Source organism: Paenibacillus auburnensis (genome assembly GCF_927798115.1).
GTDB lineage: Bacteria > Bacillota > Bacilli > Paenibacillales > Paenibacillaceae > Paenibacillus_AQ > Paenibacillus_AQ auburnensis.
Map to the genome: position 1 here is coordinate 55,409 of NZ_CAKMMG010000010.1, position 115,343 is coordinate 170,751.

Annotated in this window: 103 protein-coding genes, 1 pseudogene and 1 riboswitch (2 of these 105 running past the window's edge); of the genes and pseudogenes, 26 read left to right on the plus strand and 78 right to left on the minus strand. The window is 49.4% G+C overall.

Annotated features, from left to right (window positions below):
- The 5 genes from L6H70_RS24060 to hprK form a co-directional block, all read right to left on the minus strand.
- Nucleotides 1-329: the 5' end (the start) of a carbohydrate ABC transporter permease gene (locus tag L6H70_RS24060; RefSeq protein WP_236336710.1), read on the minus strand. Its footprint begins 553 nt before the window's first position; 329 of the gene's 882 nt are visible here — the first part of the coding sequence; the start codon lies at nt 327-329; the stop codon falls past the left edge of the window.
- A 39-nt stretch (nt 330-368) separates the two neighbouring features.
- Nucleotides 369-1,289: an ABC transporter permease gene (locus L6H70_RS24065; RefSeq protein WP_206102513.1), complete on the minus strand. Its 921-nt coding sequence runs from the start codon at nt 1,287-1,289 to the stop codon at nt 369-371.
- Between the two features lie 367 nt (nt 1,290-1,656).
- Entirely contained in the window at nt 1,657-3,237 is a 1,581-nt protein-coding gene (locus L6H70_RS24070; protein ID WP_341482759.1) for a response regulator, read from the minus strand.
- A 4-nt stretch (nt 3,238-3,241) separates the two neighbouring features.
- Nucleotides 3,242-4,978 carry a sensor histidine kinase gene (locus L6H70_RS24075; RefSeq protein WP_236336712.1) on the minus strand — a complete coding sequence of 579 codons (1,737 nt, stop codon included), beginning with the start codon at nt 4,976-4,978 and terminating at the stop codon, nt 3,242-3,244.
- Between the two features lie 323 nt (nt 4,979-5,301).
- Entirely contained in the window at nt 5,302-6,219 is a 918-nt protein-coding gene (gene hprK / locus L6H70_RS24080; protein WP_236336713.1) for an HPr(Ser) kinase/phosphatase, read from the minus strand.
- A 180-nt stretch (nt 6,220-6,399) separates the two neighbouring features.
- On the opposite strand from hprK, the gene L6H70_RS24085 reads away from it, so the two are divergent.
- Nucleotides 6,400-8,028, plus strand: coding sequence for a histidine kinase N-terminal 7TM domain-containing diguanylate cyclase (locus L6H70_RS24085; RefSeq protein WP_236336854.1), 1,629 nt, complete (start codon nt 6,400-6,402; stop codon nt 8,026-8,028).
- Between the two features lie 82 nt (nt 8,029-8,110).
- Here L6H70_RS24085 and dhaK read toward each other — a convergent pair whose 3' ends face one another.
- On the minus strand, nt 8,111-9,871 hold the full coding sequence (gene dhaK / locus L6H70_RS24090; protein WP_236336714.1) for a dihydroxyacetone kinase subunit DhaK: 1,761 nt from the start codon (nt 9,869-9,871) through the stop codon (nt 8,111-8,113).
- Between the two features lies 1 nt (nt 9,872).
- A complete protein-coding gene (locus L6H70_RS24095; RefSeq protein ID WP_236336715.1) occupies nt 9,873-11,009 on the minus strand; it encodes a glycerol dehydrogenase in 1,137 nt (378 codons plus the stop codon).
- 251 nt (nt 11,010-11,260) lie between these two features.
- Between L6H70_RS24095 and L6H70_RS24100 the strand changes: the two genes are divergently transcribed.
- Nucleotides 11,261-12,301, plus strand: a complete 1,041-nt coding sequence (locus tag L6H70_RS24100; protein ID WP_236336716.1) for a PocR ligand-binding domain-containing protein — start codon at nt 11,261-11,263, stop codon at nt 12,299-12,301.
- Between the two features lie 124 nt (nt 12,302-12,425).
- On the opposite strand, the gene mqo is transcribed toward L6H70_RS24100, so the two are convergent.
- Both mqo and L6H70_RS24110 read right to left on the minus strand, forming a co-directional pair.
- Nucleotides 12,426-13,934, minus strand: coding sequence for a malate dehydrogenase (quinone) (gene mqo / locus L6H70_RS24105; RefSeq protein ID WP_236336717.1), 1,509 nt, complete (start codon nt 13,932-13,934; stop codon nt 12,426-12,428).
- A 147-nt stretch (nt 13,935-14,081) separates the two neighbouring features.
- Nucleotides 14,082-15,473 carry an SMI1/KNR4 family protein gene (locus tag L6H70_RS24110; RefSeq protein ID WP_236336718.1) on the minus strand — a complete coding sequence of 464 codons (1,392 nt, stop codon included), beginning with the start codon at nt 15,471-15,473 and terminating at the stop codon, nt 14,082-14,084.
- Between the two features lie 180 nt (nt 15,474-15,653).
- On the opposite strand from L6H70_RS24110, the gene L6H70_RS24115 reads away from it, so the two are divergent.
- Both L6H70_RS24115 and L6H70_RS24120 read left to right on the plus strand, forming a co-directional pair.
- A complete protein-coding gene (locus L6H70_RS24115; RefSeq protein WP_236336720.1) occupies nt 15,654-16,454 on the plus strand; it encodes an AIM24 family protein in 801 nt (266 codons plus the stop codon).
- A 109-nt stretch (nt 16,455-16,563) separates the two neighbouring features.
- Nucleotides 16,564-17,271 carry a DUF4386 domain-containing protein gene (locus tag L6H70_RS24120; RefSeq protein ID WP_236336722.1) on the plus strand — a complete coding sequence of 236 codons (708 nt, stop codon included), beginning with the start codon at nt 16,564-16,566 and terminating at the stop codon, nt 17,269-17,271.
- Here the strand turns inward: L6H70_RS24120 and L6H70_RS24125 are convergent.
- The 5 genes from L6H70_RS24125 to L6H70_RS24145 all read right to left on the minus strand — a co-directional run bounded on the left by L6H70_RS24125 (nt 17,228) and on the right by L6H70_RS24145 (nt 23,377).
- Nucleotides 17,228-17,824: a Crp/Fnr family transcriptional regulator gene (locus tag L6H70_RS24125; RefSeq protein WP_236336723.1), complete on the minus strand. Its 597-nt coding sequence runs from the start codon at nt 17,822-17,824 to the stop codon at nt 17,228-17,230. The two genes, L6H70_RS24120 and L6H70_RS24125, sit on opposite strands and share 44 nt — an antisense overlap.
- An 81-nt stretch (nt 17,825-17,905) precedes the next feature.
- Nucleotides 17,906-18,451, minus strand: a complete 546-nt coding sequence (locus L6H70_RS24130) for a DinB family protein (RefSeq protein ID WP_236336724.1) — start codon at nt 18,449-18,451, stop codon at nt 17,906-17,908.
- A 64-nt stretch (nt 18,452-18,515) separates the two neighbouring features.
- The gene (locus L6H70_RS24135) at nt 18,516-19,463 is read right to left on the minus strand and encodes a helix-turn-helix transcriptional regulator (protein WP_236336725.1); all 948 of its coding nucleotides are present in this window, start codon (nt 19,461-19,463) and stop codon (nt 18,516-18,518) included.
- Nucleotides 19,464-19,484: 21 nt separating this feature from the next.
- On the minus strand, nt 19,485-20,267 hold the full coding sequence (locus L6H70_RS24140) for a GNAT family N-acetyltransferase (protein WP_236336726.1): 783 nt from the start codon (nt 20,265-20,267) through the stop codon (nt 19,485-19,487).
- Between the two features lie 542 nt (nt 20,268-20,809).
- A complete protein-coding gene (locus tag L6H70_RS24145; protein ID WP_236336727.1) occupies nt 20,810-23,377 on the minus strand; it encodes an S-layer homology domain-containing protein in 2,568 nt (855 codons plus the stop codon).
- A gap of 208 nt (nt 23,378-23,585) precedes the next feature.
- Here L6H70_RS24145 and L6H70_RS24150 point away from each other — a divergent pair, with 208 nt between their 5' ends.
- The 6 genes from L6H70_RS24150 to L6H70_RS24175 all read left to right on the plus strand — a co-directional run bounded on the left by L6H70_RS24150 (nt 23,586) and on the right by L6H70_RS24175 (nt 31,688).
- Nucleotides 23,586-25,928 carry an AraC family transcriptional regulator gene (locus L6H70_RS24150; RefSeq protein WP_236336728.1) on the plus strand — a complete coding sequence of 781 codons (2,343 nt, stop codon included), beginning with the start codon at nt 23,586-23,588 and terminating at the stop codon, nt 25,926-25,928.
- 15 nt (nt 25,929-25,943) lie between these two features.
- Nucleotides 25,944-27,560, plus strand: a complete 1,617-nt coding sequence (locus tag L6H70_RS24155) for a type 2 periplasmic-binding domain-containing protein (RefSeq protein ID WP_236336730.1) — start codon at nt 25,944-25,946, stop codon at nt 27,558-27,560.
- 157 nt (nt 27,561-27,717) lie between these two features.
- On the plus strand, nt 27,718-28,812 hold the full coding sequence (locus L6H70_RS24160; RefSeq protein ID WP_236336731.1) for an iron-siderophore ABC transporter substrate-binding protein: 1,095 nt from the start codon (nt 27,718-27,720) through the stop codon (nt 28,810-28,812).
- A 16-nt stretch (nt 28,813-28,828) separates the two neighbouring features.
- A complete protein-coding gene (locus tag L6H70_RS24165) occupies nt 28,829-29,845 on the plus strand; it encodes a FecCD family ABC transporter permease (RefSeq protein ID WP_423802879.1) in 1,017 nt (338 codons plus the stop codon).
- Nucleotides 29,842-30,873, plus strand: a complete 1,032-nt coding sequence (locus tag L6H70_RS24170) for a FecCD family ABC transporter permease (RefSeq protein WP_236336733.1) — start codon at nt 29,842-29,844, stop codon at nt 30,871-30,873. The genes L6H70_RS24165 and L6H70_RS24170 overlap by 4 nt, the downstream gene beginning before the upstream one ends.
- On the plus strand, nt 30,873-31,688 hold the full coding sequence (locus L6H70_RS24175) for an ABC transporter ATP-binding protein (RefSeq protein WP_236336734.1): 816 nt from the start codon (nt 30,873-30,875) through the stop codon (nt 31,686-31,688). Before L6H70_RS24170 ends, L6H70_RS24175 begins: the two co-directional genes overlap by 1 nt.
- A gap of 83 nt (nt 31,689-31,771) precedes the next feature.
- Here the strand turns inward: L6H70_RS24175 and L6H70_RS24180 are convergent, their stop codons facing one another.
- The 25 genes from L6H70_RS24180 to L6H70_RS24280 form a co-directional block, all read right to left on the minus strand.
- A complete protein-coding gene (locus tag L6H70_RS24180) occupies nt 31,772-32,431 on the minus strand; it encodes a response regulator transcription factor (protein ID WP_236336735.1) in 660 nt (219 codons plus the stop codon).
- A 21-nt stretch (nt 32,432-32,452) separates the two neighbouring features.
- On the minus strand, nt 32,453-34,813 hold the full coding sequence (locus tag L6H70_RS24185) for a sensor histidine kinase (protein ID WP_236336736.1): 2,361 nt from the start codon (nt 34,811-34,813) through the stop codon (nt 32,453-32,455).
- Between the two features lie 41 nt (nt 34,814-34,854).
- Entirely contained in the window at nt 34,855-35,031 is a 177-nt protein-coding gene (comX, locus tag L6H70_RS24190; RefSeq protein WP_206102532.1) for a competence pheromone ComX, read from the minus strand.
- A 166-nt stretch (nt 35,032-35,197) separates the two neighbouring features.
- Nucleotides 35,198-36,118: a polyprenyl synthetase family protein gene (locus L6H70_RS24195; protein WP_236336737.1), complete on the minus strand. Its 921-nt coding sequence runs from the start codon at nt 36,116-36,118 to the stop codon at nt 35,198-35,200.
- A gap of 140 nt (nt 36,119-36,258) precedes the next feature.
- On the minus strand, nt 36,259-36,657 hold the full coding sequence (locus L6H70_RS24200; protein WP_236336738.1) for a GntR family transcriptional regulator: 399 nt from the start codon (nt 36,655-36,657) through the stop codon (nt 36,259-36,261).
- Between the two features lie 30 nt (nt 36,658-36,687).
- A complete protein-coding gene (locus tag L6H70_RS24205) occupies nt 36,688-36,885 on the minus strand; it encodes a DUF4177 domain-containing protein (protein ID WP_054942542.1) in 198 nt (65 codons plus the stop codon).
- Between the two features lie 2 nt (nt 36,886-36,887).
- On the minus strand, nt 36,888-37,631 hold the full coding sequence (locus tag L6H70_RS24210; protein ID WP_236336739.1) for a nitroreductase family protein: 744 nt from the start codon (nt 37,629-37,631) through the stop codon (nt 36,888-36,890).
- Between the two features lie 41 nt (nt 37,632-37,672).
- Nucleotides 37,673-39,046 carry a YcaO-like family protein gene (locus L6H70_RS24215; RefSeq protein WP_236336740.1) on the minus strand — a complete coding sequence of 458 codons (1,374 nt, stop codon included), beginning with the start codon at nt 39,044-39,046 and terminating at the stop codon, nt 37,673-37,675.
- Nucleotides 39,043-39,630 (minus strand): TOMM precursor leader peptide-binding protein, encoded by a 588-nt coding sequence (locus L6H70_RS24220; protein WP_236336741.1) that lies wholly within the window; start codon nt 39,628-39,630, stop codon nt 39,043-39,045. Before L6H70_RS24220 ends, L6H70_RS24215 begins: the two co-directional genes overlap by 4 nt.
- Nucleotides 39,602-40,453, minus strand: coding sequence for a daptide-type RiPP biosynthesis methyltransferase (gene mpaM / locus L6H70_RS24225; protein ID WP_236336742.1), 852 nt, complete (start codon nt 40,451-40,453; stop codon nt 39,602-39,604). The genes L6H70_RS24220 and mpaM overlap by 29 nt, the downstream gene beginning before the upstream one ends.
- 26 nt (nt 40,454-40,479) lie before the next feature.
- Entirely contained in the window at nt 40,480-41,316 is an 837-nt protein-coding gene (locus L6H70_RS24230; RefSeq protein ID WP_236336743.1) for an SDR family NAD(P)-dependent oxidoreductase, read from the minus strand.
- A gap of 17 nt (nt 41,317-41,333) precedes the next feature.
- Nucleotides 41,334-42,572, minus strand: coding sequence for an ABC transporter permease (locus L6H70_RS24235; protein WP_236336744.1), 1,239 nt, complete (start codon nt 42,570-42,572; stop codon nt 41,334-41,336).
- Nucleotides 42,569-43,471 (minus strand): ABC transporter ATP-binding protein, encoded by a 903-nt coding sequence (locus tag L6H70_RS24240; RefSeq protein ID WP_236336745.1) that lies wholly within the window; start codon nt 43,469-43,471, stop codon nt 42,569-42,571. Before L6H70_RS24240 ends, L6H70_RS24235 begins: the two co-directional genes overlap by 4 nt.
- Before the next feature lie 35 nt (nt 43,472-43,506).
- Entirely contained in the window at nt 43,507-44,664 is a 1,158-nt protein-coding gene (gene mpaP, locus L6H70_RS24245; RefSeq protein ID WP_236336746.1) for a daptide biosynthesis intramembrane metalloprotease, read from the minus strand.
- A 110-nt stretch (nt 44,665-44,774) separates the two neighbouring features.
- Nucleotides 44,775-44,912: a daptide-type RiPP gene (locus tag L6H70_RS24250; RefSeq protein ID WP_167347633.1), complete on the minus strand. Its 138-nt coding sequence runs from the start codon at nt 44,910-44,912 to the stop codon at nt 44,775-44,777.
- A 59-nt stretch (nt 44,913-44,971) separates the two neighbouring features.
- Nucleotides 44,972-45,106, minus strand: a complete 135-nt coding sequence (locus L6H70_RS28760; protein ID WP_269751863.1) for a daptide-type RiPP — start codon at nt 45,104-45,106, stop codon at nt 44,972-44,974.
- Between the two features lie 73 nt (nt 45,107-45,179).
- Nucleotides 45,180-45,296, minus strand: coding sequence for a daptide-type RiPP (locus L6H70_RS28825; RefSeq protein ID WP_332461358.1), 117 nt, complete (start codon nt 45,294-45,296; stop codon nt 45,180-45,182).
- Nucleotides 45,297-45,352: 56 nt separating this feature from the next.
- On the minus strand, nt 45,353-45,469 hold the full coding sequence (locus tag L6H70_RS28830; RefSeq protein WP_332461358.1) for a daptide-type RiPP: 117 nt from the start codon (nt 45,467-45,469) through the stop codon (nt 45,353-45,355).
- 56 nt (nt 45,470-45,525) lie between these two features.
- Nucleotides 45,526-45,642 (minus strand): daptide-type RiPP, encoded by a 117-nt coding sequence (locus L6H70_RS28835; RefSeq protein ID WP_332461358.1) that lies wholly within the window; start codon nt 45,640-45,642, stop codon nt 45,526-45,528.
- A 153-nt stretch (nt 45,643-45,795) separates the two neighbouring features.
- The gene (gene mpaD, locus L6H70_RS24255; RefSeq protein WP_236336747.1) at nt 45,796-47,121 is read right to left on the minus strand and encodes a daptide-type RiPP biosynthesis aminotransferase; all 1,326 of its coding nucleotides are present in this window, start codon (nt 47,119-47,121) and stop codon (nt 45,796-45,798) included.
- A gap of 17 nt (nt 47,122-47,138) precedes the next feature.
- A complete protein-coding gene (locus tag L6H70_RS24260) occupies nt 47,139-49,586 on the minus strand; it encodes a hypothetical protein (RefSeq protein ID WP_236336749.1) in 2,448 nt (815 codons plus the stop codon).
- 313 nt (nt 49,587-49,899) lie between these two features.
- Nucleotides 49,900-51,273, minus strand: coding sequence for an amino acid permease (locus L6H70_RS24265; protein ID WP_236336750.1), 1,374 nt, complete (start codon nt 51,271-51,273; stop codon nt 49,900-49,902).
- A 138-nt stretch (nt 51,274-51,411) separates the two neighbouring features.
- Nucleotides 51,412-51,491: riboswitch (glycine riboswitch) on the minus strand.
- 180 nt (nt 51,492-51,671) lie between these two features.
- The gene (locus L6H70_RS24270; RefSeq protein ID WP_341482760.1) at nt 51,672-52,229 is read right to left on the minus strand and encodes a TetR/AcrR family transcriptional regulator; all 558 of its coding nucleotides are present in this window, start codon (nt 52,227-52,229) and stop codon (nt 51,672-51,674) included.
- Nucleotides 52,230-52,274: 45 nt separating this feature from the next.
- Nucleotides 52,275-53,111: an alpha/beta fold hydrolase gene (locus L6H70_RS24275; RefSeq protein ID WP_236336752.1), complete on the minus strand. Its 837-nt coding sequence runs from the start codon at nt 53,109-53,111 to the stop codon at nt 52,275-52,277.
- 202 nt (nt 53,112-53,313) lie between these two features.
- Nucleotides 53,314-54,597 (minus strand): amidohydrolase family protein, encoded by a 1,284-nt coding sequence (locus L6H70_RS24280; RefSeq protein ID WP_236336753.1) that lies wholly within the window; start codon nt 54,595-54,597, stop codon nt 53,314-53,316.
- Nucleotides 54,598-54,774: 177 nt separating this feature from the next.
- On the opposite strand from L6H70_RS24280, the gene L6H70_RS24285 reads away from it, so the two are divergent.
- Nucleotides 54,775-55,206 (plus strand): MarR family winged helix-turn-helix transcriptional regulator, encoded by a 432-nt coding sequence (locus L6H70_RS24285; RefSeq protein ID WP_341482761.1) that lies wholly within the window; start codon nt 54,775-54,777, stop codon nt 55,204-55,206.
- Between the two features lie 98 nt (nt 55,207-55,304).
- On the opposite strand, the gene L6H70_RS24290 is transcribed toward L6H70_RS24285, so the two are convergent.
- From L6H70_RS24290 to L6H70_RS24300, 3 genes are all read right to left on the minus strand, one after another.
- Nucleotides 55,305-56,138: a DUF4405 domain-containing protein gene (locus tag L6H70_RS24290; RefSeq protein WP_236336754.1), complete on the minus strand. Its 834-nt coding sequence runs from the start codon at nt 56,136-56,138 to the stop codon at nt 55,305-55,307.
- 97 nt (nt 56,139-56,235) lie between these two features.
- Nucleotides 56,236-56,772, minus strand: coding sequence for a P-loop nucleotide/nucleoside kinase family protein (locus tag L6H70_RS24295; RefSeq protein WP_236336755.1), 537 nt, complete (start codon nt 56,770-56,772; stop codon nt 56,236-56,238).
- Nucleotides 56,773-56,917: 145 nt separating this feature from the next.
- Complete coding sequence (locus L6H70_RS24300) at nt 56,918-57,340, minus strand: VOC family protein (RefSeq protein WP_236336756.1); 423 nt, start codon at nt 57,338-57,340, stop codon at nt 56,918-56,920.
- A 272-nt stretch (nt 57,341-57,612) separates the two neighbouring features.
- On the opposite strand from L6H70_RS24300, the gene L6H70_RS24305 reads away from it, so the two are divergent.
- Together L6H70_RS24305 and L6H70_RS24310 are read left to right on the plus strand one after the other, a co-directional pair.
- Complete coding sequence (locus L6H70_RS24305; protein WP_236336757.1) at nt 57,613-59,103, plus strand: peptide MFS transporter; 1,491 nt, start codon at nt 57,613-57,615, stop codon at nt 59,101-59,103.
- Between the two features lie 167 nt (nt 59,104-59,270).
- Complete coding sequence (locus L6H70_RS24310; RefSeq protein ID WP_236336758.1) at nt 59,271-63,125, plus strand: glycoside hydrolase family 9 protein; 3,855 nt, start codon at nt 59,271-59,273, stop codon at nt 63,123-63,125.
- Nucleotides 63,126-63,222: 97 nt separating this feature from the next.
- On the opposite strand, the gene L6H70_RS24315 is transcribed toward L6H70_RS24310, so the two are convergent.
- The gene (locus tag L6H70_RS24315) at nt 63,223-65,346 is read right to left on the minus strand and encodes an S-layer homology domain-containing protein (RefSeq protein WP_236336759.1); all 2,124 of its coding nucleotides are present in this window, start codon (nt 65,344-65,346) and stop codon (nt 63,223-63,225) included.
- 301 nt (nt 65,347-65,647) lie between these two features.
- Here L6H70_RS24315 and L6H70_RS24320 point away from each other — a divergent pair, with 301 nt between their 5' ends.
- The 3 genes from L6H70_RS24320 (at nt 65,648) to L6H70_RS24330 (ending at nt 69,133) form a co-directional block, all read left to right on the plus strand.
- Nucleotides 65,648-66,088 carry a DUF1259 domain-containing protein gene (locus tag L6H70_RS24320; protein ID WP_236336760.1) on the plus strand — a complete coding sequence of 147 codons (441 nt, stop codon included), beginning with the start codon at nt 65,648-65,650 and terminating at the stop codon, nt 66,086-66,088.
- Nucleotides 66,089-66,228: 140 nt separating this feature from the next.
- Nucleotides 66,229-68,637, plus strand: coding sequence for a tetratricopeptide repeat protein (locus L6H70_RS24325; protein WP_236336761.1), 2,409 nt, complete (start codon nt 66,229-66,231; stop codon nt 68,635-68,637).
- A 10-nt stretch (nt 68,638-68,647) separates the two neighbouring features.
- The gene (locus tag L6H70_RS24330) at nt 68,648-69,133 is read left to right on the plus strand and encodes a peptidoglycan recognition protein family protein (RefSeq protein ID WP_236336763.1); all 486 of its coding nucleotides are present in this window, start codon (nt 68,648-68,650) and stop codon (nt 69,131-69,133) included.
- A gap of 132 nt (nt 69,134-69,265) precedes the next feature.
- On the opposite strand, the gene L6H70_RS24335 is transcribed toward L6H70_RS24330, so the two are convergent.
- Both L6H70_RS24335 and L6H70_RS24340 read right to left on the minus strand, forming a co-directional pair.
- Nucleotides 69,266-70,102, minus strand: a complete 837-nt coding sequence (locus tag L6H70_RS24335) for an alpha/beta fold hydrolase (RefSeq protein WP_236336765.1) — start codon at nt 70,100-70,102, stop codon at nt 69,266-69,268.
- Between the two features lie 234 nt (nt 70,103-70,336).
- Nucleotides 70,337-71,683, minus strand: coding sequence for an ABC transporter substrate-binding protein (locus L6H70_RS24340; protein ID WP_236336767.1), 1,347 nt, complete (start codon nt 71,681-71,683; stop codon nt 70,337-70,339).
- A gap of 206 nt (nt 71,684-71,889) precedes the next feature.
- Between L6H70_RS24340 and L6H70_RS24345 the strand changes: the two genes are divergently transcribed.
- Together L6H70_RS24345 and L6H70_RS28840 are read left to right on the plus strand one after the other, a co-directional pair.
- On the plus strand, nt 71,890-72,603 hold the full coding sequence (locus L6H70_RS24345) for a response regulator transcription factor (protein ID WP_236336768.1): 714 nt from the start codon (nt 71,890-71,892) through the stop codon (nt 72,601-72,603).
- 49 nt (nt 72,604-72,652) lie between these two features.
- Nucleotides 72,653-74,515, plus strand: a complete 1,863-nt coding sequence (locus tag L6H70_RS28840; protein WP_341482762.1) for an ATP-binding protein — start codon at nt 72,653-72,655, stop codon at nt 74,513-74,515.
- A 116-nt stretch (nt 74,516-74,631) separates the two neighbouring features.
- Here L6H70_RS28840 and L6H70_RS24355 read toward each other — a convergent pair whose 3' ends face one another.
- Entirely contained in the window at nt 74,632-75,465 is an 834-nt protein-coding gene (locus L6H70_RS24355; protein ID WP_236336770.1) for a DegV family protein, read from the minus strand.
- Here L6H70_RS24355 and L6H70_RS24360 point away from each other — a divergent pair.
- On the plus strand, nt 75,464-75,637 hold the full coding sequence (locus L6H70_RS24360; protein WP_236336772.1) for a hypothetical protein: 174 nt from the start codon (nt 75,464-75,466) through the stop codon (nt 75,635-75,637). The two genes, L6H70_RS24355 and L6H70_RS24360, sit on opposite strands and share 2 nt — an antisense overlap.
- Before the next feature lie 107 nt (nt 75,638-75,744).
- Nucleotides 75,745-76,014: a DUF3995 domain-containing protein gene (locus tag L6H70_RS24365; RefSeq protein WP_236336773.1), complete on the plus strand. Its 270-nt coding sequence runs from the start codon at nt 75,745-75,747 to the stop codon at nt 76,012-76,014.
- A 77-nt stretch (nt 76,015-76,091) separates the two neighbouring features.
- On the opposite strand, the pseudogene L6H70_RS24370 reads toward L6H70_RS24365, so the two are convergent.
- The 13 genes and pseudogenes from L6H70_RS24370 to L6H70_RS24430 all read right to left on the minus strand — a co-directional run bounded on the left by L6H70_RS24370 (nt 76,092) and on the right by L6H70_RS24430 (nt 87,277).
- Nucleotides 76,092-77,222, minus strand: a pseudogene (locus L6H70_RS24370) (sensor histidine kinase).
- Nucleotides 77,212-77,895: a response regulator transcription factor gene (locus tag L6H70_RS24375; protein ID WP_236336774.1), complete on the minus strand. Its 684-nt coding sequence runs from the start codon at nt 77,893-77,895 to the stop codon at nt 77,212-77,214. The pseudogene L6H70_RS24370 and the gene L6H70_RS24375 overlap by 11 nt, the downstream one beginning before the upstream one ends.
- 29 nt (nt 77,896-77,924) lie before the next feature.
- A complete protein-coding gene (locus L6H70_RS24380; protein ID WP_236336775.1) occupies nt 77,925-78,485 on the minus strand; it encodes a VanZ family protein in 561 nt (186 codons plus the stop codon).
- An 87-nt stretch (nt 78,486-78,572) separates the two neighbouring features.
- Nucleotides 78,573-79,445, minus strand: coding sequence for a hypothetical protein (locus tag L6H70_RS24385; protein ID WP_236336776.1), 873 nt, complete (start codon nt 79,443-79,445; stop codon nt 78,573-78,575).
- A gap of 266 nt (nt 79,446-79,711) precedes the next feature.
- Complete coding sequence (locus L6H70_RS24390) at nt 79,712-80,407, minus strand: ABC transporter ATP-binding protein (protein ID WP_236336777.1); 696 nt, start codon at nt 80,405-80,407, stop codon at nt 79,712-79,714.
- The gene (locus L6H70_RS24395; protein ID WP_236336778.1) at nt 80,407-81,528 is read right to left on the minus strand and encodes an ABC transporter permease; all 1,122 of its coding nucleotides are present in this window, start codon (nt 81,526-81,528) and stop codon (nt 80,407-80,409) included. Before L6H70_RS24395 ends, L6H70_RS24390 begins: the two co-directional genes overlap by 1 nt.
- A gap of 126 nt (nt 81,529-81,654) precedes the next feature.
- Nucleotides 81,655-82,224: a TetR/AcrR family transcriptional regulator gene (locus L6H70_RS24400; RefSeq protein WP_236336857.1), complete on the minus strand. Its 570-nt coding sequence runs from the start codon at nt 82,222-82,224 to the stop codon at nt 81,655-81,657.
- Between the two features lie 160 nt (nt 82,225-82,384).
- The gene (locus L6H70_RS24405; protein ID WP_236336858.1) at nt 82,385-82,819 is read right to left on the minus strand and encodes a Dps family protein; all 435 of its coding nucleotides are present in this window, start codon (nt 82,817-82,819) and stop codon (nt 82,385-82,387) included.
- Nucleotides 82,820-82,874: 55 nt separating this feature from the next.
- Nucleotides 82,875-83,711 carry an alpha/beta fold hydrolase gene (locus tag L6H70_RS24410; RefSeq protein ID WP_236336779.1) on the minus strand — a complete coding sequence of 279 codons (837 nt, stop codon included), beginning with the start codon at nt 83,709-83,711 and terminating at the stop codon, nt 82,875-82,877.
- 197 nt (nt 83,712-83,908) lie between these two features.
- The gene (locus tag L6H70_RS24415) at nt 83,909-85,087 is read right to left on the minus strand and encodes a LuxR C-terminal-related transcriptional regulator (RefSeq protein WP_236336781.1); all 1,179 of its coding nucleotides are present in this window, start codon (nt 85,085-85,087) and stop codon (nt 83,909-83,911) included.
- The gene (locus L6H70_RS24420; RefSeq protein ID WP_236336783.1) at nt 85,084-85,497 is read right to left on the minus strand and encodes a pyridoxamine 5'-phosphate oxidase family protein; all 414 of its coding nucleotides are present in this window, start codon (nt 85,495-85,497) and stop codon (nt 85,084-85,086) included. Before L6H70_RS24420 ends, L6H70_RS24415 begins: the two co-directional genes overlap by 4 nt.
- Before the next feature lie 2 nt (nt 85,498-85,499).
- Complete coding sequence (locus tag L6H70_RS24425) at nt 85,500-85,952, minus strand: hypothetical protein (RefSeq protein ID WP_236336785.1); 453 nt, start codon at nt 85,950-85,952, stop codon at nt 85,500-85,502.
- A gap of 278 nt (nt 85,953-86,230) precedes the next feature.
- Nucleotides 86,231-87,277 (minus strand): nucleotidyltransferase domain-containing protein, encoded by a 1,047-nt coding sequence (locus L6H70_RS24430; RefSeq protein ID WP_236336787.1) that lies wholly within the window; start codon nt 87,275-87,277, stop codon nt 86,231-86,233.
- 408 nt (nt 87,278-87,685) lie between these two features.
- Between L6H70_RS24430 and L6H70_RS24435 the strand changes: the two genes are divergently transcribed.
- Together L6H70_RS24435 and L6H70_RS28765 are read left to right on the plus strand one after the other, a co-directional pair.
- Nucleotides 87,686-88,156 carry a pyridoxamine 5'-phosphate oxidase family protein gene (locus L6H70_RS24435; protein ID WP_236336789.1) on the plus strand — a complete coding sequence of 157 codons (471 nt, stop codon included), beginning with the start codon at nt 87,686-87,688 and terminating at the stop codon, nt 88,154-88,156.
- A gap of 306 nt (nt 88,157-88,462) precedes the next feature.
- Nucleotides 88,463-89,566, plus strand: a complete 1,104-nt coding sequence (locus tag L6H70_RS28765) for an S-layer homology domain-containing protein (protein ID WP_279306793.1) — start codon at nt 88,463-88,465, stop codon at nt 89,564-89,566.
- Between the two features lie 195 nt (nt 89,567-89,761).
- Here the strand turns inward: L6H70_RS28765 and L6H70_RS24445 are convergent, their stop codons facing one another.
- Together L6H70_RS24445 and L6H70_RS24450 are read right to left on the minus strand one after the other, a co-directional pair.
- A complete protein-coding gene (locus L6H70_RS24445; RefSeq protein WP_236336790.1) occupies nt 89,762-90,679 on the minus strand; it encodes an NAD(P)-dependent alcohol dehydrogenase in 918 nt (305 codons plus the stop codon).
- A 583-nt stretch (nt 90,680-91,262) separates the two neighbouring features.
- Complete coding sequence (locus L6H70_RS24450; protein ID WP_236336791.1) at nt 91,263-91,730, minus strand: GyrI-like domain-containing protein; 468 nt, start codon at nt 91,728-91,730, stop codon at nt 91,263-91,265.
- 450 nt (nt 91,731-92,180) lie between these two features.
- Here L6H70_RS24450 and L6H70_RS24455 point away from each other — a divergent pair, with 450 nt between their 5' ends.
- Entirely contained in the window at nt 92,181-93,293 is a 1,113-nt protein-coding gene (locus tag L6H70_RS24455) for a sensor histidine kinase (RefSeq protein ID WP_236336792.1), read from the plus strand.
- A gap of 110 nt (nt 93,294-93,403) precedes the next feature.
- Here L6H70_RS24455 and rlmH read toward each other — a convergent pair whose 3' ends face one another.
- Both rlmH and L6H70_RS24465 read right to left on the minus strand, forming a co-directional pair.
- A complete protein-coding gene (gene rlmH, locus L6H70_RS24460) occupies nt 93,404-93,883 on the minus strand; it encodes a 23S rRNA (pseudouridine(1915)-N(3))-methyltransferase RlmH (RefSeq protein ID WP_236336793.1) in 480 nt (159 codons plus the stop codon).
- A 302-nt stretch (nt 93,884-94,185) separates the two neighbouring features.
- A complete protein-coding gene (locus L6H70_RS24465) occupies nt 94,186-94,536 on the minus strand; it encodes an ArsR/SmtB family transcription factor (RefSeq protein ID WP_236336794.1) in 351 nt (116 codons plus the stop codon).
- A gap of 151 nt (nt 94,537-94,687) precedes the next feature.
- On the opposite strand from L6H70_RS24465, the gene L6H70_RS24470 reads away from it, so the two are divergent.
- Nucleotides 94,688-96,112 (plus strand): MFS transporter, encoded by a 1,425-nt coding sequence (locus L6H70_RS24470; protein ID WP_236336795.1) that lies wholly within the window; start codon nt 94,688-94,690, stop codon nt 96,110-96,112.
- A 75-nt stretch (nt 96,113-96,187) separates the two neighbouring features.
- On the opposite strand, the gene L6H70_RS24475 is transcribed toward L6H70_RS24470, so the two are convergent.
- Nucleotides 96,188-96,355 (minus strand): CxxH/CxxC protein, encoded by a 168-nt coding sequence (locus L6H70_RS24475; RefSeq protein WP_082452016.1) that lies wholly within the window; start codon nt 96,353-96,355, stop codon nt 96,188-96,190.
- Nucleotides 96,356-96,458: 103 nt separating this feature from the next.
- Nucleotides 96,459-98,237 carry a M3 family oligoendopeptidase gene (locus L6H70_RS24480; protein WP_236336796.1) on the minus strand — a complete coding sequence of 593 codons (1,779 nt, stop codon included), beginning with the start codon at nt 98,235-98,237 and terminating at the stop codon, nt 96,459-96,461.
- 101 nt (nt 98,238-98,338) lie between these two features.
- Here L6H70_RS24480 and L6H70_RS24485 point away from each other — a divergent pair, with 101 nt between their 5' ends.
- A complete protein-coding gene (locus L6H70_RS24485) occupies nt 98,339-99,676 on the plus strand; it encodes a DUF2252 domain-containing protein (protein ID WP_236336797.1) in 1,338 nt (445 codons plus the stop codon).
- 91 nt (nt 99,677-99,767) lie between these two features.
- On the opposite strand, the gene cydC is transcribed toward L6H70_RS24485, so the two are convergent.
- The 7 genes from cydC to L6H70_RS24520 all read right to left on the minus strand — a co-directional run bounded on the left by cydC (nt 99,768) and on the right by L6H70_RS24520 (nt 108,226).
- The gene (gene cydC / locus L6H70_RS24490; RefSeq protein ID WP_236336799.1) at nt 99,768-101,567 is read right to left on the minus strand and encodes a thiol reductant ABC exporter subunit CydC; all 1,800 of its coding nucleotides are present in this window, start codon (nt 101,565-101,567) and stop codon (nt 99,768-99,770) included.
- Nucleotides 101,564-103,321 carry a thiol reductant ABC exporter subunit CydD gene (gene cydD / locus L6H70_RS24495; RefSeq protein WP_236336801.1) on the minus strand — a complete coding sequence of 586 codons (1,758 nt, stop codon included), beginning with the start codon at nt 103,319-103,321 and terminating at the stop codon, nt 101,564-101,566. The genes cydC and cydD overlap by 4 nt, the downstream gene beginning before the upstream one ends.
- Nucleotides 103,321-104,337, minus strand: a complete 1,017-nt coding sequence (gene cydB / locus L6H70_RS24500) for a cytochrome d ubiquinol oxidase subunit II (RefSeq protein ID WP_236336803.1) — start codon at nt 104,335-104,337, stop codon at nt 103,321-103,323. The genes cydD and cydB overlap by 1 nt, the downstream gene beginning before the upstream one ends.
- Entirely contained in the window at nt 104,324-105,730 is a 1,407-nt protein-coding gene (locus tag L6H70_RS24505) for a cytochrome ubiquinol oxidase subunit I (protein WP_236336804.1), read from the minus strand. Before L6H70_RS24505 ends, cydB begins: the two co-directional genes overlap by 14 nt.
- Before the next feature lie 223 nt (nt 105,731-105,953).
- Nucleotides 105,954-106,184: a cold-shock protein gene (locus L6H70_RS24510; RefSeq protein ID WP_054942614.1), complete on the minus strand. Its 231-nt coding sequence runs from the start codon at nt 106,182-106,184 to the stop codon at nt 105,954-105,956.
- Nucleotides 106,185-106,388: 204 nt separating this feature from the next.
- Nucleotides 106,389-106,589, minus strand: coding sequence for a cold-shock protein (locus tag L6H70_RS24515; protein WP_039878010.1), 201 nt, complete (start codon nt 106,587-106,589; stop codon nt 106,389-106,391).
- Nucleotides 106,590-106,975: 386 nt separating this feature from the next.
- Nucleotides 106,976-108,226 carry a S1C family serine protease gene (locus tag L6H70_RS24520; RefSeq protein ID WP_236336860.1) on the minus strand — a complete coding sequence of 417 codons (1,251 nt, stop codon included), beginning with the start codon at nt 108,224-108,226 and terminating at the stop codon, nt 106,976-106,978.
- Nucleotides 108,227-108,604: 378 nt separating this feature from the next.
- On the opposite strand from L6H70_RS24520, the gene L6H70_RS24525 reads away from it, so the two are divergent.
- Nucleotides 108,605-108,811 carry a hypothetical protein gene (locus L6H70_RS24525; protein WP_054942617.1) on the plus strand — a complete coding sequence of 69 codons (207 nt, stop codon included), beginning with the start codon at nt 108,605-108,607 and terminating at the stop codon, nt 108,809-108,811.
- Here L6H70_RS24525 and L6H70_RS24530 read toward each other — a convergent pair.
- From L6H70_RS24530 to L6H70_RS24555, 6 genes are all read right to left on the minus strand, one after another.
- Nucleotides 108,780-109,586: an MBL fold metallo-hydrolase gene (locus tag L6H70_RS24530; RefSeq protein WP_236336806.1), complete on the minus strand. Its 807-nt coding sequence runs from the start codon at nt 109,584-109,586 to the stop codon at nt 108,780-108,782. The genes L6H70_RS24525 and L6H70_RS24530 overlap by 32 nt on opposite strands.
- A gap of 14 nt (nt 109,587-109,600) precedes the next feature.
- Nucleotides 109,601-110,347 carry a two-component system regulatory protein YycI gene (gene yycI, locus L6H70_RS24535; protein ID WP_236336807.1) on the minus strand — a complete coding sequence of 249 codons (747 nt, stop codon included), beginning with the start codon at nt 110,345-110,347 and terminating at the stop codon, nt 109,601-109,603.
- Between the two features lie 21 nt (nt 110,348-110,368).
- On the minus strand, nt 110,369-111,646 hold the full coding sequence (locus L6H70_RS24540; protein ID WP_236336808.1) for a YycH family regulatory protein: 1,278 nt from the start codon (nt 111,644-111,646) through the stop codon (nt 110,369-110,371).
- Complete coding sequence (walK, locus tag L6H70_RS24545) at nt 111,643-113,478, minus strand: cell wall metabolism sensor histidine kinase WalK (protein ID WP_206102589.1); 1,836 nt, start codon at nt 113,476-113,478, stop codon at nt 111,643-111,645. The genes L6H70_RS24540 and walK overlap by 4 nt, the downstream gene beginning before the upstream one ends.
- Nucleotides 113,478-114,209, minus strand: a complete 732-nt coding sequence (yycF, locus tag L6H70_RS24550) for a response regulator YycF (RefSeq protein ID WP_054942622.1) — start codon at nt 114,207-114,209, stop codon at nt 113,478-113,480. The genes walK and yycF overlap by 1 nt, the downstream gene beginning before the upstream one ends.
- Nucleotides 114,210-114,401: 192 nt before the next feature.
- Nucleotides 114,402-115,343 carry the 3' portion of a peptidoglycan DD-metalloendopeptidase family protein gene (locus L6H70_RS24555; RefSeq protein WP_236336809.1) on the minus strand. The gene runs 588 nt beyond the window's last position, so the window shows 942 of its 1,530 coding nt (coding positions 589-1,530); its start codon lies beyond the right edge, outside the window; its stop codon occupies nt 114,402-114,404.

Here is a 115,343-nt window from a genome sequence, read left to right on the forward strand (position 1 = left end):
GAAAACTTATTACGCCATTTGAAATCTTTACGGCACAGTACATAAGCAGTCATCGATGTCAGAAACAGGCCCAGCAGCGTACCGGTTATCGTAACCCCAATGGTTACCAGGTAGGCATTTATCATTTCCTGCGGGTATTTGAACAGAATGCTATAAGCCTCGGTAGAGAAGGCCGTCGGTATAAACTGGTAGCCATCCGTTACGATCTTCGTTTCTTCAGTAAGGGATGAAGATACGACAAGAATAAACGGGAAGATACATAAAACTGCGAGTATGATCAGGGATACATAACCAATGCCTGAAAATATTTTACGATCAAGCTGCTTCATATCGTTACCTCCATTATAGAAAACTAAACTTTATGCGGCTTAGAAAAGGGCGCGGTCTTTGTCGTACTTGCGGACAGCGTAGTTTACAGTCATGATTGTCACGAATCCGAGCACCGATTGGAACACGCCAGCCGCAGCCGACATTCCTATATCATTGGAAGTAATCAGCGATCTGAATACGAAGGTATCGATAACGTCTGTCGAAGAGAACAACAGCCCGTTGTTGCCGACCATGTTGTAGAACATCCCGAAATCTCCGCGGAAAATGTTCCCGACCGCCAGCAGCACCAGAATAATAATCGTCGGATACAGATTCGGTATCGTTACTTTCAGGATCCGCTGGAAAATGTTAGCGCCGTCAATTTCGGCCGCTTCGTACATCTCGGTATCGATCCCTGAAATCGCGGCCAGGTACATTACTGTACCATATCCAAGACTCTTCCAGGCAGCTACGATTACCAGAATGTATGGCCAGTAGGCCGGTGTATTGTAAATATCGACAGGCTCAAGGCCGAGGCCCCGAAGCAGCGCATTCACTGTGCCGATATCATAGTTGAGCAGGTTATAGGCAATCGCGCCGACAACGACCCAGGAGATAAAATAAGGCAGAAACAACGCCGATTGCGTGATTTTGCGGAACCATTTGCCCCCGACCTCGAACAGCATAATCGCGGCAAAGATCTGCAAAACGTTATTCACGGTAATAAACGCAATGTTGTATAGTGCCGTATTTCGTGTGACCCTCCAGGCATCCCCTGATTCAAAGAAAAAGCGGAAATTATCCAGCCCGTTCCAGGCGCTTCCGAAGATCCCTCCGGCGTAATCATATTTCTTAAAGGCAATTACGATACCCGCCATCGGGATATAAGCAAACAGGAGAAAAAATGCAACTGCCGGTGCCAGCATCAGTAAGAGAACCTTGTAATTTTTCAAATCGCTCCAGAATGTATGCCCTTTCATTTCTGCACCCCTCTCTTCTCTATATGTCTATTATAAGAGTGGGCGGGCGGCAGGATAATTCAGCGAAACAACTAAACCTAATACTAATTCAACGATTTACTATAAAGAGTGAACTTGTGATCTTTTCATTTTGGGATTGGCCGTGACTACAGAGAATGTTTGGACTTCCGGCCGCTGTTGTCTGCAGATTTCTTGATTAATACCGTTTCCACGGTTGAAATCCGCAGACAAAGGCGGACGCTACCGCTCCTACAGTTCCAAACTTCTCTTCCGCCACTATTCCCTACATGTATCTCCTCAAGTTCAATCTATATAGTAAAAATACAAACCCCTGTTCCATCCGGAACAGGGGCCGCTTCGAACCGCTTCAAATTTTATGTTTCTTCCGGTACTCACCGGGCGACATTCCCATATGCTGCTTGAACTGCCGGTTGAAATAAATGATATTTTTATACCCGGCCTGCTCTGCAATCTCATACACCTTTTTTGTCGGATCCTGCAGCAGCTCACATACCCGTTTCATGCGGAGTTCACCGACGAAGTCGCTGAACAGGCTGTTTGTTTCCACCTTGAACAAATGGCCCAGATAGTTGGGGGTGAAGTCGAAATGGGCGGCGACCTCGTTTAAGGTGATCTTTTGGTCCAGTCTGTCCTTCACATATTCGGTGATTTCATCGATCAGCTTCCGCTTCTGCCGCTGGCGCTTCAAATACAGCCGCTCCGACAGTTCGAAGAATCTTCTCCGCAGCCAGGACAGGATATCATGCACCGTTTCGAACTGGAACAGCACAAACGGCTGATGGGATTCCCAATTCAGAATCTCGTACAAATGCTCATTCATTTGCCGCAGATCGGCATGGAGCTTGGAGGTAATCCGGATAATAATATCGTAAATCTCGTTTTTCTGGGAGAGCGGGCTGTCCCCGGCAAAAAGCTGCAGCAGACAATCGTCTACAGTGGTCAGATCATAGTCGAGCATAGCCTTAAGCATCCGGTCCACAATTTCCTCTAAATCTGGCGCGATTCTCTCCTTCGGGTGCCACTCCGAGGCATCCTGGATGAGCCGGTTTTTGCCGACAATCCATTTAATGCTGAGAGCAGCCTGGGCCTGCCGGTAGGAATCATGCAGCTTGACCGCTTCTGTGGTGTACATCCCTCTTCCAATTGTAATGGAGCAGGAAAACTGCTGATAAAACGCCCGGATCAGCTCTCCCAGCAAGGCGTTGAAATGCTGTTCCTGTACCGCAGCCAAGATCACAAAGTGATAATCATAGGTCATGATCACCATACCCAGATTATGCTCCTGGGCGAAACTGCGGATGAACTGGCTGGCACTGCTGCTCCATGCGCTCCGCTCTTCTTCACTCCAGCCTTTCAGTTTCCAGGCCATATCGTCGATCTCAATGATGGCGACCGCCGACGCGCCTTGTAAGTAAGACGTTAGCACACTATGAACATGCGCCTCCACCTGCCCCGGGGCAGACTCATTGAACCAGCGCAGCAGCAGCTCCTGATTGACCAGCGACAGCGTTTCGGATAAGGATATATTCTGCTCCCTCTCCTGCTTGATCTTGGAACAGAGTCTGGACAGCATCTCATTAAGCTCATCGTCACCCACAGGCTTGAGCAGATAATCGGATGCATTCAATTGAATTGCCTCTCTGGCATAGCTGAAGTCCTGATGTCCGCTGATAAAAACAATTTCCACCTCAGGATTCAGCTCTTTTGCTTTCCGCGCAAATTCCACCCCCGTCATGATTGGCATGCGGATATCGGAGAGAATAATGTCAATCCGGTGCTGCTCCATCAATTTCAATGCGGCAAAGCCGCTTGTCGCCGTTCTGACACTATGCAAAGGCAAATGTTCGCTGCCCGCGACGCGACGCCTGAGCCATTCCAGATCGATAGCCTCGTCATCCACCAGCAGAATATTTATTTCCATTGCCATACACTTACTCCCCCATCACTTCACGTATTTCTGCATTCTCCACCGGTAAAATAATCTGCACGGTTGTTCCTGCGCCAAAATAGCTGCCGATCTGCATCCCAAAATCATTGCCGTATCTCAGCTTGATCCGTTCCTCCACGTTTTTCAGGCCATAGCTTCCCGTCTGGAACGTGCTCGAACGCATTTTTCGCAGCGTATCCGGCCGCATGCCGATCCCGTTATCAATCACCTTGAGTTCGATGCGGTCACCAAGCCGCTTTCCTGTAATCCGGATAGCGATCGTCTCCCCGAACCAGGCGTGCTTGAATATATTTTCCACAAACGGCTGCAGGATCAGCTTGATAATCGGAACCTGTAAAATTTCCGGATCAATATCATAATAGACCTCGAAAGCGTCCGCATATTTGACTCTCTGGATTTCCAGATACATTCTCACCTGCTCCAGCTCTTTTTCAAGCGAGATGTACACCTGGCCTTCGTTCAAGGTAAGCCGGTAAAATTTCGACAGCCCCTGTACCATCTGCGTCACCTTCTCGACTTCGCCCAGGTTAGCCAGACTACCGATGGTCGACAACGTATTGTATAAGAAATGCGGGCTGATCTGGGCCTGCAGCACATCCAGCTCCGCCTGCTTTTTCTGGATCCCCTGCACATAGACGTTATGGATCAGCTCCTGGATGCTTGCCGCCATCTGATTAAAGCTGTTCGCAATATAAACAAATTCATCATTCCCCGGGAACCCGATCCGTTTGTAAAAGTTCCCTTCCTGAAAGGAGCGGGCCAAATAGACGATCCGCTTAATTTTCTTGCCGGATATGCGGGCAACCAGGAAGCCGATCACCGCCATCACTAAAAAGCTGATAGCGCACACGGTAGTGATCACTTTCTGCATCCGGCTCGCATCCTTGTTCAGATAGGTGTGCGGTACCCGTGCCTCGATGACGTAGCCCGATAACGAAATATCTTCACTAATGATTAAATAGGCATCCTGCTTGGCCTGCTTGTCCACTGCACCCCGCTCGTACAGCGTCAGTCCGCTAGCCCGGTCAATCAGGCGCAGATCCAGACCCTGGTCAACCGGAAAGGTATCGAAACTGCCGAACAGCTCGTCAATTCTCGCGGTAACCCGGATATACCCGATAACAGCCGGGGCTGCGTTTGAAGCAACCAGCTTGCGGAAATACGAAATGTTGCCCAGTCCGCGGTCGCTGTCCGCCTGCAGCCAGACGCTGTCTTTATTATTCGCAACAAGCGAATTGAACCATTCCGTATTCTCAATAGCCCGGAGGGGCAGCACATAATAATCACTTCTGCCGATGGGCGCCGACATTTCATCCCCGGTAATTTCCAGCATCGACTCATTTACGGCATATAGCGCAAGTCTCAGCTTGTTCCCGTATAATTGCAGAGGAGCCTTCATATAAGGAACGATATCATCCCGCATTTTGAGCATATTCTCCAGAGGCTCTCCCCTAAACTGCAGCGCATTCTGAAAATTCGTATTGAGAAACAGCGAATTACTCATCCGTTTGATTTCATCGGTCTGGTATTCGATATTGTTTCTTGTCTGTTTCAGGGCCGTCCGTACATTCGTTTCTGCCATTTCGGTTCTGGACTCGACGAGCATCGTATATGCAATATAACCAACCAGCATATCTGTCAGAAGTACAAGAATGAGATACGGGATCATCATCTTGTAGGTGAACGGGATATACTTTTTACTGGACAAGAACCTCTCCATCGTCATGCTCCCTTATTTCCGTGTTAATGGCACACCTTTTAGTTTCATCCATTCTACAACGAACTGAAAGCGGTTACTATATTAAACTTGTGAGCTTTCTATTTTGGGATTGGCCGTGACTACAGAGAATGTTTGGACTTCCGGCCGCTGCCCATCTTCAGATTTCTAGATTTTAACCGCTACTAGCGGTAGAAATCTGAAGACAAAGGCGGACGCTACCGCTCCTCCAGTTCCAAAATTCCCCTCCATCACTTTTCCCTATATGTTTATTCACATGTATAATGGAGGTTTACGAAAGCGACAATAAACCCCACATCCTCCGGTTATGGCTGCATTCCTTCCTCAATCCGCTTCATGAACTCTTCCACGGCGCTGTAGCCGAGCTGCTTGAGATACCAGTTGTTGGCTGCAGCCTCGATCAGTCCGGCGATGTCGCGTCCCGGCTGAAGTTGAATCTCAATATGCGGGATGCGGACCCCAAGATATTCGCTAAACTGAGTCACCTGCTCCAGTTCATTGTTCAGGGAATTCTCCTGCCACGGGCATAGTTCAATGTCCAGGACGATCCGGGTTTCGTCCTGAAATGCCGTGCGGCCGTATTGGCGTACAACATTAATCAGGCCTATACTCCGCAGGGCCAGGAACTCGCGTGTGGTCTCATTATGGGTTCCCAGCAGCGTAGCCGGGCCCAGCTTTTTAAGCACGACAATATCGTCTGCTACGAACCGGTGGCCTCTGCCAATAAGCGTATGCGCGGTTTCGCTTTTACCGATGCCGGACTTGCCCCGCAGCAGGATGCCGATGCCCGACACATTAACACATACCCCGTGAATCGACAGCTCAGGCGCGAGTGTCTTCACCAGATAGCTGTCCAGCTTGGCAATAAATTCTGTCGTCGTCTCCGGCGTCCGCAGCAGGGGAATGCCCTCTTGATCGCAGAAGTGGGTCAGATAGGGAATTTCCTGCTGCCCTGTCGTTACAATGAAGCAGGGCGGATGATATTTGACAATGTTTCCGATATGCAGCATGCGGTCCTCTACGCTTAGCGTCAATAAATAGTTAATTTCCTTGCGGCCGAGCACCTGCACCCGTTCCATAGGGAAGAAATCAAAATACCCGACAAACTCCAGGCCCGGTCTATGCGTCCGCGGGCGGGTAATCGTGCGGTCCATACGGCTGGCTCCAGCAAGCACTTCTAAATGAAATTTCTCAGTAAGACTTTGAACAGTGATCGACTTCATAATTGTTCTCCTCCTGCGCCTTCTCTTTTTTCATGATTCCCCTAAATAGCTTGTATTCTAACCATGCTGATTATATATTAAAATCAATATATAAGACTTTAGACCCATAAAGCTTCATAATTACCAATAATAGCAAGAAGGTGTAGCGTATTGAGTTTGGGATCCTGCGTTGATTTAATCATGTGCTTCATTTTATTCTTATTATTCATATACATATTTGCTTCTGTCACGGTTACGAGATTGCACAAAGTATATTTAGCCTTTCACTTTTCCATGATGCTGTGGCCTTACTGCCAGTTCGCGATCAAAACCGTCGATAATCCGGTCTATCAGCTGTTTTATGTAAAGCTTGCCTTCGTGGATGCTGCTATGCTGACTACAGGCTGGATTTTTTTCATCATTCTGATCTCCGGCCAAACCCAATTTCTAAAGCGGAAATTATTGATGCTCCTGTTTATCCCGGCCTCCATCTCCTCGCTCGGTGTGGTGCTGAATCCGAACGGCTGGTTTGTTCTTCCGGTTAACGGTGGATATGTCGAAAGAATCTATGGCCCTATTTTCTGGATCAATATTTCCATCCTCATTATCCACGCCATTGTTTCCTTATATATTCTATATGTAGCGCTCATCTCTGACCAGGCAGACCGGATAAAAAACCAGGTCATGTACATGCTTAAAGGGATCCTTGCGGTGACTGTATTTCTTCTGCTCGATATCTTCCTGAATGTTGTCCTCGATGATTATCTGCCGGTTATTCCAGGATTCACTTCTCTGGGCATAGTGATATCCGCCATTTTCTTTCTGATTACCATCCGACAGGATAAAGTATTTGATATTGTGACCATCGCCCATCAGGACATTATTGATACGATGGAATACGGAATACTCGTGCTTGACGACCAGGAGCGGGTGGTAGAGATTAATCAGGCGCTTCACCCCTTCTCGGTGCTGAAGACCGGTGACCGGTTCGATATGAGAGTCATCCTGCCGGACAGTGCAGATCAAGCTGAACTCTTTCTGCATAAATATCTGAAACAGCCCGATGAGAGCGCTGAGATTGAATTTCTGCATCCGGACAGCGGATTATACATCAGTATTCAAGTCGCGCCTATTAAAGTCAGTGCAGTCAGGGTTGGGCGGATCATCACCTTCCAGAATATCACAGAGCTCCGCCGGCTCATTAATGAGACTAATCATCAGAATACCATTCTGCAGGAAAGAAATGAATCCTTAATCAAGATACAGGAGGAGCTATTTCAGACCAACCGCAAGCTTATGAAAATGGCCATTACCGACAGCCTGACAGGATGCTATAACCGTCATTATCTGACACAGCAGTTAGAGAAGGAAGTTAACCGGAGCCGGGATTATGCACTCCCGTCTGCACTGATCCTAATCGATATCGATTTCTTCAAAGCGGTGAATGACCGTTACGGTCACTTAGCCGGGGATGCGGTGATTTGCGGGACAGTCGAGGTTCTCCAGCAAACGCTGCGGCAGGATGATATTCTGGCCCGCTACGGCGGAGAGGAATTCATTATCTATTTACCCGGTACGGATGAGGCCCAAGCGCTTGCGATAGCGGAGCAGCTCAGATCCAATATCGAATCCAATAAAATGAGTATCGACAACATAGACCATCCGGTGTCGGTTACCATCAGCATGGGTCTGCTAAGTGTCCGTGATTTCAAGGCCCGGCAGCCCAAAGAGGCTTCCGCCTACCTGAGTGACTTGTTCAAAACAGTTGACCAGGCCCTCTATGCCGCGAAACATCAAGGCCGCAACCGGATTGTTCCGGTTAAGGGGTAAAGAGAAAGACCAGTTCCGGGCGGGAGTATTCCGCCGCTGAACTGGTCTTCACTCTTTTATTGAAGCCTGATAAGCCCCCGTGCTAGTGCATGGCTTCTGAAAGCCCGGTGAAAATCACGCCCAGCGCATAAGCGCCGGCATCGGGGTAACCGATACTCCGCTCGCCGACGGTACCCGCTCTGCCCATCCGGGCCACGATCGTTTCGGTCTGCTTGGCTCCTTCCACAGCGGCAGCCGCCGCCTTGCCCGAAGCCGTGCGGAAATCTTCGCCCTGCAGGGCACTGTTCTTCCACGATTCGGCGTAAGGAACCAGCGCATCGATGAGCGTCTTGTCACCCACCACAGCCCCTCTGCCAAATGCTCTTTCTCCGGTGTCCTGGATGCCTTTGACTACGGCAGCTATCATCTCAGCGAACTCCTGCATCGATAATTCGCTTCTGGCTCCGGCATATTTGCCCGCAGCCCGGAAGCCAGAACCCCAAATAGGGCCGGAAGCCCCGCCGCAATGCTCCATAATAACCAGCGAGCAGGCATCCAGGAAGCTTCCGATATCCGAAATATGCTTCTCCGTAATCTCTTTCCATTCTGTCTTTAATTGCTTGAACCCTTTGGCGACACTCATTCCAAAGTCACCGTCTCCGGCATGGGCATCCAGCTCACAGAACGGAATCTCATTCTGAATAATGATTTCACTCATTTTATCTATGCCGTACACCAGATTGTTCAGGGTCAGCTTATCTCCTGCAATCGTGGCATAATCCGCATCCGTCTCACAGGTAAAGGATACCGCCTGCTCCTGTTCCGGCTCCCTGACGGCCTCTGTATATTTTACCGGTTCGAACGGTCCTTGTAGGAACAAGGCAGGGGTATGACACTCGTCTGCAAGCAGCTCCTTGAGCTGATCATCCAGCTTCATCAGCGACAGGGAGGCCCCTGCCATATCGATGCTGGTCATGAAATTGCCAGCCAGTACGTTATGTACTGTAATTTGTCTGGCATCCAGTTCACGGACGACCGAGTTGCTCAGCAGATACAGCTCCTGAAGCGGGGTGCCGCCGAATCCGTTGACGAGTACGGTAACCTCCCGGACCTTGTCTCCGCTTGCGTCCAGGCTCTCCAGTAAGGCGGAGACCATTCTGCCTGCCAGCTCGTCGGCTGTTACGACAGGCTCTCTGCGGATACCCGGCTCACCGTGAATGCCGACCCCATATTCCATTTCATTCTCCTCAAGCTTGAAGGTAGGCGTTCCCTTGGCCGGAACCGTGCAGGAAGTGAAGGCAAAGCCGATGCTCCGGGTATGATCAATTGCCTTTTGGGCCGCTTCCTTCACCTCCCGCAGGGACATTCCCCGCTCTGCTGCCGCCCCAGCGATTTTATGCACCAGGACCGTACCGGCCACCCCTCTTTTGCCGACGGTGTAGAGGCTGTCTTCCACGGCAATATCATCATCGACCTTCACATAATCGACCTCTATGCCGTCTTCGCCCGCCAGAAACGCGGCATTCTTGAAATTCATCATATCGCCGCTGTAATTTTTGATAATTAACAGGGTTCCCTTCTGCCCCGCCGTAGAGCGGATCGCCTGGTACACCTGAATTTGGGAGGGAGATGCGAAGATATCGCCGCAGACTGCGGCATCCAGCATCCCTTTTCCGACGAATCCGGCATGGGCAGGTTCATGTCCGCTTCCCCCGCCGCTGATTAACGTCACTTTGTCCGGATTTAACTGCTTCTTCGTGATGACTTTGTACTTGCTGTTGAACGCAAGGCTTGGATGGGCCAGCACCAGCCCGCTGCACATCTCCCGTACCATTGTCTCCGGTGTATTTATGATTTTCTTCATCTTATACCCCCTTGGCCAGCTTGTAGTTCCGGCCTAACTGGTCTGCTACCCGAATGGCTGCGGCAACAGCTTCTGCAGTGACCGGGAATGGCATCGAATGAATCGACTCTTCCGCAATGCAGGCTTTCTGCGCCACATTCAGCAGCTCTTCAGGCGAAATGCTGTCCACTCCAATGTCTGCCAGGCAGACTGGAAGACCCACAGAGATACAGAATTCCAGTACCTCGTTCAGCTCGCTGCCGGCAGCATTCTCAAGCACCAGTTGGGCGATAGTACTGAAGGCCACCTTCTCGCCATGGTAATAGTGGTGTGTACCCTCAAGCGAGGTCAGACCGTTATGAATCGCATGGGCAGCAGCAAGTCCGCCGCTTTCGAACCCTAGGCCTGATAACAGGATATTGGTTTCTATAATATTCTCCAGCGCAGGAGTGACCTGATTGCAGTCGCTCGCCACCTTGGCATTTAATCCGTCTTTGAGTAAAGTTTCATAGCAGAACTTCGCCAGCACAAGTGCCGTATTTGTTCCTTTAGCAGGTCCGCACACGCCCTCGCGTACACCGCAAGGCAGGCCAGCGTTGACATTAGAGTAAGAATTTGAAGTCGCCCGGGCTTCGAAATAAGTCGAGAGCGCATCTCCCATCCCGGATACGAGAAATCTTGTTGGCGCATTTGCAATCACCGTTGTATCGATCATGACCACACTGGGGCTTTGCTTGAAATAAGCATAGTCATCGAATTGTCCCTCTGGTGTGTACAGAACTGCGGAATGGCTTGTCGGCGCATCGGTCGCCGCGATCGTCGGCACGATTATCAAGGCTTCGCCTTCGGCTACGCATTTCGCCGTATCAATCGCCTTGCCTCCCCCGAGGCCGATGGTACAGGAACAGGAATTTTCCCGAGCCAGCTCCTTGAGGCGCGCGACCTCTTCGCGGGAGCATTCGCCCCGGAAGTTGCTCTCTACGAGCGTGATCTTGAATTTATCGGCGGTAAAATCAAGCTTCGCCTGCACACGCTTCACGTCATCCGGGTGGGCGATAAGAAGTGCTGAATTGCCGAAGGTCTGCACAAAGTAACCGAGGTTGAACAGTTCATCCTCACCTTGCACATATTTAGTTGGGCTGATAAAGGCTTTTCTCATCTGAACTCCTCCTAAAAGTTTTGCGGAAGATCCGCTTCTTTTTGATATAACTTTGCAGCAAAACTGGCCTCGTAAGCATTAATTCCTAATATAGGTCAAGTATAGTCTGCCCAATATCCATAAGCACTGTACTATCCCCACTAAATTAAGCGTTTTCACATTGTGTTTTCTTGTTATATACTTATCCAATAGTATAATCTTGCACTCTGTTTCCTAAATCCCTATGCTTTCGCTATTTAAGGAGGACAACCATGAGCAATCCGCTGTTCAATCTGGAGAATATTATCGACCTGGAGAAATGGCATGTGCTGCAGGACTCCCTCGCGCTCGTCACCAAGATGGCGATTATTACCGTTAACTATAAAGGTATTCCCGTCAGCAAGCACAGCTACTGCCAGCCCTTCTGCCAGGGAGTGAGGAAGGATGACGTGCTGTCCCAGTACTGCCAGAAATGTGATGCCCGGGGCGGCCTTGAAGCGGTAAGGCTCAATTCACCTTATATCTATCAATGCCATTTCAACATTGTCGATATTGCCATCCCGATCATCATTGATAATCAATACATCGGAGCGGTCATGGCCGGACAGATCCGGCTCCGTGATTCCGGCCAGCAGCTGGAGCAATTGGTCTCACGGCCACCGAGTGCCGATACGGAGAACAAGTTCAAGGCGCTTGAAGCGGAATATGCGTCTTTGCCTACCCTATCCTATGAAGAAGTATCGACCACCGCAGATATGTTATTTCACTTGTGCAATTATGTTGTAGGTGAAGCCATCTCGAAGAATACGACGATCCAGATGTACAAAAAAACGCTGCTCAGGGAACCGGCCTCACCCGCCATCGACTTTGCTCCTGCCTCCAATCAGGTCTACGGCCATCTTCAGGCGATGCAAAGCGAGCTGTCCCATACGCTGGTGGAACATTCGATTAAGGAGCTTAGCGTGATGCAGTTCCGGTCATCCAATCCGCTGCTGCAGCCTGCCTTTGATTATTTCTATCAGCATAAGCATAAGAATATAACCCTGAATGACATGGCCAAACAATGCCATATCAGCCCAAGCTATTTCAGCCGGATCTTCACCAAGGAGACCGGGGAGAACTTCTCCACCTTCGCTCCGCGGCTGAAGATCGAGTGGGCCAAGCAGCTCCTGGAGACAACCGATCAGCCCGTCAATCAGATCAGCGACACGTTAGGCTTCTGTGATGCCGGCTACTTCATTAAGACATTCAAAAAGTTTGAACACCTCACGCCTGCCGTGTACCGGACTATGTATAGGGATAGACAACAATGAATACATGATATCGATATGAAACTATAGGATCTATTAAGATAACGTCTTAACAGACAGAAACAGCATGGCTCTATCACGAGCCATGCTGTTTCTGTCTTTATTATTAAAGGATTTATGCACTCGATCAGAAATAAGCCTGCTTCTGCGGGGCTTCTTCGCGCAGGCCCAGCGACTGCGTTACGGACGCCAGAACCTCCTGAAGCAATTCGGGGTGGGCCGCCAGGGATACGCCGTAGGAAGGAATCATCTCTTTGATCTTCGGCTCCCATGCCTTCATATGCTGCGGGAAGCATTTCTCCAGCACCTCCAGCATGACATGGACGGCAGTGGAAGCACCCGGAGATGCGCCAAGCAGCGCAGCTACCGAGCCATCAGCGGCACTGACCACCTCTGTACCGAATTGAAGCGTCCCTTTGCCCTCCGCCGTATCCTTGATCACCTGTACACGCTGGCCGGCAACGACGATTTTCCAGTCTTCACTTTTGGCATTCGGAATAAACTCGCGCAGTTCGTTCATGCGCTGTTCGTTCGATAACATCAGCTGCTGGATCAGATATTTAGTCAGCGCCATTTCCTTCGCACCTGCCGCCAGCATCGTGAACAGATTATTCGGTTTAACGGAATTAATCAGATCCAGGTTGGATCCTGTTTTGAGGAACTTCGGCGAGAAGCCGGCAAACGGTCCGAACAGCAGCGCCTTCTGATTGCCAATATACCGGGTATCCAGATGGGGAACTGACATGGGCGGGGCACCGAGCTTGGCTTTCCCGTATACTTTGGCATGATGCCGCGCGACAACCTCGGGATTCTGGCAGACCATGAATAATCCGCTCACCGGAAACCCTCCGATATGTTTGGACTCCGGGATGCCGGTTTTTTGCAATAAAGACAGGCTTCCGCCGCCAGCACCGATAAAGACGAATTTGGCTGCATGGTATTCAATCTGCCCGTTATCCAGATTCTGCACTTTAACCTTCCACATGCCATCGCCCGTCCGTTTTATATCCTTAATTCCGTGCTTATAGTGGACCTCAACATCCCGGCCTTGCAGATGATCGAATAACAGCCGGGTCAACGCGCCAAAGTTAACATCGGTTCCTGCGTCGGTTTTGGTTGCGGCGACCGGCTGATTCGGGGTGCGGCCCTCCATCATCAACGGAATCCATTCCTTCAGCTTCCGGGGGTCATCGGAGAACTCCATCCCTTGAAACAGCGGATTTTTTGATAGCGCTTTAAATCGCTTGTTCAAGAAACTTACCGCCTGCTCCCCCTCCACCCAGCTCATGTGCGGGATCGGCATAATGAAGTCCTGCGGACGGCGAATCAAATTATGATCCACCAGGTAGGACCAGAACTGTCTGGAGAGCTGGAACTGCTCGTTGATTTTGACCGCTTTACTAATGTCTACCGACCCGTCGGGTTTCTCGGACGTATAGTTGAGCTCGCATAGTGCGGCATGACCCGTACCCGCATTGTTCCATTCGTTAGAGCTTTCTTCTCCCGCGCCTGCAAGCTTCTCAAACACTTTAATTTCCCAGTCCGGGGCCAGCTCTTTCAGCAAAGCTCCCAAAGTCGCACTCATGACTCCTGCACCAATTAAGATAATGTCTGTTTTTTTCTGTACGCTGCTCATAAAAAACCTTCCTTATCTCTTGTATATTTGCAAAAAAGAAGCCGGGCCGCTCAGGGGCTAAAAGAAGCAAGGCTCCACTCAGGGATACTATTAAAAGGTTATCGGCTATTATCAGATAATTATATACAATTTGAAGCAAATAAAAAATCAAAAGTTCAGCGCCGCTGCCTCCAGCTGTCTAATCACTTCGTTGCGCGCCTGCTCCGTGAATTCCAGTCCGCCGCCCGTTTGAACAATCCGCCCTTCTCCAATCCGTCTGTCCAGCCAATCGCTGACAAAACCCGGAGCATATCCGCCCTGCCCGAACTCGCCGCCGAAGGCAATCATCGAGGGGTACACCTCAAGATATGCCTCACGACTTGGCTGCGGATAGGCATTCGTATACAGCCAGAACTGCACATCATACATGAGCAGCGACAATTCATCTGCGTGAAAAGAGAAGTACCCCTTCTCTTCAACAATACGCGTGCACACCGCCCGGATTCGGAACTCTAGCTGCTCTACTTCTGTTATCCGGCTGCACAGCTCCGTCAGCAGAGGCGAGAACCGGCCCTGTGCTACCTTGCTCAGATCCTCTTCCTTATCTTCCTCTGAGGTATCGAATACCTCCTCATTCACCAGCCCGCGGATAAAGGTCTCGAAATCGGGCGCCAGGTACGTAATCTCGTAGTCGTCCTCCTGATCCACATGAATGACCTCAGGCTCCCCATCCTTCCCGCAATAGCGGTAATCCAGCATGATCACATCATGTCCGGCTGACGGACAATCGCAGATCACTACTCCAATGTCAGGGTAACCCCATTCTTCAATCATGAACGGACTACCCAGCTCCCCGCAGAGGGAGTATTGTTTGTCACGGCCAATGCCCATAATCCCGGTTATGGCGACATGATCATCTGCCCAGGAGGTCGCTTCTTCTGTAGGAAAACATGTATTATACGGAACGCCGCCGTTGTGCTGCTTCATCAGCGCGATGTAGGAAGCCGGCAGCTTGTAGCCGAGTTCCTCCTCAACCGAGGCGATCAGCTGATCACTGGGCGGCTCCAGGACATATTCCTTCAGAGCATAGTCACTGTCATCCCAGAAGGCAGACAGGTCCATCCCTTCAAAAGGCACCGCACGCTCCGCTTGCTCAGCATCTCTGCGCTGTCTGCTGAGCTCCCGTCTCATTGAAGTCAACTTCTCTTTAGCCGCTTTCTGCCAGCTCCACTCGAGCAGTCTTGCCGAATCGCCGTCATCCGGGTCTAGGGCCACTGCGTGGCCGAACGCCTGTGAAGCTTCCTCATATCTCTTGAGATAATAATAAGAATATCCTATGCGGAAATGCCACAACGGGTCGCTCTGCCCTTCCCCGGCTATCTGCTGAAACTGCTCCAGCCCTTCTTCGTAACGTTCCAGATTGTTATACGCTCTGCCCAGGCTGCTGATGATTCCGTAATCCCGTTCACCCGGAGGAATCTCCAGCAGAGTGTCAACAATCTGCTGATGCTCTCCGTCTTCATGCCACTTTGCCAGCTGTGCGGCCAGGATAGTATCCATAGTCTGTGACCTGCCTCCCCAGTCTAAATATGATGCTATTATTCTACCAGACTGGAGACAACAAATGGAAATCCGCAGAACCTTCGCGCTAAAGGAAATAAGGTTCTTTTGTCGAATACCTATGCACTAAACGGCTATTTGTACAATTTTACCAACAACACCAGGGGAGGAATGAATCATATGGCTTTTACGATTAATAATCTCAAAGATAATCATAACGTTGTGATCAAGGAGCAGCTTGGCGGATTTACAGTAATCGAATATAAAGAGGATTTGAGTAGCACAACCATGCTGGAGGCACAATCCAACTACTTCATGAGCAAGATCAATATGCGCAATAAGCAGCTGATGATCGAACTGAACAATAGTGAGGTTATGCTGAGCGCGGGTGCTATGCAGTATATGGTGGGGAATATCGAAATGACATCAGGTGTGAAGGGTGTCGGCGGCCTGATGCGCAACATTGTATCCAGTGCAGTCTCCGGATCCAGTGCCATTAAGCCGCTTTATAAGGGGACGGGGACCATTCTTTTGGAAACCACCTACAAGTACCTGTGGTTAATTGACGTCGACAACGACCATATTGTCATAGACGATGGTATGTTCCTGGCTTGCGAGACCACGCTTGAAATCGCTGTAGCTGCGCGTAAGAATCTGTCCTCTGCCGCCCTTGGCGGAGAAGGCCTGTTCAATCTAAGTGCCCGCGGCAAAGGCATCCTTGCCTTGGAAGCGCCGATTCCCACTGAAGAGGCTGTTGTGGTTGAACTGCAGAACGATGTGCTGAAAGTCGATGGTAATTTCGCGCTCATGTGGTCCAATTCACTGGACTTCACCGTCGAGAAATCCGGCAAAACCAAGCTGGGCTCCGCCGCTTCCGGCGAAGGTCTGGTCAATGTGTACCGCGGAACCGGCATGGTATGGCTGGCACCGCTGATGCAATACAAGAACAGCCCGTTCACACCTGCCGCTGCACGGCCATAAACGCCCGGCAAGGCCTACGGCAAGCAGACTATTACCTTGACTTAAGTCAATGAAGCGCCGTTACCCGCTGAGTACAATAGAGTCATCTATTCAATAGGGGGTCATGTTGATGTCTGCTGCAGTGGCACGAACTGGTGGTATTTCAATTATTCTGATGGCGGTGGCCGCCGCAGTTTCGTACGGAACGATTCATGGAAGTCTTATTGTTGAGGGGAATGCTGCCGCTACCATCAGCCACCTGAAAGCTTCTCCTCTGCTGTTCAGAGCTGAAATTCTCGGCTGGGTGCTGATTATAGCCTGTGACATCGTAGCCGCCTGGGCCTTGTATACGGTTCTGAAGCCGATGGATAAGGGACTGTCCCTGCTGGGCGCATGGCTGCGCCTCTCCTATACAGCGGTACTCGCCGTTGCCGTCTCCTGTCTGATTGTCGTCTCACTGCTTACAGGCAACCAGGGGCAGGAGCTATCCGGCTTCACATCCGGTGAGCTGCAGGCGGAAGTGATGCTGTTTCTCGGGGCTTTTGAAGCGGTATGGTCGATCGGTCTGATTCTGTTTGGGGGACACCTGCTTATGATCGGGCTGCTGGCGTTGCGATCGCGGAACGTCCCGAAGCTGATTAGCATTCTGCTGCTGCTGGCCGCAGCCGGTTATGCCGTTGTCCACCTGAGCCGCATCCTTGCTCCGGGGGGTGAGGATGTTATCAAAGTGGTGGAATGGATATTCATGCTGCCGATGACTGCGGGAGAGCTGGGCCTTGGCCTATGGCTGCTCTTCAGAGTTCCAGCTCCGCGTGTTCCCGGTAAATCCGCTTCTTGATCCGGCTCAGCGATTCCGGCGTCATTCCAAGATAGCTCGCCAATTGATGCTGGGGAACACGGCTGATGAGTCCCGGTCTTTGCTGAAGCAGAGCCTTGAGGCGTTCTTCGGGCGTGGAAGCAATAAAAGCAGCGAACTCCTCCTGTACCTGACCGAAGCTCTCCTCAATCATCCGGCGGGTCATCATCTCCAGCTGTGTGTGTCTGGCATACATCTCCTGCTCCGTATCCAGCGGGCCGACGACGAGCACCGAGTCCTCCAGACAGGTCAGAGAATAATCCGACGATTTATCCGGCTTATGCGCATTAAAGATGGAGATCGCCTGCTCCTCGGTATAGAAGTTAGAAGTGACTTCACGACCCATAACGTCAACAGCATGCTGCCGCACGCATCCCTTAAGGACAAAATAACATTTGCCCGGGACCTCTCCCTGCCTCAGCAGAACTGTTCCCTTACTGTAAGTTTCCACCAGGATTTCATCCAGGATGGCGTGCTGCTCTGCCTCACTCAAAGAGGTTAGCCGGGACATATATTGTTGTAACAGTTGCTTCATCCTCAGACCTTCCTTCCGGCTACAAAATGAACGGTGATATGCTCCATTGTAGCAGGATTTTAGCAGGTCCAAATCACAGATTTATGCCTTTTCCAGTATTAATTCCTGCTTTAAGCGGCCCAGCTGCAAAAGATGATGCCGGTAGTGCATCTCAACAAGCAGGAACCATTCCTCCGCACTCAGCCCGCCGAACCGCGGATGAGGCACTGTATTTTGCCGGGATGCTTCAGCGAGCGCAGGTTCAATCTCCTTCATCCTCCGGATGACCGTGTGTAATCCTTGAATCAGCTGCTCCTTGTCCTCCGGCTGCTTCGGCGTATATTCCGGGGAAGGCGGAACCTGAACCCGGACGGGCGGAAAACTGCCTTGGGCAAAAATAGCCGCACCAGCCTCAGTCTTTTCCGCTGAAGCTCCCTGTAGCTCTTGAGTCTGCACCAGGCATTGATCCGCATTGCGAAGCTGCATATACAGCGCCGAATTAATGAGATGCTGAAACATCTGTCCGATGGACCATCCGTTGTCACTTGGTGTTTGCTTCAGTTGATCCAGACTGAATTGATCCAGTTCCTGCAGATAATATGCTGTTGTTTCTTCAAATCGTTGTAAGGCTTCCTTTGTTGTAACCATCGTTATCAGCTCCCTTTGTCATCTTTCTTCCCAAGTATACAAAAACGCTACTGACAACATTATGTCAGTAGCGTTTTAACATATTCTCCAATTCATTTCTCATCCGCTGCCGGAAGGATTCTGGCTCCAGTACAACTACTCCGCCTCCCCAGCTGAGCACGTATTGCAGCAATTCCTCCGGCTGCCGGACCCGAAAGGTCATCAGCAGCCCTTCCGGATGATCCTCTATGGTTTCTAAATAATAGTTATTTGATTCCTTCACCTTATCAGCCATGTCAGGCTGAACCAGAATGCGGACAAGAATATTGCGTTCATCCGGAGGATTGTATGCCTCTAAATTGAAATCCGCCGGCAGCTTAAAGCCCGCTTCCAGTTCCATTAGCTCCGTCATCCGGGACAACCGGAAATGACGGATGTCCTGGCGCAGCTCACACCATCCCGTCAGTACCCATGCCCCCTGGTGAAGCACAAGTCCATAGGGGGCAACTGTACGCATACTTCGCCGGTTTCCGTCCGCTTCAGCGACTCTTTTGGCATAGTGGAAGCTTACTTTCCGCTCCTCTGCGATCGCCCGGCGAATCCTCTCTAAGTAGGCCTTCTCCAGGATCCGCACCGAATCTTCAGCGGTTGCAAGCAGCCGGAAACTTTTGCGTATCCGGGCAGCCTCACTGCGGACCGGTTCCGGCAGGATGGCTTCAATCTTCCTCCTGGAAGTCCGGGACTTGCTCCCATAATGGGAATCAAACCACTGCTCAATGAAGTCCGTCCCGATAAGCAGGGTCACGGCTTCTTCCACCGTGAAACTGACCGGCGGCAGGAAATACCCCTCCATCAAGGTGTATCCCTGCCCGGGTGCCCCTACCACGGATACGCCGGCTTCACTCAGTGCCTGAATGTCCCTGTAGATAGTTCTTACGCTGGTTTCAAATGTAGCGGCTAAATCCTCCGCCCGTAACATTTTACCCCGCTGCAGTTCAAGCACTATGGCCAGCATACGATCCGTTTTGTTCATTTGGCAGCCTCCAGTTTGATTTCATTCTGCCATCCAAAAAGTGTTGAGAAAGGCCGTCCTGAACCCGGCCCGTTCCATATTCGCGTGGCTGGACGAGCCGAACTCCACATCTGTATAAACCGCCTTACACCCAAGTCTGACGGCCTCCGCAAGCCGGTGCTTAATCAGGGACGACTGACAGCCTTTGCCCCGGTAAGCCGGGAAGGTATAATCATTGGCCAGGTAGCTCTCTTCCCCATTTAGAAACAATGAGCCCATAGCCGCAGGTTCCCCATCTATTCTTAGCATATAATTCATGAAATCCGCCCTGTAGAAGTACTCCTTGGACCTCGCAATCATCTCCCTGGTCATCTTCATCCCGCCTGCAGACTTCCCGATCCATTCTATAAATTCCTCCGCAGTCTCCTCCGTCACCCGTTCAATCTGAAACACCGGAGCCTCCAGCCCGTCCAGCGTCGGATGCATAACCATAAAGACAAGCTGCTCAGCGGGAAAAAAACCTTTCTTGCATAGCGCCCGCATCACTTCTTCTGTCATATGGTCAGGAGACATGTCAAAGCAGGGGGCGGCACCAGGATAGTAACTCAACAGCTCATCCAGCTCTGGAAGCATCTGAGGCCCGAACCCTTTGATCCTGTTATAGTAAACCGAAGCCGGGTCCGTAGAATCCCGAAGTAAGGTGACGCTGCCTACCGTCTTAACTTCGAGCTGTCTTTCCACAGGGATCAGCGACCGGCTTGCATTCAACCGGGTAAGCTCTATTTCCATTTGTTCAATATGATTCACATAATCTAAAGGTTTCATAGAAGCAGCATCTCCTCACTAGATAGACTGAGCCTGTGATTTTTCTATTTTAGGGTGGATCGTAACTACAGAGAATGTTTGAACTTTCGGCCGCTGCCCATCTTTAGATTTCTTGGGTTCAGTAGGGGGATTTCCTCCATCTAAAACACATATTGTCGGGACGGAGACTAACCCTAGCAGGAATTTCTCCCACTAATATCTCCCGTATGACTCAAAATCAGCGTTCTTCATGAAATTAGCTGGAAGTTTTCCATCTAAACTCCGATTTCAGGTGAAAATGAAAGGTTTAGTTGGAGGTTTTCCCACTAAAATTTATCTATTCTATTGATTCTATATCTCATTGCATAATCCCCTAATCAACACACCTGGACTTATTATAATGATTTCCCCTCCTCTGTTTCCACTTATATATCCGTATGCTACCTGCAAGTGCCGCCTTCCCTGGCTCTAAATCTGCGTGTTCAAAAAAAAGCAGCGGTTCTCCGGTATACGGAAGAACCGCTGCTCTGCTGTCTTATTCCTTTATTGAATCCCTGTTACGATTACAATTCCCCGATTAACGCCTTGATTGAGCTGTCAGTCTCCAAAGCGCGGATGATAAGCGACACAGCCTCGGCGCGGGTAGCATTGCTTCGCGGTGCGAAGGACGAAGCCGCTACCCCTTGAATCAGATTAGACGCAGCAGCCTGCTTAATGGCTGCCGCAGCCCAGTAATCGCTGCCCACATCTGTGAAGGTCACCGGTGTGCCTGTCGGAAGCACTCCAAGATTCAGCATACGGCCGATGATCGTTACCATTTCGGCACGGGAGATGGTGGCCCCCGGTTTGAAGCTACCGTCCGCGTAGCCGGTTACGATTCCCTTCTCCGCCAAAGCGCCGATATAACCGGCAGCCCAATTCGAGCCGGCATCCCGGAATTCAGCTCCTGCCGGATTAGCCTCCAAACCGAAGGCACGGGCAATCATCGCTGTGAATTCGGCTCTGGTGACCGGAGCATTCGGACGGAAGGAGCCATCCGCGTACCCGTCGATAATCTGCAGCTTCACAGCTGCCGCAATGGTGCTGCCGCCCCAGTGGCCTGTGGTATCGCTGAATGTTTTGTTGGTATTCTTCGTTGCGGCAATGGCATCACTCACTGTTTTCCGGACCGTTTCCCGGCTGACTACACCTGTCTGGAAAGGATTCACTTGATCTCCCGGTGCTTGTGCACCCGGTTGTTCCACTGGCACTACAGGATTGGCAGGGGCGCTTGTAGTTCCACCTGTGGTCCCGCCCGGAGAGTTGTTTGAGCCTCCTGAATTCGGGTTGCCGCTGCTGGTCGTATCGGTAATAATGAGCCCAACCTGATTGCTCTGATAGACAATCAGGGCACTGCGCGTACTAGGCAGACCGTCAATCTGGACGGAGGTAAACTCGCCGTTTCGCTGACTGGCGCCATGGGTAATAAGCGGGATCAGTCCGCCTGCAGGTACATAGTTGTTCGCAAAATGCACCTTCAGCTTCCCGTTCGTCTTCACTGCTCCCTTGATGTCGAGTACATCACCCGCACCGGTAAGATTGAGCTCGAGGGTGCCTTCCGCCGTCTGCGTGAAGTCTCCTCCGATCGTCATTTTGCCGTAGACGTTCTCCACTACCGAGCCGCGGGTGTTCAGCACATTACCGCTGCCGAAGGCCGTAGACGAATCGCCTTCAAGGGTGCCGGCACTTACCTCGGTACCGCCGGAATACGTATTGCTGCCCGTCAGCTTCAAGGTACCGGTGCCTTCCTTAGTCAGTTTACCTGTGCCGGAGATATCATTCCGCCAGCGGTCCGCTGCATGGAAGCCGCCTTTGCCGGCATCCATAGTTACCGTGACATCGCTATTGAAAGCGCTATATCCGTCCGCTGCGGCGAAGAGATTCAGCCTTCCCCAGCCCTCCGGATCATCCAGCACCGGATAACCGGACTGGATTCCTGTTGTGGCCAGTACCGCCCGGCGCTGCTCAGCGCTCAGATAAGGCAAGCGGGTTTCCAGTAACACTTCTGCCCCCTTGGGAACAACCACAGGCTTCGTCGTGGAGTTAATCTGCGGGAAGCCGTAAGTAAGTCTTTGGGTGAACTGTGCCTTGTTCTTCTCATAATCACTGAACCGGTCTTCCGCCGTCCCGGTCTCTGTCAACAGGGCTGCATGGGCCTGATCATAGGCAGCCTGCTTCAGCTCGGCATTATCCGGGTCAGCCAGGGTCGCCGCCGCGAGCGCTGTCGCCATGACGCGCCCCCCCATCACATCGAACGGAGAATGCATGCCCGCGATAATCCGGCTGTTCCCCATCTCGGAAGCCCGGGTCAGCAGCTCCTGGAACCGCTCAGGCACCGCGTAAGCAAGTGACAATGCGGCAAGATAAGAGGCATTCGTATGACCGCTCGGGAAGCCGCCATCTGTAGCCGGTGTTGCGCTCATGGCCGGCACCAGAGTAGGCACGATGATCGAAGGGTCCTTCCAGCGGAACGGGCGCATATAGTTGTAGAAATTTTTGGCCGGAGTTGTTGATGCATAGTTGCCGCGGATCTTCCCGATCAGGTCGACCATTTTGCCTAGTTCGGAATCTGAATTGCCGCCTTTATTCGTGCCGTTGCCGTCAGTGTACTTCACCGTAGTTGCGTCAGCCGGGATACTGGTAATTGTCGTATACGTACCTGATTTGGCACGGTATACCTCAGATAGCGAACCAAGGCCGTCGGCAGCTCCATAAGTCTGGTTCCTGCGGTCATCGTAGTAAGCCATCTCCTCCTCTGCCTTGGTACGGGTGGCTGCAAGGCCGGCGACATATTGAATGTTGGCATCCAGTATGCTGCTGTTCAGCTTGGTGCCGTTATCCCAGGATGAGCCGGGTTTCCAGAGCTCCAGGAATCCGGAGAGGATCCCGATGGTCGGGTTGGAGTAGACCGCGAGATTAACTGAAGTGTTGTTCTTGTAGTTGTCTACGAAATGTCCCCATTCCGGGGCAGCCGGCAGTTCGATCGAAGAATCTGCTGAAGCCGCAGCTGCAGGATATACCGTGACAGAATTAGTGAGGAGTACCAGACCTGCAGCAAGAGATAGCAACCTTTTTTTAGACGGTGTGTTCAATTGTGTTAGCCCCTATCCTAATTAGTATTCGATTCGAATCGGTCTCAATGTAGCACCGCCGCTACAGCTGTTCAATATGACAATTTCGCAATTCTATCAATTTGGGAACATTTCAGCCGGATTCGGCTATTTTTATATTCCTTTAACATAAATCTTGAATAGCTGCAGTAGGGACTAGTGTATAATCCGCCTGGGAGGAGAATACGCCTTGAAAAAATGGAGTTCAGCATTCACCAGCCTGGCTATATCGTATATTTCTATTGTTCTTGTCATTGTTCTCTTGCTCTGTTCTGTTTTTTATATTTATTTCTCGAGTCACTATAAGGAGGAACTGAGAAGCCGGAATCAGCTGATCCTTAAAAATACCGCCGGAACCATTGAAGCTTCCGTGCTGCAAAGAGTCCAGCAGATCTATCTGGAGGTCTCCCTGAAGCAGACGGCAACACTGCGCCTGCTCGCCGGTGCTTCTTTTCAATCGAATCTCAGCAAAGTCAGCAGCCTCCAGGATATGCTCCAGGCAGAGGTGGCCAGCAACTCGGACATCATACAGGCGGTGCATCTGTATTCCCCGGGGCAGCAGGTTATGCTCTCCTCGCTCTATGGGCTGAAATACAACGCTGATCAGGAGACCGGTGCAGCGTTTTGGATGGACTGGATTAACGGAATGGACAAGAGCCCCCTCAACAGTCTATGGACTGAGGCTCGCTGGGTGCCTGAAGATATCAGCTCCAGCGTACCCGGCGGCAACGGCAGTCATCTGATCACCTATGCGCACAGTTATCCCTTTCAGTCCTCGGGCGCAGACAGTGATTTAATCATTGCGATAGATGTGAAAGAGAGCGCAATACGCGCCATTATGCAAAATATGATGCCTCCGCAATATCAGAGCACCTTTATCTCCGGCCCGTCGGGAAGCATGATGGCGAGTTCGGATCAGGATTCCACGGCTCATGAGGCCGAATACGCTCCCAGCATTGCGAGGGCATTGACCTCTCCGGACGATACCGGGAGCTTTAGCGAGAACATTAACGACACCTCTTACGTGATTTCATATCAGACTTTGCCATCGGCCGGCTGGAAAATATTCAGCGCCGCTCCGGCCAGCCTGTTCTATGAGAGATGGAGTGTTGTCCAGCAGCTCATCCTGGGAATTTGTCTGTTTGCCCTTTTGCTGGGCATCGGCCTGTCGGGAATTCTGGCAAAAGCAAACTATAGCCCGATCAAACGGCTGCTCGGCACCATCAGGGACTTTACGGGCTCTGCGCCTGAGCAGGCCATGAACGAGTTCAAAGTCATCGACTCCGCCTTCATCCGTTTAAATGATAAAGTCAGCAGTCTGGAAGATACCCTGCAGGCCAGCACTCCGCATATCAAACAGAATCTGATTCTGAACCTTCTGCAGAACAGCACTGCCAGTGAACCTATGGCGGTAGATCAAGAGTTCCTGGGGATCTCCCTGGAGCATACCCATTTCTGCTGTCTGCTCCTGAATACACGGGAGGCCTACACACACATGAGCTCCACTCATATTCAGGCGGCAATGGCCCGGATAACCAGTCAGCTGGAGGAGATCCGGTTGCCGGGAACCCGCATCATTGCCGAAGAGCTTCCGGACAAACGGATTATTGGAATTGTCTGTGCACGTGAGGCATCCGGGGCGCTTGTGGAGCAAATCTCGCAGCTGATGGTATCGGAAGGCAGACAGCAGTTCCAGATGGAGGTGCAGCTCTCGCAGGGGCGCTGGGTAAGCGCGATGGCTGATCTTCATATCAGCTACACTGAGGCGCAGACGCTGATGAAATATGCCTATTTTCTGCCGGAGACCGTTATCTTGAAGGACCGGAGTCTTCTCGAGCGGGAGAGCAATCTTGATGAGATTCCGCAGCCAGCCCTGCTGAAGTTCAAAGATAAGCTGCAGGCCCGCAAGCTTGACGAGATCGCTGCAGCTCTTGAGCAGTTGATTACTCCCATGCGGGAAGACCGCTTCCCCGCGGATTATTGCCACTTCATTCTGGCGAATACCGTCTTTGTCTACTCTGATTATTTGAAAAGCATCCGCTATAAGCATCCTGTTCACGGACACATGGATCTGTATAACGAGTATATTGCCCTCTCCAATATCCTTCATTTCCGGGAGTGGCTCCTCCATTCGATTACGGCCTTCATCAGTGAGACCGAGAAGCGGAACAGCGACAGGGCTCTGTCTACGATTGAAACGGCCAAGCAATATATTGAGAGCCATTTGTCGGAAGATTTGTCCCTGGATGCTGTATCGTCCAAGGTATTCATCAGCCCGAAGTATTTGAGCAAGCTTTTTAAGGAAGAGCTGGGTGTCACCTATACTGATTACATCACCGGCAGGCGAATGGAGCGGGCCAAGCTGCTTATTGCAAACAATAACATGTCCATCGATCAGATTGCCTGTACGGTCGGCTATGGAACTACGGCTTATTTCATCAAGCGGTTTAAGGAGATGTATGGCTGTACGCCGGGGAATTACTTGCGTACCGTTAATGAGGTGCAGCCGCTGCAAGCGGAGACTAGTTTTTGATAAGGAAGGTATCCCATGATAAAAAACACATTCCGGCGTTATGCCGCCTTAATGGCCCTGCCTTTGGTTCTGCTTGTCCTCGGTTTAATCAGCGGCTGCGCCAGACTGCAGGACTGGCGGTCGGCTGCACAGGAGCCTCCGAACGCTCCAGCCTCCGCCGCCCCCAGGTACACGATCTCCTGGACGATGCATCAGAACCTGCCGGTGCCCGAAGATGCAGAGATGGTGAGGTACGTGGAGGACAAATTCAAGGTAGATCTGGACATCTGGAATCTGGCGAACAATAAATACGAGACGCTCCTTAATATGAAGCTGGTCCAGGGTTCCGTCCCGGATCTGTTCCGGGTTAGACAGACTCAGGATCTGCTGAACTATCAGCAGCAGGGTCTGATCGCTGAAATCCCCAAAGAGATGCTGAACACGTATGCGCCTAATATCATGAGAGCTATCCGGGAACATGCCCCTGCTTACCAAGATTATGGCGTGATCGACGGTAAGTATTACGGCATCCCTGTCGTCAATCCTACTAATATCTACCGGGTTCCTGTAGTCTACCGGCAGGATTGGCTGGACAAGCTTGGCCTACCGGTGCCGCAGACGCTGTCTGATTTCGAGAAGATCATCTATGCCTTCGCGAATGAAGACCCTGACGGCAACGGCATCAAGGATACCTACGGCTTGTCCCTGGAAGGGATGAATGTAGTCTTCGGCGCCTTCGGACAGATTGTCTTTGCCGATCAGCTTTATTTCGGCAAGAAGGGGCAGAAGCTGGTTATTGGCGCTTTGGAGCCGGAAATGAAGGAAGCCCTGCATTATCTCCGCAAATGGTACCGTGACGGGGTAATTGATCCGGAGTTCATCACAGGAGAGAACAATGGAGGCTACAAGCATCTGTCCCATGCCTTTATCAATGGCCGGATCGGTATGACCTCTATGGGCAATTACTATCACTGGATTCAGGAAGGTGATTACATGACCTGGAGCTATGATGACCAGAAGAAGGCTCGGGAGGTCCCGGTGAAGGCCACCTTTAACGTGAAGGAGTTAACTGCCAAGAATCCGCAGGCCCGGATTGTCTTCGGCCGGCCTTTTAGCGGACCGGAGGGCAAACGCGGCTCCAAAGCCTATGACATGCTGATGAGCTTCACGGCGATCGGTGTGAATGCCGTTAGCGAGCCGGGCAAGCTTGCGGCCATCCTGCAGATTCTGGACTACGTCAGCGCGAATCCCGACCCGGATACAGATGCCGCGATGAAATACGGGGTTCAGGGGACGCATTGGGCATGGGCAGGAAGCGCCAAGAAGGAGATCGTCCTGCTGCCTCCCTATGACCAGACCTTCAGTTATCAGAATACGATCGGTACGAATATAGGCATGACAATACCGGTCATGCCTGCGGACCGGAGAGAGCAATGGGCTTCATCCCTGGGGCTGGATCAGGACGGAATCTACAACGCCCTGGAGGTTGCCACTCCCGCACTGGTCAGGAATGGACCTGAGCTTATTAAGCTTAGAAACCAGGCCTATATCGCTTTTATCACGGGAGAACGGCCGATAGAAGAGTTCGGAGCGTTCGTTAAGGAGTTCATGGCAGCGGGAGGGACAGAAGTACTGCAAGAGGCGAATGAATAGCCGGCAAAGCCATTTGCTGGCTATTTTTTTGTTGACAAGCCCACTTAAATGAATATATATTTGGTGACAATGATAATCATTATCGGAGAATAACCTAAATACATATTTTCTCTGAACATTTTACCAAAATACTTTCATAAAAAGGACGGGGTCACACATGAATACAACACGAAGGTTCTCATTCAAAGCTTTATTTATTCCGTTTGCGCTTACAATTGCACTAGTCGGCTGCTCCAATCAGCCATCGAATAATTCAACAGCTGCACCGTCTCCAAGTGCTGCGGCAACGAATGCTGCTGCCAGTACGGAAGCACCGGCATCCCCGGAGGCAGCTACAGCATATCCGATCACAATCAAGCACGCGCTTGGCGAGACTGTCATTGAGAGCAAGCCGGAACGGGTCGTTACTATTCAGTGGGCCAATCACGATGTCGCACTCGCCCTTGGCGTTGTCCCTGTCGGCTTCTCGGCGGCGAACTTCGGCGTTCAGGATGGCAGCGGACTGCTGCCTTGGACAGCGGAGAAGCTGAAAGAGCTTGGCGCAACTGAACCTAATGTATTCCAGGACACCGACGGTCTGGATTTCGAAGCGATCTCCGATGCCAACCCGGATGTCATTCTTGCCTCTTACTCCGGTATCACTCAGGAAGACTACGATACTCTGAGCCAAATCGCCCCGGTTGTAGCCTATCCGACCGCTCCTTGGACAACTACATGGCGTGAACAGGTCTTGCTCAACTCCGAAGGAATGGGTATGAAGGCCGAAGGGGAGCAGCTGATCAAAGACACCGAGGACATGATTAATGAGAAGCTGAGCAAATACCCGCAGATTAAAGGCAAAAAGGTGGCTTGGGTGAACTTCTCGGCTGATGACCTGTCCCAGTTACACATTTACACTCCTGTAGACTCCCGTGTCTCCTTCTTGTACGAGCTGGGAATGGAGTACCCTGAAAGCATTACTAAGCAAATCACCGATCCTACCAGCTATTCTTTGAATTTGAGTGCTGAGAACGTTGAGTCCCTATACGATGCCGATCTTATCGTCGGATATGGCAATGACGAATTGTTGAAAGCTATCCAGGCTGATTCCCTGCTTGGCAAAATCCCGGCAGTGGAGCGGGGTTCTGTTGCCTTCATTGACAGTGATACCCCTCTGGTAGCTGCCGGAACTCCGAACCCGCTGTCCATCGCGTATACCATTGATGAATATCTGGCATTGATCGGCGGAGCTATCGACAAGTTAAATGAATAGCGCTCCAAGTTCAGAAATGAAGCAGCCCGCCACGCATCTTCCACGGAATTTCAAGACGTTACTGCTGATTTGCCTCGTCTTGCTGGGTATATGCGTGGTGGCCTCTCTGGTCCTAGGCGCCCGGGTGATCCGGTTTAACGAACTGCTGGACGGATTATTTCATCCGGATGTTCAATCCTTCGGGGCTAACGTGGTCCGCAAGCGGATATCGCGGACGGTATTCAGTTTATTGTGCGGTGCGGCCCTGGGGGTTTCCGGCGCACTCATGCAATCAGTCACACGTAACCCTATCGCAGACCCGAGTATACTCGGAGTCAACACCGGCGCTTCCCTGTTCGTTGTTTGCGGGATTGCCTTCCTGAATATAAGTACTGCCGGCCAGTATATCTGGCTGGCTCTGGCCGGAGCGGCGGTTACTGCAGTATTCGTGTTTGGAATCGGCTCAATGGGGCGTGGCGGAGCCACCCCCATTAAGCTCGTTCTGGCGGGTGCCGCCACCAGCGCGGCCCTTTCTTCTCTGGTCACGGCCATCCTGATCCCGCGCTCCTACGTCATGGATCAGTTCAGATTCTGGCAGGTGGGCAGCGTCGGCTCGGGTACCTGGAGCAGCATTACTACGTTCCTGCCGTTTCTGGCCATTGGCTTATTGATAGGCTTTATCTGTGCCCCGGCACTGAATGCGCTGGCACTGGGAGACGATGTTGCGACCGGACTGGGCGTCCGGACAGGAGTTCTGAGATTTATTGCGGCTCTTGCGGGTGTTCTCTTATGCGGCGCAGTTACTGCATTGGCAGGACCGATTGGTTTTATCGGACTGTTAGCCACTCACGTTATACGTCTTATTCTTGGATCCGATCTGCGGTTTGTGATCCCGATGTCTGCACTTTCCGGAGCCATCATACTGACTCTGTCCGATGTGGGCGGCAGGCTGATCGGCAGGCCGGGAGAGCTTGAAGTCGGTGTAGTTACAGCGTTTATTGGCGCTCCGATACTAATCATATTAGCAATGAAGTCGAAAGTGCGATCCTTATGACCAATCAACCTATGGAATTTATTATGGCGGGCAGACGCCACAGACGCCGCCGCTGGCTACTTGTTACCGGTGTCCTTGCAGTTCTTACCTGTGCGCTTTGCGCGGCTATGCTATTACTGGGAAACACCATTTATCCGGTCCAGGAAGTACTCCGGGCGCTTTCGGGTGAGCAGCTTAAGGGTGTATCCTTTGCGGTTAACACCATACGTCTGCCGAGGATGCTGGCCGGTCTTTTGGCCGGATTTGCTTTCGGTGTTGCCGGGTATACCTTCCAGACCATGCTGCGCAACCCCCTGGCCAACCCGAATGTCATCGGGATTACCTCCGGCTCTAGTGCGGCAGCCGTTTTTTGCATCGTTATCCTTCACTCCAAAGGAGCGGTCGTTTCTGTTGCCTCGGTCATTGCCGGCCTGGCTACAGTGATGCTGATCTATTTTTTATCCAGAGGAAAAGCATTTTCGATCGGGCGGTTAATCCTTGTAGGAATAGGCATACAGGCTATGCTTGACGCTGTGATCTCCTATTTGCTGCTCCTTAGTGCACAACAGGATGTTCCCGCAGCACTCCGGTGGCTCTCCGGCAGCCTCAACGGCTCTCAAATGAAGGAGCTTCCGCCGCTCGTCTTCACCGTTCTGATCTGTGCCCCTGTCGTGATTGTGCTGGGAAAACAACTGAGTATACTCGAGCTTGGCGAACAGGCGGCTACTTCGCTCGGTGTGAATGCGGACAAGACCAGAATTGCGCTTATCGTGAGTTCCGTCATCATGATTGCAATAGCAACTGCCATCACAGGTCCGATAGCCTTCGTCTCTTTCCTTGCAGGACCCATCGCCAAAAGATTAGTTGGAGTCGGCTTCTCAAACGTAATTCCGGCGGGGCTGGTGGGCGTAAATTTGGTTTTGGCGGCAGATCTGATCGGACAGTTTGCTTTTGAATACAGATTCCCTGTGGGTGTCATCACCGGATTGCTTGGGGCTCCGTATCTGATTTTCCTGCTAATCCGGATGAATCGAAAGGGAGAATTATAATGAGTGCAGCACATACTTTTCAGGCTGAGCAAATCGTAGCTGGCTATGATCATAAAACGGTAATCCACGACGTAAGCCTGGTGATCCCCAGTAACAAAATCAGTGTGATTATCGGTTCTAACGGCTGCGGAAAGTCTACGCTTCTCAAAACTATGGCCAGGCTGATCAAGCCTACCTCCGGTAAGATCACGCTGGACGGCAAAGCCATCAGCAAAATCCCGCCAAAGCAATTGGCCCGGGTCATTGGCCTGCTGCCGCAATCCCCCATTGTTCCGGAAGGTATTTCCGTGGCCGATCTGGTGGGAAGGGGCAGATACCCGCATCAGTCCCTGCTCAGCGGATGGAGCAAAAAGGATTATGAAGCCGTTGCCGAAGCGATGACCCTTATGGATATCACGGAGTTTGCCAATCATAATATTGACGAGCTCTCAGGCGGTCAAAGACAACGTGTCTGGATTGCGATGGCTCTGGCGCAGCAAACGGATATTCTATTTCTCGATGAGCCGACAACGTTCCTGGATATCACTTATCAAGTGGAGATCCTTGACCTGCTCACAGACCTTAACCGTAAGCACGGAACTACGATTGTCATGGTGCTGCATGATATCAATTTATCCGCACGTTATGCCGACCATATTTTTGCGCTTCATAACGGAAAGCTAGTCGCTGAGGGCGAACCCTCGCAGGTAATCACGGATACATTGGTGAAAGATATATTCGGACTGGACTCGATGGTCATCAAGGACCCGATTGCAGGCTCCCCTATGGTGGTTCCCAAAGGGCGTTATCATGCGGCTTATGGACCTACTTCTTAAATGAATTTCCCAGCAACCTGCCGGTTTGTCCCCGGCCGCAGACAAAAGCCTCCGGAGTCCTGTTGCTTCCGGAGGCTTTGTCGTTATATAAATTCATCCGTGCGGATCAGTCCTAATCTTCTCGCTTCCGCAATGGCTTCCGATCTTGAACGTACATTCAGCTTCTCAAAAATACGGGTCAGGTTATACTCAACGGTCCGCTGGCTCATCAGCAGCTTGGTTGCGATATCCCTATTGCTGCTTCCGCTTGAGACCTCCTGAAGGATTTCCTGTTCGCGCTCATTAATCGAAACTTCCTCCATCAGCCTTTCTTCCCTGCCCTGATTAAGACGAATATCTCTTCGCCGCAGCTGCCGCAGCAGGGAGACCGGAATGACAGCCTCGTCCCGTAGGGCGCAGCGGAGTGCATTCAATAATTGTTCACGGGTAGATGTCTTACTGACCACACCGCTGACACCTGCTTCCACCAGTACATTAAAATTAGGGCTGATCTCGTACCCTGTATAAATAAGAATTCGGCTGTCAGGCCGGGTCCGCATGATTCGCTTGGTCAATTCGATACCATTAATGACAGGCATGTTCAAATCAAATAACAGGACATCGAATTCCTCCTGTTCAATCAGCTCCAGCGCTTCCATCGCCGATATCAGTACCGTGACTTGCATATCGGGGTCCTGCTCAATCATATTTTTAGTTCCTTCACCAACGGAAGGATGATCGTCTACCAGTAAAATCCGTACCATCCTGTCTCCTCCTTGCTTTCACTATGCTTCCTGACTCAATCTTGCTGAATCCAGCGGCAGGATAATCCGTACTTCCAGTCCTTGACCCGGCGCTGACTTGAACGTTATATCACCTTCCAGACTGTTTACCCGTTCTTTGATGCCCGATAAGCCCATATGGTGATAGGAATCCTGCAATTCCTCCAGCTTGAGCCCGATTCCATTATCTTTATAAGTAAGCAGGATATCGTGATTACCTTCCTGCCCGAGTGCAATCCTAATGGTGGATGCTTTGGCATGCTTGCTGGCGTTACGCAGCAGCTCCTGGACAATCCGGTAAAGGGTAAGCAGCTGATCGTCATTAATATCGGCCGTGAACGTTCCCGGGTGAAAATCAACTACAAAATCAGACCGGATCTGGGCCTGCTCGAACAGTCCCCGCAAGGCTTCGACAATCCCCATCTCCTGAAGCAATGGGGGCCTCAGCTCATTGCAGGTCTCACGGATCTGGTGAATGACATCAAGTAACCCTTCCTTGATATTATCCAGCTTCTGGTGCAGCTCCGGTCCCATTTCATGGTCAAGCATAGCCGACTCCAGGTTGCGGTACCAGATCAGCTGGTCCTGAAGTGCGGAATCATGCAGATCGGAGGCAAGCTTCCGCCGCTCTTTCTCAGACAGCGTAAAGATTAGCCTGGAAAGCCAAGGCGATGAAGCATTTCCATTCTTTTTGCGGAATTCAGCCTCCAGCTCTTCCACCAGGCTCTCCACCAAATATAAGTTCTCATAGACAATCGCGCTGTAGTTGGCAAGCGTTCGCAGCCAGGCCAATTCATCCAAATTGTATTTGGTCCGGCTTCCCTTGTCGTCCAGCCACAGGATATGCAGCCGATTGAGCTTCTTTCCCGCAACGACACCAATTCCGCGCTGTAGACTGAAAATCGTACCCACATCCAGCTTTCCTACAGCAGACTGGATAGCGGCGATCAGCGAGTTCCGGATACCGTCCAGCGGTTCACTCAGCGTCAGCTCCTGTAGCCGGTTCGTATCGACCGTAACAAAAACAGCTTTTTTCACCGGCAGCACCTGGTAAATTTCCTGCTCCAGCACCCGTTCCAGATCCGTAAGCTTCATGACGCGCGATATCCTGGCCGAGAAGCGGCCCAAGCTCCCCTGAAAATTATGCATATCCTTATTCAGGCTTGGCCGCAGCTTCAAATCGGCGTATTCCTTCAGGAACAGCATCAGAATTATAAGCAAATAAGAAACAAGGAACAGCTGCCCCCATCTAACCCAAAATTGATTATGCTGGGTCAACAGAAGTGAGGCGAGTACTGAAATGGCGATTGTCGGAAAAAAGGCAATACCTGCATAGTAAAAAAAACGGCTCAGCAGAAAATCAACGTCAAACAGCTGCTTCGTCGTGAACATATACAAATAGACGAAAGGAATAATTAACAGAAAGATCGCGGAAATTTCCGCCGACATAAACGCCATCCCAAACAATTGCGGGATGGCAAACAAAAAGATAAACGGAGCGAACCCCGAGACATGGCCGATTAAAATAAATTTGAACAGGGAACGCATCGGACTGTTCTGTTTGCGATGCAGGGCGAACTTCTGAATCAGCCTAATCACAATATAAATATTGATTCCGGCAAAGTAGAATAACATCAATCCCGAATTATAATCGCCCAACCTGCTTCTGTAGAACACCCTGGTGATTTCTATGACATTGATGGCGGCTATAAGGAGATAGAAAATCCGCATAGTGAAGCGGCCTGTAAGCATCTCCTGATAGCTTTCAAGATACAATTTCAGAAACTGAATAAAAAATATGGGGACAGAGGACATGGAAAAATATAAGATTATCATCCCCACAGGATTAGCCCGTCCTGAAGAAAAAGAACTGAAGTAGGCCAATCCTATGGATAAGAAGAATAAGATAAGCTGAATCGCCGCCGGGTCCGACTTCTTCCTGCGGTATATCACGATAGAGAGTCCCGAGAACATCAGTAGCGCCAACCATGGGAATATTAAATGGGTTAACAGCTCGTTTCTAGGTAATTGCGGGCTAACCTCAAAGGTTACCCGCTTTACTACTCCGTCCGGTCCTGTCCGGTCCAGAGCAATGGATGAAGCCTGTTCCAGCGAGTCGAACATACGGATCGGATAATAATCCTGTGCCGGCTGGCCATTTACCTCCACGATCTGATCGCCGGTATATATTTTCCCGAACCCCCAATATTTCTGTGGAGAACTCTCTGATACTATAATCTGCCCCTCATTATTCTGCGTCACCATTACTCCGACATACGGATGAGTGTACACAAATTTGGTGAAATAACCGGTGATCAGAAACAACAGCAGGATACAAACCGTAATCTTCAGACGATGTTTCAATATAGTCCCTCTCTATCTATTGAGTTACAACATTTTATAGTTTAGCCCCAGAGTCCAATACGCATCGGATTCTCGGTCATCTCATCTTTTGCTTTGAGTACATCCATAAGTGCTCTCTGCTCCAGTGCGCTCATACCCGCCAATTGGAGTTGCCCCCGATTGCCATTCATCCATTCTCCGGAGTTGCTCATCATATTCTGGAACATTTCTTTTACCATTCCAAATCCCTCCAATTGGTTTGTTGTTAAGAGATGATTTCTCTTAATCCCAATATACAGGCCATTTCAGAGAATGGAAACGATAACCAGTCCAGTATTTCACGCAAATCGAATTGCGGTATTTTGCGTGGTAGAGCCGCAAAATTGCGGTGCGTACAACTGGAATTTATTCGGCAAAGGATAACATCATATCTTTCCAATAAGGGGTAGGGTTCAGCTGCTCGACATATTCCAGATAACGATAATAATGCGTCCTCATCCGAAAAGAGGTGTAGATCAAGGTACCCGTCGAGGCGATAATCTGCTCCAGCTCCTGCCGGCGGTCCGCCACATCTGCGAAATCAAGCCTGCCCTCAAAATAATCGGTGATCCACTCCTCCTCACCGGCTACGGCCTCCAGCAAATATAATGTTGGCAGCGTCTTTTTCCGGTTCAGGAAATCATTTTTGTCGTCCCAATTCAGCAGATCCCGAATATCATTTTTGATCTGGGCAGCGATTCCCAGCTCCTCCGCATATCGTTTAACTTCCTCGCGCCATTCTCCCGTTGCCAGAACCGTGCCGATCATGGCCGCGGTAACCAGCAGCGCTGCCGATTTTTGCGTTACCATCCGGATATAATCCTCTTCGGTCTGCACATTGTTATACAAATCCGTCATCTGTCCGTTCACCGCCGTAATGATCCCCTGATGGATGAGCTGAGCTGCCAGTTGCCGCCGTTCGGCTGAGAAACCGGTAGACAGCATCATCTGGCCAGACAGGGACAGCATACCTATGCCTATATTCAAGGCGATTCCCGGGGGAAGCTGGTTCCAGGCCATTTTGCCGTTATCCTGATCCTGAATATCATCAATAATATCCAGACTCAGAATCATTAGTTCAACCGCTGCAGCCGCTTTGTAGATATCCTTCATATCCTCGCCTTTGAACATCCGGTAATGAAGCACCGTCATTTTGCCGAAGAGCATCGCTTCCTGCAGTTTATCTTCAAGACATGCCAAGGCATGTCCGTAGAGCTCCGGAACACTGAAATAGCATCTCAGGGCCTCCCGCAGCTCTGACTCCAGTCTATCCACCAATTGCTCCACTCTCTGTCCCCCCGCCTCATCATCATTAAAAAACCCGCAATATAATATATTCCATATCTATAAAATATCACCTTCCGTATTAATGATGAAAATATAAAAAAAGCCGGCTCCACCTCTAGTCAGGGGGTAAGCCGGCTTATCTAGACCTCTCTCGTAGGGTCGCTTCGCAACTGAACATCAAGCATAAACACAATTTCTTCATCGGGCATGCCGTACAGCCGCCCCAATCTAACAGCTTCGGCGAGATTGTGTTCAACCTGCACCCGACATAAGTCACGGACATCCTCAATCGCATCTGCTTTGACAAAGGTGCCGATCCCTCTTCGTACCGATAGCAGCCCTTCCCGCTCCAGATCGGCATACACCCGGCGGACAGTCACCAGGCTGCAGGCCAATTGCTCTGCTAATTCCCGTAATGACGGCAGGAGTTCGCCATCCGGCAGTATTCCGCCGGCAATCAGATGGCGAAGCTGTTCCCGGATTTGCACATAGATCGGCTCACTGGATTGCGGTGCTAACGATATCGGCAAATATCTCATTCTTCCTCGCTCCCCGCTCTGCTGTCCGCGTTACTTGGCCCGGACTTCCCGTTCAAAAATCAGCTCGAAGTAATTCGCCGTCCCGAAGCCCTGAGTATTGGGAGCAAAAATCTGCAGCAGTCTCCAGCCTTGTGCAGCATGTTCGTGGACAACCCCGTGATAATCCTGTACAGGCTTATTTTCAATGATCCCGCGTAAATCAATTCTCACAAACTGGTATTCAAGCATCCCTACTTCTCCTCCCGGTATATAAGACTGGCCAAGATCACATCGTAATATCCGTCAAGTCCAAGCAGCTCGTGGGCGGCCTTATCATAAAAGGTCATGACCGGAACAAGCGGCACCCCCTGTTCCTGGGACAAGGAGACAAGACGCTCTGTCCACCGGCCACCCTCAAGCAAGGAGAGCCGGTATCCGCGTTCTCCGAACAGCCGGTTGCTCCGCTGCAGATTGGCAGAGATAAAGACAGCCAAATCCCCGTCGCGAACGTCCAGTTCTGTTGTAAACAGGAGCTGCACCCAGCCGGAGTCTGCTTCTTCTTTGACATAATCGACAAACTGCCCGGAAGGACTGCAATAAAAAACCTCATACCGGCCGCTAACCCGGTTCTTGGATACAAAATATAAATCAAGCGAGTCCAGCTGTTCTGCCGTCCCCCATTGCTGTAAATGCCCGTAATCCCAAAACGGCAGCCTGGAGTCATTCCCTTGGGCTATCCCTGCAGCGAGCTTCGCCATCACCGGATGCTTCTGCGGATCGATTCTCTCCAGCCCGGTCCGCTCTACGCCGAAATACCGCTTGGCCGGAGTGACCGCCCCGTTCATCTGCGTAAACAGATTGCGCAGCATTTTCATTCTTGCCCGGGTGAGCACCTCGAGCTGCGGATAATGATTAGAGTTCTGATGATAGGTCATCGCCAGATGCTCGTCATTGATATCCTGGTCTGATCTCCAGTCCATATATTTGATTGGCATGCATGACACATCCTTCTTCTCGTTATAAGTGCCGCTGTACGTCATGGAAACGGATGTGGGCTGCAGTTCAACAGCTGCGGTGAGATGGGCCCGGCCCGCAGTCCCAGCTTCACCGGCGTCTCATAGATCCGTTTGCTGGTAATCAGCCTTTCATTCTCGCTGCGAGGCAGCTGGACCGTTCCCGGAACAATCATTTTAACGACATGCATCCCCAGTTCCCGCACATCGTCTGTGGTCAGATCAACGCACAGCACTTCCAAACCCTGCTTGGCAAATTGATTCACAAGATACTCAAGCTGCTCCGCCTCACTGCCTTCAGAGATCGGTGACGGGGGCGGCACGCTTCTTACCGCAGAGGAAGCAGCGGTAAACATGAGCTCTTCATAGGCAAAGGGCTGTTCATAGTACGGCAGCCTCAGACCGTAATCAGTTACCTGATGCGGCAGAAGCGACGGGATGCTCTTGGAATAGATCTGCATCTTGTTGCCGATGAACAGCTGGCTGATCTCCATGAGCGCCTTACCGATTGCGCCCTCCATCGACAGTCTCGCCGAGCCGCCGACCGATACTTTGCCGTCCCGGGTCATAAGCAGCCCGAATACAGAGGGAATGCCGAGGTCACTGGTCGTATCCATAACTGTAAGGTCAAACCTGTTCCGGTCCAGCAGCTCCTGAAACGGGCGGGCAATGGCCGAATGGCGGATGTCCAGCCGCGGCAGAGACAGCGAGTTATACCACATGATCATAAATGCATCCCGCTCAATGATCTCCAGCAAGCCGCTAATCATCGCCTGCTCAAGCGTCGCCCCGGCAGCAGAACCAGTCATCAGGCCGAAGCAAATGGCTTCTTCCTCTGCGCTCTGGGGGAGATAGGAGTCCCAGGCGACGGCAGCAGGCACCCATTTCCGCTTGTTCGCGGTGAGGCTGTACCCATCAACCCAGCGTACCCGGGTATGCTCGGTAAATGGCCGGTACGGGAACTGCCATTGCTCATATTGCTCCTTCGTGAAGAGCGGCAGCTCATCCGGATGGAGCGCGCGATCCCCAAGCTCCTGCCAGGACGCCAGCTGCAGGCGCTCCGGGATAACATAAGCAGCGCAGTAGCGTTCGATTGCTTCTGCAACGGCAGAAACATTGGCTTCCTCCAGCGTAAATCCCATTCCGCTGGCAAAAAAATCAATCAGGCCATGTTGGCCCTCCGCCAAAAATTTCGGATTGGCGGGGGCAGCAAGGCTTAAGTATAACGCCGGATCTCCGGGATCCGGGCTTATATTCATCAAGCCCTTTACCATCCCCCCGTGCGGGCTGATGGCCTTGCGCAGGTAATCCGGCAGAGTATCCTGCCTGCCGGGAAAGGACTCAGCATAGCCGCCGGCTGAGCTCCCTCCCGAGCGGCTTACCAGCCGGCGGCTCATGATTCAAGCACCAGCCCGGCTTCGCGCCAGGGCTGCGCGGCAAGCCTCGGCTCATGTCTCATGCCGCAGCAGGGGCAGGTAGGGAGCTTATATACGGGATTAATCTCTCCCTGCAGATGAAAGGCATCAAAATCAAGCACATGGCCCAAAGACAACGGCGGAAAGCTGCTGGTGTGGCGTGAGATCCATTTTGCCGCCTCTGTTGCAATAATGCCGCTCAGCACCGACCAGGACAAGTCGAATATGGCATTTCGCGGCTCCAGGGGTCTCATGCCGTGGGAGCGTTCCCGGCGCAAGACGCATTCATAGCACGCCGAGCAACCGGGAATGAGAATGGGGCCGATTCTTCCGGCGGAATGCGAGAATCTGACGGGCAGCCAGGTGATGTGATGCTCCAGCGCATAGCGGTTGAAGTCTTCCCCCCATTGCTCTGCCTGCAGCACAATGACTAGCTCCGCATCTGCACTTACCTCCGAAAATTGATTCACCTTATTGACCTTAACACCGAGTCCGCTGAGCAGAGCCTCGATGGGGTCCCCGGAATTGATGCCGTCTTCAGTGCACAAGATCGTGATCTTGCTCATACGAATCCGCCTCTCTCTCCAGGACAAGACATCTCACGTTCTCGTCGCCTTCCAGTTTGTACATATGCGACTCCGCTATGCGGAACGCAGACTCATCAATCGCCTGCAGAATATCCTCTTCAGCAAAAAACTTTTTGAAGGTAGAACCGAAAATACGTTTGGTCTCCCCGTTCTGGATCACTTCGGCATAAAAATTCATAACGGCGCTTTGCTGCTGAAGGTTCTCCTCTTCCCCGATCAGGACGAATTGCTTGTGGTCAGGACCCAGGTTGAGCGTAACACTATTAATTCTTCCGCCGCGGTAATCGGAATTGTGGCTCTGATTAGACAGCACATAATCGAAGATGAACCGTCCACCCGGCTCCAGATGCTGCTCTACCGTCCCCAGCATCCGCTTGAAATCATGTAATTCTCTCAGCAGACTGATGCTTGTAGCAGACAGCACGATCAGCGGAAACCGTTCACCCAGCTTGAAATCTGTCATATCGCCCTGCACCGTCTCAATCCGGCTGCTTAACCGGGCAGGCAACTGGGCCTGCTTCTTCCGGCAAATCTTCAGCATGTCTTCAGACAGGTCCAAGCCGGTGACACTGAATCCGCGGTTGGCCAGATGCATTAATATTCTGCCGGACCCGCAGGCAAGCTCGAGTACCTTGCGCCCTTCCGCCAGCTTCCCCGCCTGCTCCAGAATGAGTGCAATATCATAATCCGTCCGGCCGGTAACCGCCTCGTAAAATTCAGAATAATAGCCCTCGTAAAGATCAAAATCAACACTGCCCGGCATATTCAAATTACGCAATTCCTGAAAAACTCCGAAATACATGGGCTTCTGCCTCCTTCATTTGCAGTTTATATAATGGTCCATCCGCCATCGACAACAAGATTATGGCCTGTAATCATCCCTGCCCCGTCCGTAGCCAGGAAAAATGCGGCCTGCGCCACGTCCTCAGGACGGGCAAACTTCCGAAGCGGCACCTTCGGCATATTCGAACGCTGAAAATGCGGGTCCTGGATCAGCTGTTCATTGGCATCCGTGATTACAAATGTAGGTGACACCGCATTTACCCGAATTCCGTACTTCGCCCACTCGATAGCCAGCGCCTTGGTCAGATGAATCACTCCCGCCTTGCTGGCACAGTAAGGTGCCCGGTTCTCATTACCGACAACACCATGCTGCGAGGCAATCATGACAATGGAGCCGCGCTTCTTCCTGACCATGCTTTTGGCAGCCTCTCTGGTAAGGAAGAAGGTGCCCTTCAAGTTGGTGTCGACGACGAAATCCCAATCCTCCTGCGACAAATGAAGGGCCGGTGACAACAAGTTCACTCCGGCATTGTTAATCAGATAACTAAGTTCCACACCCTGCTGCTCCATAGCACTGATGCAGGCCTCAATTCCCGCAATATCGCGAAGGTCCAGGCTTTCGCACTTTACCTCGACCCCATGCTCTTCCTCCAGCGTCCGGGCAAACTCCAGCAGCTGATCCATCAGCTGCGGCAGCTCCGTCAGCACCAGATCGGAGCCGGCCCGGGCGAATTGAAGGGCAATCTCCGCACCAATCCCCCGGCTGGCCCCTGTAACAAGTGTCCACTGGCCGGTCAGCTCCCTGCCGGTATGGACCTGAGCATCCTCAGTATGCGAACGAAGCATATAATCCGGCTCCTTGGCAATCCAATCAAGCGCCATACGATCCCTCCTCTTTTTTATAAAGATCTCATTGCTTTGTAGATCAGCTTAGGACTCGGCTTTTGACCGTAGAGCAGTACACCGATCTGATAGATTTTGGCTGACAGCCAGCATGCGGCAAGCGTAGTAATCAGCAGGATGCCAATTGAAACGGAGATTTCCATCAGACTCGGATCGGACATTCCTACCCGGGCAAACATCACAAATGGGGTAAAGAACGGGATATAGGAAGTAATCGTCGCAAGCGATCCATCCACATTCATCATGCTGAACACAGCAAGCACAAGCGCTCCCATCAACAGCAGGGATACCGGTAGCGTCACCTGGTTAATCTCCTCACTGCGGCTGACAAGCGAACCGGCGGCGGCGAATAATGCAGCATAGAAGAAATAGCCCAAGATGAAGAAGATGCTCAGCACCACGATTGTTTTAACATCAAGGAATGTGAAGTCAAGTTGAAAACCCAGCAGCTCTATGTCCGTACCGCCCCCGTTAACCGAAAGCATCAGACAGGCTGCACCGATAATGATGGCAAACTGCAGCAGTCCGGCAAGCCCGACGCCCAGTACTTTACCGAATAACAGCTGGGTCGGCTTCACCTTGGTAATTAGAATTTCCTTTACCCGGGAGCCCTTTTCCACAGAGACGGATGTAGCGACATTTCCGCCGTACAGATAAATAAGGAAATAGAGCAGGAAAGTAATGAGATAAATCGGCATATAGGTGGTCGTAATCGATTTACTGCCGGCCTTCAGTTCTTCGATCTGTACCTTCAGCGAGGCAGTAACCCGCTCCTTGTCCGCCTGATTCAGCTCCAGCCGCTCCAGCTGGGACATCGTATACAGATTCTGGACGTAATAATTCAGCTGACCCAGATAAGCCGAGGAATCATCCTTTTTATTAACCGTCACGGTAAGCACCGGCTGATGATTCTCCTCCGAGATGGTTACAATCCCCCGCACCTCATCCTCTTTCTCCAGTCTAGCCTGCTCGGCAGCCAGATCGGCCTCCTGAATGACCCGCCACGTATAAGAGTCTGACACCTGTTCCTTAAAGCCGTCAGTATTATGCACGATGCCGGTCTGATCTAGAATCACAATGTCGCCGTCTGTCGTCTCAGCTGCAGTACTGAGGAATTTAGGCAGGATGATCAGCGCGGCCAGCAGCACAACCATAATCACCGTCATGATTTTGAAAGCCTTGGAACGCAGACGTTCCATGAAGGAATAGGTAAATACCAGCCCGAATTGTCTCATGATACCTCACCTACCTTTTCAATAAAGATCTCATGGAGCGTAGGTTCCTTAATCTCGAACTTCAGCAGGTTAATCCCGTCTCTGGTCAGCTGCTGAAGCAGCTGATTCCCCTGCTCCTCATGGGCAATTTCCAGCTGCCATTCATGGGCATTGGAAGATATCCGTTCCGCCGGCAGCCCGTAGGACACCAGATGGGGCAACAGGTCGCGCTCACTTCTAAGCAGAAGATTCGTCCGGCCATAAGAACGTTTAATATCCATCAGATTACCGGATACCATCATCCGTCCCCGCTTCAGGATGCAGATGTCCTCGCAGAATTGCTCCACATGGCCCATCTGGTGACTGGAGAAAATCAGTGTTTTTCCATGATCAATCAGCTCCTTGACCACAGAGGCCAGCAATTCGGAATTTACGGGGTCCAGTCCGCTAAACGGCTCATCCAGAATGATCAGCTCAGGGTCATGCAGCAAGGCGGAAATAATCTGGACCTTCTGCTGATTTCCTTTGGAGAGCTGCTCTACTTTTTTGTGCTCATATTCCTCAATTCCCAGACGCTCCAGCCAGCGCCTCATGGCCTGGATGGCTCCGGCCCGGCTCATGCCCTCCAGTCTGGCAAAATACACAAGCTGCTCACTGACCTTCTCCTTCGGGTATAATCCCCGTTCCTCAGGCAAGTAACCGATGCGGGGGCGGTTGGCTGTGATCGGCACCCCTTCCCACTGCACCTCGCCTGCATCATAATCAAGCAGGCCGAGAATCGAGCGGATGGTCGTCGTCTTGCCGGCACCATTGCCGCCGAGCAGCCCGAACGCCTTGCCCGAGGCTGCCTTCAGGGATATCCCGTGCAGCACCTTTGTCTCGCCATATGTTTTGACCAATTGTTTAACTTCAAGTGTCATTGTGTAGTCCACCTTTCTTCACGTTAACTTGCCTTCTATACCCCGCTAGCGAGCTTCTTCGCAAATTTGGCTGCATGGTAGAGCAGAACCAGACATAATACTCCGGTCACTATGAAGCTCACTGCCCCTATCAGGGAGTACAGCCGCTGCTGGATACTGTATATTCCCCATCCCCAGAAGCATGGGGTGAACAGCGATGCGAGCAGTCCGTAAGCCAGCAATATGGAGCGCTCCTTCCTGCCTGCGCCTGACGGCGCTACACTTGGAGCTGACTGGACTGCCCTCTTCCGCGGCACCAATCCTTTGAACAGTAGGGCGAATGCCTTGGAGCGGAGGTTCACGATGCCAAGGGCGTGGCTAAGCATCCAATACCCGTCCAGCTTGACCAGAGGGAGCATGTTCAGTACACTGAGTCCCAGATTTGCCAGGCCGTAATATAGCAGCACCGGCACTTTAATCCCGTTGTAACTCAAGCTGTAGTAAAGAATCATCGCGACGGAAGTCATCAGCCATTGGCTGAATATACCCGCGAACAGAACAGCCAGTTTATGCCGTTTCTTCTTGAAGGTATAGGTGTCGCTAACATCGCAGAACATGGCCGGGCTGAAATAGAAGAGCATCGCTCCCAGCCTGGTGACACGCCCTCCGTAATGCTTGCACACCATGCCGTGAGCACACTCGTGAACAACTGTCGTCAACAGCAGCATGATATAAATCAGAACGTATCCGCCTGCACCCAGCTGCGGAATAGCCTGTATGGAGGGGTCATTAACCAGCAGGCCCATAGCCGTTGCAATGATCAAGATGTAGATCACCATCGTAACCGGGTGAAGCAGGCGCCGGATCACCGGACGCATGGCGGTCAGCCCCTCATCTGGGTTAACCGTCAGAAACTTGATCGCGGTCAGATCCTCTATCTTCCAGTTCCAGCTCCATTTGCGCGCTGCCGGCGTCTCCCCGGCTTCGGAGGGATGGCTCAGAAAACCCCACTCCGCAAACTTCCCGGTCATATATTCGCGTTCAGTTTCAGTAAGTGTTCCCGAATATTCTTCTCCGTCTGCTTCGTTTAACAGATAGCGCAGGAACTCGGTCTCCCGGAGGCCCAGCTTTACAAACCTGTGGCTGGATATATGTTGAACTAAGAAATAGTTGTTTTCAGTCTCATGAAATTCAAGATGTGTAACAGATTCCATTCTCTCTCACCCTCTCAAGCCGCTTATAATAGGGGCCCCCTCCTGCCGGGCAGAATACGTCTTTCCAAGCAGAAGAGGCTTCCCAAAGGTTTAGGAAATATTAATTGTTATTAGGTCAAAGCAATAACTGCGACTACGCCTCCAGCGATGGTCACTCCAACGGCCACGCCTTCAAAGAAATCTCTTCCGCTGCCCGGTGCAGCGACATCTTCCAGCAGTTCCATTTGCAAACCCAGTCCATTATTCATCTTCGATTCTCTCCTCATATTGGATTTAGTAAGTACAGCCGGTCAGGCCATTTCCGTAATTAGGTCAGCACCACGATTGCCGTACCGGTAATAATCGCAATACCTACGCCAACACCCGCCAAAAATGCACCGTCTCCCGGAGCTGTAACAGATTCCATTTCCTCAAACTGCAAAGCCAGCGCTTGATTCATCATGAACTTCTCCTCCATTAAATTAATTTTGTTTTTTATAAGGTGAACATTGTCTCCGTTACTACCGCTGCTGATATTAAGTCAGCGCTACGCCGATACCTACACCGATACCAATACCGATCGCGATGTCCTTCCAGTCCGGAGCTGTTACAGCTTCCATTTCTTCGAATTGCAGAGAAAGATTCTTTTGCATGATACTCACCTCCTTTCAAGGTCAGCTAACAGGACGTTTCCCGGTATAACGGCAGATTAAGTCAGCGCTACGCCGATACCTACACCGATACCGATACCGATTGCGATGTCCTTCCAGTCCGGAGCTGTTACAGCTTCCATTTCTTCGAATTGCAGGGAAAGGTTCTTTTGCATGATACTCACCTCCTTTCAAGGTCAGCTAACAGGATTTTGCCCGGTATAACGGCAGATTAAGTCAGCGCTACGCCGATACCTACACCGATACCAATACCGATTGCGATGTCCTTCCAGTCCGGAGCCGTCACAGCTTCCATTTCTTCGAATTGCAGGGAAAGATTCTTTTGCATGATACTCACCTCCTTTCACGATCAAGCCCAGAGTTTAATGCCGAATGTTTCTGAAGTATGGAGCAGATCGAAAAACTGTATATTCTGTTCTGTTATCCGAAGTGTCAAGTTTCCAGCAAACCATTGGCTCATGCCGGTGGTGGGGCATTATTCTCACCTCCCTCCCAGTACCTTCCGGACGATCGATACGATCTCCAGCACCTCCTCCTCCTTGATAATGAAGGGCGGGAACAGATGGAACCCGGAGGTTAACCCTGGTGTGTGGAAAGGATATACGATTAACCCCCGGCGCTTCAGCTTGCCGGCAATATCCGCCAGCTCCTCTGGCGGCAGGCACTCCTCTGCACGATGCCTGCTCCGCAGCGCAACGCCGATCATCAGGCCTTTTCCCCTTACCTCCAGATATAAAGGGTTGCCTTGCAGTGCCTGATCCAGAGCGGAACGAAGCTGCTGTCCTCTTGCACTTACCGCTTCCAGCATGCCCGGCTGTTCCAGCGCTTCCAGCGTAGCTATTCCGGCTGCACAAGCGATGGGATTGCCGTTCTGCGTGGAGAGATGCTCGATGTGGGAGCCTGCAAGAGCAAAAGCCTGCTGTATCGCTTCGCTGAACAGGGTGGCCCCCAGCGGTAAATAGCCACTGTTAATCCCCTTGGAGAGACAGAGAATATCAGGGGTAACCCCGCTGTGCTCGAAGGCAAACATTTTTCCGGTACGCCCCATCCCCGTAGCCACTTCATCAAAAGCAAGCAGCACATCGTGCTCCAGGCACAGTTCCTTGAGCCTTTGCAGATAAGCCTCAGGAATAGGAATAATCCCCCCTGAGCCGATAATCGGCTCCAGCATGAATCCGGCCATCACATGCCCCTCCCGGGCAAATAATGCTTCCAGCTGACCGAGTTGTCTGCTCAGACAATCCCCGGCGATGGTGCCCGGTGTACAATGCCTGCACACAGGCACCGGATGGAACAGGAAGCCGGGTACCTTCGGACCATAGCTCTCAGAAATCTCCTGATCGATCCCGCTGGCACTCATGGAGCCGTAATAACTGCCGTGGTACGATTTGTCCAGAACGGCGATGACGTTCTTATGCGGCTGATGCCGCAGCTGGTGGTATTTGCGCATTAGTTTGATCGCCAGCTCCACGGATTCCGAACCGGTGCATGTGAAGGCAACCTTAGTTAGATTATCCGGTGTTAGCTGCAGCAGCTTCTCGGCAAACTGCAGGGTAACCGGATTGCTGTAATCCACGGGATTCACATAGGGCAGCGCATCCAATTGCTCTATGATCGCTTGGCGTATTCCGGGATGACGGTAACCCAGGGATACATTCCACAGTCCGCTGATCCCGTCGATATAAATTTTACCGTTCGTATCCTGCACGTAGATGCCTTCCCCTGCTGCAAGTGAAGTAACCTCATCTCCGAGCCGGACATCCTTAAGCGGATGCACCATCGGGTATTGCCGGGTTGTCGTTAACATAGGGGTACCCCCTCCTTTCATACAGCCCTCGCTGCTTGCATCAGACAGCCTTCCTTAGCGAACAAGCCAAGCGCTTGTGTAACCAGGCGGGCTGCAAATTCCCCCTCCACCTGATAGCGTGCCATCAGTTCCTGCTCCAGCTCTGTTCTCTCCGCTCCGCTCATCAATCCTTCCAGCATCAGTGCCATCGGCTCGTTCAGTTTCATCAGCTTCTGGCTGCCCGCATGGAACAGCATCGGCTGATCTCCGATGAAGAAAAGGAATACCGTCTCGAGCACCGCTGTGCTCACAGGCATATGCGGCTCCGGCTGTTTCCAGAGATGTGTACATGCCGGAAGAGAGACGCGAAGCTCGTGGACTTCGATGTTCTGAAGCGAACGGGCATACTTACTAAGGCCTTTAAATACCTGCACCATCTGCATATAGCGGTGGAGCAGCTTGTGCTTCTTGCGCAGCTCACAATACTGCTGGCGGTTTAAATATTCAGGCAGGAAGCTGCACTTGGAGCAGGAATCCTTAATTTCACAGGTCCGGCAGCCCCTGAGCAGCTGCTCCTCCTCTGAGACCACAGACACCTGGGTTAATAGCTGATCCAGTGAATCTCCCACCCGGCCGATGACGGCGCAGCCCCGGCAGGGGGATATCCGGTCATCGCCGTCAATAAAGATCCGGGGCAGCTGTCTGGCTGCGCACGAATGTACCCCGGACCAGCGGCAGCTCTCCATAAGATCCGCCTCTATTTCATAGGCGTACCGGAACATGCCGGACTTGCTGAACAGCTCTACGTCTTCAAGAAACCGGTCCATGTCTTCCGCACTTTCCAGATTTAACAGCTGAAAGCGGGGTTCTCTGCCTGATGGCGCAACGTTCATTTCTTGAGCCTGGGAATATTGCAGCTGCCGGATCTCCAGCGGTTCCATATGAAGAAAGTCGTTTAATTGCAGCTCATATTCACATTCGCCCAGCCGGTTAATCTGGTGTGCATTGGATAAGTAGTAGGAGTTCTGCTCAGACTGGCGCTCCCATTCCAGATAAGCTTCGTTCTCCCGCTTCCATACCCCCTCCGGGCCGGCGTATATCGTATCCGTAGAAGAAGGAACACTGACCCGGTTATGCTCGAAGAGAATGGCGCTGTTGATTCCCGAATACTCTGCCAGCCCCTGCACCGTTGCCTGATTCCATTCTCCTTCGGGATAACCGATATGCTTAACTCCGCTGCCCAGCACCTGATGCGGATATTGTCCGGTCATGTATGCCATGAACCCGTTAATCAGCGCCTGCTCTTCTTCTTGCCGAAGATACCGCTGCAGGAATGCTGCTATGGACTCCGGTACAGGAACCTTATGCTCATCCGGTGCCAGCCCTGCGATATCAAGCTGCACCTCGCCGGCCTCCAGAAGGCCTTCATTCACCCAATGGGTCAACAGAGCTGCTGTATTCTCAGCTTCGCCTTCCAGTTGATCCGTCGTTTCATCGATGAGCACTGCAGCCAGCTTAACCCCGGCAGATGTTCTCTTCAGGCTCTCTGTTAATTGAACGGCTTCATTATACTGAAGTTTATTCATTGTTATCGGAATTCTAATCATGATCTGTGTAATGCCCGCTTGCAGCAACCGGGTATATTCACTCTGCTCCAGGAGCCATTCCAACGGTATCTCGGCGCTGTAACCTGCTGTCAGCTGCCTGGATGCTTCAAGTGCCTCGCAGATCGCTGCTCTGCCCCTCTTCCCGGCCAAGTAATGAAATCCTTCAAGGGACAGCTGCCTTTCCGGTCCAAGCTGCTGAAGTGCAAGATTCAGATCTTCGCTGAAGCGTTCCTTGGAATGGGTGCGGATGTTATGCCCATACCCGTTTCTATCAGCGCATTTAATAGAAGAAATCACCGGCCAGCGCTGCTTCAAAGCCTCTTCCCATATCCCGTTCAGCCGGTCCAGTCGGGTATCAGCGCTGCCCTCGCCATCCAGCTGAGATACTGCCTTTCCGGTAGCGACGCTCCAGGCAGTGAGCCGGCTTACCGGTATGAAGCCCTCTACCGCCTCTTCCCAGCCGTCGTCTGCTTTGGCCAGGTGGAGCAGTGTCTGCTCCGGCTCCCAGAGAATCAGTCCGTCGGCAGCGGTGCCGGCAGGAAGCCGGATCCCGTTCACGCCAAGACCATCGCCGAACCATACGATCCGGATACCTTCGTCCACTCCCTTTACTGCTTCCGTCAGGCTGCGGCACAGCCGATAGTTCGCTGCAGTCACGTACAGAGCAATTCTCTCATTACCCATAGCTGCCAGCTCTTCCGCTGCTTCATACAAGGTGGCCAAGTTGTTCTGCATATATTGGGTTGCTGTTATGCCATTCTGTTTCAAGAATGTTCTTGCATACCGGCAATCCAGATTGTCACCTGCTATAAACAAGCGGGCTGTATGCTGCTGAAAGTAAGCGATTGTCATCCCGCGTCCGAACGATATACCGTACATGTCCTCAGGCCCCTTTTCCGTTTAGGCTTCCTATCAATTCATCTATCAACTAGTATTTATCAGTTCGTGTTGTTCTTGATGTATTCATCATAATCTATTTTTTCCAATTCTACACCGAAAACCCATATACGCTTTCCCACAAATCCATTGCGCTTTTTGCACCGCAACCGGACCGCCATTTCTGCCGCATAACACGCAAACCTTGCCGCGCATCCGGCATTATACCCAGAATCCCGCACTTTGCGGCCTGCACTGGGCGTACCACAAAAAGACACCCGCCAACAGGTTGGCGAGTGTCTTCAATATCTACTATCTATTCAATATTCGTCGCTATACTGCTTTCCTTCACCCTTTTGCTTGGTCTTGGATACAAGATATATAAGAGAACAAACCATAGCGGAGTAAACAATAGCGCCGGACGTGTTTCTTCGGCGATCAGCATAATAATGAGTATCGCAGCAAACAAAGCCAGAACCACATAATTTATTGCCGGCGTTAGAGGCGCTTTGAATTTGGAAGCAGCCTGCAATTCCGGCCGGGTCTTCTTATATTTGATATGGCACACAAGCACGACGCCCCAGACCCATATGAAACAAATGGCACTGATCGTTGTCACAATTCCAAAAGCCTGCTCCGGGATAAGTTTGCTCAATAGCGCACCGGCGGATATGACAAGCGTTGAAATAAACAGCGAGTTTCCAGGTACATGATTTTTATTCAATTTGGAAAAATGAGCGGACGCCTGCCGGTTCTTGCCCAAATTATAGAGAATCCGGCTTGTAGAGAACATCCCGCTGTTGCAGGCGGAAGCAGCTGAGGTTAATACGACGAAATTAATGACCCCTGCAGCGATTGGTATTCCTACTAAGCTAAAGGTTTTCACAAAAGGGCTTTCCGACGCATTGAGCTCCGTCCATGGGTTGATACATAACAGGACAAAAAGCGCGCCCACATAGAAAAAAAGAATCCGCAGAGGAATTTTGTTGATAGCCGACGGTATGTTTTTCTCAGGGTTGGAGGTTTCAGCTGCCGATACGCCCACCAGCTCTACACCGACATAAGCGAAGACTACCATTTGGAAGGAAAATAAGAACCCTTTAACACCGTTCGGGAATACGCCCCCGTGTTCCCAGAGGTTTCGTACCGTTACCGAGCCTGCATCCGTCTTAAATCCCATGACCAGTAAAATAACCCCAATGCCAATCAAGGCGAGAATCGTGATGACCTTGATTAGAGCAAACCAAAACTCGAGTTCGCCGAAGTTTTTGACGGTCAATAAGTTAAGCCCTAATAAAATGACCAGGCAGGCGATGGCAGGTACCCATTGCGGGATATCAAACCAGTACTGCACGTATACGCCAACAGCGATGACATCCGCCATAGCCGTCATAATCCAACAGAACCAATAAGTCCATCCGGTGATGAATGCGGCCCGGGGTCCGAGATAGTCCTCGGCAATATCCGTAAACGATTGATATCCCGCTTTGGACAGCAGGAGTTCACCGAGTGCCCTCATCACAAAAAACACCGCAATCCCTACGATTAAATACGTAATCATAATGGATGGACCTGCCTGCTGAATTGCTTTACCCGAGCCTAAGAATAATCCCGTACCAATTGTGCCGCCAATAGCAATCAGTTGAACATGCCGATTGGCCAGCTCTCTCTTTAATTCCGATTGTGCCATAACCCGTTCCCCCTTAATGAATTACATTGCAATAATGCCAATAAAAAAAGAGATTGGATATCATCCAATCTCCCGGTTCATAAGAATATGAAATAATACTTGCCCTGCCGACAGCCGTCAGCATAGCAAATACATATTCCTTACTCTTCTGTCCTTTTGCCTGAGATTGTGAACCCTTCGGCGCCGCGGTTTCCCGCAGTCTCTCCAGAAGCTGCTCCTGCTATAGTGTGATCCATAGCAATCATAGCTTGCGAATTATGAAGTTAGGTCTTACTGTCTTTCTGATATTCTAACATATTACTTGTGATGTGAATATTGAGGCAGTGATAAAAGTCTCCACTAATCCATGGTAAATGGATCCAGTAAGACCAGGGGGAGACATTCCCTAACCGTTCAGCTTAGCGGGCGACCATCCGCAGCAGCAAATCCACCGGTGGAATAGAGTAGCCCTCGCCTATAACCATGACGCCGGAAAGGACCGTTAAATAGGCGGAAATCAGTTGTTCCGGATGCCCCTGCACAATTTCGCCTTTCTCCTGTCCCTCTTTAAAGATCGGTAGCAGCTGGTCAACATAGAGGCTCATAGGATGCTGCTCAATCAGCTTCCGGGCCGCTTCCGGAACCCCCTCGGAGTTGCGTGCCTGGTGCATCAGCATAAAGAACGGAGCCCCACTCTCATCCAGCATGGCTTCGGTCATGAGTCTTATCTTATCCAAAGGCGTACCTGACGCTTGGTGCAGGTTCCCGAATTCGGCAAGCGAAGTTTCCACGGCTTCCTGTATCAATGTAGTGAACAAATCTTCTTTAGATGTATAGTAATGATAAAAAAGTCCGTGACTCACACCGGCCTCTTGTGCAATCATACTAATTTTGGTTCCTGGAATTCCACGGCGGGAAAAAACCCGGATCGCCGCTTTTTTGATTTGCTCTTTCCGTTCGTCGTACAATTGCTGCAATTGATGCTCATTTAAACGTGGAATGGATGTTCCCTCCTTGCAAGGTTAGCTGAGAAAATTTCTTTTTATCTGAATTGCGATTTCTGCCGGAGCATTCTCATTATCGGGTCCGAAATGATCTAATTGGGGGAATATGACGGCCTGACTTTCAGCGATCGTTTGATCCAGCGTTTGAATCATTTGTTTTATTATGTTCGGGCTTTTGCCCCCTGCCATTAATAGAGTACCCGCATCTATTTCCCTATATTGCGAGTACAAAGCTTCAAAACGTCTGACTTCCCGGTGCTCCTTTAAATTTTCGGGCAAGAGCTTCTGGATTTTATCCCAGCGTTCCCCGCGTACCATTATACTCAAAATAAATTTGGCATACCACATTGGCAGTCGCGTTAGCGGCGTGTGTCCTGATCCTCTTACAAAACTTGCAAATGCTGCTCTGGAATCGTTCCTGTCCATGGCCCTCTCATAATCATCCAGCCATTCCCAGTTTGTTTTCTCTATACACACGCCGGGTTCATAAACGGCCAGCCTGGTAATGGAGGGTTCCCGTCTTGCAAACTGCAGTGAGATAAGACCTCCGTAGCTATGTCCGAACAAAAGGGAGGCGCCCGTTGCCTGCTTGATCATTTGGAGATCCTCGATTTCCTTCTCCATGGAATATTCCGGTCCTTGCGGACCGCTCCGTCCATGACCTCTCCGATCCATTACATGGATCATAAATGAATCCGACAGTTCTCCGGCCAATTCGGAAAAATCACCAGAATCGCTAAGGGCCCCGTGAACGATAATCAAGCCCGGCCCTTTACCCATGCTTTTATAACTAATCTTAGTGCCATCCTTCGAAACAATCGCGGAGGTTTTAAAAGCGGATTTTACATTTGCCATTCTCGCACCACCGTTATTTTTGATTGACTCATTCAGTCAATTAAAATCATACTGGATTGCGACTGCTTTGTAAATACATTCCGGCTGAAATGGAGAGTCCATGGTCAAAGAGAAATAAAAAAGGCACCCTTGCGGATGCCCTTGGCTTCTCTGGTATGAGAATTCGACTTGTAAGTTCTGTTATAAAGGCATCATCATGGCTTTAAGCTTCTGCTGTTTTCCGGATACCGCGCTGCCATACTCCGCGAATCGATAACGTGTCCGAGATATTCACTGTCGGGTCCCCGTCAACTAACACCAAATCCGCGCGCGCCCCCTCTACGATAGTTCCGCGATCAGTCAGGCCGAAACGGCGGGCTATTTTCGAGGTAGCAGACTGAAGGGCTTCTACAGGGGTGAATCCTGCTTCTACTAATAGCTGCATCTCATGGTGCACACTGGCTCCATGGGCAAGACCGCCCAGCGATGGAACCGGTACAGAGACATCCGTACCCACCAGGATATCTACGCCTGCACGATGAAGGTCCATTACATTCCGGTAGTTATCTTCCATGCTGCCTTGAGGGTAGGTATTGAAGCTGGCATTCAGCGTGTCGATCCATTCCGGACTGAGCCTGGAGCTCACACGCGGATCCCCCGCCAATTCCGATGCAGGATTACCGATAATCGAGGAGTTCAAGACGAGGCATGGTGTAACAAAAGCGCCTGCCTCTGCAATCATTCTCACCAGGTCCGGGGTGTTCTCGGGCCGGTCAATGAATAAGTGAGCGAGTCCCTCAACCCCGACTTCTATGGCTTGCCGGGCAGATTCGGCAGTTAATACATGGGCAATCGCAATCTTGTGATGCCGGTGCGCTTCCTCTACAGCGGCTCTCAGAATATCCTCGCTTAGGACAGGCAGACCGGGAGCCGCTAATACTGTCCCTTCTTCAATCATAATCTTGATATAGTCGGCTCCTTCTCTTACTTGTTCGTTTACGAATGCCAATGCTTCTTCCCGGTTGGTTACCGTGGGTGCCTCTCCATGATCATGAGCATGCGCATGGGCGGCCAGCATGGCGTTGCGGTCTTCCTCGCTCATCTTCTCCAGTTCCTTCAGTACAAACGGGATTTCGCCATCCCCCGGCATGAGTTCATCGGGATGCCCGCCTGGAGGGGTGACCGCCATTCCGGCAGACCGTACATCGGCAATATCCTCGATCCCTTTCAATTGTGCTTCGCGGCCGCTTTGGGTGAACCCGCCCATCATTTCCAGTTCAGTTGTCACTCCGAATTTGAGTGCATCCCGCAGGCCCTCTACGGAGGTGTGAACGTGAGCATCCATCAGACCGGGCAGCAAAGTCCCTCCTTCTGCGTCGATAATATCCGCATGCTCCGGTATTTCTCCGCCTACCGATAGGATTTGTTCGCCTTCAATCAGAACCGTAGTGGGTCTGATCACTTTCTCTCCGTCAAATACACGCACATTGGTAATTGCAGTAATCATTGTTTTAGCCTCCTAAAATTAAATGTAATTTATGATTGAAATATAACAGTTAGAATTCTAACTGTCAACATAAATATTGATTGTATTCTAACAGTTTGTCTTTGACATTTTGGCTTCCGAAAATTAAGATAATCTTATCATTAGGTTTTAACCTATCGCAAAGGAGTCTGGCACAGGATGACGAAGCAAGCTTTGCATACCCCTTACTCCGATACCATCCGGGACATCGGGATGAAGATCAGAGGTATGGCCAACACCAGATTGTCAGAGCTGGGACTTAACACTCAACAAGGGCAGATGATGGGCTACATTTTTGAAAATCAGGACAAAGGCGTGATCCAGAAGGACCTGGCCGATCACTTTAACCGTACAGGGGCTTCTATTACCAGTATGCTGCAAGGGTTAGAGAAAAAAGGGTACATTAAACGGGAGATTCCCAAAGAGAACGAGCGGCAAAAAAGAATATACCTATTGCAAAAAGGGGCCGACCTCGTCGAAGAATTCGACGAAATATTCATGGAAGTAGAGAACAGCATTACCCGGGGCCTTACTGAGGAAGAAAGCGAGACCTTCATGAAGTTATTAATCAAAGTTAAGACGACCATGTAGACCGTAGCACCCTCAAATAGCAAATGACCCGTAGTATGGCTACGGGTCAACAACCAGTCCAAGCTGGCCGGTCAAAAAAATCCTTATTCCGCTCTCCCTTAATTCGGGTTCGTAACTATTTTCTTCTTACGGAATAAGCTCCATTTCTTCAAGTAATAGGCTGCAATGACGAACACGGCCATGATGCCGGTATATGTCAAAATGACGTTGACTACGTTCACATTCCCTCCCCTTTCCCCCCGGTTGAATCCTGATAGACCTTCACCGCCGGAAGGCCTTCCTTCTCTCATTCCGCCCCGCTCTCCGCCTCCGAAAGCCTCCTTGCCCCCGAAGCCAGTTTGCTGCGTGCTTGCGCCGAAAGCTGAAACCGAGCTTTTTAGATGAGTGACGTAAGATGTCTGATTGATTTGGTATAAACCGAATAGCAGGATGATCACAGTCAAGCCTTGAGCAACATACCGCATCCAGGCCCGGCCCTTCTTTATGCTGGTTATTTTCTTACACATGTTCACGACCCACTGCCAATGCAGCCCGACATGAATCCCGATCAATGCCAGCACCAGGAAAGATACCGAGATATGGGTCATTTTAAACCAATTCTCATTACCTATATTTATATTTGGAAAGACCACATGGGAAATTAGGATCCCGCTGACAATAATGAACGTCATAGAGACCAGCAACAGGAAATTCAGCGCATAACTGCCGCGTACCCTCCAGGATAAGCTGCGGTTAAACATTTTTAGAGTGACCCGCTTCACCCAGCCCAAATTCAGAAGAATATGAGTGATGTATGCACCGGCAAAAAAGAGGCCTGCTATTTCATGAAACGCTAACCCGCCTAACACGTTTTTGTTGAAAAACAAAACAAATAATATGCTCATGATAATATCAAGCGCAAATTTGACATAGTTGATTGTTTTCATCTTCATTTCAACTCCCCATACCTGCTTTTTACTCAGTATGAGGCTCGAACCTTTAGTGAAGCTTAAACGTTGTGAGCTTCGAGTTTCAACAAAATCCAGCCTACTAATTTTCTATAACAATTTCTCCTTCACCACTTGGCTCTTCAAACCCGTTAAGAAAAGTTGTTAACAACTCCTCTGTAATCGTAAAGGCAGCATTTGCATCAAAACGCTGGCTGCGAATCTTAAGGCGCTTCCGCAATTCCTCAGGACGTACCTTCAAATAAATGAGTTTCCATTCCCCACCCGCATTTTCGATAATCCGCTTATATTCATTTCTTTCCGATCTGCTCCAGAAACTTGAGTCAACCACAACGTGCCTTTTATCTAGAATGAACTGCACGATCTTATTATGTAATCTTTGGTGTGCTTCATTTAAATAATCCCTATACTTCTCAACGGGATAATCTATTCCATACCGTCCGTTGACCGACCATACCTCCTCATCAATCGAAAGGCGTATATATCCATACTCCTCCTCGATTTTTTGAGAAAACGTCGTTTTCCCCGAGCCCGCTATTCCGCACATTAATATAACTACAGCTTTTTCAGGATCCCGTTCTGAATCCATCAAAAGCTCCATACCGAATTTTTCTAACATCATGTCCCCCTCCTAATCTCCACTTGAAACTGTGACATCATATAGCGTGTACCCATCAAATATACCATCTCTTCAAATGGGTTCAACTTTCTGCCAGCAATAAAAAAGAGCCGCCCAAACGGTCTGGGCAACTCTTTATCTGCAATTATTGTTCAAGCTCAGTATAAATTTGAAAGGTCACGCCGAATTTATCCGTTACATCACCAAATCCAGGGCTGAAGGGTTCTTCTCTAAACGGCATATTGACTTGCCCTTCCTGCCGCAAAGCCTCATAAATCCGTTTGGATTGTTCTACCTCGTTCGTTGTAATGCAAATGGTTACCCGTTTCCCGCTTTCAATAGGCGAACCCCCTGGGGTATCCGATAACATCAGCTCTGTCACACCGACCTTTAACTTAGCATGCGCCACAAGACTGCTCAGATCGTCAGTGAACGTAGTAGGCATGTCCGGCATTTCACCGTAAGTAATCATGGAGAGGACTTCTGCATCTATGGCTTGTTCATAAAACTGAATGGCTTCCTTTACCCGTCCCTCCAAAGTAATATAAGGGGTAAGTTTTAACGTCATAAGATTGTTCCTCCTCGAGTTTGGATTCGATTGTGATTCATAAGTATAGACGATCCTGCACCCGTTAAATCATCGGTATACCCGAAAATCTCCTTCTTTGAGCGATGTCATATCCAATCTTTCAGCAATGTTGTATACTAAGTTTTTTGCTCCCTCTGTAGAGACTAATATGGGGAATTGAGAGTTGAAAGTGCCTCATTATGGGTATTCTGACTAAGGAGTAATACTTAAAGCAGGGAATTTTGTCAAACATCAAGGGAGGAAGTAGCAGCATGGCCGATTTAAACAAGCAAAGAGTTGTGGAGAGTGTTCCGCAACGGGGATTTTTTGGACATCCCAAAGGATTATTTACTCTGTTCTTTACAGAGTTTTGGGAGCGCTTTTCCTATTATGGAATGAGAGCTATCCTGGTTTATTATATGTATTACGAGCTGAGTCAAGGCGGACTCGGCATGGAGGAGAGCACAGCGCTCGCCATTATGTCTATTTATGGTTCACTGGTCTATATGTCGGGGATTATTGGCGGCTGGTTGGCGGACCGGATATTCGGAGCGTCAAGGGCTGTCTTCTACGGCGGTATATTAATCATGCTAGGGCATATCACCTTGGCCATCCCGGGAAGTATCTCCTTATTTTTTGTTTCCATGGTTCTGATCGTGCTGGGCACGGGCTTACTGAAGCCTAATGTATCCAGTATTGTAGGTGAACTTTACAGCGAACATGATGGGCGCCGGGATGCAGGCTTCAGTATATACTATATGGGCATCAACCTGGGGGCATTTATCGCTCCGCTAATTGTAGGATACGTCGGAGATTACAATTTCCACCTAGGCTTCGGCATTGCAGCCGTCGGGATGTTTCTGGGCTTAATCATCTTCATCTTTACCAAGAAAAAAAACCTCGGCCTTGCAGGCACTTTAGTCGCAAGTCCGTTATCACAAGCGGAACGGAAGAAAGTGTTCCTTATCTTCGGTATCAGTGCAGTAGTTCTCGCTGTTATCGTGGCTGTTACGATTCCTTTAGGTCTGTTAACGTTTAAATCCTTTATAACGATCGTAGGTATTCTAGGAATTCTGATTCCTACCCTGTATTTTATTGTCATGTTCCGTAGTCCACTCACAACAAGCGTTGAACGTTCAAGACTCGTTGCTTATATTCCGCTGTTTATTGCAGCGATTATGTTCTGGGCGATTCAGGAACAAGGGTCAACCATCCTTGCCAGTTATGCAGATAAACGCACACAGCTCGATTTTGCCGGCATGCATATTCGTCCAGCCTGGTTTCAGTCTTTAAATCCTTTGTTTGTTATCACGATGGCCCCCCTCTTCGCCTGGTTATGGGTGAAGCTTGGGAAACGGCAGCCTTCGGTTCCGAAGAAATTCGCCTTGGGTCTGTTGTTTGCCGGATTATCCTTCCTTGTGATTCTGTTGCCGGCCTACTTTGGCGGTGAGGATTCCCTGGTTAATCCGTTATGGCTCGTTCTTAGCTATTTCATCGTTGTACTGGGGGAATTGTGCCTGTCTCCTGTAGGACTATCGGCTACGACCAAACTGGCACCTTCCGCCTTCTCCGCCCAGACCATGAGCTTATGGTTCTTATCTAATGCGGCTGCCCAGGCGATTAATGCGCAGATTGTTAAATTTTATTCGGCTGACACTGAGATGGTATACTTTGGTGTCATTGGAGGCGCAGCCATCCTCCTGAGTATCCTGCTCTACTTGTCCTCCAAGAAAATTCAGGGGTATATGAAAGGGATACAGTAGAAGAATTTTTTATCCAAAAATGCAGGGGTACCACTTCCAGTGGTACTCCTTTTTTGTAATAAACCCCTTCAAAAGTTAAATTTTCATATGAAAAGACCTCTAATTCTTAATGTATTAAATCCCTTTTTTAGTTGGTAAGATTTACAAAAATGAAAGGGGATACAATTTTGAAGCAGACAAACAAAAAGCGTTTTGCCAGTAAATTATCTATTTTATCTTTAAGTTTTGTAACCGCTTTATCGCTATTGGCCCCAACATCTTTAGCATCAGCTGGGCAGACTTCCTCTGTAGATTACCACCCTCCGGGGGGTGACAGCTGGAACAAGCTGCGTGATATTGAAATTAATCAAACCGCTTGGGGTTTCGGAACAACCGTCACTAATGAAGTGTATAAGGAGCAAAATGCCCGCAAGGTTGTAACGAATGGCTGGTGGGCAGACCAGTTAGTCATCAACGGCTGGCAGTCCTTCGATTTTAGTCCTTATGAGAATGGAACGCTAGAGTTCGATGTTGCCGGAGAAACAGGCAAAGAAGATTTTCGGATTGGTTTCCGTGATGTTGTTCATGAAAGAACAGACAGTACCGGGGCTTTTTACAAGGATAATGATGCCGACCCTGAAGAGACCAATATTGATGGACAGGTGGATATCAGCAAATACGTAGTGCTTACCAGCGAATGGCAGCATGTATCGATTCCGCTTAAGGATATTTTCAACAGCGACCCGTTGTTCGATGAAAGCAAGATTCAGTTATTAAAGCTTTCTGGAAGTGATACGCCTACCACCTTTTGGATTTCGAACATCAAGGTCACCTCGCCGGATGTTGAACGAAGCTATGCTCCAATCAAGGTTAACCAGGTCGGTTATTTAAACTATGGGAAGAAATATGCAAATGTAAGCGGATACTATAATCAGCTGTCTGCAGACATCGGTACACCCTTTGCGGTTAAAAGGGTTTCGGATGACAGCGTTGCATATTCCGGAACACTTTCTCTCTTAGCTGCTTATGACGAACTATCCGGGGAAAAAGTGTTCCAGGCTGACTTCTCGGGCTTAAACGAACCGGGTAAATACTATATCACGGTAGATGGGGTAGACGAGCCTTCCGTACCGTTCGAAATCGGGCCGGACGTATACAACAGCCTATTAAATGATGTCCAGAAATTCTTTTATTTCCAAAGGGCGAATGACGATCTGCTCCCGGAACACGCAGGCGAGTTTGCCCGTACCGGATTGCATAAGATCGATGCCAATCTTCCTCTCCAGTCCGATCCAAGCAAGCATAAAGATGTTTCCGGCGGATGGTGGGATGCTGGAGACACTGGAAAATATGTAACCGCCGCTGCTACTGCCGTATCTGACTTGCTGTGGGCCTACGAGAGCTTTCCGCAACAATTTACGGATGGTCAACTGAACATACCAGAAAGCGGCAACAACATTCCGGATCTCATTGATGAGATTAAGTTTGAAACCGATTTCTTTTTGAAAATGCAGGAGGAACAGTCAGGGGGCTTCTATTCTTACGTCGTTCGGGATCCTGCTCCACAACGGTATCTCATGGACGGCACCGGTGAGAAAAGTATTATTCCGACCTCACAAACTGCGGCCACCGTCGGTGCTCTGGCGCATGCCTATACCGTATTCAAAGATGTAGCGGGAATGGAGGATTACGCTAATACACTGCTCGCCGCTGCAGTTAAAGGCTGGTCATATCTCGAAGCACATCCTGAATTCATCGCTCAGCCGGACGGCCCCTATAATGACGATGATGATAAGAATGACCGGTTCTATGCAGCTTCCGCACTGTACCGAGCTACGGGCGAGGCGCGTTACAATGATTTTGTAGTGGCGAATTATAAAGCATTCGAGGACAAATTCAAAACAACCGATTTCTCCCACGGGATCGGAAGTATGGAACTGATCGGCTTTTATCATTATTTGAGCGGTCCTGCTCCAAGTGAAGAGGTTAAGGCTTGGTTCGTTCCTAAATACAATCAGTGGAGAGACACTGTCATCGATACGGCTGTTAATCAGGCGGTCTGGCATAACTCCACGAACAAAGGATTTTATTGGGGAGCCAACTCCAATGTCGCAGGTGTTGCGGTAAGCCTCGATATTGGGAGCCGAATTATTGGAAACTATGATGAGCGCACGCTTCAGGTAGCCAGCGGCAACTTGAACTACCTTCTTGGTATCAACCCGCTGCAGCTTAGCTTTATTTCGGGTTACGGCGAGAACCGTGTTCACATTACCCATCATGCCATTTACATGCGGGATTTCATCAAAGAAATACCGAACGGGTATATGCCAGGAGGCCCGAACAATAACGGGAAGTACAATTTCCCTGCCAAAGCCTACAATCAGTCTACAGTAGACTGGGAGAGCAATGAACAGGCGTTAAACTATAACTCACCGCTGATTTACCTGACCGCTTTGTTAACCGATGTAGCACACAAGACGTTTTCGGAGAGCATTACATTGAATAGCACGGCTGGAAAATTGCCGGTTGGCGAAACAACAAAAGTAACCGCACATGTGACGCCAAGCAATGCATCCTTTAAAAAACTGCAGGCGGCCTCTGCTGACAATAGCATTGCCACAGTAAGCAATGTTACCTACAACGGAGAAACCGGCATTACGGAATTTACCGTAACTGCTGTAAATGCTGGTAAGACAGAGGTAACAGTACAATCGCTTGACGGCAGAATTCAAACGAAATATACAATTGAGGTGGTTGCCGGCAATAATTCATCCGACCCGGATCCAGATCCGAATCCGGTTCCAAGCCCTGATCCGACCCCAACTCCTAGCCCGGCTCCAAGCCCAACTCCGGTTACTGACACCGGCACCGGTTCCGTTGCTATACCGGGCACCTCCGGGAATAGTAATTCCGGAACTAAGACAGATTCAAACGGAATATTGAATCTGACACGCGAGGGTCTGGAGAAGGCCGCAAGTCAGGCTGTAAACGGAAAGATTACAATTCCGGTGGATGCAGCAAGCGGTCTGAAGAAGGTTGCTGTCGAATTGCCGGGTGACTGGATTCGCACTGTAAATACTGCTTCTGTCAAATCCATTTCCTTCGAAGCGCTCAATTCCACCGTTGAGTTGGATTCGGCCTTTATTAAGGGATTATTCGGCAAGGGTGCCCAGAAGCTATCAGTAGGTATAGGGACTGCAGCTTCAGAGACACTTTCTGCTGAAATCCGTACACTGCTGGGAAACAGCCCTGTCTACGAACTGACACTGACCGTAGATAATGCTCCTGTTCAGTGGTCAGGTCAACCGGTAACAGTGAAGCTGCCGTATGTCCTTAAAGCTGGAGACCATCCGAATCAGGTGGTTGTTTACAACGTAGATAATGGTTCTAAGATGGTTAAACAGGCCGTATACGATAAATCCTCGGGTACAGTCATTTTCAAACCGGAGCATTTCAGTAAATATGCAGCAGCCTATACGAACGTCAGCTTCAAAGATATTGATGGCCTTCCGTCCACAACAAGCGATGCTATCCGTGCCATTGCGGCCAGAGGCATAATCATCGGAAAAATGCCAGGTCAATATGACCCGCAGGGAAAACTGACAAGAGCCGAGTTTGTACAGATGCTGGTCAAATTCCTTGATGCTGCCGACCCTGCCGCTGTTAGCCAATTCCCTGATGTCAAAGAAGCTGCCTGGTACTACACAGCGGTTGCCTCGGCCGAGAAGCTGGGAATTGTTCAGGGCCGAACCAGTGGAATATTCGGAACAAATGATATCCTGACAAGAGAGGAGATGGCCGTACTTCTCCACCGTGCACTTCTGGCAACCGGCCATTCTATACAGTCGGGTGAACAGAGTGTACCGGGCTTCACCGATGCAGCAGCGATATCAAGCTACGCGCAGAACGCTGTCGCAGCCCTGAAGCAAGCTAAAGTGTTGACTGCAGATGCGAGCGGAGGCTTCGGTCCTAAATCGCAAGCGAGCCGCGCAGAGGCTGCAGTCCTGATCTATAACTTCCTGCTTGCCAATTCTAATCAATAACTGGCGGTTGAATCATTCACAACCACACAATCAAGCAGCCGCACGGATCATCTCCGTGCGGCTGCTGTTTGTTTATTGAAATGTGCCGTAAGCTGCGTTATTTCGCGTAGTCCATAATCCGGGTAATCATAACCGCCGCCTCTGCTCGGGTGGCTGTCTGATTAGGCCGGAAGGTCCCGTCCTGGAATCCGCCAATAATTCCGGCTTCCACAGCAGCCCCGATATTCCCACGCTGGTTCTTAATATCAGCGTTATCCTGGAAGACAATTGCCGATTCGTTAGGCTGCAGACCAAGCGCTCTGGCAGCCATAGCAGCGATTTCAAATCGGGTAATATTCCCCTCCGGCAGGAAGTGTTGACCGTACTCATTGGGCTGAATGATCCCATTTGCGACGGCAGCCTCAATAGCTCCGTTCGACCACCGCTTGGCTGGCACATCAGAGAAGGATGTTTTACCCTTCACTGTCGCAAGCCCTTTTGCCTGCACCAGCATCTTCACAAATTGTTCTCTCGTAATGGCGGCATTCGGTTTTACAGAATAATCACTGTAGCCGCTCAGAATCGACTGATCGTATAGACGCTCCATGGCGGCCTGCGCCCAATGTCCCTCCATATCATAGCCTTGCGGTGGGTTCAGTCCCGGAATGCGTACAGGGACAAGTTGCTTATTCGTTGAACCGTCACCAAGCACTCCCCGTTTATCATTATATCCCCATGCCCAAACGGTTCCGTCTTTTTTCAGAACGTAGGAGTTCATCAATCCGCCGGCAATATCAACGGCATCCTTGATGGCAGTCACACGGTGAAACGTATGGTAGTCCTCGGAGTTATCAGCATACCCCAACCCCAGCTCACCCTGCCGGTTCGTACCGGAGGTCCAAACCGTGCCATCCTTTTTCAGCAGCAGGGTGTGATAATATCCGGAGCTGAGCTTTACTATATCAGCGGTCTTTTTCAGGACCGGCTGGCTTTCTCCCCACATCCATAGCGTGCCGTCCTGCTTAAGGGCGTATCTCGGATTTCCGCCCCCCCATATTTTCACTACTTTCGTGAATTCCGGGATAGGGTCCACCGTAGCAAAACGGATCCCGAGGATTTCGAACATGGGGCTTATCACATACTTCATCTGGTGCGGTCCGGTGAATTCCTTTCCACTGCCCTTACCTTGGTAGAACCAGACCGTTCCGTCATCCCTCAGCATTAACATCTTATAGCCGCCGGCAATGCTCGTCACATGGTTAATGCCCGGAATCTGGATCGGGTATTCCAGGGGCTTGGTAGATTCCATAATGGAGTTGGATACGAAAACTTCGTCCCCCCACATCCAGACCGTTCCATCCTCCTTCAAAGCATACGAGGTGTTATCGAAGGCCAGGATATCTTTAACATGCTCGATCTGGGCTTTGACAGGGGTTGTATAAAAGTTTTCGTACCCGTTGATGTCATTACCGAGCTGCCCGGCATCGTTCATTCCCCAGGCCCAGACATTTCCATCTGAGTCAAGCGCCAGCCGGTGGCGTGTTCCTGCCGAGACCTTTACGATATTGGAGGGCAGCCCGGATACTTGCTGGGCGCCTTTCGTATCTCCCCATTCCCAGACTGAGCCGTCATTCTTCAATGCCAGGTGGTTAAAGCCAAAAGAGCTGATTGATATGACCTTAGGATATCTAGTAGCTGATAGCGCCGGGCTTACGCTGGCTGGAATGGCTGAATTGGCAGGCTTTGTAACGGCTTGATCGGCCGGCCTGGAGTCGGTTTGATTGGTCTTCGAAGCTACTCCGGAACCGGGCAGCGGCTTGGGATCGACCAGGCCGGTATAAGTCTGCTCCTTCGAAGGTATATCCTTTCCATCGGGCGTCAGTACGTGCAGGGTGAAAACAATTCGGCCTTGATCTAGCTTCATATCTTTCAATTGCTCATCAAAGAAGCTTCTGGGCAACGTCAGATTCAGATAAATCGAGGAATCTCCTGTTATCCTAACGGCATTTACATTAGGATCATTCCTGAAATAGACCGCAGGAGCACTGCCTGCGTCCGTTATGAATTCAATCCGCGCATCAAGCACAGCATCGAAATAATCATAGGAAGGGCCTGTAGGGAAAGTGTAGCCGAAACGGTACATGACCGTATCCGAATTGAATGAAGCATCGAACAGGGTTAATTCCGGCTGTGTGGACGGGGTACCTTCACCACTTGAATTCTCCGCAAAGGCGTTTGGCAATGCTGGGGACAATCCGGTGATAAGAGCTAAGCACATGAGCGCAAATAAGAAGTGTTTTAATGGGTGGGATTTAATCGCCATCTTATCGTTCCTTCCTAAGGATAGTTGATTGGTATATTATGTAATATTACCTCACATCATTATAGCAGGAACGTTTTCGCTGAACAATATAGGAATGGCTTGGGCAATGATATCCCGGGATTTCTCTACTCTATGGAAATTAAATCTCTAAATTGATACAAACGCCGTTTCAAAGCTATCACCTTAAAAATACTATATAGCAAAAGGATGGTGATAAAAAATGAGTATAAGTCCACTTTGTAGACAGTTTGCAGAGATTTTTGGTGGTCAAGCCCAGGTAGTTAATGGGGTATGTGTTGCAACTAAGTTACGTACTAATATCAAGGTACGGATATTGGGTAGACGTTCAAAAGGCTTGTTCACACTTCCTTTCGGTATTTCCTTTGAGAGTGTTGGGAAAGACGGCCGGGCACTATGCCTCGGAGAGTCCGTTATCCTTACTCGGGAAATAAACCCATTTATCTCTGAACTCCGCAAAGCAGGCATTAAAGTAACTGCTCTTCACAACCACTGGTTATTTACAAACCCGAACATCTGGTATATCCATTGGGAAGCCGTCCAAAAACCCCTGGTATTCGCCAGAAATGTGCGGAACGCCTCCAGAGTTCTGACCAAAAAACCCGTTGGCCCATTCGTCTGTAAGGCTGCCAGCAAAAAATAATGTAACAGGTGAACTATTAATTATCTTTTGGGTGCTGAACATTTCAGCATCCTTTTTTATTCGGATTGCCGTAATATTGAGATATAAGGTAATGTGGATACAGGAATGCGAGTCGTAATGGCAGGAAGAGGGGTCTTCATATGATATTTCAGCGCTCGACGTTGATGGACAAGCTAAAGAGAAGGCAGGAGGATTCTTTCACGGGACGCGAGTCCTATTTCGAAGAACTCTATAATGCTCTTGATTTACAGCAGCAGGAGGATTACAAAGTGTTGTGCTTCTACGGAGTGGGAGGCGCGGGCAAATCTTCATTGCGCAGAGAGATGGTTCACCGCCTTACCCAGCGGGAGGATATCGCTGTGGGCATTGTTGATTTCGAGACAAAGGCTCATCAGCAGCCGGAAAATGCACTTATCCATCTCAGGAAATCGATCATTTCCAGGAATAAAATCAACTTTTCCTTTTTCGATATGGTGTACGCCTTATATATGAGCAAAGCGTATGCCCATTTGCCGCTCAAGGAATCCGTTACTCCGCTGCTTGATGAAGGAGATTTGTTAGTTGAGCTCATCAATACCATTGAGGATGTGCCCGGACTCGGTTTGGTTCCTAAAGTCTATAATCTGTTCCGTAAATCCTCGAGCTTTATACATAAATATATGACTAAAACCAAAATGGACTATTTCTCACAGCTGTCGGCGCTGGATGCTTCCGAGTTGTTAGCCTATTTACCCGATGTCTTCCTTGAAGATCTGATAGCCCATCAGGAGAAAAACCGCTGCCAGCTGGTGATATTCCTTGATACGTATGAGGCCCTATGGGAAGATAAGCGGATGAAGGGGTACCAGTCGGTTGTCGACAGCTGGATTCGTGAAATGATTCAGGGCCATCCCGGCCTGTTGTGGGTCATTACGGGAAGAGAACGGCTGCGATGGGCGGAAATCGATCCAAGCTGGGAATCCGTCTGCGCTCAGCGTCCGCTGGACTCTTTATCCGAACCCGAAAGCCGAGCCATACTGGTCCGCTCCGGAGTAACGGACGAGGACATCCAGAATGCGATTATTAAACAATCCTATGGACATGCTTATACCATCCGGTTGGCCGTGAATCTGCACAATGAAATCCTACGTACCCGAACGCCGGTTACCCAGGATTTTGTAGACTGGAGAACACCGGAGCTCCTCATTGAGCGATTGCTGAAATATTTGACGCCCTATGAGATACAGACGCTGGAGCTGCTGGCCATCGCCCGTTCATGGGATGAGGCTTTGTTCGAAGCGATCGTGCAGGCTTTTCAAACCGGTTATCCTCTTTACCAAAGAGACGAGCTGCTGCGTTTCTCCTTCATTCATCATAATGAGTTGACGAACCGGTGGGAAATGCACGCCCTGATGCGGGGGAGTCTGCGTCATCATCAAAGTACCCGTACGATTCGGGAGGGGCACCGGTATTTGTTCGAGTATTATGCGAATCTGCTAAGCCAGCACACTTTTACCGGAATGTTGCGGGATGCCTACGACTGGTTGGATGAGGCTTTTTTCCACGGACTTCAACAGGTTGAGAATGGCTGGCGTACGCCTGTCTCCTTGTCAGACTGGTTCCGCCATGAGGATGCAAAGTTCTTCAACTCGGGAAAATGGGAATTAACCATTCCGCTGTTCAAGCAGTTTATCAGCTACCTGGAATCCCTGGAAACCACGGAAGCGCAGACTTTAAGAGGAATCCTCGTCTACGATTTGGCCTACATTTATTTCAAAGAAGGCAACTATACGGATGCGGAAACCATGTTCGACATCTCTTTGGATATCCATCTTACCCTTTATGGTGAACAAAACCGGTTTACGGCTAAATCTTATTATGGACTGGGTACGCTTTATCATAATATGGGACGGATGGAGGAAGCCGAGCCGCTGTACTGTAAAGCTCTTGCGATCAGAGAACAAGTACTTGGCGAAGATCATATCGGTGTCGCTATGTCTGCCAATAATCTCGCTACCCTCTATCAGGATATGAAGCTTCACCACTTGGCGCTGCCTCTTTACGAAAGAGCGATCCGAATATCCTTGCTTCCTGAAAACTATAATCCGCGCAAACTTGCTGATTACAAAATCAACCTGGTCTATTTTCATCATGACGTGGAACAATACGAGACGGCACTTTCGATCTGTGAGGAAGCTATTGCTCTTAGAGAGAGCAGTCTTACGCCGCTGCACCGGGATATGGCTCAGGTATTTCTCTACTATGGCAATGTATTATTGAGACGAGGCGAACTCCGCCTGGCAGATGAATATTACAATAAAGCCGTACATATTTTAGAGGAGCTGAAGCATGAATTTTCGGGTGAGATGGCTAAGCTGCACCATAACCTTGGAGTCTACTGCTATTTAGCCGGAAGAACAGACGATTCTCTAAAGGAACTGGACTTAGCGATTGAAATCAAACGCGCCATGTATGGGGAAGATCATTATAGAAGCCGGTATTCGATACAGACGAAGAATCAGATTATGGGACTGGATCCCATGCCCCCACGTTTACATCTGGATTTCTAGGAGAGATCGAATGAGCACAGAAGATTGGATTACGGAAGCGAAGCTTCACTTCAGCGAGCCGCTTCAGCCCTTGCAGGATGTAGACAGCATCATTATCCACCATACGGAGGAAGAGGGCTGGGATATTCACCGGACCCATGCCTACCACCGGGACACGATGAACTGGAGCGGAATTGGATATAACTTTTTCATAGAGGCACCGGGTGTGGCAGACGGAAAGATTGTATCGGGACGCGGCTATCATGTGGGTGCTCATACTCTGGGACGCAATGAAACATCCATTGGAATTTGCATGTCCGGTAATATGGATCTGCATCAGCCGTCCAAGCGCCAAATGGATTCGTTATTGAAACTGTGCCGCTATCTAATGGATCAGTACAAGTTGTCTCCGGAGGACGTGATCGGACACCGGGAGGTAGCTGGCGTAACGAAAAGCTGTCCGGGATCCCATGTAGACATGAACTGGATACGGATGGAGCTGTTCTCCCGAATCTAACCAGCCTGGAAAGTCGAAGCACAAGGAAACCAGCAGACCCGCTCCGGGACTGCTGGTTTTCTTATGTGCAAGCAATTTCGGCGAGCGGGGCTCAATCCTGAAGCACAGGCCCCGGAACCCGCCTACTCCTAATTAACCTTTCAAGAATTCCAGCAATGCTTGGTTGAATTCCTTAGGGTGGGTAGCATTGAATCCGTGAGGGCCGCCCTCAATCACGACTAATTGACTGCCTGCGATCCGCTCATGTGCTTTTTGGCCACTGATCTCGACAGGAACAATCGCATCAGAGTCACCGTGGAGAATAAGCGTTGGCACATTAAATTTCTCAAGGTCCCCACGGAAATCGGTATAGCTGAATGCCGCGATGCAATCAAGCGTGCCTTTCGGCGACGCGAAAGCTGCAATATCACGATTGTATAGGCGGAACGGTTCATTTACCAAGTCCGTTCTGTCCCCAGAGGCGAAGAAATTGGTTGTGAAATCATCCAGGAATGCTAGACGATCCGCCTTCACCCCGTCTTGAAATCCTTGAATAGTCGCATCGTCAAATCCGCCGTCCGGGTTATCCGATGATTTGTACAGATATGGCGGGATCGCACCGGCCAGCACTGCTTTTGATACCCGCTCCGTTCCATAAGTACCGATGTAACGCGCCACTTCGCCTCCGCCCATGGAGAACCCCACGAGGGTCACATCCTGGAGATCCAGGTGTTCAATCAATGTGTGCAAATCCGCCGCGAATGTATCATACTCGTATCCGTTCCACGGCTGGGAGGACTGGCCGAATCCGCGGCGATCATACGTGATCACCCGATAACCGGCTTCCACTAGTGCAGGTACTTGCTTCTCCCAGGATCTTCCGCTGAGCGGCCAGCCATGGATCAGTACAACCGGCTTACCGGTCCCGACATCCTCATAATGAAGCTCGATTGCAATTCCATTCTCCTGTCCAACTGTAACGTTTGCCATTGATACATCCCTCCGTTTTTTGTTTTGGCACCCATGGGCCTCCAGCGTGATCAACCTATCCTTTAATCTCCTCTTTTACTGCTAAATTTATCTAAAATTCTTAACGTCCGGAATATACCAATTAATAGTCTAGCTGTCAACGCCCAAATGAAATGGTTTATTTTGTCGAATTTCTATGGAATAACTATAATCTTTATTACTCCTATGACTAAAGTTCTATTTCTCTGGGCTTTGTCATTTATCAGCAACAGCTTGAGTACTTAGCTGAATAGCAGCAGTTGCCTTGTCTAGTGTTTTCTTCCCGTTTACTACCTGTGTCAGCTCTTTACTTAGAATGGACCGGAAATCCAACTCGAAATTTGGTGACTTGTTCATCAGAACATAACTTGTTATAGATGAATCCAAATTAGGCTTTAATTTATAGAATGCATCCAATTTGTAACCAGAGTACTCCTTAATCATGCGGGATAGAGGCGCACCGATATTATTATTAGAGCTTGTGGGTTTATAGTACTGGTTAGCGTAGTCATCTCCATTGAAATATTTGATGAAATCCCAGGCGGCATCAACATGGGCTGCACCTGCAGGTATCGCAAATATCTCGGTAATATAAACATTTCCTGTTGACTTCCGGTCCTTAGGATCCGCTGGGCCGGCAGCAATTCCGAGCGTGAACGGTTTATAATTCTTCACACCACCACTTTTTGCTGCTTGTAAGGACTTCAACTGACTAATAGAGGCTACAATCATCGCTGATCGTCCCATAATGAACGAACTGCTCTCCAGATAGCTTTTACCAGGCAGGCTGATCTTTTCATCAAGCACCCCGGACTTCGTTGCCTCGACCGACAGACGGTAGGCGTTTTTCCATGCCGTTGTATTCGCAGTAGCCTTTAGAGTAGTTGGATCAATGTACGTTAACCCTTCTGTTCTAGCGATATCCATGACCAGATTGCTGGATCCAAAGGAACTTAAGCCCCATATTCGGGTCTTCTTATCTCCTTTAGCAGGGAATTTCTTAGCAAGATTCAAAATCTCCTCCCACGTCATTCCGTCACTTGGTGCTTTGACCTTGTACTTTTTAAATAAATCAGCGTTATACAGAAGAGCGTACGAGCCTGCATCTGGGCTTAACCCATAAAGGTTGCCACCGCCTTGTTTCTTCAATTCAGTAAGCAAGCCCGGGTATAACGATGTCGTGTCATACTGATCCCGCTGAATTAACGGCTCTAAATCTACCAGCTTTTTATCTTTAGACATTTGCTTGTAATGGTACGGGGGCAGCATAACAAGATCTGGTGAATACTTTTGGATAGCTGTGCTGTAATCCGTAATCGCACTCATACCTGTAGGTGCAACTACTTCGATGGTTGTATTCGGGTACTTTTTACTAAACAAATCCCCATATACCCTTTGGAATTCGCCTGCGTTCCAGTACAATACTTTTAAAGTACGTGCCGTATCTGCCTGGTTATCCGAATTGGCAGAAGCTTGCTTACCTGTGCTGAGACCTGCCGAAACACCGATTAACAAGACACTGAGACTAACATGCATGACTTTCCGTAATAAATTGTGCTTCAATAAGAAAACCTCCACTCATTTGTTGTTCAAACGATTATTCGCTTGGGTTGAACTAAGCATAAGAGAGAAAGCTTATCAGCTGGCTACCGAACTTCTTATCATTTCCTTAAATCATGCTGATATTATTCATTGCTCATGAAATATCGTCTATAATTATCGTGCTGCTCTTTCATTTTAAGAGAGATACAGGAATCAAGGGAGGACCTATGGCGGGAAGCACGATTTTGATGGTGGATGACGAAGCGGAAATTATCCAATTGATGAGTATCTATTTCAATAACGAAGGCTACAAGCTCCTGCAAGCGTCGAATGGCCTGGAGGCGCTGGAAATTCTGCGGTCCCACCCAGTCGATTTAATTGTACTTGATCTAATGATGCCTAAGATGGACGGATTGCAGGCTTGTATGAAAATACGAGAAACGAATTCTATTCCCATCATCATGCTCTCGGCTAAAGGCCAAGATATTGATAAAATATCAGGCCTCAGTATAGGTGCCGACGACTACGTAACCAAACCATTCAACCCACTTGAGCTGATTGCACGTATCAAGTCGCAGCTTCGGAGGATGAATCAGTTCAACTCTGTTTCGGCTAACGCGAACGAAATACATATCGATAACGTTGTTATTAATCTTGCTTCCCATTCGGTAACGGTCGATCAAGAGGAAATCAAGTTGACTCCCCGTGAATTCGCGCTCCTTCATATGCTGGCAGTCAACAGAGGAATGGTGCTGAGCATGGACCGCATCTACGAAGAGGTCTGGAACGAGCCCTTTATGGAGTCGAAGAATAGCGTCATGGTTCATATCCGAAAGCTCCGTGAGAAGATAGAACCTAATCCGCGCGAACCGCGGATCATCAAAACCGTGTGGGGGATTGGATACAAAATCGAGAGCGATCTAAAGGCAAGGGGTGAGTAGGATCCAACTAAAGTGGATGTATACGATTCGCTGGAGATTAATGCTAATCATGGTTGGAAGCTTGGCCTTAACAGCCGCAGCTATTTTTTTCGGATATTTCTTGGCAGAATCGCTGCAAAAAATCAAATACACGGCTGCCCCGATTAATTGGAGTATTGAGCATGCCGGATCCGTCCGCGTGATGATCATAGCCGGCCTCATTCTCTTTCCCATCACTTTCTTCCTAGCCAGCCTCCGTTTGGTTGAGGATTTGCGCGAAATCAACGCAGGGTTGCAGGAAATATCGGCAGGCCGGTTCGGGCGTGTGGTAACGGTCAGGGGCAAGGATGAATTAAGCGTTGTCGCAGAGAGTATGAATCAGCTCAGCAGCGAATGGGATCATTATCTGGCGGAAATCACGAGCGGTCTGGAGGAGATTGCGAGCGGGCAGTTCGACCATCAAATTCCGGAAATTGCCGGTAATAAATTAGGCGAGATCGCGCTCAGCATTAACCAGATGAGTATGCAGCTGAAGCATTCGATTGCTGAGGAACGCAAGGCAGAAAAGACCAAAAACGATTTAATTACCGGTGTATCGCATGACCTGCGCACTCCACTGACCTCGATCCTCGGCTTTCTCGAAGTTATTGAGGAGGACCGGTATCAGGATGAAGTGGAGATGCGTTATTACGTCAACATTGCATATGAGAAATCCTTGGCGCTTCGGCGATTGATCGACGAACTGTTCGAATATACGCGAATCAACAACGGTATGCCTCTGGAACTAAGCGAGCTCGATATCGCCGGGTTAATCCGTCAGCTTGCGGAGGAATTCGTGCCGTCTGCAGAGAATGCAGGCATGGAAATCAGACTGAATCTGCAAGAAGGAGAATTCAAGATCCAAGCCGACGGAGGATTGCTGGTACGGGCGTACGAGAATATAATCGCCAATGCCATCCAGTACGGACAGGCGGGCAAATATATTGATATCGATATGGGGCAGGATGGAGATGTGCTGATCGTGCGGATCCACAATTATGGAGACCCCATTCCGGAACGGGATTTGCCCTATCTTTTCGACCGCTTTTACCGGGTGGAGAGATCCAGGTCGAAGCAGACCGGGGGCACAGGCCTCGGTCTGGCCATCACGAAAAGCATTGTCGAGGTACACGGAGGGTGCATCACTGCGCGCAGCAGCAAGAAGGCAACCTCGTTTGAGACACGGTTTCCGGTTTCCGGCCCCCATCAGGCGCCTGCCGCTGTTACGGAAGAAGTTCATAATGAAACCGGGCGGTTACCGGCTGCGCTCCCTGACCAAGGCCAGGTAACCAAACAAAGAATATCTTCTCAGCCTCCACGCTTATTCCAATCCAGCGTAGCCGCGTTATCGATGATCGTGCTGCTCGTCAGTGCGGTGGTATTCTTCAGCGTTAAGAATTCATTCACCTCTACGCTACTGGTAAATCTGGAAGGAAATAGCGATCCAGGGCTGATGCCAACAAGCGATAGTAACGAGATGGTTTTAATAACCGGCAAAACAGACAAAGGCTATACACTTCTGCTTCATCAATACTTATTCGACGGCCAGAACCTAATTATCCAATACTCCATGAGGCATTCTAACATAACATCGGAGTCGCAATGGGTGAAACAATCGGTGAAGCCGACTTTTCAACTGGACTCTTCAACAATACAAGCAGTTCCCGGCATCTTCACAGATTCAGGTGTAACGTTAGCCAAAAGTGGCACCCTCAATTATTCTTTTAAGGGGACCCCGCCGCCAGACAAGTTCATGTTGAAAGTCAATGTAAAAGAGTTAGTCGTGTTCGATGACCCGGCACAGCAGCGTATTCTGGCCGGAGATTGGAGCTTCCAAATTCCTGTGGAGATTAATTATAAACGAAAAGCAAACGGCCAAAGTGAGCCCCTGTAGAATTCATGCAGGGCATTGAAACTAAGTCCGGACACCTATTCATAACAAAAAAACCAGCAGACCCGCTCCGGGACCTGCTGGTTTTCTTGTGTGTAAGCTATTTCGGCGGGCGGAGCTCAATACTGAAGCACAGGCTCCAGAACTTTATCCTGAACATTAAGTTGGTTAACAGCTGTATTGTTAATCCACGAAAGCGCGAGCGTGCCCTCCCCCATATGAACGCCTACGACCGGAACAAAGGTCATAATTTCTGTACGCACAGAAGGCGACATTTCCTTGATCGCCGACTCCAGGCTCAGCGCCTCTTCCATATTGTTGGCATGCATAATACAAATATCCTGAATCAGCCGGATATCCTGGCCGAGTGTCTCCAGCAGCTTTTGCTTCGTCTTCTTGAAGGTGCGGATTTTGTCCACGACGACAACTTTGCCCTTATCGAATTTCAGCAGCAGGTGAATCCGCATCAGCTGGCCCAACAGAAGCTGGGAGCCCGAAAGCCGCCCGCTGCGGTGCAGCTGGCTCAGACTGGCAGGGATCAGATAGAAAGACATCTCTTCAATGATATTTTCGATTCTGCTTTTGATCTCCAGCGCAGAGCAACCTGCCTGCTGCCAGTGAACGCCGCGCATAATCATCTCACGGATCGGATAAGCGCCTACCTTGGAATCAATGCCAATTACAGTAACGCCAGCGATGTCCGCAGCCTGCATCGAGGTATGGAAGGTCCCGCTAAGCTCAGAGGAACAATGGATCGCAATAACTTCGTCATACTCTTCCTTCAGGCGCTCGTATAATTCCACGAACTCACCGATTGGCGGCTGGGAGCTGCCGACCTTGTCATTCTCGCGCATTTTATCATAGAACTGATCGGCAGTGATTTCGATATTTTCTTTATAACATTCATTATTGATAATTAGGCGGAGAGGAACAATATAAACATGATTATTCATGGCAAATTCAGAATCAATTGTGCTGGTGCTGTCGGTTACCCAGGCGATGGATTTCAAGATCACAACTCTCTTTCGTGGGGGATTGGCTACATCAGGAATCGGCAGCTTTAACTATCTGCATATTCGTAAATTATACAGGAAGCCAAGCACCCGTATAGCGATTTCGGAATAATCCCAGCACTTTTTTTCTACTTAATTCGACATAAATTCACAATATACATGATAGATATACCTATTAAAAAATACACTCTATATGTTATGTAAGGGCTAAAAAAAAGGATGCTGGCGGCCGCATTGGCTATAGCAGGATGGTTCGTGTTAGAACTTGGAGAAGTCGCACAGCGGGTGCTGTTTCCGGATTGGTCTTTTATTTATGGGGGCTGGGCCTTAGCCAGCATATTTATACTACGGGCCGTCGGAGATTTCCGCTGGGTTGGCTTCTTTAAGAAACAACAAGGAACTGTATTCGCCAAGCGGGATACGTTCCTCTACTCCCCGCTCTGTCTCTTCATAGGGAGCTGCCTGATTATTGTTATAACAAACCAGTGACGGGACTGCGGCTCTGTCGTGGAAGGGGCTTCCGGACCAAAGCTTCGCCAAAAAAAGGAAAAGCCAGAAGCAATCTCTTAAGAGTTCGCTTCTGGCTTTTTCAATAAGGTTACGACAAAAGAGGTTGTCCCCATCGCACTTTTCGCCTCAATTTCCCCGCCATGCAAGGTGACGATACTTTTAGCAATAGCAAGTCCCAAGCCTGATCCGCCCGTATATTCTGAACGTGACTTTTCTACTCTATAAAATCTCTCAAAAATATAGGGGAGATCCACACTTGGTATTGATTTTCCATAATTCTTCACTTCAACTTCAACGGTTTGTTGCGAGTCTCTTACGGTAAGATCAATATATTTCCCTTCTTTTCCGTATCTCATCGCATTTTGAATAAGGTTTTCAAATACCCTGGCTATTTTATTGCCATCTCCTACAATGACAGGATCATCACTCTTTATGAATGTCCTCATTTGCATGTTTGCTGCTTGAATTTGAATCCTATGCTGTACCACTAATTGATTGATCATTTCTTCAATATTTATGGAATGGTCGTTTACCAGGGTTTCTTTGTTTTGGACATAGGTTTATTCAAACAAATCATTAATTAAATGATGTAATCGTTCGGCCTTTGCATTCACAATCTGTATATAAGCCCGAAGCTCTACTTCATCCCTGTATTCATCTTCATTGATAAGCTTCAAGTATCCGACGATAGAGGTTAGCGGTGATCTAAGGTCATGGGCCACATTGGTCACCAGATCATTTTTTATCTGCTCTGATCTCCGCTCTTCCTCAATGGCCTTCCGGGCTTGTATTACTACATTATTAATATGAATAGCAAGCTGATTTAAACCGGCCTCTGCTCTCTCTTCTACTTTATGATTAAAATTACCGTTAGCAATAAGCTCAACTTCACGTATCATATGATTAAATTCAATTAAAACGTAGCGTTTTTTTTCAGCTTGATAGAACAAGAACAGGTAGGAAAAGAAAATCAAACCAAAAAACAAAGGACTAAGTATACTTATTGCCCAGAGAGAAGAAAGGAGATTCACTATGGAGGCTACCAAACCAAACTGTTTCTGAAAATAATATATTGAAGATAATAGAATAGCTGCCGTTACCGCCGATGCTACTAGTGATAGCAGAACATAGAGAATTGCTTTCCAGACCGGAATGGTTTTAATAATAAACAACGTATTATTTTTCAATTTTATAGCCAACTCCCCAAACCGTTTGAATAACCGCTTCTCCTGTTGCTGCAGAAATTTTATCTCTTAGGTTACTAATATGAACCATAACAGTCTTATTAGATCCAGTACCGATTTCATTCCACACCTTTTCAAAAATCTCCTCTGATCCGAACACTCTTCCGCGGTTTTTGGCCAGCAAATATAAAATATCAAATTCAATCGCTGTCAACCTGATTTCTTGCCCCTGAGCATGAACCGTGTGGCTTTGTTTATCAATTTTTAGGGAGTGAATATAGATACTATCCGGATCTTTAACCGTGGGTTGATAATTTGCTCTGCGTAATAATGCCTTCACTCTCGCTGTTAATTCCAATGGATTAAAGGGCTTGATCATATAATCATCAGCACCAGTCATTAGACCAATAATTTTATCCATATCTTCCGTTTTTGCACTTAACATCAGGACTGGAATTTCATGCTCTTTTCGAATTTCTCTGCAGACATCCAGTCCATTCATTTGGGGCATCATAACATCTAATATCACGAGGTCAACAGAGTGACGCTCCATAAATTGAAGAGCTTCAAGTCCATCCTGCACTGTATGGATTTGATAGCTTTCATTGCGCAGATACACTCCAATTAACTCGGCAATCTCTTTATCATCATCTACAATAAGTATCTCTGTACTCATAGTTTCTCCCCTCAAACCCGAGCTCGATGTCACCCTAATCTTAACTTATTCCATATATGATTCCCAATGCTTCGCTTTAATAGTCCGTTTATTACTATATACCCCAGGATTGCTCCAACGGTATTGGCAATAAGATCATTGATATCCGTGCTTCTGCCGTTGCCACAGATAATTCTGATCATCATCTGAAGTACCTCAATAGATAAACTTAGAAAGAAACCGGAATAGGCTACGTTTTTTAATGATTCAAACTTTTTATGGAGTAATGGCAGATACACACCTAAAGGCATTAACATTATGATGTTTAATATAAATGTTTTTATGTCGATCGTTAATATAGGAATGAAATTAATCGTTTTGTACCAAGGAGTTAGATTAGCATATTTGCCAATATTCACTTCGATGGGGAAGAACACTAGCTGGATGACACACAATAAGTAAATACTAAACGTTATTATTATAAAATATTGGCCTACATTACGTTTCTTTTTTTTCCACAGAGCATCTGCAACCAGGAACAGAAGAACTAATAAGAATAAGGGTGCGAGAATATAAGTGGATTGGATCGTAAACATAATAGATTGTTCCATGCTACTTCCTCCTAATTTGAGATGTTAGCTTCATCCTGACAAGAAAAATGGGACTGTTGAACAGTCCCGTTCAGCCAATCAACATGTTTATTTCGTAACCGGAATGATATGTCCATCGATCGATATACTTGTAATCACCGCTGTATCTAAGAAGATCCTTTTGCCCTCTTTGTCTAAATTATAGTGCCATTCAAATCCTCGGTCTGATGTACTTGTTGAGCCTAAATAAAGTTCAGTTTCCTTGCCGTCTGATGTCGATATGCTAATTTTAGGGTTATATTCCGGTAATTGATCACTGTGCCCATCTAAACGTTCACCTTCAATGCCAATCCCAATGGTAGAAAAATTAATCGTTTGAAGAGACAGCTTTTCTTGTTGATGTGAGAGGGTCTGATCTATTCCGATATTGTACGCTGTACTGCTCTCTTGTGCTGTAAATGTAGTATGGAATGGACCCTTAGCAATAACAGCTCCTGTAATGCTATTCACAACGGCATCCGCCTTAATCGTAACTTTCTTTCCTTTCAGACTACTTGGTGTATCGACATCAAACATGGCGATGATCTTTTTACCATCCTCTGTCACTCGTTGCTCCACCATGTAACTGGCATCCTTTGCCCAGTCTAGTTCAAGTGTGGCAATGGCTGCATCCTGTGGGAAAACCGCGCCGTCTTCGTGCTCAAAAGAAACGATAATGATCGCACTGTTTCCTCCAATAATGCTTTCTTCTACCGTTGTTTTAATCCCTGCCATTACACTAGACTGATTAATTAAAGTCGCAGATCCCGCCGAAATTTCGGTATTCCCCTTGAAAAATCCTTTGAAAACATCCCTATCTGATGAAGCTAGCGCTGAGGTCCCCATCGCCATTAATGAGATGGTTGCCACAACCGCTGTACCTACTACCCATTTTTTTCTTTCCTTCTTCGTTGTTTTATTCCCATTCTGATTGTTGTTCATTGTACATTCCTCCAATTATTTATTTTGTGGTGTTCTTGGTGAATGTACTTAGTATAATCAGCAGTTTCTAAGTTCTTTTAAAGAACATTTAAAGATTTACTAAATTTTTAGGGATCTGATTAAACAGAGTCAGCTGCATCTGATTGCGGTTGATGAGGCTAGACTCTATACAAAAAAGCACCATACCCTTCATTTATGAAGAGCATGGTGCTGTTTATATTTGCGATGTTATGCGACTGAAGAGACATTCTCACAGCCCGTAATGCCTAATGGATGGACTCCACTTTAGCTAAAGATAATTTGCCGTCCTCCATCCGGTATACCTTATCGCAGTAGGCAAGAAGCCGTTCATCATGGGTTACCATAATAGCCGCTTTATGTCGTGTTCTCACCTCATGGGCAATCAAGGAGACAACTTCATGGGCGCGCTTAGTATCAAGACTTGCTGTAGGTTCATCCGCCAATATGACATTGGGATCGTTAATTAATGCCCGGGCAATGGCGGTACGCTGTTTCTCGCCCCCAGACAGTTCCTCCGGATAGTTCTTCAACTTTGTGCCCAGACCCAGTTCTTCCAGCAACTTCACGGCGAAGGATTTATCCGCTGTGCTAACTTTTCCCGACATCCGCTTTACGATAAGCAGCTGATCAAGAACGTTCAGGTACGGAACCAAATTTGAAGCCTGCATAATGAAACCAATCTCATGCAAGCGGATATTGGATAACTGGTTGCCTGACAGCTTCGATATGTCCTGCCCGTTCAGCTTAACTTCTCCCTCAGAGGCTTGTAGCAATGCGCCCGCAATGGATAAGAAGGTGCTTTTGCCCGAACCGGACGGCCCGACAACTGCGATGAACTCACCTGGTTCCACTGTAATGGACACCTTATCTAATGCAGAGACACGGTTTGAACCTTCATTGTAATACTTTGAAGCCCCCGTGATTTGCAATCCCTTAGACATTATTCAACCCTCCCAAGCGCTTTAAGCGGATCGATTTTCGAAATTGTGCGGACCGATACCAACGAACTGAGTAGTGAAATCACCAGCAGTACGATGGAATATGTGATTACCAGCTTGGTATCCAGCATAAAGGGCATACCTTTGGGCATGATTGCCGCGGTCCCATAAGTTAGGATGATGCCAACTATAATGCTGGAGAGTGACAAAACAAACACCTGTGAGACGACCGCTTTACCCAAGAACCCATTTCTGGCTCCGATTGCTTTCATAATCCCGAACTGGCTGGTCTTCTGCATCGTAAATACATAGAAGAACACGCCAAGTACGAAGGCTGATATCACAAGCAAGAACGCAAGCATCATCAGAATGGTACCATTCTCTTCCTTGTAGCCTGGCATTCCCTGTACTGCTTCTGCGCGAGTAACGGTATCGGTACCCGCCAGCTTTTCATTAATGGCACCCGAATCAATATTATGGCCTTGAAGCATGATCGCATTTACGGGCTCTATAACCCCTTTATCCGATCCTGGTGCCGCAAACGCTAGCTTCCGCCACTCTGCAATGGGTGTGAAAACAGCTGCTACATGGTTATATGTCTGATCTTCAACAAAACCGGCGATCGTCAATGATTCCATTGAGCCATCCAGCTGGAAAGTATCCCCCAGTTTATAACCCTCGTCTTTCATGGTTTTATTGACGATAACCTGATTCAAATTATCGGGTGTCAGTCCCGAGCCTTCAATTACTGACGGTTCTAAAAAACTCCCCGGCTCTATCCCAATAATAGCTATATCTAACTTATCTTCGCTCTTTAAGCTATTTCCTTTGATTGCCGAGGCCATGATGGTCCCCATTGGTGAAACGGCCGTTACACCTTGCATCTCTGTTAATTGTTGTGTCAGTTCATTGGATAATAACGATTTACTCATTGAAGCTTTTGATCCTTGTTCAAAAACTACATAATCAGCCTTCATATTCTTAAATGCCGAAGCCGCTAGTGTAGATAATCCATTCCCCAGCCCGGATAATATAAATACCAGCCAAGAAATAAGCACAAAAATAATCGCAATCATCAAAAACCTTTTTTTGTTGTGTTTCAATTCCTTCAATGCTAAGAACATAGTTTATTCTTCTCCTCCTCTTTATAATTGACACTAGTGTCAAATTGAATATTTGCGGTCTCACCTTGACTTCATGACTTAGTATGCACCATTTTTGACACTTGTGTCAAATAAAATAGATGGACCTTAGTCCCTTCCCGCTCCTCCCAGCCACATTTGGTACAATAACTTACTCCACTCTGGTGTAGGTAAGTTCATCATATTAGGAGTATCAATAAGGTTAAAATAAACACCTATGATGACAGGAAGTGGAATGCTTGTATTTAAGTTTCCCTCTTCCTGTGCACGTACAAACAATAGCTCAAGTTGATTTTTCAAAGTTATATGCGCCTGCTCAATAAATTCAAGATCATTGGCCGCAGCCACAGAATTGGCTGTATTTATTTTATGAGCATCACCAAGCAATTGGTGGAAATCAGCCTCTTCCAGATACACCGTAAGCAGATTCTGCAGGGCAATCATGCAGTCTGTCTGATCAATAGCTGACGCTTTTCGTAGTACATTTTCCATTACGCGCTTCATACATGCAGCAACAATCTCGTCTTTATTGGCATAATACTGGTAAATGGTACTTCTGGCACCAACCAGATTTCCCGATAATAATTTAAGCTGAAACCCCTCATATCCGTGTTTCAGGAGCAACTGCTTGGTTTTGTCAAGCAACTCCGATTTGGTAAAAGCCTGCTTTCTTCCCATCTTGATCACCGTCCCTAATTGTTAACCATAGTCTTCATTGTAACAAAAATCCGCCATAAAAGTGATACGGTTCACCGTAATGAGTCTAACACAACCTTTTTAGTCCGAATAAAAAAAATCCCCTCCGACCCAATTGAAGTGGTATCGGAAGGGAACGTATTTACTTGCCTAAGTAGGCATTCAGCATCCAGACATGTGTTTCCAGGCTGGTATGAATCGCCAGGAGCATATCTCCTGTTATCTCATCGCGGACGGACTCTGCTAGTTCCATTCCCTGTCTCAGTTCGGAGATAACCTGAACAAAGTCATCGGAAACAGACTGTACCATTTCCTTAGCCGACTGATTTCCTTTAGCATCATGAATAGAGGCAAGTTCAAGGCAACCTGTTATCGTTGCAACCGGCTGTCCTCCCATAGCAAGCAACCGTTCGGCCAATACATCAATGTGGGCGGCTGCTTCGTTGTATAGTTCCTCGAATTTGGTATGTAAAGTGAAGAACTGCTCACCTGTGACATACCAATGGTAATTATGCAATTTTACGTATAAAATATTCCAGTTGGCGATTTGTTTATTCAGAACATCTGTGATATTTATAGACTTGCCCTCCTAGCGCGATTCAATGATGCTGAACGGTGCGGATCCGAACAGCTTAGCCTTCCAAAAACTGTAGCAAGGCTTCGTTGAATTCCTCGGCATGCGTGGCATTGAAGCCGTGCGGGCCGCCTTTGACCACTACGAGCTTGCTGCCGGCGATCCGCTCATGCGCTTTCTGCCCGCTGATTTCAACCGGTACGATTGCATCCGAATCGCCGTGGATAACAAGTGTCGGTACATTAAACTTCTCCAGGTCGCCACGGAAATCTGTATAGCTGAATGCCGAGATGCAATCAAGCGTTCCTTTCGGTGATGCCACGGACGCGATGTCGAGATTATAACTACGGAACGCTTCGCTGACCAAGTCAGTTCTATCCCCTGAAGTGAAGAACCCGGTTACGAAATTGTCCAGGAACGCCAATCGATCCTCTTTCACGCCATCTTGGAACCCTTTGATTGTCTCGTCGTCGAATCCACCATCCGGGTTATCTTCCGATTTGTACAGATACGGCGGAATTGCTCCTGCCAGCACCGCCTTCGACACCCGCTCAGTTCCATACGTGCCGATATACCGTGCAACCTCTCCACCGCCCATCGAGAAGCCGACCAGCGTCACGTCCTGAAGGTCCAGATGCAGGATCAGTTGATGCAGATCCGCTGCCAACGTATCATACTCGTAGCCGTTCCATGGCTGGGAAGACTGTCCGAACCCACGACGGTCATACGTAATTACGCGGTAGCCTGCTTCCACCAATGCAGGAACTTGCTTCTCCCATGACCTTCCGCTAAGCGGCCAACCGTGGATCAACACAATGGGTTTACCCGAACCAAAGTCCTCGTAGTGAAGCTCAACCGGAATACTATTCTCTTCTCCAACCGTAACTTTAACCATTGTTAATTCCTCCGTTTTCTTAATTAAGATTTGAATAAGGCATGTGAATTCACCTAGGTGCTAACAATGGAAATAAAACCATGAGGCATACGAGTTTTCAATTGACTGCGTACCAATAATCCTGAAGTTCGTTCTCCAAGGATATGTTCAGTGTACTGTTCATCCTCCGATTCAGCATCCGCAAAATTACGTATTTTTTACGAAGTTGACCTTTCTGTCATGGCATAGACCAACGCTGTACGTGACCCTACTGCCAGCTTGCTATAAATCCGGTCCAAATGTGTGGTAACCGTTCTTACGCTAATGTGGAACTGAAGAGCAATCTCCGCATTGGTCAATCCTTGAGCGACTAATCTGGCAATATCCCGCTCACGTTTAGTTAACCTCAGGAGGTCGCTCTGAGTATTCTGCAAGCGCATAATTAGAGAGCGGGTAACCTCGGCATATTCGAAAGCGTTGCAAGCTTCAAATGCAGCCAAACACCCTACCAACAGTTCTTCCGCTTCCTTGCTTGGTGGCGTAAGTAGCGCAGCGCTTAGTCTGTTCCTCGCCATCTCGAGCATCATGCCGATCGTTTGGAACAGCTCAGCCGCCTCCTCGAAATACGTGCGCGACAGCACAGGGTCTTGTCGGATATGGGTGAATCCCTGAAGCTGCTTATGCATAGCAGATGCATAATTGACCGATGATTGTGTTGAAACGGCGATCATATCCAGAAAGGCATGAAATTGTTGGAGATGGGCTTTAGCCTGCAAAAGCCCCTCTTTGCGGCGGTGTTGCCATTCGGCGAGGCGGACCTCCTCGATCAAACGAGCCGTCTGACTGGCGACCATCAACAAGAGCTCCTGATCGATTTCATCGAATGCCATGGCCCGCTGGCTCTCGACGAAGATAACGCCAATAACATCCGTACGGGCAATACAGGGTACAACCATTAGACTATCGGGAAGTGTCCGCCCTAGACGTGTTTCCTGCCTAATCATACCGGCCTGAGGGTCCGGCTGAGGTACGCTTTCGGTCCTGATGGCATTCATATACAGCATGTCTCTTCGCAAGTTGCCTATACGCAGCACTTCACCCGAACGAGCCGATACGCCGATAAATCCATGTCCGATCTTAACCGGATTAACGTAATAACCCTCCGGATAACCCCATGCGGACTGAAAGTGCAACGTATCACCAGCTTCATTAACTAGAAGTATCGTACTATGCTTAAAAGAGAATGCATCATCCAACGAACGCAATATGAATTGGAGAATATCGGGCAATTGCCAAAAGGATTCCGTAGACAGGTAAAGATCTTGAATGACGCGTACAGCACGCAGTTTCCTGCTGATCAAATCGGCCTCGTTTGTCTCGGGGAGTCGGTCTGTCATTCTTCTTCCTCCCTCTTCCAATAATGCGTACGCTCTCTTACCTCAAGAACCTTATATATGTCTGCGCCCCGCAGCACAAACCTATCTAGCATTCCCATATAAGACGCAATCGCTTCAAGCTTTAATGCCATCTGTTTAAACACCTCGCCGCTCGTTTCGGTACGAAGATACTCGATTCGTAAATCGAAGGTGCGAAGATCTTCACCGTATATACGCAGGAGAGCGTTAGGGTTACCCATTAAATTAACTCGCGTTTTGTTAAGATATTGGTCGCTCAACGCGATATGCCTCTCATCCACATACCATACCTGTGATAACAAGGTACTATTGGGTATGCCCTCACAGCTGCAAGTGACAATATTCACCGGAAATACACCTTCCATCGCGGTACGGACTGCTCCTGTCAGCATAATTAATCTCCCTTCAGGTTAAGTATGGTTTCCCCTGCCCCAACGCCTGGCGTTTGCCTATATACTTCTTGAATCGTTAATTCTATTGCGGTGAGCAATTCGCTTGACATCGTCTCCAGACTTTCCGGGTATCCTAAATCAACTAAGGTCTTTACCCTTATACGATTAAGCAGACGTTCTTCCTCTATCGCGGGTCGAAACGTCAAGGGCCCCTTGATCTGAATGGCTTCGTAGGTCAGCACATCTACAATGATAGCCGCTCCATAGTTGTTTTCAGCAATATTTCGCCGCACATCCATAAGTGCAGCATCTCCTATATGTATGACGAGTCGATCCGGATTCTCATGTAGCGCAGCACTGCAAAATATGTCGCTGGACATTCGCCCTTCTGCGTTACATGTGCCTAGATGGCCAATAAACGGCCCGCTTACCAATTTAGCAAGTTTTATCTCCATCTAAATCCTCCTTCGTTGTTCTCTTCACTGCTATGACTCTATATTTTAGTTAATATATGTAAGTTTTTTGTTCTGTTTCAGTATAGCATATCAGGCTTAATTAACCCCTGTATAGTGCCAGCACATTGCAAAATTGCAACAAAAAAACGACCTCCTGATTGGTTTAACGCACAACATGAGGAGCGAAACCTCGGCACTGTATAGGGCTTCCAGCAATCAACAGGAAGTGGAGCGGGCCAAGTCTTGCTTAGACATTTGAGTCAGTTCAGTGTTATTAGTTAAATTTTCATAAAAGCTTTATATAGCTCTTCAAAAGTATCGTATTTCTCTACATTTCTTCCGACTTTTTCATACTCATATAAATACTCATCCATTGCCTTCAAAAATTCTCCTTTATACTGTTCAAGATTATCTGCGTCATAATATTGCATAATATCAATTTTCCTGGTTCCGCGGGTTTCTGTCATTTCATCTAAATAGTTTTGTGCTCCTCTTGCAATCAGAAATGTATAAGACTTATCATTCAGGGAAGTACTACGCAAAGTCTTGTTTCTGTAATTACACCACAATTCCTCATAAGTTCCCCGTAAATTCTCGAATGTTGGTGTTGGCTTTGCAATTAATTCTTCACGTATTTTGCTATATAGATTAACAACACTTTTTAATAATACAAATGCTGCACTTTGTATTTCATTGATAGATTTTGCTTCAATTAAAGATATGTAGTTATTTTCAAAATCTAAAGGTAAATATTGAAGTTTAAGTAATTCTTCAAAAAGCTTTTGAAGTCCCTTTACAATACATACGTTGTTTATATTCATAATCCCTTCGCAAAGGTTATGTAACATTTCACCAGAGGCATACTTCGCTTCACCAATATTTTCTGCTAAAACTAAATCGCTATACTTCTGCTTGGCTATATCGATATACTTTTTAGCTCTATTAATACAATTTTCCCCAATCGGCTCAGAGAGTTCCTCACGTTTTTTTCCCAATAAATGATTAATCTTGTCCATGTACTCTGGTTTTGCACAGTATAATACCTGTAAGTGTGTCAACGTAGAGATTCTTTCCCACGATGAACAATAGATATCGTATCCCACATCGTCAAATATAAAGGACGTAGCTATTTTCCAACCATCATCTGTATAGTTAACGATAATGAAGTCCAGGTCGCTTTTTTCATGATACTCATTCGTAGTAAAAGAACCCACAAGCCCGATAACTGCAATATCATTAGGGAAATCCCTTTTTGCCCGTTCAATAACCATATTGATTAATCTCTCATTTTTTTCATATAGCTTTAGTTTAATTGTCTCATCCATTCATTTTCCCCTCCTAGTTCGGTACATTCCCAAGAATGAACTGCCGAAGACCCTTCTCTTCAAAATAACGGATTTTGATAGACCGACACGTTCATCAGCTTAGCAAGATCACTAATCGTAATTTCGCTTTTTATAACGATACTCCTACAGTTGAGGCTTGGAATATATCTCATCAGTACACCTTAGGTCTGACCAAAGTCAAGTGTCCTGCAAAAAAAGACAGCCTCATTACTCTAAGGCCGTCCTTCGGTCGCATCTTTATGATTTCCCCTAACTCCACGTAGCCAGCCCACACGAGCATCGCTGATAGCGATTTAATATTTTATCGTAATATTCTTCACATTCACCAAAATTTTACAATGATAAGCTTAATGATAAATGCCTTATGACACTTTAGGAGGTAATTTAATGAGCAAGTACGACGAAGCCATGAAGCTGCTGGAAGAACAAGTGGGTAATAAGGACGGACTGATCACCCTGTCCACTATCGCGCTGGAACCGGGGGCCCATGGCAAAAGCCGTCCCGCCGCCCGCATTGTAGACGCCTATTATGAGGACGGCGCGTTCTACACCGTCACATACGCGACCTCAGGCAAGATGCAGCAGATCGCCCAGAACCCCGAAGTCGCCGTTTGTATCATCGTCGAGAACTTTACGGCCGATGGTATCGGTGAGAACCTGGGCTGGGTATGTGACGAGAAAAACGCGGAGATGATGACAAAGCTGCGCACCATATTCGCCGACTGGTACTACGAAGCCAATAACGACGAGGACCCTAATACATGCCTGCTGCGCATTCGTCTGATAAAAGGCCTATGGAATGACGCCCATAAAGGGATCAGAAATGAGATTGATTTTGTCCATAAGACCGTAAGTTAAGGGGTCTATGTGGTTTATATTGTGTATATCAGGCTGCTGTCGGTGGAATTTGATAACAGACAATATTAGCTCAAGGGGAGTGTCCAACACGCTCCCTTTTTTGGTCGTTATTTATGGTGGGGTTCTGCGTAGTATCTGTCGGGCGAAATTTATGCTGTGTCGCAGATGCAAGGGACCTATGCTTTCAAAGTTATAGAAAGTTTTAAATTAATTTTTATAGAATTCTGCCAATAATTATTTTAGTATAGATCTGTAGGTGCTTTGATGATTAATCCATACGGTAGTATCTAAGAAGGAGGATTTTTTTTGAGAAAGAAATGGTTTGTTTCATTTTTGGTCTTATTAATGTGCATGTCTGGCAGTGCGGTTTATGCGAGTGCTAAGACATCGGCAGACTTCTCTGATCTAAAGGATCTGGACGAAGCGACGAAGGCCAAGTTCGACTCACTGATTTCGGCAGGCGTGTTTAGTGGCATCTCGGAGGACACCTTCGGGGTCAAGGATGAGATGAACCGCGCCCAATTTGCTAAGGTCGCTGCGTTGATCTTCAATCTGGAGGTTGATACCAATCTGAAGACCTCCACCTTCACGGACGTCACTTCCGATGATCCTGCAAGCGGCTACGCACTTCCGTATATTGAGGCTGTCAAGAAGGCCGGCATTACGGACGGCTACGGCGAGGGCGTATTTGACCCAGCCGGGAAGGTCACCAAGGAGCAGTTAGCCGCATTCCTGATCAAGGGACTGGGTCAAAAAGAAAAAGCGCAGAACACACCAGGCGTGGACGATGAAACCGTCTCCGACTGGGCCAAAGGATATGTCGAGCTGGCCCTAGAGCAGAAGTTGTTGAGCAATGGCGCGGATGGAACCTTCGGTGGTGCATCAAACGCGACGCGCGATCTACTCGTTCTTGGAGCTTATGAAGGTAAGGCCAAATACAGTGAGATCCAGGCTGCACAGGCAACGCCAACGCCAACGCCAACGCCAACGCCAACGCCAACGCCAACACCATCACCAACACAAAACCCATCACCAACACAAATACCATCACCGACACAAAACCCATCACCAACACAAAACCCATCACCAACACAAATACCATCACCAACACAAATACCATCACCAACAGAAATACCAACACCAACACCAACACCAACACCAACAGCAATGACTCCACAAGCCGCGTTGGAATTAATTAATGCTTACTATGGCCAGCCAAATGTCGAAGCGCCTGACGAAACAATATTTGCCGCTGCAGGAATAACCGGAGTAACCGCCGATAACTTAGAAGCAGTCTTGGCCGCACTTGAGTTGGCTTCTGAGGGAACCCAAAACCCATCTTCAACTCCGGTTTCTTTTAGCAAAGATGAAATTCAAAGCATTGTTGACTCTGTAGTTAACCCAACATAATTGCAGAGCTAACAGGATTAGCGTAATGACTTAACGTAGAAAAATAGCGGCGAAAGGGATAGCTTCCCTCTCGCCGCTATTTGCTGCATTTATCTGCTTAACTATCCTCCGTAGGGGTAGCAAAATCCTCTCCACTTCCTTGAGTAGCTACGGCAAAATTTCGTCCTACTTATGATACGGTTGACCGCACTGTCACTAACGGCAAGTTTCACGTACAGTAATGACGACATTCCCCTTCTTATGTTTTTGTTCGACATAACGATGGGCATCAGGAACTTGTTCCAACGAATAGCGTCTATCGATAACTGGTTTAATAGTACCGGCTTCAAGTTGTTCTTGTAGGAAGATAAGGTCTTCAACGCGAGGCTTTTGTGACATATGCACACTCACATATTTACCGTTACTACGCAGTGCCTTTTTGAATGTCGATTCTTTGATTTTGGATATCATTTTCCCAACGGCATCAAAGATTAGATCATAGCTTTCTTCAAGCGCCATGAAATCCTGTTTCGTATAATCTATGACTCGATCGGCTCCTATAGATCTTACCATTTCAAGATTGGCAGTACTGCATACCCCTGTTACATCTGCCCCGTAATATTTGGCAAGCTGCACCGCATAAGTCCCCACACTTCCAGAGGCACCATAAATAAGGACCTTCATTCCGCTCGCGATATTTCCCTTCCTTAGAAAGTTCAACGCGGTTATTCCTCCGATGGGAACAGCGGCAGCCTCCTCGTAGCTCACATTGACCGGTTTGATGGCCACCAATCCATCTTCAGGCAAACATTTGTACTCGGCATATGCACCGAAGCCAAAACCACAAGACGCAAATACTTGATCACCGATCTTAAATCGTGTTACATCTTTGCCTGCGGCTTCAACTTCCCCGGCTAACTCAAACCCCAATATCGTTACTTTTTTGGGCCTTAAGAGACCATTGTACAGTCTTGCTAGGAATGGGTCGGCCTTTCGCATGCGCCAGTCCCCCGCTGTTACCGTTGCCGCATATATTTTGACCAGTATCTCATTATCCTTCGGTGTAGGTTTCTCTAGCTCCTTCAGATGAAGGACATCGGGCGATCCGTATTTGGCATATACAATTGCTCTCATCCTTTACCCCCTATCTAATTTCCTCATTGCTCCTCTGAGTTTTCTCCGTAAAAGAATACCTCTTCCACCCATCTTAGACTCCTCTCCTGTAGTAATATATTCTCGAAATTGAACCGGTTATGTCTGAAACAAATCCGGAGACGATTAGGACGATGAACATCACCTTCAAAGGCTGGTCTATAACCAATGAGCCCATAGCCAAAAGGAAGCCACTGATAAACATAGCGAATGAATTTCGGAAGGCGAACAAACCGATGCGAACGAAGGCCCCCCAGTAATGAAAGGTTACTTTTGAATCCAACACTTCATTGGGATACTTTTTTTCTTGATAAGTCATGTATGACATCGCCTATAGTAAAGTATACTAAACATAATGTATACTAAACTATACATGAAGTCAACTTTATTATACAAATATCCGATCATCATCTGACTCTTTTTGTGAACGTCCGAAAATGAATAAAGGCGAATTTCCATTCAACAATGAATGAGAATTCGCCTTTTTTTAAGAAACACTTCATGTTTGAAATATTGAACTAGCATTATCCGCAAAGTATAAATAGGTACCGGTTATTCTCGAGGCTTACTTTGCAATAATCGGCACGAATATATCTGATAGATGATAGCCCATTTTCTCTTTGAATATCTTGGGTGTAGTGACATGGGTCATAACGTATCGCTCTGCTGGATCATTCTCGTTTGTTGATAGTTCGAAGCAACCGCTTGCCTCTACCCATGAACGAATAGATGCTTTCGTTTCCTCAATCGCTTCTTCCTCTGCGTCCTTTGAAGCCGCAACCGCATACAATCCCCCAGGAAAATCAACAACCTCGTATCCACCTGTATCTTCATGTCCTTCCGGTAGCGCAAAAAACCATTCCAAATACCGTTGCTTGTCGTTATACCACATAAAGTCACGGGGTGTAATGTAATGCCTGACATTGATGGATGACCACCATTGGTCGAACGCTTCGAAATCCTCCATAGCCGATAGGTTTCCCGAATTAACAACTTTTAGCGGTGGAATCTCGATCACACGGATTCTCTCCAATTTCACTTACCTCCAAGGATAAATGTAGTTTCTTACCCAAGAGATTAGGGGAATTGGATGAATCAGGAAATGATATGGATCACAAGCCAACTACTTAAGAACGCGCCTCCCAAAACGCATAAGACACTCCTGCAAACCGTGATCAATCGAATCTGCATGAAGGATCGACACAATGTCTCCGGCATTGAGCCGGAACTCGACACGACCATCCATTAGCATCTTTTTCGAGTTGGCCCCTTCGCCTCAATAAGCTCGTAACAGCTTGTTGAGCGGGTTTTTCAAAAAAACTTGCCGCTACTTGTTGTACGGTTCCACGTATCTTTATTTTCCAAATAAAATGAATAAATATACACTTTCCTTTACACATGGCATGTTTTACGATATATTCATCCAGTAGTATTTAAGACTTACTCTTATAAAAAACTTCATCGGCTACCGGGGAGAATTTATATGACCGAGATTCAATTTCTTGAGATCCTGCAAAACCATAAAGAAATCATAATCCATAGATGGTTTGATCGTTTATCCCAACATTATCCTGGCTTTTATGATCATGAATTTATTATGAGAGAAACCTATAACTTGTTTCAGTTCATGCTTGATATCGAAATCCCTGTGGAGAGTCATACGCATTTCGCCAGTATTCCCACGCTCAGTGAACAATGCTTTCAACAAAAAATCCCCGTTGACCACATCATCTTATTCAATCAGTTATGGACAGACACCCTCTTGTTTTTCGTTGAACAGCATGAGCACGGCAAAACCATCCCAATCAAGTTGATTCGAATAATACTCCAGAGAGTCTTTGAATTCGAAAGATGTTTTGTAATCCATTACTCTAAATTTACGAATGAACTATTGGAAAAGCAAGAAAAAACATTGGCTGAACTTCACGAGGCAAGATTAACAGTTGTCGGGAAAATGGCTGCTAGCATGGCCCATGAAATTAGAAATCCTTTGACCACGATTTTAGGTTTCTTAAAGTTAATAAGACGAGATAATATAACAAGCACCACGATTTCCTATCTAGATATAATAGAAAAAGAATTTCAGAACATACAAATGCAAATCACAGGATTTCTAAGTTTTTCTAAAAAGGGTGCCTTTGAAGAATCTTTTGAAATCATTTCAATAAATTCCTTAGTTCATTCCGTCATCGGCATGGTTACACCAAGGCTAATTGATCACAACATTATCTTTCAATTAAATATCGAAGAAGATATTCTACTCAGTTTACAAAAAACTTCCATTCAGCAAGTCGTCTCCAACATTATTAACAATAGCATTGATGCCCTTTCAGAAATCGAACAAAATAGAACGTTAATCGTTAAGAGCCAAAGAATAAGAGACATGTATGTCGTGTCGATCGCGAATAATGGTCCCCAAATTCCAGAAGCCATTCAATATAAATTGTTTGAGCCCTTTGTAACAAGTAAAAAGCATGGTACAGGGCTTGGGCTATCCATTTGCAAACAGATCATGACTAGAAATTTAGGCGATATCACATTTGCATCCAACCCTAAAGAGACAACATTTGAGATCATTTTTCGTGTGCCAGGGTGACCATCTATTCTTAATCAATTACATAATCATATTTTCACAGGCGGTGTTGTGAGGCGGTTTTCACAAGTAGCCTCACTCAAACCCTCTGCGTGGTAAGAATATATTTCGCTTCACTTGTGATACGGTTCCCCGCGATTTATCTTCACCGCCCGATAAATCTGCTCCACCAGCACCAGCCGCATGAGCTGATGGGGCAGCGTCATGCGGCCGAAGCTCATGCGCTGCTGGGCGCGGCGCATGACGTCATCGGAGAGGCCATGGCTGCCTCCGATGACGAAGACGACATGGCTCGTCCCGTAGGTGCCGAGCCGGTCGATTTCAGTGGCAAGCTCCTCGGAGCTCCAGAGCTTGCCGTCGATCGCGAGCGCAATGACATGCGCTTCGCTCTTGATGTGCGCGAGGATACGCTCGCCCTCGCGTACCTTCACCTGGACAACCTCAGCGTCGCTGAGATTGTCCGGGGCCTTCTCATCCGCCACCTCAATCATCTGGAACTTGAGGTAGGGGGTCAATCGCTTGGCGTACTCCGCGATGCCGCTCACCAAATATTTTTCCTTCAATTTGCCTACGCCGATGATTTGAATTAACATATCTTCCTCCTGTGGGATAACCCTATATAAACATCGTGCCGCTGGGAGTGTCCGTACCCATGTGCATGTCCTCTGCCCGGCCTTCGTTGTTCCTCTATAAAAACAGCAAAAGGACGTATCCATTACGTCCTTCCGCTTAATGATATCCTCTTATGTTTACCATATTTCCGGGTAAAAATAAACCGGAACCCGCCTTATTTCAGCTGTCCTTGTTGACTTGTTCCCTCTGCTATTTCAGCCCTTCTAAGGGTTCTTGTTCTTCCCGTTGTGTTCTAGCCCGTTCCACTCTTCCTACGGTCAGGCTATTCCAGCCCTTCCTCCTGCTCCGTGAACAGCTCGGGCTGCTCTGAGGAGTCATAGGCCTGTAGGACGGAATCCAGCAGGCCGGGAAAACGTTCGTTCAGGTCATCGGTGCGCAGCGACATAATACGCTGGGTGCCCTGTGCCCGTGTATAGACTACGCCCGCTTCGCGCAGCGTCCGGGCATGATGGGACATCGTGGATTTGGCAATCGGCACTTTAAAGCTGTTGCAGGCCTGCTCGCCATGCTTGCGGATTTCTGACACCACATATAAACGGATCGGATCGCTAAGCGCATACAGCACTGATGCCAGCTGGAGGTCCTTGCGGTCCGGATGATGAAGCAGCTTCATAAAAAAGACTCCTTTGAAATACAGATGAGTACTTAAATTTCTTTGTAATTTTGCATCTTCCTAATTGCATTTTACATCAGTGCATGCTATATTTCAATTGTTCGTAAGTAATCGAACTATTAAACATTAGAAATAAAGGAGTGGCAATCACATGAGCTCATTACATACCTCTGAGGATCATGCAGGCAATTCAAACGCTGCTGTGGAAGCCACTCTTCCACGCGAAGGGCTGCTGACCCTGCTGTTCAGTGTCGCTGTAGTACTTGTCATTATGAATACGGCCATGTTCAATCTGGCGCTGCCTGATGTAACCGAGACCTTCGGGATCACAGCTGCATCCGCCTCCTGGATTGTGACCGGGTACTCCATTATGTTCTCGATCGCTTCGATCACGTACAGCCGGCTGTCAGATTTCCTGCCGATCCGGTGGCTGCTGATCATCGGCCTGCTTACGCTGGGGCTTGCGGCTGTGGCCGGCTTTTTCAGCACTAACTTTATCTTCCTGCTTATCGTGCGCATTCTCCAGGCGTCAGGTGCAGGGGCCGTCATGTCTCTGTCGCTTGTCCTGTTCACCCGTTATGTCCCGCAGGCCCGCCGCGGCAAAGCGATGGCGACCATCATGTCCGCCGTCTCGCTGGGACTGGGTCTTGGCCCGGTCGCGGGCGGTTCCATTGTCGAGTATCTCGGCTGGCACTGGCTGTTCGCAGTTACGGCAGCGATTCTGCTGCTGGTGCCATTGTTCCTGATCCTGCTGCCCAGAGAAGTGCCTGCCCGCGGCTCGTTTGATGTGCTTGGCGGAGTATTCCTCGGTGTCGGCACCACAGGCCTGCTGCTGTTCCTGACCAGCGGACTGTGGGTTGCCCTGATCGCCGGCATGGCCGCGATTGCCTTATTCGTAGGCCGCATCCGCAGCACACCAGATCCGTTCGTGATGCCGGCGCTGTTCCGCAACCGCTCGTATCTCGTGCTGGCGCTGGTCGGGATCGCCTCCTACCTGTGCAGCTTCGCTACGTTGTTCCTGCTGCCGCAGATTCTGACCCACCGCTTCGGCTTCAGCGCCAGCCATGCCGGGCTGGTGATTTTCCCCGGCTCACTGCTGGCGATCTTCGTCTCCCGCACCGTGGGACGTATCATCGACCGCTACGGCAATGCCGGCATCTTACGCTTCGCACCGCTGCTGGTGCTGGCGGCAACCGTGCTGTTCGCCTTCTTCGCCGGACAGTCCTGGATTGCCGTCATGCTGGTCTACATGATTATGAGTCTGTCCTTTACCGTGCTGTCCAGCAGCGTATCGAATGAAATCTCGCGGATTCTGCCTTCATCACAGATTGGATCCGGCATGGGGCTGTTCCAGCTGCTGCAATTCTTCAGTGGAGCGTTCAGCGTGGCGATGGCCGCCAGCGCCCTGGAATGGCAGCGCGGGCTGCCGCTCTCTACGGCTTACTCCAACATCTACTGGGGGCTGTCAATTGCCGCTCTGATTGCCATTATCTCAGCCGTTGCCTACCGGCGCGGCAGCAACCGCAGTAACCGCAGCAGCTCGCTCGCCGATATTGCGGATGCAGCAGATGCCTAAAATATCACAAATACACCAAAACACCCTGCAGACCGCTCTCACGGCTGCAGGGTGTTTTTAAGTTACAGCAGTCCTTTAGACTACCAGATATTCAGCATTCTTCTCACATTCCGCACATTTCGCCGGCGGGTCCCAGTCCGAGAACTCGGTCTCCTTCAGATCCACAACATCCGGTGCATCCTCGTACTCGTCCACAAATTTGTCGATAGCCAGCTCTACGTGTTCCTTACACACTACGTACATTCAATCAAGCATCCCTTTCTGTGCCGCTGCGGTGTATACTTCTACTACTGTTCTACCACACTTCCCCGTAAAAAGGAACCTTCCGCAGCGTAAAAATCCAGCTTTATTCCCGTCCCGTAAACTTCTCTATATCCCCGGCAATCAGCATGAGCGCATCCTGCCAGAACGCCAAGGAATGTACATCAATGTCCATCAGCTTCGCGGCATCTGCGATACACCGGGTACTGGTTGCCGAGAGGAACTGCTCATAGCGGCTTACGAAGTCTGCTCCCCGCTTCTTGTACTCTGCAAAGAGCCCCTTGGAGAACAAAAGCCCGAAGGAATACGGGAAGTTCAGGAATTCATTGCCTGACATGTAATACCCGGCCTTGCTGATCCACTGGTACGGATGAATCGAATCCGGCAGTACACTGTCGCCATAGGCGCCATGCATAGACTCCAGCATCAGGTCATTCAGCTCCTCCACGGAGAGAGGTCCGGACTTCCTGCGGGCATATAGCTTGCTCTCAAAACAATACCGGGCATAGAAATCTACAATATAGTACCCGGCATCCGACAGTCCCCGTTCCAGAATGGCCTCCGCTTCCCCGGCGGGCGCAGACTGCAGCAGTTCATAGCCTATCAGACTCTCGCAAAAAATCGACGCCGTCTCCGCAATCGGCACCGGATATTCCGTGTTGACCATACTTTGCCCGGCAAGGCGGCTGCTGTGGTAGGCATGTCCGATCTCATGGGCCAGCACGCTCACATCTATATAATTGCCGTTAAAGCTCGTGATCATCCGGCTCTCCCCGATCGGGAAAATATCAACACACATGCCGAAATTCCCTTTGCCGCTCCGCGGCTCGGCATCGATCCAGCGCTGTTCGAACACCTTGCGGGCGAATCCGCCAAGCTCGCTGCTAAACCTGCTGAAGCCTTTAATAATCATCGCTTGGGCTTCGGTATAGGAGAGGTTAGCCGGAGACTCCCTCCCTATTGGCGCAAACACATCATAAAACGGCAGCTGCCCGGGATAAGCCAGCAGTTCGGCTTTTTTGGCATAATACCGGTGAAATACTGGCAGACTCTCCCGGATCGCCTGCAGCATTACTTGCAGTGTCTCCTGATCCATCCGCGAAGCGGCCAGCACTTTATGCAGCGGTGAAGCGTAGCCTCTCAATTCATAGACCGCCGCTGCCTCACCACTTACGGCATTGATACATGCTGCACTTTGTTCCGCTACACTGCGGCAGGCTTGATGCTCGGCTTCTGCCGCCGCCTTCCGTACCGCAGCATCTGGGTCATAGACGAGATTCCGCAGCTCAGCCAGCGACAAGCTCCGCATTTTGCCGTCCAGCTCCACATCTGTCCGCAAGGTGGACAACGTCCGCATATACAGGCGTTCCCAAGCTTTCGAGCCGGTAGCCTGCATCCGGGCAATCACGGCTTCGCCTTCCTCACTCAGCAAATGCTGCGATTTGCCCTGCAGCTCACGCAGATAGAAGCTGTGCTGTTCAAGATAGGCATTGGAAGCGATACTGGTCTCCAGCATATCCGGATGGATTCTGGCCAGCCATTTGCTGAAGCTTACTAAGGCTTCTCCTGCGCCAAGGGTGACCTCCTCCAGCTCGTCCATCAGATTCATCGCTTCCGTATTACTGCTGTCGGCGCTGAAGCTTAATTCGGCGAAGCTGAACAAGCGGAGATAGATGCTTTTGTAAGCATTATATTGTCTAAGGAACTGCTCCATCACTCCTGCGGCATCTTGTCCATTATGTAAATGTACGGCTGCCCAAGTACCCAGCTCCCCGGCAAGTGTCTCTACAAGCCTGCGGTCCTGCTGAAACGGCTCCGACTGAAAGGAAGGATAGATCGTGTCCAATTGCCATATTAACTGCATTTTTAACCCTCTCCTTAACTCTTCAATTATATCACGCTTGCAAATTTGGAGGTCCATGGAAATAATAGATATAATCATACTAACCGGAAAGGAGCACGCTCATGGTCAATCAGTCCATTACTGAAGGGGTCATCCGCACACGCTCAAAGCTGCGCAGAGATCTGCTAATTTCGATTTTTGATGAGTTCGACGGCGGCATTATGGCCTTAAGCCCGGTCAACCGGTCAGAGAAATACGGCAAAATGGCGCAAAGCGCCTTTTCGTTCTACCGCGGGAGCGCCTATTTATTCTATTTTGATACGACCAGGCAGTACTTCCCTTACCATAGCTCGCCTGCCCGTCCTACCTGGATTCAAGGGGATCTGCATTTCGAGAATTTCGGTGCCTTCCGCAGTGAAGACGGGGATATCGTCTATGATGTGAATGATTTTGACGAAGGGTATGTCGGCTCTTATCTCTACGATCTGCTGCGCATGGCGGTCAGTATTGCCCTTGTCGGCAGGCAGCTTGGCTATAGCGAAGCAGAGCAGCACAAGTCGGTTGAGAGCTACGCAGCAGCCTATTCCCGGCAAATCCGCCGCTTCGCCCAAGGCAAAGACAATCCCGCTAACTTCGTCATCAATGAGGATACCGCCAAAGGGCCGGTGAAGAAGCTGCTCCGCAAGCTGGAAAAACGCCGGCAGAGTCACTTTCTGGAGAAGGTTACCGCCCAAATGCAGAGCAGCCGGGTGTTCCTGGAGACCTCCGAGCTGCTGATTCCCGGTGCTGCCGAGCAGGCCGAGCTTGAACAAGCCTGGAGCTTCTATACCCAGACGGTGGTCACACGCAGCCTGAATGAGGAGCATTTCCGGATCAAGGACATTGCGGTCAAACGCGGTTCGGGAACGGCATCTATTGGGCTGGACCGCTATTATATTCTAATTGAGGGCGGTTTAGAGCAGGCTGGCGAGGATGATACCGTACTGGAGGTAAAAGAGGTCCGCGCCCCGGTTCCCGCCTATTTCATGCCGTATTCGGAGTCGTTCTGGCAATCCTTTACCCATCAGGGCAAACGGGTGTCCGCTACCCAGCAGGCCATGCACCACAAAGCTGATCCCTACCTTGGCTTCCTGACGCTGGGCGGCCGGGACTTCTATGTCAGGGAGCGTTCCCCGTACAAAAAAAGACTCAAGCTGGAGGATATCACAGACTCCGGGGAATTGATCCGGGTGCTGGAGGTGATGGGCAGTCTGACCGCCAAAATGCATGCCCGCGCTGATGCCGACGTCGATAAGGGAATCCTCAACTATCATAGCGAGCAGGAGATTTCCAAAGCCATGGGCCCGGATCCTGATGCCTTTGCCCGGTACATTGCAGAGTGGGCTTACAGTTATGCCGGACAGGTAGAGAAGGATTACGCTATGTTTAAAGATTGGGTAGTGGAACGGTACGGTCTATAACAGGAAGAAACATAAAGCATATAGATTCTTATAATTAAAAAAGCTCTCTCTGTCCACAACCGGACAGAAAGAGCTTTTTGGTGTTCTATATTCATTCCCCGGGGGCTGCACTCATAAACGCACTTGGCCGGTCCAGCTCATACAGCTTGCGGTAGCGCGGTTCCCTGTCCATTAGCTCGGCATGGGTGCCGCGCATTTCTACCTGGCCATTCTCCATAAAAATCACTTCATCCATTTGTTCTGCGCCTACCAGATGATGTGTGACCCAGATCAGCGTCTTGCCTGCCATCGCCTCGAACATGGTAGCCAGTAGCTCGCGCTCCGTGCGCGGGTCCAGGCCTACCGTCGGCTCATCGAGCACAACCACCGGCGTATTCTGCAGCAGAATCCGGGCCAGGGCCATCCGCTGGCGTTCACCGCCAGAGAAGCGCTGCCCGGCCTCGCGTACCGGAGTGTTGTAGCCTTCGGGCAGCGAAGAGATCAGCGTATCCAGCTTCGCCAGGGCTGCCGCCTGCTTGACCGCTTCCTCCGAGGCTTCCGGGTCCCCGAGCCGGATGTTGTTCGCCACCGTAGTGTCGAACAGATGCGGGCTCTGATTCAGCACAGCAATGAGCTGCGGAATTCGCTCACCGTAAGCGGCTGCGTCCACTCCATTAATCGTTGCCGAGCCGACAGTTGGCGTGATCACGCCCTGCACGACCTTCAGCAGCGTGGATTTGCCGGCTCCGCTGCGGCCGATGACTGCAATCTTACGGCCCTGCGGAATGTCGAGGGTCAGATTCTGGATCGACCAGTCATCCCCCGCTGCATAGCGGTATCCTGCAGACTTCAGTTCGATATGAGTCTGACCGGATGTTTGAATCTTCTTTACGGCAGCGGCGGCCAGAGCCGCAGCTTCCGCACTCTTGGCTTCTGCCGCTGCATGGGGCACAGCATCCTTCGCCTCTTCTACACCGTTCAAGCGTTCCAGGGAATTGCGGTACTGCGGAATTTTCTCGACGGCCTCGGAGACCGGCAGGAAAGCATCTGCTACAGGGAACACTACCAGCACGAACGCAGCAATCAGCGTCCCGGCAATGGCGCCGTCTGCAAATTGTCCTGCCGCCCAGTAGAGCATCGACAGCACGCCAAGTCCGACAACGGCCTGGCCGATGAACATACGCAGGCGCGACCAGCTGCGCAGCGCCCCGTCGGTGCGGGCGACTTTTGCCTCGTCCGCCTCATAGGTTGCCACGAACTGCGCCTGCCGTCCGCTAATCATCCAGTCGCCCATCCCGAGCACGGCATCGGTCAGCTTCTGGTAGAGCCGGTTGCGCTCCTGCTTCACCTGCCGCTGGCGGCTTTGCGTCAGCATCAGCGAGATTAACGGCAGCACGACTACCAGCACCAGCATATATAGCCCCATTAAGAGGGCAAAAGCCAAATCGAACGTACCGAGTGAAATCACCGCTGCCGCATAAATCAGCAGTGCGATGATACTCGGAAATACAGTACGCAAATATACATTTTGCAGATACTCAATGTCGTCCGCCAGCATCCCGAGAATATCTCCGGTACGGAAGCGCGAAGACAGGAAGAGCGCCTGCGGCTCCAGAATGTTGTACAGCCGGATACGCATCTTCGAGAGAATCCGCAGAATTGTATCATGGCCTACCAGCCGCTCCACATAGTGGATCACAGCGCGGCTTGTCCCGAAGGTGCGCACGCCGACAATCGGCACATAGATCATTAGAATATTTTCCGGCGGTATGGAGGCTTTGGAGATCAGGAAGCCCGAGGTGTACATCAGGGACGAGGCCGAGAAGATCGTCAGCGCCCCCAGGGCAATGATCAGCAGAAACCGCCAGAAATAAGCAGAGGCATAGGGAGCAAACCATCCTTCACGTTTCAATGGATTCCCTCCAGTTGACTTTGAATAAGCTCATAATAGGCACCCTTGCGCTCGATCAGCTCGTGGTGCGTACCGGTCTCGGCCACCTGACCCTGCTGCATTACGACAACCAGATCCATGTCGATCATCCAGTGCAGCCGGTGGGTCGCCAGGAACACCAGTTTCCCCTCAAACAGCGGAAGCATCGTTTCCTTAAGCTCATATTCAGTCTCAATATCAAGATGGGCCGTCGGCTCATCGAGCAGCATCACCGGACGGCTGCTCAGCAGTGCCCGGGCCAGCGCAACACGCTGTTCCTGTCCGCCGCTGAGGGAGCGTCCTCCGCCGCCAATCATTTCATCGAGTCCGTTCGGAAGGGATGAGACCAGCTTCGATAAACCAGCCGCCTCCACTACCGCAGCAACGTCTTCCATAGATGCCTCCGGATAATAGAACCGTACATTATCGGCCAGCGTTCCGCTGAAAATATACGGCTGCTGCGGAATATACGCAGTCTGTCTGCGCCATTCCTCATCGGTCAGCGCACTGACCCGGTTCCCGTTAATGACGATACTGCCGGAGGTAGGGTGCAGGAAGCCGCCCAAAATATCGACCAGTGTCGATTTGCCGGCCCCGCTCTCCCCGATAATCCCAATCTTCACGGCGCCTGTCACTTCCAGGCTCACTTCTGCCAGCGAAGATATGCCATCCGCCTCATACTGGACACCTATCTGCTCAAGTCTCAGCACACTGTCCGGCTTCCAGCTGAACGCCCCTGACTGAAGCTGCTGAACAGCCTTATTACCGTCAGCCTCAAGTGCCACGGCCTTTACGGTTTCCCGGTCGATGATATCCTTCATCGCTTCTCCGGCTTCTTTGCCGTCCAGGGTCGCATGGAAGTCAGCACCAACCAGCCTAACCGGCAGGAAATATTCAGGTGCCAGAATCAGAATCGTCAGCCCGGTGACCAGCGTCATCTCCTCATTAACCAGCCGCAGGCCGAGGCTTACAGCGACGGACGCAACAGACAGCATCGTGAAGAAGTCCATCGCAAACGAAGACAGAAAAGCTACACGCAGCGTACGCATCGTAGCTGAGCGGTACCGGTCGCTGACAGCAGCAATGCTCCCGCTATGACTGCGGCTGCGTCCAAGAAACTTCAGCGTCTCCAGCCCCCGCAGCGAATCCACAAAGTGGTTGGACAACGTCCGGTACGATTTCAGCTGGCGGTCCATCTGCTTGCGGGCCGTCATCCCGATCAGAATCATAAAGACAATGATGATCGGCATCGTTAAGGTCAGAATGACCCCGCTTGATGTATCCAGCGTATAGATATACACGAGCAGCAGCCACGGCGTAACGCCCATGCCCACCATCCGCGGAATGATCAGTTCAAGGTACGTACGGAACTTGGTTACACCTTCAAGTACAATGGTAACCAGTGTCCCCGTTCCCCGGTCACCTGCCAGCCTTGGCCCCAGCTCGAACAACTTGTCCATCATTTGTCTCCGCATACTGCTGCCGGTATTCTCCGCAAAACGGTAAGAAACCCGGCTCATCAGCATTGCACTGGCATGGCGCACAAGAAACGCAAGAAGGAACAAGAGCATAGTCGCCCCTTGTTCCTTCAGCGGTTCTCCCGCAAACAGCGCAGAGACTACCTCTGCCAGCGATTTCGCCAGCAGCAGTATGGACAGGCTTTGCACCAGGGTAAGGAAGCCTACGATCAGAAAGACCGGCTTAACTCCTTTGTACCCAAGCAAATTTTTATCCATTAGTATTCAAGATGCTCCTTCTCGTGAACCCGTTTATGGAAGATGAAATAACTCCAAATCTGATAGCCGAGCACGAACGGCAGCAGTGACAGCGCCACAATGGTCATAACCTTCAGTGAGTAATGTCCGGATGCAGCATTCGTAATCGTCAAGTTGAACGCCGAATCAATCGAGCTGATCATAACCCGCGGGAACAATCCGACGAAGACCGAAAGCACCGACAGAGCCATTACCGCTCCCGTCATGCCGAAAGCCCATCCGTCTTTCTTAATGCTCATGAAATAACCGGACAGTACATAAGCGGCAATCCCCAGAATTACCAGCACCAGCAGCAGGGCTCCGCGTTGTTCAAATACATCTGTCATGAAGTAAGTCATGATTACAAAAGCAAGGAGCAATGCAGCCAGCGGAATCAGCAGCTTCTGGGCCAGCTTGCGTGCCCGTACCTGCAGATCGCCAACCGTGCGCAGCGTAGTGAACATAAGCCCGTGGACCAGGCAGAGCATGACTACCGTGAGTCCGGCTACTACTGTATAACCATTAACGATATCGAAGAATCCGGCATACATCTGCATATCCCCGTCAATCGGCAGCCCTTTGATGAAGCTGGCGAATACAACGGCAAGCAGGAAAGGCGGCAGGAAGCTGCCGAAGAAAATGCAGGCGTCCCAGGTTCTTTTCCAGGCCAGCGAATCGCGTTTGCCTCTGAATTCAAAGGCAACACCGCGGGCAATCAGCGCCAGCAGGGCGAAGACGAACGGAATATAGAATCCGCTGAACAGCGTGGCATACCAGTTCGGGAAGGCGGCGAACATCGCCCCTGCCCCTGTCAGCAGCCATACCTCGTTGGCATCCCAGAAAGGTCCGATCGAATTGATCAACACCCGGCGCTCCGTATCATTCTTGGCCAGGATCTGTGTTTCCATTCCTACGCCGAAGTCAAAGCCTTCCAGAAAGAAGAATCCGATAAATAAGACCGCAATCAGTACAAACCATAATTCATTAAGAGAAAGCATGCGTTGTTCCCTCCTTGCTATACGGATCATGTGATTCACCGTGATCGTGATCCATGTGATAAGGGCCTTTTTTGATGACTTTGACAAACAAACCGATCATAACAATACCCAATATTGCATAAATAGCGTTAAAAGTAATTACCGAGAACAGGATCGAACCCGCTGAAACGTTAGGTGATACACTGTCTTCTGTCGTCATTAGGCCAAATACGGTCCAAGGCTGACGTCCGATTTCTGTCATAATCCAGCCTGCAGTATTAGCGATTGGCGGAAGCAGGAGCCCCCAGAACATGAACCGCATAAACCAGGTATTCGGACGTTCCATCTTTTTACGCCACATCAGATACATCGCATACAGGCCAAGTACGACCATGAGCGAGCCTGCAACAACCATGATCCGGAAGCTCCAGAACGTTGTGCGCACAGGCGGGATATAATTCCCGGGACCATACTGTTGTTCATATTCAGCCTGCAGGGTATTCATCCCTTTGACGCTGCCTGAGAATTCACTGTAGGAGAGGAAACTCAGCAGGTAAGGAATTTTGATTTCCCCGGAATTCACTTTATTTACAGGATCGATAAAAGCAGTGACCGTCCATGCCCCCGGGTCTCCACTGTCTTCCCAGAGTCCTTCAGAAGCAGCCATTTTCATTGGCTGTGTTTTCACCAGGTACTGTGCCTGAGCATGTCCAGCAACGGCTACACCCACCGAAGAGACGATACCGACAATCGCCGCAATTTCGAACGATCTTCTGAAGAAAGCCACATCCTGCTTCTTCAGCATTTTATATGCACTGATACCGGTCACCAGGAACGCGCCCGTTGCATAGGCGGCGAGCAGGGTATGCGGTAATTCAACCAGTAATTGTCCATTTGTAATCAGCGCCAGGAAATCATTCATCTCAGCCCGGCCGTTATTCATTGCAAAGCCGACAGGGTGCTGCATGAAAGAGTTCGCTGTGAGAATCCAGAACGCCGACAGTGTAGTTCCCAGAGCCACCATCCAGATTGCCAGCAGATGAATCTTCTTGGAAACCTTGTCCCAGCCAAAAATCCATAATCCGATAAATGTAGATTCCAGGAAGAAGGCCAGCAGCGCTTCAATCGCCAGCGGTGCTCCGAACACATCACCGACAAAGCGTGAATAGTCCGACCAGTTCATTCCGAACTGGAACTCCTGCAGAATTCCTGTTACTACACCCACTGCGAAGTTAATCAGGAAAAGCTTCCCCCAGAACTGCGCCATTCTTTTGTACTCTTCATTGCCTTTTCTGACGTACATCGTTTCCATAATCGCAATCAGCAGTGCCAGACCAATCGACACCGGTACAAAGAAATAATGAAAGATCGTCGTCGACGCAAATTGTATACGCGACAGCATTACTGTATCCATATTTCTCCCCTTCCTTCTCCCCATTCATTACATCTATTCTGTCAAAAATTTAAGCATCACAGTGTGACAATAATCACATTATACACCTCGTTTGGCGCTCAAATTCAATAAATTTGTGACAAATATCACAATATTGCACCCAGAAAGCAAAAAAAATAAGACGGTTTCACCGTCTTGGATTTGTTCATCGTTCTATATTAAGCTTGACTCATAAAGGCATTGGTCAGGTAATGGAAATACCCTTCTTCAATGATTTTAGATCGCCGTTGGAATTAAGCAGTTGCGGCAGCATCTTCATACTGCGGACCATTGGGGCATGACAGAGACGGCAAGAAGGCGCATGTTCAAATGCGAAATTGTCCCTCATCCATCCATTGCAACCATCATTGGTACAGGCCCAAATTGCGGTATTTTCTTCCGGTACTTCCTCCATAGGCTTCTTCCGGTAGTTCATTGCCGTTCCTCCCTTCCTTTATGTCACATGCCTGAGAAACAAGTAAAAAAGCATCTAACGATGCTCTTACAGGGTGCTGACAAATCCTTCGTTAGCGTTATTCTTCTGCTAAGATCAGGCTGTATTTGCGATGGTGAAGTTCGGTCTGATCTTTATAAAAAAAGACCGTCCCAACTTACAAAAGCGGGGACGGTGCTTCTATTATTACAGTTTTACAACGTTTTCGGCTTGTGGTCCACGGTTGCCTTGAACAACGTTGAATTCAACGCGTTGGCCTTCGTCCAAAGTTTTGAATCCTTCGCCAGTGATAGCGGAGAAGTGTACGAATACGTCGCTTCCGCCTTCAACTTCGATGAATCCGAATCCTTTTTCTGCGTTGAACCATTTAACTGTACCTGTTTGCATGTGTGTTACCTCCACAAATTTAAATTAATATGTTCTTTTTATCTTCAAACAAAGAAAAAATTCACACATTGAAAAAGGTTGTTATTCCAAATGACAGCCCTTTTCAATGTGAAAATTAGGTATCAAATGTATGATTATTCTCATGTTACCACACCCGCGGAACAAAGGCAAGCTGGACTATCCGAAATTCTCCGTTTTTTCCCTTATAAGGAGTACTTACCAATGTAAGGGCTGCCAGTCTACATATAAAGGAAAATTCCGCCTTGTATTATCCATTACCCAGTTTAATTTAGGCTGAAACGGTGCCGCCCCAAAAAATTATTAGGACGGCCAAGCCGCTTCCTTTATCATGACTGCCTCTTCATTATATGCAGCTAATCCGGCTTTTATTCCTCCGGTTTCTCAAGAAGTTTCACCGTAACCTGATTTACTTCACCATTGCGGTAATAAGTGATTTTCAGCTCGTCACCGATCTTGGTCTGCTCATACAGATATTTACGCAGCGAAAGAGTCGATGTAATCGGCTGATCATTAAACTTCGTAATCACGTCGTTGAACTGAAGGCCTGCAGCCTGTGCCGGTCCCACCGCATCGAGTACGACTACGCCGTCTTTTACAGATGTCGGAAGATTCAATTCCTTAACCTGATCCTCCGCAAGCGGTACATAGGGGTTATTAAGATCTACCGAATAGACGCCCAAGTAAGAACGGGATATTTTGCCGTTAGCCGCCAGCTCATCAGCCGTCTCCATCACATGGTTAGCCGGAATGGCAAATCCGAGTCCTTCTACGCCGGTATCGGAGATTTTCATCGTATTGATCCCGATTACCTTCCCGTCCAGATCAACAAGAGCGCCGCCGCTATTGCCTTCGTTAATCGCTGCATCCGTCTGGATTACTTCCTGCTCCCAGTCATAGACACCGTCCTGATTCAGCGATACCGGAATCGTCCGCTCCGTGTAGCTCACAATGCCCGAGGTCAGGGTGTCCCCAAGACCAAGCGGATTGCCAATCGCAATGACCGTCTCGCCAAGCCGCAGCTTGGAGGAATCACCGATCTGGGCTACGGTCGTAATACCCTCGGCATCCATCGACAGCACAGCAATATCCGTTACCTTGTCCGCTCCGACCAGAGTAGCTTTGTGAGTCACACCGTCTACCGTTACTACTTCCAGCTTGCCCGTACCCTCAATAACATGATTATTCGTAATGATAAAGGCCTTATCATCGTCTTTCTTATAGATAACTCCCGAACCGAGTGCAGACTCATCGAGAATATTGAGTTCCTTATTATCTTCCTTATGGTTAATGATGCTCACAACCGCAGGACGTACCAGTGCCGCAGCCTGAATAATCCGGTCATACGGATCTCCGCTGCTTGCGGTTACCTTCTGGCCCACATCCAGTGTCTGGGCTCTGCTCTCTTCAGTCAGCTGACCAGTAACAAGACTGAATAATAAAACCGCAACAACCGCACTGACTACAGAGCTGATAACGGATACCTGCCACGTTGCCAGGCTCCGCCGGGTTTTGTGCACCGTCCATTTCCGGCTGGTGAACACCTTGGAATTCTCCTGCTCTCTACTTTTGCGGCGTGACACTTTGGTTGAATAGAAATCATCATCGAACAATCCCACCGGTACATCTCTCCCCTCTATTGCTAACTGCATTCAAGACCTGAACGCCAAGCAACCACGCCCGAGCTTATTGCTGTATCTCTTAGACTCCAGGAAGTGCTAAAAGGTTTCACTTTATTCATTCACCACAATAGTGTGAGTTGTAAGCGCAAGGGGTCTTTTGATTCTTGCAACATATCAGAATAATAAGCAAGTCTCAGGAATATTTTGCAACTTAAAAGACTACAATAATAGAAGTGCTGCTCACGACAAACGCTTAATCCGTTCAATATAATTGTATCACACGCCGGGGCGCCGCCCACGATTTTTCTGCTGCAAAATCCATGCAAATTTTTAACAGGTAAACCGTTAGTTACAGCCGAAAAGGAGGAAAATCACATGGAATCTTTTTCCACTAGTATGGACCTTGTACAATTTATAGGCAAACTTGGTGATCTAAAGGACGAACACTATCATCTGATTCTTGTCCAGAGCGCCCTGATTGAACTGCTGATCGATAAGGGAGTTTTCTCACGCCAGGAGCTGGATCATAAAATAACGGAAGTAGACCGGCTTATGACTGGCTCACCTTATCCCATGGCGTAGGCTGGTCGTAATAGGTATCGCATAATTTGAACTCACTATCTTTGTAAAAACATCCCCGATCCTCCATTGCTCCGCGAACCGACATTTTGGCCAGGTCCATCATATTATGATCCCGGCTTAGGTGTGCCAGATAGGTCCGTTTGGTCCGTCCGGTAAGAATCTCGCTAAGTGCTGCTCCGGCTGCCTCATTCGAGAGATGGCCCATATCGCCAAGAATCCGCCGCTTCGTGTTCCACGGGTAACGCCCCATTCTCAGCATCTCGATATCATGATTGGCTTCCAGCACAAGAACATCCGCGCCTTCAAGCGCCACCCTTACTTTATCGCTCACATAGCCAAGATCTGTCGCTACGCACAGCTTTTCTTTACCGTCATAAAAGTTATAGCCTACCGGTTCAGCGGCATCATGAGAGATCGCAAAGGATTCTACCCTCAGGCTGCCGAAGTCTCGGAACCCTCCGGTCTCCATAATAATCCGGTTATGCTCGGGAATCGTGCCAATCCCTTTCTCTATCGCCCCCCAGGTATTGGTGTTGGCGTAGATCGGAAGATCATATTTGCGCGCCATGGCCCCAAGTCCCTTAATGTGGTCGGAATGCTCATGTGTAACCAGAATGCCGTCTATATCCTTACCTGTCAGCTCGCGCATAGCCAGCAGCTCATCGATCCGCTTGGCACTGAGGCCAGCGTCAATCATCAGCGTTGTTTCCCCGTTTCGCACTACTGTCACATTACCGGTAGAACCGCTGGACAGCACTGTAAATGAAATTCCCATCTCTCCTGCTCCTTCTACTCTGTTGTCTTCGGACTGATAATGTCCGCACTTATGGCATCCACGTAATAAGCGTTGCCGTTCTCCAGCATAAACCGCCACATGGGCGAAGCCACCTGACTTTCGGAGTTGAACAATTCCCCGTAATAGCCGAGTTCAATCTCCTTCACTACCGAGTCTGCCGGAAAATACTTTTCAATCAGACTGCTGAGTGCCTGTGACGCCGGAAGCACCTTCTGCACATCCTTGACCTCGCTGCTGCTGGCGCCAATCTCAATCTTCGGCCACCGGTAGGCTACGATCTTCTGATTGTTGTTAATCAGCTCCAGCCTGACCTGGAATAAGGAGTATTTGTTATCCACCAGCGGATGAAGCACGAACTTGCCGACCTCACTCTCCTGGGCATCAAAACGGTAAGTGGCGATATCCGTAATCTGCCCCTGAAGCTCATTGCTGAGTTCTGTGAACGAGGAATACATCAGTCCGCTGTCAATCGGCTCCTTCAGCGGAACCGGCGGATCATTCTGCTCTTCTCCGGAGTAAATGTAAGTGATATCTGGCAGCTGGGGAGTAGCCGCCGGAATCGGGCACAGCACACGAATCCCTTTCTGCTCCATAACCGCCTGCGTTTCTGCTGAGAGGGAAGTAAAGTCCAGGTTGGCACTGGCCTGATCCCGCAAATCCATCCACAGCTGATAACACAGCAGCAGATTCAGTACCAGAAAAGCGTATATCAGCACGTTTTTGGCTTTTCCCCAGTCCATACTTTCCCTCCTCAATAAACTCTAATTCAATGTGAGCACACTTCCGTCCTCGAGTGTCACCCGCCAGACCGGCACCAGCCGCAGCGTTTCCCTTTGCTCTACAGGGATATAGGCCGGAATCAGATCCTTCACAGGCGAGCTTGAGCCGATCCGTGCCAGCTTTGTCTTGAGTTCTTCTCCTCCGGGGAGCTCCACAAGCGTTTTTACAGCCTGGTCTTCCTCCGTATACATCAGCGAACGCTCATAGGACGATACGGTTCCCTGCTGCAGCTCCAAATTGATGACGCCATACTGCAGCTGCGGTTTGCTCAGGATCGGATAGGAGCCGTAATACTGCTGAAAAGAGACTTTACGTTCCTGCTTGTCCTCCTCCGTCGACGCCAGGCGGTAAGTTCCGTTCCATCCCCCGTGCTGATTAACAAAGTCGACCGCTTCCAGCGCATCCTTTGCAGGCGTACTGTCTCCGGCAGGCAGCGCCGCAGGATCACTATAACTCATCCAGTTCTGCTCCTGGTCAACCTGAAGGCTGCGCTTGCTGTCCGTATAGATTTTGGAGCCGTCCTTCTCCGGAATATACCTGGTACTCCCTGCATCGAAGAACAGGTTGCTCTGCATTTGTTCTATGGTATACATCCCCGATGGCAGCTCAGCCTCAACCAGAGGAAGCTTCTGCTCAGGCACATAATAATCTCCATTCACTGCCGTATAAGGCAACCAGTTCGTCCCGAAATCGACATGCTGCTGCACGTCCTGGACGGTGAGATCGGCTTTAGCCGCTTCATAAACGATGTCACCCCTGGTGCTGAAAAAGACGGCATGTGCCTTCGAGTCATTTTTCACATTGTAAATCCAAATCCGGTCAATGCTCTCCCCCTCAAACAGCGAATCAGGAGACAGCTGCATGACCCGCTGCAGCAGCGTCACTGGGATGCCCGCACCGAAGGAGAGCTCAATGCCGGGGTTCTCCTTCCGGATCTGATCCCAGTTGAAATCCTGCACCGGGCGCCGCTGGAAGCTCTCAAAGCCGCGTCCTTTGAGGCGTCCCAGAATCAGATCATAAAAAGTAGAGTCAGGGTAGAACAAGGTATGCTTGTCCCCGCCCATATGAATAATCATTCTATCCGGATAGAGCAGATTCTCAACCTTTTCTTCCGGGCCCATATTGTCTGTCTTTACATACAGGTTCTCTGACAATACCGCTGAATCACTGCCTGGAAGCCGGTATATCAGATAATAGCTTTCTACCAGACTGCCAGCTACCAATAAAGCTAGGACCCAGGTTTTTATTCTTTCTTTCATCCCTCACTCCCCCTTTGCTGATGCAGAGGCAGCGTAAATGTGACAAGTGAGCCTTCGTTAAGCTCGGATTGCAGGGAAATCGAACCGCCATGGGCTTTGACAATTTCCCGGGCAATGGACAATCCAAGTCCGGTACCGCCCATATTCCGCGAACGGGCCTTATCCACCCGGTAAAAGCGTTCAAAGATCCGTTCAATATCCTTCTTAGGAATCCCGATACCGGAGTCCCGTACGGAAATAGCCAGCATGCCGTCCTCGCTCTTCACTGCCTGCAGGCTGATCGTCCCGCCCTCCGGCGTGTATTTCAGCGCATTGGAGACCAGATTGCCAAGCACCTGATCAATCTGATCGCGGTCCAGCCAGGCGGAGGCGACATCCTTATGGACAACTGTACTGATATGAATCCGCTTCTGGCGGATTTGGAAGGAGAACCGGTCAGCGACATCCTCCAGCATCTCGGAGATATCCGTCTGCTGAATACGCAGGCTGGATTCCTTCGAATCCAGCCGCGAGAGATGCAGCAGGTCGGTTACGAGGCGTATCATCCGCTCAGTCTCGTTACGGATAACCCCGACGAAGCGTACAGCAAGCTGCGGATCATCGAGTGCACCGTCATCAAGGGCTTCGACATAACTCTTGATCGTCGTCAGCGGCGTCCGCAGCTCATGCGAGACATTGGCTACGAATTCGCGCCGCGATTCCTCCAGATTCTCCTGCTCGGTGACATCCTGCAGTACGGCAATCGTACCGGCGATTCCGCCGCCTTCACGGCGGTGGATTGGAGTAAAGGTAACCCTAACGATATTGGGATCCCCTCCGCCCATCGGAGAGAGGTGAATCATTGCCGATTGGGCATTACCCTCCGCCAGTGATCCCGACTGCTCATGATTCAGGCCGAGAAGCTCATCGAGCGGCGCACCTTCCGGCAGCGGGCCTTCCGAGCCCAGCATGTGCGCGGCGCGGGTATTCATCAGAATGACCACCCCGCTCTCGTCGGTCGCTACAACTCCATCACTCATATTCGTCAGGATCGAGGCAAGCTTCTCCTTCTCCTCCTCGTTCTGAGACAGAGCTTCACGAAGCCTGCCTGTCATATAATTAAACGCCTGGCTAAGCTGCCCGATTTCATCATTGCCGAACTCCGGCATTTTACGGTTAAACCGGCCTTCGGCAAGCGCGGTGGCATGCCGGGTCATTTCTTTAATCGGATGAGTAATCGTATGGGCAAGAATCACGCACAATACGGCAGTAAGCGCCAGTGCCAGGAGCAGTCCTGAGAGGAACACGCTGTTAATCCGGCTCATGGTGGCGTATAAATCCTTCATATCAGCGGCAATGTAGATAGCCCCTACCACTTTATCACCGGAAAGCACCGGCTTGGCTACGACCTTCTTACGCACATTATCATCGGCAATAATATATTCTTCATTGTCGCTGATGCCTTGCAGCGCCCGGCTGACCACAGTCTGGGTATTACGCTGTCCTACATAATCATTCTGGGAGGGGACAGACGTAGTAATGATTTTTCCGCTTGCATCAAGCACCTGGATCTCTGCACCGTTGATATACAGATTGTTGACCATACCGCGAAGGCTCTCTACTGCCGTTTCTTCATCTGCGGTTCCGGCTTCGCTGCCGAGCTTGTCTGCAGTCAGGATCGAGAGCATCTCTGCCCTGGCCTTCAGATCCTTGGTGAAATTCTCTGTCAGTGAATTCTTCATCGAACTGACAAAATAAACTCCGATCAGCTGCATCGCCACTAGAATCAGCAGGACATAGATAATAGTCAACCTGGCCTGAATCGTCCGGAAAAAGGACAGCCCTTTTTTCATCACAGGCCTCCGCTTTTGGGGCTATGCATCAAATAACCGAGTCCCCGCCGGGTGAAGATATATTCCGGTTTACTGGGATTCTCCTCAATTTTTTCTCTCAGACGGCGGATCGTTACGTCCACGGTCCGCACATCGCCGAAGTATTCAAAGCCCCATACAGCCTGAAGCAGGTGCTCCCGCGTCATTACCTTGCCGGCATGGCGGATCATATAGTAGAGCAGCTCATATTCGCGGTGTGTCAGGTCCAGTGCTTCGCCGTCTTTATAGACCATATACATATCGGTATCGACGAACAGGCCGAAGTGATGCACGCCCTGTTTACTTTCTGCCATTTCGCTTAGCGATCCGGGCGGAGTCGGCTTATGCTGGCGCCGCATCTGGGCCTTGACTCTGGCCAGCAGCTCACGTGTGCTGAAGGGCTTGGTCACATAATCATCAGCGCCAAGCTCAAGGCCAAGCACCTTGTCAATCTCCCCGTCCTTAGCTGTGAGCATAATGATGGGAATATCCAGATGGGCTGAGCGCACCTCACGGCAGACATCCATTCCGTCCTTGCCGGGAAGCATGAGGTCAAGCAGCATCAGATCGGGGCGAATAGATAGCGCCAGCTCCACCGCACTGTTGCCGTCAAAGGCGCAGATTACCTCATAGCCTTCTTTTTCTAAATTGAATTTTAAAATATCAGCAATAGGCTGTTCATCGTCTACTACCAGAATCGTTCCCATCTGCATATGCTCAGCTTCACCTTTCTCACCATACTTATCATTGATTCTCTTATTTTAACATACCTGTCCTATAGAACGTGAACTTAAGAATGTTCCATTAGAACTTCGTGCTTAAGTTCCCTTATCTAGCGTCACATCCTACCTCTGGTCAAACTTAAAGCCGCCCGGAAAATCCGGACGGCTGAGGTATGTTATGGATTATTTCAAGTATTTCAGCGGATTGACCGCTGTACCGTTCTTGCGGATTTCGAAATGAAGGTGGGTACCGGTCGAACGCCCCGTGTTGCCCATAATGCCAATCTTGCCGCCTTGCTCAAGCCGTTGTCCAACCGATACAGAAATTCTGCTCAAGTGGCCGTAATATGTCACATACCCATTTTTGTGGTCGACGATAACCACATTACCGTACCCGCTCTGCACCCCTGCGAAAGTTACGGTTCCGGCATCGGCTGCTTTAATGGTGCGGTTGCCCGATACAAGGTCGACCCCTTTATGAACACGTCCCCAACGTTCGCCGAAGCTGCTGGATAAGGCTGCGCCGCTGACCGGCCAGGCGAACATGCCTGTTCCTTCACCGACAACCTTCGTTCCCCGGTAGACCACTTCAGGCAGTGATTCCTTCACTACTGTCTGGCCGAGCCACTCTTCCTTCACAACCAGGCCGTTTTCCTTCGTCAGCCGGTACTGCATTTCCTTCAGCCCGGTCTGGCCCGGGCGCACTACCTTGCTCTTGCCTGCTGGCAGCTGATCGCTGGTACGGACAATAACCTCAGGTTCTGTAACTACCTGCTCGGTCACCTGTTCTACCGTAACTACCGTAAGCGCAGGCTGCGGAACCGTTAATTGCAGCTCATCCCCGATCTGCAGGGTGAGCTCCTTCACTGCAGGATTGTTTCGGAAAATCTCATCCTGCGTAATGCTGAACCGTTTGGCAATTCCGGAGATCGTATCGCCTTCCTGCACGGTATAGACAACTGGCTCCTCTTTGCCTTCGGTCAGTGCCTTGACTGCTTCCTCCACGCTCATCACTTTGTTAGGGTCAGCCTTTACCGGAACAATGCTCACTTCTTCCTCAATGGAGGCTGATTTGATCTTATCCCCACCAGCCGATGTAGCCAGAGTCTTGCTGCTGGCAGCCGA

Coding starts and splice junctions, on each gene's coding strand:
- L6H70_RS24065 (WP_206102513.1), bottom strand. CDS start 1,289: ATGAAAGGGCATACATTCTGGAGCGATTTGAAAAATTACAAGGTTCTC.
- L6H70_RS24070 (WP_341482759.1), bottom strand. CDS start 3,237: ATGGCAATGGAAATAAATATTCTGCTGGTGGATGACGAGGCTATCGAT.
- L6H70_RS24075 (WP_236336712.1), bottom strand. CDS start 4,978: ATGGAGAGGTTCTTGTCCAGTAAAAAGTATATCCCGTTCACCTACAAG.
- hprK (WP_236336713.1), bottom strand. CDS start 6,219: ATGAAGTCGATCACTGTTCAAAGTCTTACTGAGAAATTTCATTTAGAA.
- L6H70_RS24085 (WP_236336854.1), top strand. CDS start 6,400: ATGTGCTTCATTTTATTCTTATTATTCATATACATATTTGCTTCTGTC.
- dhaK (WP_236336714.1), bottom strand. CDS start 9,871: ATGAAGAAAATCATAAATACACCGGAGACAATGGTACGGGAGATGTGC.
- L6H70_RS24095 (WP_236336715.1), bottom strand. CDS start 11,009: ATGAGAAAAGCCTTTATCAGCCCAACTAAATATGTGCAAGGTGAGGAT.
- L6H70_RS24100 (WP_236336716.1), top strand. CDS start 11,261: ATGAGCAATCCGCTGTTCAATCTGGAGAATATTATCGACCTGGAGAAA.
- mqo (WP_236336717.1), bottom strand. CDS start 13,934: ATGAGCAGCGTACAGAAAAAAACAGACATTATCTTAATTGGTGCAGGA.
- L6H70_RS24110 (WP_236336718.1), bottom strand. CDS start 15,473: ATGGATACTATCCTGGCCGCACAGCTGGCAAAGTGGCATGAAGACGGA.
- L6H70_RS24115 (WP_236336720.1), top strand. CDS start 15,654: ATGGCTTTTACGATTAATAATCTCAAAGATAATCATAACGTTGTGATC.
- L6H70_RS24120 (WP_236336722.1), top strand. CDS start 16,564: ATGTCTGCTGCAGTGGCACGAACTGGTGGTATTTCAATTATTCTGATG.
- L6H70_RS24125 (WP_236336723.1), bottom strand. CDS start 17,824: ATGAAGCAACTGTTACAACAATATATGTCCCGGCTAACCTCTTTGAGT.
- L6H70_RS24130 (WP_236336724.1), bottom strand. CDS start 18,451: ATGGTTACAACAAAGGAAGCCTTACAACGATTTGAAGAAACAACAGCA.
- L6H70_RS24135 (WP_236336725.1), bottom strand. CDS start 19,463: ATGAACAAAACGGATCGTATGCTGGCCATAGTGCTTGAACTGCAGCGG.
- L6H70_RS24140 (WP_236336726.1), bottom strand. CDS start 20,267: ATGAAACCTTTAGATTATGTGAATCATATTGAACAAATGGAAATAGAG.
- L6H70_RS24155 (WP_236336730.1), top strand. CDS start 25,944: ATGATAAAAAACACATTCCGGCGTTATGCCGCCTTAATGGCCCTGCCT.
- L6H70_RS24160 (WP_236336731.1), top strand. CDS start 27,718: ATGAATACAACACGAAGGTTCTCATTCAAAGCTTTATTTATTCCGTTT.
- L6H70_RS24165 (WP_423802879.1), top strand. CDS start 28,829: ATGAAGCAGCCCGCCACGCATCTTCCACGGAATTTCAAGACGTTACTG.
- L6H70_RS24170 (WP_236336733.1), top strand. CDS start 29,842: ATGACCAATCAACCTATGGAATTTATTATGGCGGGCAGACGCCACAGA.
- L6H70_RS24175 (WP_236336734.1), top strand. CDS start 30,873: ATGAGTGCAGCACATACTTTTCAGGCTGAGCAAATCGTAGCTGGCTAT.
- L6H70_RS24180 (WP_236336735.1), bottom strand. CDS start 32,431: ATGGTACGGATTTTACTGGTAGACGATCATCCTTCCGTTGGTGAAGGA.
- comX (WP_206102532.1), bottom strand. CDS start 35,031: ATGGTAAAAGAAATGTTCCAGAATATGATGAGCAACTCCGGAGAATGG.
- L6H70_RS24200 (WP_236336738.1), bottom strand. CDS start 36,657: ATGAGATATTTGCCGATATCGTTAGCACCGCAATCCAGTGAGCCGATC.
- L6H70_RS24205 (WP_054942542.1), bottom strand. CDS start 36,885: ATGCTTGAATACCAGTTTGTGAGAATTGATTTACGCGGGATCATTGAA.
- L6H70_RS24210 (WP_236336739.1), bottom strand. CDS start 37,631: ATGCCAATCAAATATATGGACTGGAGATCAGACCAGGATATCAATGAC.
- L6H70_RS24215 (WP_236336740.1), bottom strand. CDS start 39,046: ATGAGCCGCCGGCTGGTAAGCCGCTCGGGAGGGAGCTCAGCCGGCGGC.
- L6H70_RS24220 (WP_236336741.1), bottom strand. CDS start 39,630: ATGAGCAAGATCACGATCTTGTGCACTGAAGACGGCATCAATTCCGGG.
- mpaM (WP_236336742.1), bottom strand. CDS start 40,453: ATGTATTTCGGAGTTTTTCAGGAATTGCGTAATTTGAATATGCCGGGC.
- L6H70_RS24230 (WP_236336743.1), bottom strand. CDS start 41,316: ATGGCGCTTGATTGGATTGCCAAGGAGCCGGATTATATGCTTCGTTCG.
- L6H70_RS24235 (WP_236336744.1), bottom strand. CDS start 42,572: ATGAGACAATTCGGGCTGGTATTTACCTATTCCTTCATGGAACGTCTG.
- L6H70_RS24240 (WP_236336745.1), bottom strand. CDS start 43,471: ATGACACTTGAAGTTAAACAATTGGTCAAAACATATGGCGAGACAAAG.
- mpaP (WP_236336746.1), bottom strand. CDS start 44,664: ATGGAATCTGTTACACATCTTGAATTTCATGAGACTGAAAACAACTAT.
- L6H70_RS24250 (WP_167347633.1), bottom strand. CDS start 44,912: ATGAATAATGGACTGGGTTTGCAAATGGAACTGCTGGAAGATGTCGCT.
- L6H70_RS28760 (WP_269751863.1), bottom strand. CDS start 45,106: ATGATGAATCAAGCGCTGGCTTTGCAGTTTGAGGAAATGGAATCTGTT.
- L6H70_RS28825 (WP_332461358.1), bottom strand. CDS start 45,296: ATGCAAAAGAATCTTTCTCTGCAATTCGAAGAAATGGAAGCTGTAACA.
- L6H70_RS28830 (WP_332461358.1), bottom strand. CDS start 45,469: ATGCAAAAGAACCTTTCCCTGCAATTCGAAGAAATGGAAGCTGTAACA.
- L6H70_RS28835 (WP_332461358.1), bottom strand. CDS start 45,642: ATGCAAAAGAATCTTTCCCTGCAATTCGAAGAAATGGAAGCTGTGACG.
- mpaD (WP_236336747.1), bottom strand. CDS start 47,121: ATGTTAACGACAACCCGGCAATACCCGATGGTGCATCCGCTTAAGGAT.
- L6H70_RS24260 (WP_236336749.1), bottom strand. CDS start 49,586: ATGTACGGTATATCGTTCGGACGCGGGATGACAATCGCTTACTTTCAG.
- L6H70_RS24265 (WP_236336750.1), bottom strand. CDS start 51,273: ATGGCACAATCGGAATTAAAGAGAGAGCTGGCCAATCGGCATGTTCAA.
- L6H70_RS24275 (WP_236336752.1), bottom strand. CDS start 53,111: ATGGCAAATGTAAAATCCGCTTTTAAAACCTCCGCGATTGTTTCGAAG.
- L6H70_RS24280 (WP_236336753.1), bottom strand. CDS start 54,597: ATGATTACTGCAATTACCAATGTGCGTGTATTTGACGGAGAGAAAGTG.
- L6H70_RS24285 (WP_341482761.1), top strand. CDS start 54,775: ATGACGAAGCAAGCTTTGCATACCCCTTACTCCGATACCATCCGGGAC.
- L6H70_RS24290 (WP_236336754.1), bottom strand. CDS start 56,138: ATGAAGATGAAAACAATCAACTATGTCAAATTTGCGCTTGATATTATC.
- L6H70_RS24295 (WP_236336755.1), bottom strand. CDS start 56,772: ATGTTAGAAAAATTCGGTATGGAGCTTTTGATGGATTCAGAACGGGAT.
- L6H70_RS24300 (WP_236336756.1), bottom strand. CDS start 57,340: ATGACGTTAAAACTTACCCCTTATATTACTTTGGAGGGACGGGTAAAG.
- L6H70_RS24305 (WP_236336757.1), top strand. CDS start 57,613: ATGGCCGATTTAAACAAGCAAAGAGTTGTGGAGAGTGTTCCGCAACGG.
- L6H70_RS24320 (WP_236336760.1), top strand. CDS start 65,648: ATGAGTATAAGTCCACTTTGTAGACAGTTTGCAGAGATTTTTGGTGGT.
- L6H70_RS24325 (WP_236336761.1), top strand. CDS start 66,229: ATGATATTTCAGCGCTCGACGTTGATGGACAAGCTAAAGAGAAGGCAG.
- L6H70_RS24330 (WP_236336763.1), top strand. CDS start 68,648: ATGAGCACAGAAGATTGGATTACGGAAGCGAAGCTTCACTTCAGCGAG.
- L6H70_RS24335 (WP_236336765.1), bottom strand. CDS start 70,102: ATGGCAAACGTTACAGTTGGACAGGAGAATGGAATTGCAATCGAGCTT.
- L6H70_RS24345 (WP_236336768.1), top strand. CDS start 71,890: ATGGCGGGAAGCACGATTTTGATGGTGGATGACGAAGCGGAAATTATC.
- L6H70_RS28840 (WP_341482762.1), top strand. CDS start 72,653: ATGGTTGGAAGCTTGGCCTTAACAGCCGCAGCTATTTTTTTCGGATAT.
- L6H70_RS24360 (WP_236336772.1), top strand. CDS start 75,464: ATGGCAAATTCAGAATCAATTGTGCTGGTGCTGTCGGTTACCCAGGCG.
- L6H70_RS24355 (WP_236336770.1), bottom strand. CDS start 75,465: ATGAATAATCATGTTTATATTGTTCCTCTCCGCCTAATTATCAATAAT.
- L6H70_RS24365 (WP_236336773.1), top strand. CDS start 75,745: ATGCTGGCGGCCGCATTGGCTATAGCAGGATGGTTCGTGTTAGAACTT.
- L6H70_RS24375 (WP_236336774.1), bottom strand. CDS start 77,895: ATGAGTACAGAGATACTTATTGTAGATGATGATAAAGAGATTGCCGAG.
- L6H70_RS24380 (WP_236336775.1), bottom strand. CDS start 78,485: ATGGAACAATCTATTATGTTTACGATCCAATCCACTTATATTCTCGCA.
- L6H70_RS24385 (WP_236336776.1), bottom strand. CDS start 79,445: ATGAACAACAATCAGAATGGGAATAAAACAACGAAGAAGGAAAGAAAA.
- L6H70_RS24390 (WP_236336777.1), bottom strand. CDS start 80,407: ATGTCTAAGGGATTGCAAATCACGGGGGCTTCAAAGTATTACAATGAA.
- L6H70_RS24395 (WP_236336778.1), bottom strand. CDS start 81,528: ATGTTCTTAGCATTGAAGGAATTGAAACACAACAAAAAAAGGTTTTTG.
- L6H70_RS24400 (WP_236336857.1), bottom strand. CDS start 82,224: ATGGGAAGAAAGCAGGCTTTTACCAAATCGGAGTTGCTTGACAAAACC.
- L6H70_RS24410 (WP_236336779.1), bottom strand. CDS start 83,711: ATGGTTAAAGTTACGGTTGGAGAAGAGAATAGTATTCCGGTTGAGCTT.
- L6H70_RS24415 (WP_236336781.1), bottom strand. CDS start 85,087: ATGACAGACCGACTCCCCGAGACAAACGAGGCCGATTTGATCAGCAGG.
- L6H70_RS24420 (WP_236336783.1), bottom strand. CDS start 85,497: ATGCTGACAGGAGCAGTCCGTACCGCGATGGAAGGTGTATTTCCGGTG.
- L6H70_RS24425 (WP_236336785.1), bottom strand. CDS start 85,952: ATGGAGATAAAACTTGCTAAATTGGTAAGCGGGCCGTTTATTGGCCAT.
- L6H70_RS24430 (WP_236336787.1), bottom strand. CDS start 87,277: ATGGATGAGACAATTAAACTAAAGCTATATGAAAAAAATGAGAGATTA.
- L6H70_RS24435 (WP_236336789.1), top strand. CDS start 87,686: ATGAGCAAGTACGACGAAGCCATGAAGCTGCTGGAAGAACAAGTGGGT.
- L6H70_RS24445 (WP_236336790.1), bottom strand. CDS start 90,679: ATGAGAGCAATTGTATATGCCAAATACGGATCGCCCGATGTCCTTCAT.
- L6H70_RS24455 (WP_236336792.1), top strand. CDS start 92,181: ATGACCGAGATTCAATTTCTTGAGATCCTGCAAAACCATAAAGAAATC.
- rlmH (WP_236336793.1), bottom strand. CDS start 93,883: ATGTTAATTCAAATCATCGGCGTAGGCAAATTGAAGGAAAAATATTTG.
- L6H70_RS24465 (WP_236336794.1), bottom strand. CDS start 94,536: ATGAAGCTGCTTCATCATCCGGACCGCAAGGACCTCCAGCTGGCATCA.
- L6H70_RS24470 (WP_236336795.1), top strand. CDS start 94,688: ATGAGCTCATTACATACCTCTGAGGATCATGCAGGCAATTCAAACGCT.
- L6H70_RS24475 (WP_082452016.1), bottom strand. CDS start 96,355: ATGTACGTAGTGTGTAAGGAACACGTAGAGCTGGCTATCGACAAATTT.
- L6H70_RS24480 (WP_236336796.1), bottom strand. CDS start 98,237: ATGCAGTTAATATGGCAATTGGACACGATCTATCCTTCCTTTCAGTCG.
- L6H70_RS24485 (WP_236336797.1), top strand. CDS start 98,339: ATGGTCAATCAGTCCATTACTGAAGGGGTCATCCGCACACGCTCAAAG.
- cydD (WP_236336801.1), bottom strand. CDS start 103,321: ATGGATAAAAATTTGCTTGGGTACAAAGGAGTTAAGCCGGTCTTTCTG.
- cydB (WP_236336803.1), bottom strand. CDS start 104,337: ATGCTTTCTCTTAATGAATTATGGTTTGTACTGATTGCGGTCTTATTT.
- L6H70_RS24505 (WP_236336804.1), bottom strand. CDS start 105,730: ATGGATACAGTAATGCTGTCGCGTATACAATTTGCGTCGACGACGATC.
- L6H70_RS24510 (WP_054942614.1), bottom strand. CDS start 106,184: ATGAACTACCGGAAGAAGCCTATGGAGGAAGTACCGGAAGAAAATACC.
- L6H70_RS24515 (WP_039878010.1), bottom strand. CDS start 106,589: ATGCAAACAGGTACAGTTAAATGGTTCAACGCAGAAAAAGGATTCGGA.
- L6H70_RS24525 (WP_054942617.1), top strand. CDS start 108,605: ATGGAATCTTTTTCCACTAGTATGGACCTTGTACAATTTATAGGCAAA.
- L6H70_RS24530 (WP_236336806.1), bottom strand. CDS start 109,586: ATGGGAATTTCATTTACAGTGCTGTCCAGCGGTTCTACCGGTAATGTG.
- yycI (WP_236336807.1), bottom strand. CDS start 110,347: ATGGACTGGGGAAAAGCCAAAAACGTGCTGATATACGCTTTTCTGGTA.
- L6H70_RS24540 (WP_236336808.1), bottom strand. CDS start 111,646: ATGAAAGAAAGAATAAAAACCTGGGTCCTAGCTTTATTGGTAGCTGGC.
- walK (WP_206102589.1), bottom strand. CDS start 113,478: ATGAAAAAAGGGCTGTCCTTTTTCCGGACGATTCAGGCCAGGTTGACT.
- yycF (WP_054942622.1), bottom strand. CDS start 114,209: ATGCAGATGGGAACGATTCTGGTAGTAGACGATGAACAGCCTATTGCT.